Below are 115,343 nucleotides of genomic sequence, written 5' to 3'. Positions count from 1 at the left end.
CTCATATATACGTTAACCCGCTTGATAGAATCCAATATCGTGTTGTCATGAACGAAAATAATATTGCTATGTTTGCCCATTAATTCGATAATCAGCCGCTTAGTGGTTATGGCACCTTGTTCAGCTCTGACATCGATATCAAGAATGATAATCCGGTCAAGTCCGTGCTGCGTTAATTGTCCGATACGTCCGTTTTCCAAGTGTTTGCGCAGCAGCATGCAAAATGTAGGAGGGGCAGCGGGATTATCCGGTGCATGCTTGGTAATGCCGATACGGGGATAGTCGGCTGCAACTGATAGTAATAGCTTAATTGTTTCCTGCGGCTGGCGTATCCAGAGTAATAGTGTATTCTTGTCAGGTTGAAAAATTTTATCTATACGGCCACCAATTAATTGATGATGCAGTTCCTGGATCAGGGCAGAGAGTGATAAACCATCAAGACTCATAATAATCCTCCGGCGTAATTTGCAAATAGTATATCATTCTTGCCGGAGGCAGGTCAAACAGAATACCTATAGGCTTGCTAAGGCAGTAGGCATTCCTGCAGTACCTGGTCTAATTATCCTGGATTTGGAATAACATGGATAGAGAAACTCAAGTTAGTGAGGTGCTTGGTGTGAATATGGAAAAATGGTATGCCCGATCTGCGGATGACGCATTAGTTTTTTGGGAGACTCATCCAAATGAAGGATTAAGTAATAAAGAAGCGGCTGTAAGACTGGAAAAGTTCGGTTTTAATGAACTGGAAGAAAAGCAAAAGACAGTCTGGTGGAAACGGTTTTTAGCTCAGTTCCAGGATTTTATGGTATTGGTATTACTCGGTGCGACACTGATATCCGCCTTTTTAGGTGAGTATGTAGATGCCGTTACGATTCTTGCTATTGTCCTGATTAATGCGGTACTGGGTTTTATCCAGGAATACCGGGCCGAACAGTCAATGGAAGCATTAAAAAAACTGGCAGCACCGACTGCCCGTGTCGTACGAAATGGCACGGTCCAGCATATTCCGGCACGGGAACTTGTCCCTGGCGATATTTTATCTTTGGAAGCTGGAGATAAATTGGCTGCCGATGGCCGGCTGGTAAGTACGCACAGTCTGGAAATCGAAGAAGCGGCACTTACCGGAGAATCTTTGCCTGTCCGTAAAGAGTCAGACAAGCAGTTCCAGGAGGACAGTCCGCTTGGTGACCGTAAAAATATGGTCTTTTCCGGTACCAGTGTTACGAGAGGCCGTGGTTTAGCGGTAGTTTGTGCGACCGGTATGGCAACAGAAGTGGGGCACATCGCCAAAATGATTCAGTCCAGCGAAACGGAAGAAACTCCGTTGCAGCGTCGATTAGAGCAATTAGGACGGCTGCTGGTATGGGGCTGCCTGGGAATCTGCTTAGTTGTCGTCATTACCGGCTTAATTAAGGGCGAGCCTATTCTGCTTATGCTGATGGCTGGTATCAGCCTGGCAGTAGCCGCGATCCCGGAAGGTCTGCCAGCCATTGTTACTGTCGCTTTAGCACTCGGTGTGCAAAGAATGATTAAACGCAATGCTATTGTCCGTAAGCTGCCTGCTGTCGAAACGCTTGGCTGCACCACCGTCATTTGTTCGGATAAGACTGGCACACTTACCCAGAATGTTATGACAGTGCGCAGTATCTATTCGGGGAATTCCTTGTTTGATGTGACAGGAGCAGGTTATGAAATTAAGGGACAGTTTCTCTTAAATCAAAAAGATGTTGATAGTAAAAAAGATAAATGCCTGCAGAAAACATTAATGATCGGTGCCTTATGTAACAACAGTGTGCTAAAGCAAAATAATGTCAGTATTACAGGGATATGGCGCCGCTTGACTGGTGGAGGCAACAACGGAATGTCAGTGGAAGGAGATCCCACAGAAGGTGCGCTGATTGTAGCTGCTGCTAAGGCAGGGATATGGAAGTCTGATCTGGAAAAAAATGAAAACCGTATAGCGGAAATACCATTTGAATCGGAACGGCGGAGAATGTCTATTTTATATCATGGTCCTGAAGGTGATATCCTTTATACGAAGGGTGCCCCGGATACGATCCTTGATTTGTGCCGCTATCAGTATACCAGCAGAGGCGAGACTCCGCTTACTCCTGATGGCGCAGCTGCAATTGCTGCTGCCAGTGATCAGATGGCTTCACAGGCACTGCGCGTACTGGCTGTTGCCTACCGGCGTGTAGCGAAGGCCGAGGCTGCTCAAATCAGCGAAGAGGTGGAACGAGAGCTTGTATTTGCCGGATTGGTCGGAATGATTGATCCGCCGCGGGAAGAAGTAAAGACTGCCATAATGACCTGCCGTCAGGCGGGAATTAAAGCGGTAATGATTACCGGCGATCACAAAAACACAGCAATTGCCATTGCTAGAGAGCTTACTATTTATAAGGACGAAAGCAATAAGTCGTTAACTGGGAAAGAATTGGATGCCCTCGATGACAGTCAGCTGGCAAGAATAGTAAATGAGGTTACTGTCTACGCCCGCGTTTCGCCGGCTCATAAGCTGCGCATCGTTAGGGCCCTTAAGCGTAATGGACACATAGTAGCAATGACGGGTGACGGTGTTAACGATGCACCGGCTATTAAAGAAGCCGATATCGGGGTATCTATGGGGATTACCGGTACGGATGTTACCAAAGAAGCTTCTTCGATGATTTTAATGGATGATAATTTCGCCACCATCGTGGCTGCTGTTGAGGAAGGGCGGGGAATCTATGAAAATATCCGCAAATTTATCCGGTATTTGCTTGCTTGTAATATTGGTGAAGTTTTAACCATGTTTATTGCCGCTGTTGCCGGCATGCCGCTGCCGCTGATTCCGGTGCAAATACTATGGGTTAACCTTGTTACTGACGGACTGCCGGCAATGGCACTGGGGATTGATCCGCGAGAACGGGATATTATGAATCGTCCGCCGCGGCATCCCGGTGAAAGTGTGTTTTCCCGGGGGCTAAGCCGCAAAATTATTTCCCGCGGCACGCAAATTGGTCTTTCGACGGTTGCAGTTTTTGCCTTTGGCTATTACATCCAGAATGACATTGCTCTGGCAAGGACAATGGCTTTCTGCACACTGGTATTTTCTCAGATGTTCCATGTCTTTGACTGCCGTTCAGAGATGATGACTATTTTTGAGGTTGGGCTGTTTAGTAATAAATTTTTAGTTGCCGCCGTAACTTGCTCTACTATAATGCAGATAGCAGTTGTTTATACTCCCTTTCTCAGCGGTATTTTTGAGACAGTACCGATGTCCTTATATGACTGGGCAATCGTGCTGACTGTTTCCGGCTGGACTTTTATTCTGGGAGCGATAAAACATTTTGTATTTCGCCGCCGTTCCGTTGTACGTCGCGCTGCAATAGGGTACAATAAGTAATAAGCGATAGTACAGGAGGAATTAGACATGCAGTTTTCCAAGTGGCACGGGCAAGGCAATGATTTTGTAATTGTTAACGGCTTTCAAGAAAAACTGAATGATTACAAGCAAGCCGCCATTGCTGTTTGTGATCGGCATTTTGGTATAGGTGCAGATGGATTGGTTATTTTGCTGCCTCCCACAACTGCCGATGCAGATTTTAGAATACGGATTTTTAATTCTGATGGCAGTGAGGCCGAAATGTGTGGCAATGCAACCCGGTGTATTGCCCGTTATGTTTACGAAAATGGGTTGTCAGAAAAAACCAGTTTAACGCTGGAGACGCTGGCAGGCTTGATTAAACCGGAAATTATTTTTGATGGTGGCCAGGTCAAAACGATTTGTGTTGATATGGGGGAGCCCCGCTTGCGGCGCAGTGAAATACCGGTAACCGGTGAAGCGGATTCCCAGGCGGTGAGTATTCCTTTAGAGGCTGCAGGTGCAGTTTATCGCATCACTTGTGTTTCCATGGGCAATCCCCATTGCGTGATTTTCGTTGATGATCTTGCATCTGTCGATTTGGCACAGGTAGGGCCGCACGTTGAAACCCATTCGTACTTTCCCCGCAAAACAAATGTGGAATTTGTTCAGGTGCTTAGTTCCAATAAAGTGCGTATGCGCGTTTGGGAACGCGGTGCCGGCATTACGTTAGCCTGTGGTACCGGCGCAAGTGCTACGCTGGTTGCTGCTGTTCTGAATGAGAAAACGGACCGGGCCATCACTGTTGAATTAGATGGCGGCGATTTGTTCGTTGAGTGGAGAGGCGATAATCATGTTTATATGTCAGGTCCGGCAATTGAGGTTTTTCGGGGGACTTATTTAGGGAAAGTCTGATGTAAGGGCAAATAGAGGTTATAGAGGAGTTTTGGGATGAGAATCAGCACGGTCATAGTCATGCTGCTAATTATTTGCACCCTTCCGGTGTATGCAATCACACCGATTAATGAAGCTGTAATAAAAGATGCACAAACTTATGGCATGTCACATTCGCAAATGGATGTGGCTGAATTTCTGGCTCCTTGGACGGCTTATGAAGAGAAGGCTGCCAAAATTACCGATTCAGCGGAGAAAGCTTATTTGTATACACCATACTTACTGATTGCCGTTGATGCCAGGGAGAAAAGTCAGGCGAAAATGCCGGTTAAGATAGGGGACAGTGAAAAGATACTGTCCGACTATGCGGGATATTTAAGCTTCAGCGTCACGCTTTATGGCGATACGCCGCAATTTGCTGATAAGCTTGCTGCTGTTATTAAGCAGGGAAATAAAGATGTCTTAACCCGGGATATAAACAGTGCGGCAGCGGAACGTGTTGCCAATGCAAACAGTAATAAAGCTTTGTACATGGCAAGGGCTTATCTTTATTTCCTGCAGCGTGACATTGAACCGAATAAGCCGATTATGCTTCGGGTAACGACCGGTGATAAGCAGAGCCATTCTTTTTATTTCGATTTAGCAAAAATCAAATAGGCCTTAAAATAAAAGACTTGGCTTTTGCCAAGTCTTTTATTTTAAGGAGAAAAAAGGAATTATAAGAAGAAAGGAGAAGTTATTTTGAAAAATCAGGATTAAATATATTTTGAGCCGTTAATAATACATACGCAAAGGAAGGTGCCTCTTATGCTTAAAAGCATGACTGGATTTGGCCGAGGAGAGTTTCTTGATGCCAAGCAGCGAATCATCGTTGAAGTCAAGGCTGTTAATCATCGCTATAATGAAATTGTCATCCGCATGCCAAAACAGTTGGGCAGTCTCGAGGATAGGATTCGCCGGACTGTTGCCGGATCATTGGCGCGGGGACGGATTGACGTATATATTACGTTAGATGACTACTCGCAAAAGCAAAGAATAGTTAGGGTTGACAAAGAATTAGCAATGGCGTACCATAGTGCATTAGAAGAATTAGGCAGTTTACTCAATACTCCGTTGAGTAACAATGTCTATCACATTGCAAAATATCCGGATGTGCTGAAAGTGGAGGAAGTTACTGAGGATGTAGAATTAATTTGGGTAAAACTAAATCAGGCTGTTGATCAGGCGGTTGCTAATCTGCTGGGCATGCGGCTGGCGGAAGGGGAAGCAATCCAAACGGATTTATTGTCCCGTGTAGAAAAATTGACTGGCCTTATCGAGCAGATTGAACTCAGGGCGCCGGAAATTTTAGCGGAATACCGGAATAAACTTTTTGCCAGAATGCGCGAACTTGTTACCTCGGTAGGAATTGAACCGGATGAGGGACGTTTGTTGCAGGAAACAGCTATTTTTGCCGATCGGACGAATTTTACAGAAGAGATTGTCCGCTTTAAAAGCCATATGTCCCAATTGCGCGCAGCTCTTTTGTCGGGTGAGGCTGTTGGCCGTAAATTGGATTTTATCATTCAGGAAATCAATCGTGAAACTAATACGATTGGTTCCAAAGCAAATGATCTTTCTGTTGCCGGAATTATTGTGGAAATTAAAAGTGAAATTGAGAAGGTCAGAGAGCAAATCCAAAACATAGAGTAATATAGAGCAATATAGAATGGTTTCATGGGAACTAAAATGTAGGAGGAATTGTGAATGGATATTAAACTAATCAATATCGGTTTTGGTAATATTGTGTCTGCAAACCGGATTATTTCCATCGTTAGTCCCGAATCGGCGCCTATCAAGCGAATCATTCAGGAAGCTCGCGACAGGGGAATGCTGATTGATGCCACTTACGGACGACGCACCCGTGCAGTCATTATTGCAGATAGTGATCATGTCATACTCTCTGCAGTACAGCCTGAGACGGTAGCTCATCGCTTAGCTAGCAAAGAAACTAGCAGTGATGATACGGCCGAATAGCATACGGAAAGGAGCCACTTTATGACGCCGCAAGGAATTCTAATTGTCCTGTCAGGTCCGTCCGGCACCGGCAAAGGGACAATTTGCCGTGAATTGCTGCGTAGTTATCCTGATTTACATGATTCCATCTCTGCTACTACAAGGGCACCGCGCCCGGGTGAACATCATGGCGTTAATTATTTCTTTTTGTCTCATTCGGAATTTCAAACGATGATTCAAAAGGATGATTTGCTGGAATTTGCTGAAGTGTACGGCAACTATTACGGTACACCCCAGCAGCATGTTATGCAATTGCTGGAGGCCGGCAAGGATGTTGTACTGGAGATTGATATACAGGGAGCTATGCAAGTTAAAACGAAATTTCCCGCAGGAGTTTTTATTTACATAGTACCACCGTCGCTTAATGAGCTTTCGCATCGGATTTATAAACGGGGGACGGATAGCCCTGAAGTCATTCAGAAGCGGCTCAACTGTGTCAGTAAGGAATTACTGCTGGCTCATAACTACGACTATATCGTAGTGAATGATAAGGTAGAGGACGCTGTAAAGCAAATTGCGGCCATTATTTCAGCCGAACGGTGTAAGGTTAAGAGAAATAACGCTTTAATTGAACATATATGTCACGATAAATGCAGATTAGAAGAATAGAGGTGGGACTATAATGATTCATCCATCCTTAGATAGCTTAGTTAGTAAGGTAGACAGTAAATATACGCTGGTAACGCTTTCGGCCAAAAGAGCCAGAGAGATTATGAGCGGAGATCCGGCAGCTGCTGAAAGTAAATCCAATAAGCCTGTTACTCTTGCCTTGGAAGAAATTTCGCAAAATAAAGTTACTTTTGAGCGTACCAAGACAGGGATTAAGTAGGAGGAAGTATGCTGCGTGGCAAAAATATCGTTCTTGGTGTAACCGGCGGCATTGCCGCCTATAAGGCGGTTGAAGTTGTCAGCCGCCTTAAAAAAGCAGGGGCTGCCGTTCATGTTATCATGACGGAAGGGGCCACTAAATTTGTTACACCGCTGACGTTTAGAGAACTAAGTGCAAATCCGGTAGCTGTACACATGTGGGAGGAACCGAAAACCTGGAATGTTGAGCATATTGCATTGGCAACATTGGCTGATATATTTCTGATTGCTCCTGCGACGGCTAATATTATCGGTAAAATTGCCAATGGAATTGCAGATGATATGCTGTCAACTACCGTTATGGCCACAAAGGCACCTGTGGTAATTGCGCCGGCCATGAATACGAATATGTATCTGAATCCTATTACTCAGCAGAATATTACAAAACTAGCGTCTCTGGGGTATCGTTTCATTGAACCGGCTACCGGCATGCTGGCATGTGGTGTAGAAGGGCCCGGCCGTTTGGCTGAGCCGAGTACAATTGTTGAGTATGTAGGTAACCTTTTTAACCGGAATTGTTCCTTACAAGGGAAAAAAGTACTCATCACTGCTGGCGGCACTCGCGAGCCGCTTGATCCGGTCCGGTATATCGGCAACCGGTCAAGCGGCAAAATGGGCTATGCCCTTGCTGGGGCTGCCGCAGCAAGAGGGGCTGAAGTTCTGCTGGTTTCAGGACCGGCAAACCTGCCTGCGCCTCAGGGCGTTACTGTTATATCTGTTGAGTCGGCACAGCAAATGCGCGATGCTGTACTGGCCCAATATCATGATGCCGACATCGTGATTAAAGCAGCTGCAGTTGCCGATTACCGTTGTGTCAAGCAGGCAGAACACAAAATAAAAAAGAATGATGAGAATTTAACAATCACTTTGGAAAAAAATCCGGATATACTGGCTGAATTGGGCAGACTAAAAACAAAACAAATATTAGTCGGTTTTGCGGCTGAGACAGAACAGCTGGTTGCGTATGCTACCGAGAAACTGAACCGCAAAAATGCAGATATGATCGTTGCCAACAATGTGATGCTGCCTGACGCAGGATTTAATACGGATACAAATATTGTTAAACTGCTGTACCGGGACGGGCGGATAGAAGATTTGCCCAAAATGGAAAAAACGAAACTTGCCGGCATTATATTAGACAGAATTTGTAGTTTAATGTAAAAATTTCTTGCTTTTTTGCCTTGCTTCCTTTAAAATTGCTTTGGTGAAACTAAATAAAATGCTCATCGAGAGTTGGTGGAGGGACAGGCCCGATGAAACCGCGGCAACCATTCGCGCTTATGTGAAAACGGTGCCAATTCCGGCAGGATTAATCCTGCAAGATGGGAGAGTGGTCACCACCTCCCTATGGGAGTTTTTTTTATCTTATTCAACATTTCGCGTTTTTGAATAAGATATATAGACTCACTTGAGCAGAAATATGTCGGAGTCTTAAAATTCATACTCTGAGGAGGTTCTAAGTTGGATAAGAAACGAGTATTGTTTACATCTGAATCCGTAACGGAAGGTCATCCTGATAAAATAGCCGATCAAATATCGGATAGTGTTCTTGATGCGATTATTGCTCAGGATCCTACTGCGCGGATTGCTTGCGAAACGTTGGTAACAACGGGTATTGTGCATGTTGTTGGAGAAATTACCACGAAGTGCTATGTCGATATTCCGAAAATTGTGCGTGAGACAATTAAAGAGATTGGCTACACTCGCGCAAAATTTGGCTTTGACAGCGAAACTTGCGGTGTTTTAATTTCGATTGACGAACAATCTCCCGATATTGCCATGGGCGTTAATCAGGCGTTAGAAGCAAAACAAGGCCAATCAGACGAGGTTGAGGCTATTGGCGCCGGTGACCAGGGCATGATGTTCGGCTATGCTACTAATGAAACGCCTGAATTTATGCCATTACCGATTTCTTTGGCTCATAAACTGGCTAGACGGTTATCGGAAGTTCGTAAAAACGGACAATTGGATTATCTCCGTCCGGACGGTAAGACACAAGTTACGGTTGAATATATCGATGGCAAGCCTGTACGGGTGGATACCATTGTTATTTCCACACAGCACAGCCCGGATGTAGAGTTAAAAACAATTGAAAAAGAGCTTATCGCTGAGGTTATTATTCCTGTAGTGCCGGCAGAGCTGCTTGACAGCGCTACGAAATATTACATTAATCCCACTGGTCGTTTCGTAGTCGGCGGACCGCAAGGGGACTCGGGCCTGACGGGACGGAAAATTATTGTAGACACGTACGGCGGAATGGCGCGTCATGGCGGCGGTGCTTTCTCGGGGAAAGATCCAACAAAAGTAGACCGTTCGGCTGCCTACGCTGCCCGCTATGTAGCTAAAAATATAGTTGCTGCCGGTTTGGCAGATAAATGTGAAATTCAATTAGCTTATGCTATTGGCGTTGCCCGTCCGGTTTCTATTTTTGTTGAGACCTTTGGTACGGCTAAGGTTGCGGAACACAAGATAGCCGAACTGGTAAATAAACACTTCGATTTACGCCCAGCCGGCATTATCAAAACGCTGGATCTGCGCCGGCCAATTTACCGCCAGACGGCAGCTTACGGCCATTTTGGCCGTACCGATATTGAATTACCGTGGGAAGCTACTGATAAAGCACAAATCCTTCGTCAGGAAGCTGGTCTATAATTTGCGAGTGATAAAGTGAGTGGCTGGTAATACTAATGTTGCCCATGAAATTAACCAAGGGGGTTAGTATTACTGTGCAAAAAAAATCAACCTATCGTGTAGGTGGGCTTAAGGGCGAGCATTGTCGGGATCGAATCGAACATACGCTATCGCATTTAGAAGGAGTTTCCGGTGTTGATGTAGATCTTACGTCTAAAAAAGTTACTATTGAGTACAATTCAGCAGTAATTGCCGACGGCTACATCGAAGAGACACTGCAAACGCTGGGCTACTCGATTCAAGGCTAGCAGGTGTTTTTTATTCTGTCACGAATAATTAGGGTACATGAACCGGAAGAGGGACTGTAAAGTCCCTCTCTCTTATTGTCAGGAGAACGTGATATGAACGCAATTGCGCAAGTCATTGTAAATATTCCCGTGCGCACCGTAAATAAAGTTTTTTCTTATGCCATTCCTGGCCGGCTGGATTACGTGAACGTTGGCTGGCGGGTAATTGTTCCCTTTGGCGGACGCAAGGTAGAAGGCTTTATAACAGGGCTTGACTCAGGTGATACTTCAGAACTAAAGCAGTTAGTGGATACGCTGGATGATGCACCCTGGTTTGATGAACATATGCTGAAAACGGCTCAATGGATATGCGATTATTATTTATGCACGTTAGCTGAGGCTTTGCGGTTGTTTATTCCTGGAAAAGCCGGAATAACAAGCAAAGCGGCTTATTGGGCGAACAATAACTGTGATGAGCAAACGATTGCCAGGCTTTTGGCTGCAAAGCCTGCGATATACCAGCAGCTATATCAGTATCTTTGTAATACAGGTCAGCAAAGTTTATCGCAGCTGGAAAAAAATTTCGGAACAGAGATAAAAAGAGTGCTTCGCTGGCTGATTCGCTATGAACTGGTCAGCGTAGAATCGGTAACAACCAGTAAAAAGCATATTAAGTATATCCGCTACTTGGAATTGGCAATTGAGGACGAAGCAGTGCGTCAGTTGCAAAATACACTAAATAACCGGCCGGCCCAAAAGCGGTTACTAGCATTGCTTCAATCCCAAAGAAGTTTGCCGTTAGCAAATTTAAAGGCACAAAGCATTGCGCATGACACAATAAAAAGACTGGTCGAAACCGGTGCAGCTGTGATTAAGGAGCGTCAGCAGCTGCGTGATAGTTATGCAGATATTTGCAGTACTGCTTCTGATGTGACTCTGACCGGTGAGCAACAAACCGCACTTCAGGCTGTTTTAGCTGCAGTGGAAGCCAAACAGCATCAATCGTTTCTTGTCCATGGCATTACCGGAAGCGGTAAGACGCAAGTGTATCTGGAAGCGGTTGCTGCAGTCCGCTGCTTAGGACGTCAGGCAATTGTCCTCGTTCCGGAAATTGCCCTTACCAATCAAATTGTGACGCGGTTTAAAGCCCGCTTTGGTGATGATGTAGTCGTGATTCACAGCAAACTATCAGTAGGTGAGAGATTCGATGCCTTTCAACGATTGAAAAGCAATCAGGCTGGCATTGTTATCGGCGCCAGGTCGGCAATTTTTGCACCCGTACAAAATTTGGGCATTATTATAATGGATGAAGAGCATGAATTTACCTATAAACAGGAAGAAACACCACGGTATCATACCCGCCAAGTTGCCATCTGCCGTGGAAAGCTGGCGGGTGCGCCGGTCATCCTTGGCAGCGCTACTCCATCCCTGGAAAGCTATTACGGGGCCTTAGCAGGAACCCATCAATTATTAACTATGCCTTCTCGTGTGGATGACGCGATTTTGCCACAGGTAACTACGGTTGATATGCGGGATGAATTGGCCCAGGGAAGAAGAAGCGTATTATCGGAAGCATTGATGGAGCTATTAACCGTTACTCTCCGCCGCCGGGAGCAAGCTGTCATTGTCCTTAACCGGCGTGGCTATGCTACTTTCGTGTTATGCCGCGAATGCGGCCTGGTACTTAAATGCCGTCACTGTTCTGTAGCGCTTGTTTATCATCAGACCCAAAAAACGCTGCGCTGTCATTATTGCCAAGCAACAGAGCCCATTCCTGACATTTGCCCGGTTTGCCAAAGTCGTTATATCCGTTATTTCGGAACAGGTACGCAAAAGGTGGAAGAAGAATTAAATAAGCTTTTTCCTGAGGCTCGTATTATTCGCATGGACCAGGATACAACCGGCGGCAAGCTGGACAGCGATCATATTATGCACGAATTTGCCGCTGGCAAATATGATATATTACTGGGGACGCAAATGGTAGCGAAAGGCCACGATATTAAAAATGTAACTGCAGTTGGCATTTTAGCTGCTGACAGTGCCTTGAACTTGCCTGATTTTCGCTCAGCAGAGCGGACCTTTGCGCTGCTCACCCAGGCGGCCGGCAGAGCCGGGCGGGGCAATTTACCCGGTCATGTCGTTGTGCAGACCTATAATCCTGATCATTATGCGGTGACTGCGGCAGCAGCGCAGGACTATGTTGCTTTTTATGAGCAGGAGATCAAATATCGCGCCCAGCTGGAATATCCGCCATTTGCAGAAATGATGAAACTAACTGTTTTGGCGGCTAATGAACAGGCGGCGGTGACTGAAAGTAACTTGCTTGCTTCTGTTCTCAAAGGCTTGGCTGATCAGTGCGGTGACGTCAGGATACTGGGGCCGGCTCCGGCTGCTATCGCTAGAGTCAAGGACGTATTTCGCATGAATATACTAGTGAAAGCGAAGAACTTGCAGCTCTTCAAAGAAAAAATCAGTCAGTCAGGCTTGATTTCCCGCTCTGATTTGTTGATTGATGTTGATCCGGTTAGTCTTCTCTAGCATGGGCAGGATAAAAAATGGGTACGTTAGTGTAAGATAAGCTGACAAGATGATTTATATTTTGCCTAATATATGCTAGAATGAGGACAAAATGAGAAAATAAAAGGGGGGCCATAATGGCAGTCCGTGAAATTGTAAAAGCTGGAGACAAAGTATTAAAAGCAACTGCTACTCCGGTGACAAAAATAGATAAGCGTATTAGGCAATTATTAGATGATATGGTACAGACAATGCATGCCGCCGATGGAGTCGGCCTCGCAGCACCCCAGGTTGGCGTCTCATTAAGAGTCGTTGTCATTGATGTTGGTGACGGGCTGATTGAGCTGATAAACCCGATTATTGTTGCATCTGAAGGCTGTGAGAATGGTCGCGAAGGATGTTTAAGCGTTCCAGGTGTTTATGGTGAGGTAGAACGGTTTGCCAAAGTAACGGTTGAAGGTCTTGACCGAACCGGCAAAAAAATCCGGGTTACCGGCACAGGCTTGCTGGCGCGTGCTCTGCAACATGAAATTGATCATTTGGAAGGCATACTATTTATTGAAAAAGCTACCGCTATCTACAAGGGGCAGGGAGAATGAGGAAGCTTCGTATTGTATATATGGGAACGCCTGATTTTGCTGTTCCCTGCTTAGAAAAACTGGTAGAAGACGGACATCAGGTTCTGGCTGTTGTTACACAGCCTGACCGGCCCAAAGGCCGCGGCCAAAAATTGGCATATTCACCTGTTAAGATTGCTGCTTTGGCCCATAACCTGCCGGTTTTGCAGCCAGCCAAGATAAAAGAACCAGCGTTTATAGAACAGATGACAGCCTTGGCTCCCGACGTGATTATTGTTGTCGCGTTCGGACAGTTTTTGCCAAAGCAAATGCTGGCGCTGCCGCCACTGGGGTGTATCAATGTCCATGCATCAATTTTGCCTTATTATCGTGGTGCTGCACCTATCCATTGGGCGGTTATCAACGGTGAAGCACTCACTGGCGTAACCACAATGTATATGGATGCAGGCATGGATACGGGTGATATGATTTTAAAAGCCGAAACACCAATAGGACCCGATGAAACAACCGGTCAGATTCATGACCGGTTAAAGGATTTAGGGGCTCAAGTATTATCCGATACACTAAAACTGCTTGCTGAGCAGCAAGCACCTCGCACACCCCAGGAGCACGCTGCTGCCACCTATGCATCCCTTTTAAAACGGGAACATGAAAAAATAAGCTGGTGCCAGTCTGCTGTATCGATTCACAATTTAGTCCGGGGACTTAATCCCTGGCCGGGAGCGTATTGTCTTCACAACGACAATATTTTAAAAGTATGGAAGACACAAATCGGAAATACTACGGAAGCGGAATTGATGCCAGGAAGAATTGAAGCAATTACCCCTGATGCGATAGTCGTCCAAACCGGCATTGAGAATATTCTGCTCTTAGAGGTACAGCCGGCTAATAAGCGCCGCATGACCGGTGGAGAGTATGCTCGAGGCTATGGACTCAAACCAGGTGATGTCATTAGTTGAGGTGAATCATGATTGGAGCAGTAACTCGTCCTAAAAAACGTGTTTTTTTAGCGCTGACCTTAGTAAGTCTTTGCTTGGCAGCTTTGTCTACTTATGGATTGTGGAAAGTAAGCTCACCGGGCTTGGCTACAATAAGCTCATATTTACCTAATCTCTTAGGTATTGTCTTAGTGGGCGTTATTTTATCCATTGCTATTGGTTTAGGCGGTATTGTTTTAGCAATTCTGGGATTTCCTACCTTGAGCTTTTTCCAGCGCTCGGCGTGGACTACCATTAATATGCTTTTTCCCATCGCTATGCGGTTGGGTAAACTGCTGGATATTGATAAAGAGCGGGTAGAACATTCCTTTATTGAGGTTAGTAATCACTTAGTAAGGCGAAAAGGAATCAAGGTATCACCTGACCGGCTGTTAATTCTTACACCTCATTGTATTCAGCAAGAGGCTTGCCCTCATAAAATCACCAGGGATGTAAATAATTGCCGTTCCTGTGGTGCCTGCCAAGTTGGCGATTTACTGGAAATTTCCCGTCGGTACGGCGTGCATTTTGCAGTGGCCACTGGTGGTACGCTCGCCCGCAAAATTATTAAGACAATACGTCCGAAAGCTGTTTTAGCAATTGCTTGCGAGCGGGATTTAACCAGCGGCATACAAGATGCATTTCCTTTACCGGTTATTGGAATATTAAATGAACGGCCTGAAGGGCCTTGCTGCAATACGCGTGTTGATTTAGCGCAAGTGGAAGCAGCACTACATAATTTTTTGGATTGCGAGGATTAACGTGGAGGCAAGAGAATTAGCTCTTAAAATTGTCAATGATATAGAAGGTAAGGGCGCCTACGCCAATATTGTCCTATCGAGGGAGCTCAGCCGGCATCGCTTGACGGATCAGGACCGCCGTTTTACTACGGAACTGGTTTATGGAACAACTAAGGCCGGTGGCACATTAGACTGGCTGTTATCCCATTACAGCAGCCGTCCGTTGGAAAAGGTAAATCCGACCATTCGCAACATCCTGCGTATTGGTATGTATCAATTATTTTTCCTTACAAAAGTTCCCCCTTCGGCAGCTTGTAATGAAGCGGTGAACTTAGCGAAAAAATTTGGACATGCCGGGACCGTTAAGTTTGTTAATGCGGTGCTCAGAAATGCTGCGCGCAGCCCGGAAAAAGCGACATATCCGGATCCTCAGGATGAGCCTGTACGCTACTTGTCTTTAAAGTACTTTCATCCGGAGTGGCTCGTGACGTTATGGCTTGAGCGCTGGGGTTTTGCCGAGTGTGAAAAACTGCTGAGAATCAATAATGAAACGCCGCCGCTTTGCTTGCGCACTAACACGTTAAAGATCAGCCGTGAAGAATTGCTAAGACGTCTGGAAACTGAGGGCGCTAAGTGTGAGGCATCCAATTGGACGCCTGAGGGAATTATTTGCGTCGAACATCCTGCGCTGGCCAATTTACCGTCACTCAAGGACGGTTTGATGCAGGTCCAGGATGAAAGCTCGATGCTGGTCAGTCATGTTCTTGCTCCACAGCCCGGGGAATTTATTATTGATGCTTGTGGTGCCCCTGGCGGGAAGAGTACACATATAGCTGCGTTGATGAACAATCGCGGCAGGCTGCTATCTACTGACTTGTATGATCATAAGCTTAAACTCACAGAAGAGAATGCAAAGCGGCTGGGCATTACCATGTTAGAAACACAGGCGCTTGATGCGACGACGCTACACCTTCGTTATGCCGGACAGGCTGATCGCGTACTGGTAGACGCACCTTGCTCGGGTCTCGGCGTATTGCGCCGCAAGCCGGATTCAAGATGGCGTAAGAATCAAGCGATGCTGCGTGATTTACCTGTCCTGCAGCTGGCAATTCTGGAAAGTGCGGCAGAGTGTGTAAAGCCAGACGGTATATTAGTATATAGTACCTGCACGACAGAGCCTGAGGAAAACGAGCAGGTAGTGGAAGAGTTCCTGCGCAGACATCCTGGCTATTCGCTAGAACCCGTAGGCTCCTATTTGCCTGGCGAACGCAAGGATAGGATGCTGCAGCTCTGGCCGCATGTTGATGGCGTAGACGGCTTCTTTATTGCTCGGATGAAACGGAATAAGTGATGGCAATGAAAATGAATTTATATGGATTATTCCTGCCGGAAATTTCTCAAGTGACAGCTGAGCTCGGCATAGAATCCTACAGAGCCCGTCAGATAGCCGAATGGATGTATCAGCGAGGCTGCACTGCTTTTTCGGATATGACTAATTTACCACTTGCGCAGCGCGAGCGGTTAACCGGGCACTGCAGCCTTACTGCTGTCTCCTTACAAGGTGAGCAGCAGTCGGCAGATGGAAAAACCACGAAATACCTGTTGGGTTTTGCTGACGGAGCCGCTGTTGAAACAGTGCTAATGCGCCAGGCATACGGTAACAGTGTTTGTGTCTCCACTCAGGTTGGCTGTGCAATGGGCTGTTTATTTTGTGCTTCTACTCTTGGTGGGATTGTGCGGGATCTAACTGGCGGCGAAATTCTGGCGCAGGTTCTCTATATTCAGCATCAACTGGCAAAAGAGGGGCAAAAGGTCAGTTCTGTTGTGCTGATGGGCGCAGGGGAGCCGCTTTTGAATTATGAGAATGTGCTGCGGTTTATTCGCCTCTGCCATGAGAAGTATGTATTAAACTTGAGCTATCGTAGTTTTACATTGTCTACTTCCGGTATTGTTCCCGGTATTGACCGTCTGTGCGACGAGAATTTGCCGGTAACATTGGCTATATCCCTGCATGCACCGGAGAATACCTTGCGATCGAAGCTGATGCCGATTAATAATAAGTATTCCCTGGCGGAAGTCATGCGGGCTGGTGAACGATATGCCTCGGCCAGCGGACGCAGGGTAACATACGAATATACATTGATTGACAATGTCAATGACAGCAATGAGCAGGCCACGCAGCTGGGGCTGTTGTTAAAAGGGAAGCTGGCGAACGTAAATCTCATACCTGTTAATGCTGTTCCCGAAAGGGGTCTGCTGCGTCCAAGCAAAGAGCGGGTAAGCCGTTTTGAAAAAACACTGCTCAATATGGGTATTAATGTAACTGTCAGGCGGGAAATGGGGGCCGATATTCAGGCTGCCTGTGGTCAATTGCGACAAAAATCGCTAGAGAAAACACAACCGGCAAGGCGTTAGGCTTTGCCGGTTGCCTTATTTTGACTCTGCTGGAAATTTCGCTTATAATGATGATAACTACCGATACGGGGTTGATTATAGTTGAATTTATTTCGCAATATAGAAAACTTTTTTCAGAAACATATCGAAGGTTTTTTTGACAAAACCTTCGGCAGCGGCATACAGCCGGTTGAGCTTGCCAAGAGCTTGGTCAAACATATGGAAAATGAGTGTTCAGTGGGGGTCACCCACGTTTATGTTCCTAACCGTTATGAGGTGTATCTTGGAGCAGAAGATTTTAATCGTCTGCAGACTTACCAGCAGAATATTGAAATGGAATTGACCGGTTATCTACAGCAGCAGGCTGATCAGCGTACCTATACGATAATGGGACCCTTAGAGGTCAAGCTTGCGCTGGATGAAGCTTTGAAGCTGGGGAAAATACGCATAGCCAGCACTTTTCAGGAGCAGCCCGTATCTGTTCAAGATGCTGACGGGCAGGAGGAAAACTTCCATACTCGCGTTTTTGATAAGCTAGATGTTCCCTTGTTTAAACCGTCTATTCGTTTAGCTGGCATGCTAACAGTTGTAGAAGGTTTGGATAAGGGACAAAAAGTAGAAGCTGCTGTAAGCCGGATTAACATTGGCCGCAGAGAGAGTAATGAACTGCCCCTAAGCGATATGAATACTTCGCGGCTCCATGCCTATGTGATGTATGAAGATGGTACTCATGTGCTGTATGATGCCAAGAGCCTAAATGGAACATACGTCAATAGCCACCGGGTCACACGCAAGAGTCTTAAGACTGGAGACCGGATCAAACTGGGCAGTACGGTTCTTCTGTATGAGGTGAAATAAAGTTGACTGGAACTGTAAAAATTCCAATGATTGCAAGTATCTTACTGCAATACAGCCTAGTAATATTGGTGTATCTGTTTTTGTTTAGGATTCTGAAACTGGCCTATCTGGATTTTAGTTCGCCTGATCAGAACAAGTTGCTTAAAAAGGAACCTGTTTTAGCAAGGCTGATGGTTATCGCTTCAGGAACAGTTACTCTCAGTGCAGTACAATATGAGATTGATGAGTCAATCGCAATTGGCCGCAGTGAGCATAATGACATTATTGTTGATGATTCTTTTGTTTCTTCCGAGCATGCATGCATTACCGCTGTTAAGCAGGATTATGTGCTAACCGATTTGCATAGTACGAACGGAACGTATGTAAACAATGATAGAATTGCGGCAGACGTGGTATTACAGCCGGGCGATAGAATTGCAATCGGACCGGTGAGTTTCAAATTTGAGAGGTGATCATGATGCTCGCCTATGTAAAATCAGATATTGGTATGGTTCGCAAAGCGAACGAAGACAGCTTCGCTTTTGAACCGCCTCATTTGTTTGTTGTTGCCGATGGAATGGGAGGTCATGTTGCTGGTGAAGTTGCCAGCAGCATTGCTGCAGCTACAGTTAAAGAGTATGTGCTGCGCAATTTAGGTGATGTTCATCCCCGGCAGCTATTGGAACAGGCTATTTTGCAAGCGAATCAGGAAATATTTGAAAAAGCCCAGAATCACGCAGAATATGCAGGCATGGGAACAACGGTTACCGCAGCCATTCTTGATGAATCCAATATTTTTTGGGGGCATGTTGGTGACAGCCGTCTCTACTACGCTAATAATGACGGATTAGAGCAATTGACCAGCGATCACTCTTTAGTGTGGGAGCTGATTAAAGCCGGGACAATTTCCAAAGAGGAAGCACTTGTACATCCCCAGCGGAATATTCTCACCAGGGCAGTTGGAACAAGCGAGCATCTGCGGGTAGAAACAGGGGCCTATCAATATCATCCTGGCGATAAAGTACTGCTTTGCACAGATGGTCTGACGAATATGGTTGGAGAAGATGAATTGGCGCTCGCTATGGTAAACAATACTCAGGACGGACAGCTTATTTTGGACGGACTGATCGAAAAGGCAAATAATGCCGGTGGAAATGATAATATAACGGCTATTTTGATTGCCCTGTAAGCATGATGACGGATAAAGTAAAAAGCGAGAGTATCCAACAGGAACGCTATTTGCTGATATTGTGCAGCGCCATATTGCTGAATGGATTCTTAGTTGTCAGCCTGGTAAAGCCACAAATTGACTACTGGCTTTTAGCGGCCGTAGGCTTACTGATTGTCATGTGGTTTGCCGTACATAGCAACATTCGCCAAAAGAGCAGAGGCGATGGCTTATTGCTGCCTTTGGCGCTATTATTGTCAGCAATCGGTTTAATAGTGGTATACCGGCTTAAGCCTGAATTGTTTTTAACACAGCTAGGCTGGAATGCTATCGGGTTAACGTCTTTTGTCGCAACCGCACACTTTTGCCGTAATCTGGAACGGCTGGCTGATTATAAATACTTGGCGGGTGTAGCAGGTGTTGGGTTATTGTTGTCAGCAGCAATCTTTGGTGTTGAAATTGGTGGTAATAAGAATTGGGTCATTTTAGGTCCAGTTCGATTTCAGCCCGCAGAATTTGCCAAGCTGTTCATTATTTTGTTTTTAGCGGCTTATTTGACTGAGCGGCGCGAGGTTCTTACCTATGCTACTCGTAAATATGGACTGTTTATGCTTCCCCAGTTTCGTTTTGCCGCACCACTTTTAGCGGTGTGGGGAATTACGATGGTTATGTTGGTTTTCCAGCGAGATCTGGGCTCAGCCCTGTTATATTTCGGGACAACCTTAACAATGATTTACTTGGCAAGTGGCCGAATCCGGTATGTTTTGCAGGGAATGCTGCTTTTCATTGCCGGCGCCGCCTTCTGTTACTTCCTGTTCCCGCATGTAAAAGTACGCGTGGATATTTGGCTTAACCCCTGGTCTGATCCTAACGGTAAAGCCTACCAAATTGTTCAGTCCCTGTTTGCCATGGGATCGGGTGGAGTACTTGGAAGCGGTTTAACCTATGGATTTCCTACTTTTATTCCGGAAGTGCATACAGATTTCGTGTTTGCTGCTATCGGAGAAGAAATGGGATTTTTAGGAGCAGCGGCGGTGCTATTAACCTACATGCTGTTATTATACCGGGCATTTAGCATTGCCATATATTCGCAAAATTCTTTTCAGCAGCTTACGGTCGGCGGGTTGGCAATCTTTTTGGGCTTGCAGACGCTGCTGATTATTGGCGGTGTAACTAAATTTTTACCGCTTACCGGAATTACTCTGCCATTTATTAGTTATGGAGGCAGTTCTTTGATTTCCAACTTCATTTTGCTTGGCATTCTATATGCCGCCTCTGAATCAGGTGTTTATGATGCGTAATGATATATCGGTGACAATTCGAAAAACGGCAGCTTTTTTTCTGGTGCTGCTGGCAATTTTGCTGGTTTATGTCTCGTATATTCAAGTCATTGCCAGTGATAAGCTGTCAGCGCATCCGCTAAACCGCCGGTCAGCAGAGCTGTTAAGCAAAATTGAAAGAGGACAGCTTATTGACCGTAATGGAGAAAAGCTGGCCTATAGTGAACAGAATAACGATGGTACTTACCAGCGCGAATATCCGCTGGGGGCGATAGCTGCTAATATCACAGGCTATACCAGTGCAAGGTATGGGGTGGCTGGCTTGGAAGGAACCTACAATCGCTATTTGTCGGGACTTGCTAACCCGGAGCGCCGTTTAGGAGCTATCAGTCAGTTATGGCCTTCCGAAAAAGGAGCGAATGTCATTCTGACGATAGACAGTGAATTACAAAAAACTGCCTATAAGGCTCTTGGCTCCCGGCGCGGCGCGGTTGTAGTGCTGAACCCGAAAACGGGGGCTATACTGGCCATGGTCAGCAAACCCAGCTTTGACCCGGAAAAAGTCGATCAGGAATGGACTGAGCTTTCCAGTGAGGTTGACAGTCCTTTGCTTAACCGGGCTGTGCAAGGCTTATATCCGCCGGGATCTATTATCAAGGTATTAATGGCGGAAGCGGCACTAAAAGAAAAAGTAACTACTACCGCAAAACCATTTCGCTGTGACGGGTTTTTAAAAATCGGCAGTGATTATGTGCTTCATGAGGCGAATAATCAAGCTCATGGTAAGATAGACTTAGAACAGGCCCTAGTCGTATCGTGTAATGTAACGTTTGGTCAATTGGCTTTGGACTTAGGCCGGAATAACATGGCTAAAACGTATACACGTTATGGTTTTAATAAAATTGCAATACCTGATTTAAATGAACAGATTGCTGCAATACCTGAATTTAACCGGCTCGGTGACGGTGATTTGGCGCAGACGGGCATTGGTCAGGGCAGTTTGCTTGTTACCCCATTGAAAATGGCAATGCTTGCTGCAACTTTTGCGAATGGGGGCACAACAATGCAGCCTTATATTGTTCAAAAAGTAGTTGCCAGAGATGGTACGGCGGTGGAAGAGTTTTCCCCGGAAACATGGTTAACTCCTGTCACGCACGACCTAGCAGCGCAAGTCGGCAAAATGATGGTGGCTGTGGTTGAAGACGGAACAGGCAGTGCCGCAGCAATTTCCGGTGTCAGTGTAGCCGGAAAGACAGGAACGGCAGAAAATCCGCATGGAGCGCCGCATGCCTGGTTTATCGGTTTTGCTCCGGCCGCTAATCCTGAAGTGGCTATTGCGGTTGTTGTAGAAAATGGCGGTTCCGGAGGCGGAATAGCGGCTCCCGTAGCCCGTCAGGTAATATCCCAAGCATTACGTTAAGGGGGTGATAGTATGCTCATCAATCGGACATTGGATAAGAGGTACACAATTTTAGAGAGAATCGGTGGAGGCGGAATGGCTGATGTCTACCGCGCCCATGACAAATTATTGGATCGCTCTGTTGCCGTTAAAGTTTTGCGGTCGCAATTTACCAGCGATGAAGAGTTTGTTACTCGTTTTCGGCGCGAAGCACAAGCGGCAGCCCGTTTATCTCACCCGAATATTGTTAATATTTATGATGTTGGTTGTGATGAAGATATCTATTACATAGTAATGGAGTATATATCGGGAGAGACACTGAAGGAACGAATTCAAAGAGCGGGGCAGCTATCGATAGAATCGGCTGTACGCATTGCCTTAGAAATAGCGGAAGCGCTTGAAAATGCACATCAAAATGGACTTGTTCATTGTGACATTAAACCTCATAACATCCTGACAACCAAGGCGGGCCGTATTAAGGTAACGGATTTTGGTATTGCCAAGGCTGTTACATCTGCTACCATGACGCACACAGGAACGATTATTGGCTCTGTTCATTATTTTTCACCTGAACAGGCCAAAGGGGCTGCTGTAGGCGCTAAGTCAGACATTTATTCTCTCGGCGTCGTCATGTACGAGATGCTTACCGGTACGGTTCCTTTCAATGGGGAAACTCCTATCAGTATTGCATTGAAACATTTGCAGGAAGAGCCCAAACCGTTACGGGAAAGTAATCCTGATGTCCCGCCATTAGTGGAAGCAATTGTTTTAAAGGCAATGGCAAAAGAACCGGATCAACGGTTTAACGATATTAGTGAAATGATTACCGATCTGCGGTTAGCACAAAATTATTTGCGTGATGATCATACACGGCGTTTATCCCGCGAAGATTATCCTACTCAAGTATTACCCAGGATAACCCCTCCGGCAGGTGAGGGAGCGGTCAAAACACAACAGCCTGTGGCGGCCAAGACGCGTTCGAAGGCCTGGATCTGGGCTTTAACCGGCTTGCTGATGGTGGCTTTTGTTACAGGAGCTTTTCTGGCCTACGGGAAGTTTTGGAGTCTAAATGAAGTTGTAGTTCCCAGCGTTGTCGGCAAACAGGTTGATTCGGCCCGCAATATACTAACCGATAAAAACTTACGTGTATCCGTAGTGGAAAGTTTTCATGATAAAATACCTGCCGGTCAGGTAATTTCTCAAAATCCCGAAGCAGGTTCAACCGTAAAAGAACAGCGGACAATTAATCTGATTGTAAGTAAAGGCGGCGAAATAACAGTTGTTCCTGATGTCAGGGGGCTCAACCGCCGTGATGCGGAACTGCAAATTAAAAATGCCGGCTTAACGCTAGGACGGATTGATGAGCAATTTGCTCCCAATACAGTGGCCGATACGGTAATTAACCAGAACCCGCGTCCGCCGGCACAGGTTGTAAAAGCGACAACAATTGATATTGTCATCAGTAAGGGACCGGAGCCCAAAAAACTGGCTTTGCCTGATTTCCGTGGTTCACCACTGAGTACGGTCGGCAGTCAGTTAGAGAGTCTCAAGTTAAAGCAGGGAAAAGTAACAGAAGCGGTGAGTGATAAATATCCTGCCGGAACGATCATTGATCAAAATCCGCAGCCTTCGACCGAAGTATCCGAAGGAGCTACCGTCGATTTCACTGTAGCAAAAGGAACGTCTGGAGCTTTGAAGCGCGCTGTTGTACAGGTAACTGTTCCTGAAGGACCGCAGCGTCAGCCTGTACAGATTGTTGTAACAGATACGAATGGGCGCCGGGTGGTTTATGATAATAATCATAAACCGGGTGACAAGGTCGAAAAAACGGTAGAAGGTACAGGGACTGTTCGTGTTCAGGTTTATATCAATGGGGTATTGCTTCAGGAACAGACCATTTGATAGGAGGCTTCCATGCTAAGTGGAATCGTGGTTAAAACTTATAACAGCTATTACTATGTTCAGGATAAAGATAAGGTAATTAGCTGTAAACTACGCGGCCGGTTTAAAAAAGGACGGTTCAGCTTGTTAGTTGGTGATGAGGTGAATTATACCGCAGTTGGTCATGACAGCGGTATAATTGAGGAGATCTTACCACGGCGGGGCGTACTGAAGCGTCCTGCCGTGGCCAACGTCGATCAGGTAGTCCTTACATTCGCGGCCGCTAATCCCGACATTAGTACTACACTGGTCGATAAATTGCTGATACTTGCTGAGGATGCTCAGCTGGATATTATGATTTGTGTCAATAAAGTTGATTTAGCCAATCACGATGAGCTTGCTCCGGTGGCAGAGCTATACCGGCAGATTGGCTATCCGGTTTTGTTTACTTCGGCTAAAGGTGGTTTGGGAATCGAGCAGCTGCGCAGTGCCCTATATGGCAAAATTACCGCCTTTGCAGGTCCTTCCGGTGCAGGGAAATCAAGTTTGCTCAATGCTATCGAAACAGGTCTGCAATTGGTGACAGGCGAGGTAAGCGCAAAAATTGGCAGGGGGAAGCATACTACCCGCTTTGCCGAATTGTTGCCACTGTCAGGAGGAGGCTTTGTTGTTGACACTCCTGGTTTCAGCGCAACTGAGTTTACGGACATTAAGCCGATTGAACTTACTTACTGCTTTCCGGAAATAGCAGCATTAGCACCCCAATGTAAATTTAGCACCTGCCTGCACGACAGAGAGCCGCAATGCGCGGTAAAACAGGCCGTGCTTGAGGGAAAAATCGCTCAAACTCGCTATCATACCTATAAAAGTGTACTTGACGAGTTGAGAGAGAATAAGAAAGGATATTAGGGTAATGATTAAAATTGCACCTTCACTCCTATCGGCCAATTTTGCTTATCTGGCCGATGAAATAAAAAAAGTCGAAGCCGCAGGTGCCGATCTACTGCATCTTGATATTATGGACGGACATTTTGTACCGAACCTTACCTTTGGACCGCCGGTTATCGCAGCGCTTCGCAAAGTCACTAAGCTGCCGTTTGATGTGCATCTTATGGTAACGAATCCACAGGAATTGATTGAACCATTTGTGCAGGCTGGTGCTGATATCCTGACTGTCCATGCTGAAACCGCACCGCACATGCACCGCCTTATCCAAACCATCAAGGCCTCAGGTGTACGGGCAGCAGTATCACTGAACCCCGCTACATCATTGACAACAATCGAAGAGGTTTTGAGCGACCTTGATATGGTCTTAATTATGAGTGTTAATCCTGGCTTTGGCGGCCAGCAGTTCATTCCGGAATCTATAAACAAGATAAAACGACTTCGTCAGTTGATTGAAAGCCGTAATCTAAAAATAGACATTGAAGTAGATGGCGGTATCAATAAGACTACGGCTCGTACCGTTGTTGATGCCGGTGCTACAATTCTTGTTGCCGGTTCGGCAGTCTATGGAGCACCGGATGTGACGAAGGCCATTCAAGATTTACGAGGACTCAGTTAAAACCACTTGCAATCATCATTTAACAATGGTAACATATAACAAAGACAAATGAATTATAGCCTTTGGGGCAAGGTGAAAAAGAGCAATCTTTTAATTCCTGACCGGCGGTAAAGTCCGCAAGCCGTAAGGTTGACTCGGTGAAACTCCGGGACCGACAGTATAGTCTGGATGAGAAAAGGCATTCCACAGCGGAGTTAAGTCCGTTATTTATTTGGTGTTGGCATGCATATTTTAGATTGATTGCACAAAGGCTGTTACAAAGCATTTTCGCTTTGCACAGCCTTTTTCTATTTTGAGAAAGAAGGTATCATCTTGGATGACGAACGCTACATGGGAGAAGCGCTGCAGCTTGCGCGGCGCGCTGTAGGCAAAACCAGCCCTAATCCGATGGTAGGTGCCGTAATTGTAAAGGACGGACACATCGTTGGCAGAGGATGGCACCAAAAAGCAGGTACTGCTCATGCGGAAATACATGCACTGAACGAGGCTGGTCCGTTAGCAGCAGATGCTACCATTTATGTAACATTGGAGCCGTGCTCGCATACAGGGCGGACGGGACCTTGTACCGAGGCGATAATCAGAGCAGGGATAAAAAAAGTTGTTGTCGCTATGACTGACCCTAACCCACTTGTAGCAGGAACCGGACTGGAGCTGCTTCGCAAGGCGGGGATTGAAGTGATTGAAGGGATAATGGCTTTAGAGGCGGCGCAACTGAACGAAAGCTTTATAAAATGGATTACAACCGGGCTGCCATTTGTAGCGCTAAAAGCAGCCATGACTTTAGATGGAAAGATTGCTACCCGCAGCGGCCATTCGCGATGGATCACCGGCCCTGAGGCACGATTGTTCGTCCACTCGCTGCGCAACCAATATGATGCTATCTTGGTCGGAATCGGGACGGTATTAGCCGATGATCCTGAGCTTACGGCACGCTTGCCTGAGGGAGGCCGGAATCCGATTCGGATTATCCTGGATAGCGAAGCTCGTACCCCGCTGACAGCGAAAGTAGTCACAGATGGACAGGCTAAGACGATTATTGCTGTTACGCCGCGGGCACCGGATGAGAGGATTGAAGCTCTGCGCAAGGCTGGAGCCGAAGTGCTTGTCTTACCCGAATGCGAAAAGCGGGTAGCGCTGCCGGCATTGTTTAAACTCTTGGGCAGCCGTATGATAACCAGTGTTTTAGTTGAAGGTGGCAGTGCGATTCATGGGGCAATTATCGATGCAAAGCTTGGAGATAAACTGTATTGGTTTGTTGCACCTAAAATAGTGGGTGGCGGCTGCGCTCCTAATCCGGTTAGCGGGCAAGGCGTTTCCACCATGGAAGAAGCCATCCTCATAGAGGATCAGATTTGGCAGCAAGTTGGAGCTGATTTCTTACTTATAGGACATTTTAGCAATAGGGAGGGGCGCAATGTTTACCGGACTTGTGGAAGAATTGGGTAAGGTAAAAAATATGGTGCGCACCAGCCGTTCTGTTCGTTTGACGATCAATGCAAACAAAGTCGTAAGCGATGTTAAAATTGGTGACAGCATTGCGGTGAATGGTACATGTTTAACAGTTGTCGCCCATGGCGATGACTGGTTTACGGCTGATGTCATGCCCGAAACGGTTGATAGGACAGTATTGTCCAGACTAAAAACAGGCGACAAAGTAAATCTTGAACGAACACTGCGGGTTGGTGATCGGTTTGGCGGGCATATCGTCAGTGGGCATATCGACGGTGTAGGTACAATCAGCGGTAAAAATACAAATGATATTGCCGTTATTGTTCGTATTACCGCTGAGCCGCAAGTGATGCGCTACATTGTGGAAAAAGGCTCAATTGCAATTGATGGTACCAGTTTGACTGTTGTTGCAGTCGGCAGTGACTGGTTTACTGTATCACTGATTCCGCATACGGCGGGTCTAACTACGGTTGGACTGAAGGCTGTCGGTGAATTGGTAAATCTGGAAGCTGATGTGATCGGCAAGTATGTTGAACGATTAATGGGTCTTTCCGGGCAGCAGCCGGAGAGTAAAGAAAATATGAATGCCGAGTTTCTGCGTTTGCATGGATTTATGTGAGAGAAGAGTTAAGGGAGTGATTCTGATGGAAAATGTATTCAGCACAATTGAAGAAGCGATTGAGGATATTAAAAATGGCCGCATGATTGTTGTCGTAGATGATGAAGACCGGGAAAACGAGGGTGATTTGCTCATGGCCGCCGAAAAGGCGACGCCTGAAGCAATTAACTTTATGGCGACTCATGGGCGCGGGCTGATTTGCATGCCTCTGGTCGGTGAACGCCTGGATGAATTGGAAATTGGTGCGATGGTAACCCATAATACCGACTTGCGAGGCACTGCATTTACTGTTTCCATTGATGCTCATGATGTATCGACCGGTATTTCTGCGCCTGAACGTGCCAAAACAGTTCAAACGGTTCTGTGTTCTGATGCTAAGGCAGAAGATTTGCGTCGTCCCGGCCATATTTTTCCGCTGCGCTATTGCGAAGGTGGAGTATTGCGCAGAGCTGGCCATACCGAAGCGGCAGTTGACTTAGCCAAATTAGCCGGATTATATCCGGCAGGGGTTATTTGTGAAGTGATGAGTGATGATGGGACGATGGCCCGGGTACCTCAGTTGAGTGAATTTGTGCGCAAGCATAATTTAAAAATGATTACCATTGCAGACTTGATTAAGTATCGTAAAAAACATGAAAAGTATGTTGAACGGGTGGCAGTTACCCGGATGCCCACACGCTATGGTGAATTTCAGCTTTATGCCTATGAAAGTGAGTTAGACGGACAATGTCATATCGCTCTTGTTAAAGGCGATATAACCAGTAAAGACAGTGTGCTTGTTCGTGTACACTCGGAATGCCTTACCGGCGATGTTTTCGGCTCATGCCGCTGCGATTGCGGCGAACAGCTGGATGCTGCTATGCAGCGTATTGAAAAAGAGGGTGCAGGGGTTTTGCTGTATATGCGCCAAGAGGGCCGCGGTATCGGCTTGGCCAATAAAATGCGGGCCTATGCTTTGCAGGATACCGGAAAAGATACCGTTGAAGCAAATGAAATTCTCGGTTTCGCTCCTGATTTGCGAGATTACGGCATAGGTGCCCAGATCCTGGCTGACCTTGGATTGACGAAGGTACGGCTGCTAACCAACAATCCCCGGAAACGGGTAGGCCTGGAAGGGTATGGGTTAATTGTTACAGAGCGTGTTCCGCTTGAAATGAAAGCCAACCGTTTTAACCAGCGCTATTTATCTGTCAAAAAAGCTAAGCTTGGACATTTTTTAAAACAATATGAGGAGGTCAACAATGGGTAAAGTATATGAAGGTAAATTAGTAGCACAAGGCTTGCGCTTCGGGGTGATTGTCGCCAGGTTTAATGAATTTATTACCGGTAAGCTGCTGAGCGGTGCTATGGATGCGCTGGAGCGTCATGGTGCCGAGAAGGAAGACATTGAAATAGCCTGGGTTCCGGGCGCTTATGAAATACCGCTGGTAGCCAAGAAAATGGCTCTCAGTAATAAATATGATGCAGTTATCTGCTTAGGAACGGTTATTCGCGGCAGTACGCCACACTTTGATTATGTGTGTGCCGAAGTATCAAAAGGTGTAGCCCATGTCGGACTGGAAACCGGCGTGCCAACCATTTTTGGTGTTTTAACAACAGAAACGATTGAGCAGGCCATTGAACGGGCAGGCACAAAAGCAGGCAATAAAGGCTTTGATGCTGCAACCTCGGCCATTGAGATGGCTAATTTACTGCGTCAAATTTGATTGTAAATTATTTCCAGGGAAATAACAATATGGAGGCAATAGACTTTGCAAGATCATTTACTACGGGCTACCGCTAATGGGGTGCGGGCCTTTGTTGCTGTAACTACCAATTTGACGGAAGAAGCGAGACAGCGGCATAACTGCTATCCGATAGCGGCGGCAGCTCTTGGCAGAACAATGACAGGTGCACTGTTGTTAGCTGCTAATTTAAAAACAGATGAAAGTATTTCCCTTCGTATAGACGGAGATGGACCGTTAGGAGCGATCGTAGCTGACGCCTGGGCTGACGGCAAGGTAAGAGGTTATGTGGATGAGCCGCATACTGACCTGCCGCTTCATAACGGTAAATTAGCTGTGGGGCAGGCTGTAGGAGCCGGCAATATTTATGTCACGCGGTTTACCGGTTTAAAACAGCCCTTTACCGGCAGTGCAGAATTAGTCAGCGGTGAAATCGCTGAAGATCTGACGAATTACCTTTATATATCGGAACAGACGCCCTCGACAATCAGTCTTGGTGTTCTGGTAAATCCGGATTTATCCGTTGCTGCTGCCGGCGGCTTGATGGTACAGGCTCTGCCGGGCGCTGATGATGCTACTCTGGAACAGATTGAGAGCAATCTTAGTAATTTAGGGTCTATTTCTCAGCTTGTTCAACAGGGAATGGACGGGCAGGCGATTATGCACAAAATTTTTGCCGGTATGGAAGTGGACCTAAATCTCTATGAACCGATGGAACTCACGTTTCGCTGCCAATGCTCCCGTGAGCGGGTGACGACGGCTTTAATCAGTTTGGGGGTACAAGAGCTCACAGATATCCTTAAGGATGGACAGGCTGAATTATGCTGTCACTTCTGCACAGAAAAATATCAGTTTAATAAAGCGGAATTGGAAGCTGTAATTGACAGCATAAAACAACAAGAATCGTAACAGTTATAAGATGATTAATAATGATTAATAAAGATGCCAGCAGGGACAATACCTGCCTGGCATCTTTTTATATGAATTTTTATAAGCTGTTTGGGGTATGATGCTACAGTTTACATTTCACAGTGAGGTGAGTCATCATGAGCCTGTATGCTCGTGTTTGGTGGTACATAAAGCCATACAGTTTGTTGATTATCAGCGCATTGGCTTGTACCATCCTAGCCTCGGCGGTCAATCTATATCTGCCCAAGATTATCGGGGAGGTAATTGATCAGGTTTTGTCGACCAAAGATACGGATACACTTAATCTCATAGCAGTCACGGTTCTTGTCTTAATCGTCATCCAAGGGATGGCGATGTACGGGCAAACCTACCTTATGGCTTTTTCCAGTCAAAAAATTATCATCGATATCCGCAGAGATTTGTATCAACATCTGCAGAAGCTATCAATAGCATTTTTTGAAAAGCGTTCCGTCGGAACCATTATGAGCTATGTTACGAATGACGTTGCTGCACTGCAAACCGCCTTAGTCAACAATGTAATTGATTTTGTGAATTACTCGGTAACATTAGCCGGGTCGATTCTGCTGCTGCTCTATATTGACTGGAAACTGTCCTTATTGATGTTTCTTACTTTTCCACTTATTCTGTATACAATCAATATATCCGGGCAAAAAATGCGGATCAAGAGCCGGACTTTACAAGAGCGGGCAGCCGATATCACTGCTTTTCTGCAAGAAACCATCCTGGCTGTCAGCGTTATTAAATCCTTCGCCCGGGAGAGCTATGAACTAGAGCGTTTTGATTACGAAAACTCACGGAATTTCCAGGCGCAAATGAAGATTGTTCAAGTCATGGCGGTTATAACACCGATTATTAATATTCTTTCCACCATTGGTATTACGGCGATTATTTGGTTCGGCGGACACGAAGTGATAAGTGGTCATTTAACTTCTGGAGCTTTAATCTCCTTCTTAGTATATGTAATTAATCTTCCTACTCCTGTCAAACGGCTGAGCAATATCTATGCAGATATACAGCGGGCGTTAGCGGCAGCGCAGCGCATCTTTGAAGTACTGGATATCGAACCGGAAATCAAAGATTTAGAAGGGGCTAAAGAGTTAGGACCTGTAGCCGGGTATGTTACCTTTCAGAACGTCTCCTTTGCATATAACCCAGGCAAACCTGTTGTAACGGATATGTCTTTTGAAGCCAGGCCGGGAGAGTTGATCGCGATCGTAGGACCTAGCGGTGCCGGGAAAACAACGGTGGTCAATCTAATTCCCCGGTTTTATGATCCTGTAGCTGGCTCGATCCGGATTGATAACATCGATATTCAAGCCGTTACCTTACAGTCCTTGCGCGCTCAAGTCGGCATTGTTCCGCAGGAAACAATTTTATTTAGCGGTACAATATTTCAAAATATTATTTACGGAAATTTAGAGGCTGCTAAGGAAGAGGTAATTGCAGCGGCAAAAGTGGCTAATGCACATAATTTTATCATGGAAATGGCTGATGGATATGAAACTCCGGTTGGAGAGCGCGGCGCTCAGCTATCCGGTGGACAGCGGCAGCGCATTGCCATAGCCAGAGCTGTTTTAAAGAATCCGCGGATATTGATCCTGGATGAAGCCACTTCAGCATTGGATACTGAGAGCGAACTGCTGGTGCAGCAAGCACTCGATAGGCTGATGATTGGACGGACTTCTTTTGTTATTGCTCACCGATTAGCAACAGTGCAACGTGCTCATTTAATTCTTGTTATGGAAAATGGCAAAATAGTGGAGCACGGTAATCATGAAGCGCTGGTTAAGGCAGATGGTTTATACAGTAAGCTGTACAAGATTCAATTCAGTACTGAAAACCAGTAGAAACTGCGTTGAAGCGAATTCTATAGTGTTGCCACATGATATAAAGGAACCAGCTGGGAAAACAATTCCCTTAGCTGGTTCCTTTTATTTGCACATCAAAATTAAGAAGGACGTTTCAAAAATGAGAGTGGGGTGATATTTCGGTTTTTAAAAGAAAAATAAGGCATAATAGCTTTTTGGTGTTTCAAAAATGAGACTGATAATTTTAAAATGCGTCCAAATTGCTAGATTTTTTAGTTGGCATGATAGTTGCGAATAGATAGATCAAACAGAAATCTTAGATATTTCATGTTAATGAAAAATTAGGAGGAATTATGATGCACCCTGAAATGGAAATGCTGAAATGCTCTATTGTCCGAGGGGGAACCAGTAAGGGAGTCTTCATTTTGAAAAATGAATTGCCAAAAGACCCTGAGAAGCGGGATGAAGTTATTTGTGCAATTTATGGAAGCCCTGATCTGAGACAAATCGATGGCTTAGGCGGTGCCGATGTTTTGACCAGTAAACTAGCTATCATTTCTCCGCCAAGCCGTCCAGATGCTGATGTAGACTATACGTTTGGTCAGGTAAGCTTTGAAACTAAGTTTGTTGATTACGGTGGAAATTGTGGGAATATATCAGCAGCTGTAGGCCCGTTTGCCATAGATGAAGGTTTTGTCGAACCTGTTGAACCAGTAACTACTGTGCGAATCCACCTTACTAATAGTAATAATATCTTGGTTGCAGAGGTTCCCGTAAAAAATGGAAAGGCCTGTGTGGAAGGCGATTATTCCATTGATGGCGTTCCGGGAACAGGCGCTAAGATTACGCTGGATTGGTCAGATACAGCAGGTGCTATTACTGGAAAGTTATTGCCGACAGGGAATGCCAAAGATGTAATTTCTGTCGACGGAAAAGATTATGAAGTTTCTTTAGTTGATGCCGGCAATCCCCTGGTATTTATTCATGCGAATAGTTTAGGAATGAGTGGGACGGAAAGTCCCAATGAGATCGAAGCAAATAAAGACCTTATGGCTACGATCGAAAAGATACGGGGACGAGCTGCTGTAATTTTTGGACTGGTTAAAACCCCAGAAGCAGCAGCTATTAAAAGTCCGTATGCTCCTTTTTTTGCTATCGTTAGCCCGCCGGCTGACTATACCAGTATCAGTGGTGAAAAAGTCAATGCAGAAGAAATAGATATTGTTTCTCGTTTGCTGTTTATGTTAAGGATGCATAAAACCTATCCAGTAACCGGAACGGTGTGTACGGGAGCTGCAGTTCGGGTACCAGGAAGCATCGCATGGGAAGTACTACGTGAAGAAGCTAAAACTAGGCCGAGTGTGAATATCGGTCATCCAGGTGGCGTTATTCCGGTGGAATCTGAAGCTGAAGTGATAAGTGGAGAAGTCAAACTCAAACGTATCGGAGTATATCGGACCGCAAGAAGAATAATGGATGGCTATGTGTATGTGCGTAAAACAGTTCGGAAGTAATGGTGGGACGATTGGCTAGTGGGGCGTTCACGTACGAATAAATACAAGTAGAAGGTGATATCATTTTGGGAAAAACAATGTCTGAGAAGATACTAGCCCGAGCGGCCAATCAGGAAAGTGCTTCGGCTGGAGATATTTTATGGGTTAATGTAGATATGGCCATGATGGATGATATCCTGGGACCGAGAGTTGAAATTGCAGAAAAAATGCTGGATATCAAAGATGAGGTCTGGTACAGAGATAAAGTAGTGATTATATCTGATCATTACACGCCTCCGGCCAACATTAATCAGGCAGAAATTGTGAAATTTACCAGAGAGTGGGCTGCCAGCCATGGAATTGAAAACTATTATGAGTTCGCTGGTCCGTGTCATCAGGTCATGGCAGAAAACGGTCATGTGCTTCCAGGAACCATAGTTTTAGGTACTGATTCGCACACGTGCATGGGTGGGTCTTTAGGAGCATTTGCCAGCGGGATTGGTTCAACAGAAATGCTGGGGATTTTGCTTACGGGAAAGACATGGTTAAGAGTTCCTGAAACCATTCAAGTGAAGTGGGATGGCATTTTACCTGACGGCGTAATGGCTAAAGATATTTCACTTAAAACCATTGGTGAAATTGGTCACAGTGGAGCCACCTATAAGGCAGTGGAATATATAGGCGATACAATAAAAAGCCTCAGTCTAGATGAACGTATGGCAATTACCAATATGGCGGTGGAAATGGGTGCCAAAGCTGGGTTGATGGAAGCGGATGAAAAAGTTAAACAATATTTACGAAAACATGGAATTACTAAAGACTATACGTGCTTTAGCAGTGATGCTGATGCCACATATTGTGCAACCTACACCTTTCAAGCAGAAAAACTTGCTCCTGTTGTTGCATGCCCCCACGAAGTTGATAACGTTACTGAAGTTACGAATGTGAAAAACATTCAGATTCATCAAGCATATATCGGTTCTTGCACCGGTGGAAGATATAGCGATCTTGAAGCGGCAGCGCGGATTTTGAGCGGGAAAAAAATCAAGAGGGGAACAAGGCTTTTGGTTTCTCCGGCGTCACAAGAAGTCTGGATAAGAGCTAATAAAGAGGGCATTTTGGAGACATTGATTGAGGCTGGAGCTACCATTATGGCCCCTTCATGCGGGGTATGCGTGGGACTTCACTCGGGCTTACTGGCGAGTGGTGAAAACTGTATTTCGTCTACGAATCGCAATTTCCTTGGCCGTATGGGAAGCAAAGAGTCGAATATTTATCTGGCATCACCGTTAGTAGTAGCAGCCAGTGCTGTTACAGGCATCATTACAGATCCGCGGGACTTATTGTAGGAGGAAATGGATATGAGCAAACCAATTTGTGGCAAAGTGCTTAAGTTCGGTGACAACATAAACACAGATATTATTTCCCCGCCTCAGTATATGGAACTTAGTGTAGCTGAAGCCTCTAAATACGCAATGAGTGCAGTCGACCCTACTTTTTCAACAAGAATAAAAAGGGGAGACATTGTAGTAGCAGGTGCCAATTTCGGTTCCGGATCCAGCCGGGAGACATCACCTTTAGCCCTTAAACATTTGGGGGTTGGAGCGATCGTAGCAAAATTTTTTGCTCGAATTTTTTATCGCAATGCAATCAATCTGGGAATACCGGCGATTGAGTGTGAAGAGACAGAGAAAATTTCTGACAACGATGATATTTCAATTGATCTTGCAAATGGAATTATCATAAATTACACAAAAAACGAAACCTATCGATGCAGTAAAATTCCTAGTCATATTATGGTTTTGATTAATGATGGTGGTCTAGTACCATTTCTTAAACAGACACTTTAGGAGGATATAGTTATGGGAAATTGCGGAGTATTAGATGGAGTTCGAGTTTTAGATTTGACACGGGTTCTGGCAGGACCGTACAGCGGAATGATCTTAGCTGATATGGGAGCAGAAGTGGTGAAACTGGAGGTTCCTGGCCATGGTGATGATTCGCGTGGCTTTACACCAATGATTAATGGTGAATCAGCGTATTTCATGAATTTAAATCGCAATAAAAAATCGATTGTCATTAATTTAAAAGAAGAAGCAGGCCGTTCGATTTTCAAAGAACTTATAAAAGAATTTGATATCCTGCTGGAAAACTTCCGCCCTGGAACTATGGAAAAGCTAGGCCTTGGTTATGACGACTTAAAAAAGATTCATCCCGGTCTTATTTATGGCGCTGTATCTGGCTTCGGTCATTATGGTCCTTATGCAAAGCGTCCCGGCTACGATATCATTGGCCAAGGAATGGGCGGACTAATGAGTACTACAGGCTGGCCTGATGGTGAACCAACCCGTAGCGGAACGGCTATTGCTGACGTTTTGGCAGGGCTTAATATGACCATTGGTATTTTGGCTGCTTATTCGAATAAATTACAAAACGGCCATGGAGACAAAGTAGATGTGGCTCTGGTCGATTCTGTTGTATCCGGTATGGAAATTATTACGCAAATTTATTTTGCAACAGGTAAGGATCCTGAGCGCATTGGTAACCGTTATGAATCGGTATATCCTTATGATACTTTTAAAGCAAAGGATAAAACCTTTATTATTGGCGCTGGTAATAACAAGTTGTTTGCCCTGTTGACTGATTATATGGGGCGAAATGATTTGCTGGAAGATCCGCGCTTTAAGGAAAACGCCGATCGTGTTAAAAATCATGCCGCTTTAAAACCAATTATTGAAGAATGGGCTAAAGATAAGTCGGCCGATGATATTATCAATGACCTCTTGAAGAAAGGCTGCCCGGCAGCACCGGTTAACAAAGTTTCCGATATAACTAAAGATCCTCATATAGCCGGAGCACGGGAAATGTTTGTGGAAGTAGATCATCCTAAGGCTGGGAAAACCACATTGACTGGATGTCATATTAAATTTTCGGAAACTGAATGCAAAATTAATACACCAGCACCGGAGCTGGGACAGCATACGCACGAATTTTTAAAGACATACCTTGGCTATGATGAAGCAAAACTGACAGAATTAAAGGCCAAAGGAATTATCGAAGGATAGTGCTTACTAGCAGTCAGGGAGGAAAGTTAATGAAATTGCCAGCCGGTATTGAAATTATTGAAGTCGGACCTCGAGATGGTTTTCAAAATATTAAAACGCCAATTAGCATAGCAACAAAATTGCTTATTATTGAATCTATGATTAATGCGGGGATTGGTGCAATGGAAATAACATCCTTTGTCCATCCTAAAGCAATACCGCAGATGGCAGATGCAGAGGAAATCGTTAAAAACATTTTGGCAAAGCATAAGGGCGCTAAATTGCGTCCCATTGCTTTAGTTCCTAACCTGAAAGGTGCCCAAAAAGCTTATAACTCTGGTTTACGCGAAGTAACGTATGTGATATCTGCTAGTGAACAACATAATTTAGCTAATATCAACAGAACTAGGGAAGCGTCTTTGGCAGAGCTTCAAAGTATTATCGCAGTAATGCCCGACCTTAAGGTTCGATTAGATGCAGCCACTTCATTTGGATGTCCTTTTGAGGGAAAAGTAGAGGCTGAATTAGTCTTGAGTTTAATTCAAGCAGCTGTCGAAATAGGCGTGCGAGAAGTGATCCTTTGTGACACTATTGGTGTGGCACAACCACAGCAAGTATACGCGTTAGCACAGAAGGTTTTACGAGAGTTTTCGGAGATTCCTATTGGCATGCATCTTCATGATACACGGGGAATGGCTCTTGCGAATACTTTAGCCGCTATGGAGTCCGGGATTACCACTTTTGAAACGTCGGTTGGCGGTTTGGGAGGTTGCCCGTTTGCGCCGGGAGCTGCAGGCAATGCGGCTACAGAAGATTTAGTAAATATGCTGCAAACCATGGGTATTGAGACAAATGTAAATTTGTCTCAATACCTACAGGCAGTTTATTTGGTACGTGATCATATTCAAAAAGACTTAACAAGTCATATGGTCAACGCATGTAGCTATGAAGGTATTTAAGGCTGAGGCCCATACGGGACGGTATAAATAATACAGCCAGAGAAAGCGTTATGCACTTCAAGACGTGGATGATAGAAGGAATACTAAATATAAAATGTTGAATAGTATAAGGAATGAATACACGCCGCAACATACAGGGGGGCAAAAGATGGAAGGGCAATTAGGGTTGTACAGCGAGAATGAAATAAAAGTAGCACTTATTTATGCTGATAGCAAAATGACTGATGCATTTAAACGTCTGGCTGACAGGGCAGGTGTACAAACCTTTACAACCTCTGCCACCCTGGAGGAGGCTGCGGCGCTTGCGTGTCAAATAGAGGCGTCATTCGACGTAATTTTGAGCCGTGGTGGAACTGCTGAGTATATTAGGAAAGCTGTCAATATCCCCGTTGTGAATATTCCGGTTACTTTTTCGGATGTGTTACGAGTTTTATATACAGTTCGAGGGAAGGTAAAGGAAGTAGCATTTTTTAAGTATGGTGAGAAATTACAGAGTGTTCAATTCATAGAAGAAATTTGTGGTGTTAAAATTCATGAGTATCTGTTTACTAACCACCAAGAAATTAAAAAAAGTATGCAAGATGCTCTGAATAGAGGCATTAACGTAATGATCGGTGGAATTGTCATTGTCCACTTTGCAAATCAAATGGGAGCAAAAGGAGTCCTGGTTGAGTGCGGCGAAGAGACTGTATCTCGTGCCCTGGAAGAAGCTATGCATGTTGCTCGGGTGCGCAAGGCAGAACGAAGTCGTAGTGCAAGAATAGAAAAGGTCCTGGATTCAATTGCGGAAGGGATTATTGTTACAGATCATCAAAACAGGATCACCATTTTTAATGCTTCGGCAGAGCGGATTTTCCATATACAAGGCGATACGGCAATTGGTAAATCTGTACAAGATGTCATACCTAATACACGGATGCAAGAAGTATTTAAAAGTGGAAATGCAGAGCTGGCTCAATTACAGGAAGTTATGGGTGGTATTATTGCTACCAACCGTATTCCAATTCTTCTTGATGGGAAGAAAATTGGGGTTGTGGGAACATTTGAAGATGTCACAAAGATCCAATATCTTGAAGAATTGATAAGAAAGAAGATCTATTCTAAGGGGTTTGTGGCTCGATATGCTATTCAAGATATTTTGACCAAGAATGTAAAAATGATTGAACTAAAACAAAAAGCCGAGCAATATGCAACAACTGAATCAACAGTGTTAATTCAAGGAGAATCTGGAACAGGAAAAGAACTATTTGCACAGAGTATTCATAATGCCAGTAAAAGAAAAAGTGGCCCCTTTGTAGCGATCAATTGTGCTGCTATTCCAGAAAGCTTATTGGAAAGTGAGCTCTTTGGGTATGAAGGAGGAGCTTTTACAGGTGCAAAAAAGGACGGAAGACCCGGGCTATTTGAATTAGCGCATAAAGGCACAATTTTTCTTGATGAGATTGGAGAGATACCACAGCCTTTACAAGCCAGATTGCTGAGAGTACTGCAAGAAAAAGAAGTAAGGCGCGTCGGGGATAACAGAATTATTCCTGTAGATATTCGTGTTATCAGTGCCACTAACAAGGACTTAAAGAAGAGAGTAGAGGAAGGGCAGTTTCGTGACGATTTGTATTATCGGTTAAACGTATTGAATTTAAAGATTCCGCCACTACGGGACCGACTGGAAGATGTGCCAGTGTTAGCAATAGACTTTCTCAAACGTTTTAGTGTTCATATTCCATATGATACTGTTGTTAAGGAAATGGGGAAAGTCTTAGCTTCCTATAATTGGCCAGGTAATATTCGGGAATTATCTAACGTAATGGAACGTTTTGCTTTAGCAATAAGTTATTCCCCAAATCAAAAGAATTGGTCCGAAATACTAAATAAATTGATTGATATGGATTTGGCTGACGGAAATACCATTTCGTTAAAAATAAATTTACACCAGGAACTAAAAGCGAGTGTTTATCAATTCGAGAGAGAGATTATCAAGAGAATGTTAGATATTTATAGTCAGGATTACATTGCTGTTGCAGAAAAACTCAACATTGGACGCTCTACTTTGTGGCGGAAACTACAATCTGAAAGAAAAGAGCACTAAGGTATTAATAAAGCTGAGCTTGCATCCTGAGTATCGTAAAAACCGTGGATTATGAACCAGGGGACAATCTGGAAAACAATACGTTAAATCAGGCCCCGGATTCAGGTGATTACTTCTGATCCGGGGCCTGGTTTGTTTGGCATACAGGCTTGTGGTATAGCCGCTTGCGCTTCAAGTATCACTATGGACAGTTTGGTATACACTAATTAAACTATCTATTCTGGTTGGCTGGTGTAGTACCTTCCCCTTGAACGAAGTGCGCATCAAAAGAGACAGTACTAAAATTTATGCTAAAAGGGTTACTATCTTTGGAAAGCCAAATGCATGCATACCTTTATGTGTAAATAACATTGTTTATCGAACAAGTGGATAGATTAGCAGGGAGGTTGGGCGGGAGGTGATGCTTTGTTCGACACTATTCTTGAAGTATTAAGCAGCCTGGGGCTGCCGGGGGTGTTTGCGGGAGTTTTTTTGGAAGCAATTGGGCTGCCCTTCCCCGGCAGCATACTAGTAGCTTTGGCAGGTTTCTTGTCAAAGCAAGGCGAGTTTACGATTATCGCAGCCTGGCTGGTATCTTTGTTAGGTTACCTGCTGGGCTCGCTGTCCGCCTTTATGATAGGACGTTATATGGGAGCACCCTTGATAAAGCGTTGGAGGAGATATATTCGACTAACTCCCGAACGCATTAATAAGGCGCAAAAGCTTTTGGAAAAGTCGGCCCCGGTTTATGTTATTGGTGGCCGCTTCGTACCAACAGTAGGCAATATTACCCCTTATATAGCCGGCATTAGTGGTATTTCCATTGCTAAATTTCTTATCTACGATATGGTACATGCAGTTCTTTGGCTGGCTATTTTTTTAGGTGCCGGCGCTTTGCTGGGCAGCAGATGGCATACGATACTCGATAATCCGTGGTTTGAATGGGCTGTCGTTGGAGGCAGTTTATTGATAGCAGTTTATGTATTTAAAGATTTTCTTCCTGTACGCAGCAAAAACAGGGAGTAAAATCACGATCGGAAAAAAGACCGCGCTATTTACTAATCAGTTGAAGAAAAATAGGAAGATAGGGAAAAGAAAATGAATTATAAAATTATTGAGCGTGAAACCAAGAAGTATATTGAAGTGCTATCTGTCAACACCCTGCTCAGTACAGAACAGGATGCTTTGAATCTGATTGCTCTTTGCAGAGAAAATGATATAAGTCTTCTTGTACTACATAGTCATACTCTTGCAGAAGCCTTCTTTGAACTAAAAACAGGCGTAGCAGGAAAAATGCTTCAAAAATTTATTAACTACCATGTAAAAATAGCCGCTATCATTCCAAAGGATTTGGCTCACAAAGGCAAATTTAAGGAAATGGTACTCGAGTCCAATAAAGGCAGTCATTTTAGGGTTTTTGAAACTAAGGAAACTGCAGAAGAATGGCTTTTAAAAAATGAATAGAAAAGCAGTATATAAATCAGAAGACGGTAAAGCGGCAATCCTTAAAAAATATGATTTACTACTTACAAAATGGCCAGCTCCCTATAAAGAATTATATGTGGATACTCGTTATGGAAAAACATATATAATTACAAGTGGCGATAATTTATTACCACCATTAATCCTATTGCATGGAAGCGGTTCAAATTCTTCTATGTGGTTTGGGGATATTGCTGAGTATGCAAAGTATTATAAGGTATTTGCAGTAGATATACCCGGTGATCCAGGAAAAAGTGAAGAACTGCAATATTCACTGAAGAGTGCTGCTTATTCCGAATGGATGAATGATATTCTTACTATATTGCAGCTTCAGAAAGCAACTTTTATAGGTATTTCACTAGGGGCTTGGATGGTAATCAATTTTGCATTAAAGCACAAAGCGAAGGTTGAGAAGGTTGTTTTAATCTCTCCTTCTGGTATTGGTGCTCAAAAAATTTCATTCCTGTTAAAATCAATAGTATTTAGTTTTCTGGGAGACAAAGGCGTTGATAAGATCATTCGGGAAGTGACTGGCAATCAGCCGATATCGGAAGAGATGGTAAATTATATAAAACTAATCAATAGTAATTTTAATTATCGTACTGAACCGATACCAATCTTTACTGATAATGAAATTAGCGATTTAAACATACCTCTAATGATGATTGTTGGTGAAAAAGATGCTATGCTTCATTCAGAAAAGTCAATAGCGCGACTTTCCAGATTACTACCCACTGCAAATATTAACCTTCTGCCTGATTATGGACATGTTCTTTTCAATCTAACAAGTCGTATTTTACCTTTTTTGTTATCGCGATAATTTTAGAATATCTACCTTAATGGAATAGCTGTTTAGGGAAATACGGTTGGGCCGGGTTTAAAACTGGCGGCAATTAACGAAAAAGTCGATTGATGATAGTGATGAACTATGATCAATCGATTTTTTTTATGATTAAACAAATTATTTCGCCAAACAATATCGGCTTACTGTTCTGCGGAATCAGGATTAATCTGGGATTTTTGCTGCATCAAGAATGTAAGCGATGTAGACAGATCATTAGGTGCTTTTGTTTCACTAATAACCCTTATCTAACATGCAGCGTATTATACTTTAGAACTATAAATTTAAGAGGAGTTATTAATGGCATGAAGCAATATGATGTTGTGGTAATTGGTTCAGGATCTGCCAATATTGTTTTAGATGCGGCCCTTGAGCAGGGATTAAAGTGCGCTATGATAGAAAAAGGACGGTTTGGCGGGACGTGCTTAACCCGAGGCTGTATTCCAACTAAGGTGATGGTTACAGCTGCAGACTACATTAGGGAAATTGATGGATTGTCAAAGATCGGTGTCGACGTAGCCCCGGCGCGAATGAATTGGGAGACCGTTTCCCGGCGTGTATGGCAGAAAATAAATGAATGTAATGATATTTTAGCCTATTACACAACAAAAAATGTTGATATCTATCAAGGTACCGGTTACTTCACAAGCGAAAAGGTATTACAAGTCGCATTAAATGATGGTACGCTATCAGACGAGTTTACAGCCGAGAAGATCTTTATTGCCGTTGGTTCGCGTACGAATATCCCTTCTATTGCTGGATTGGAAGAGGCTGGCTATCTAACGTCTGAATCCCTGTTTGGCGATAAGTATCCGGAAACACCATACAAAAGTTTAGTCATTGTGGGCGGTGGCCCTATCGGCACAGAGTTTGCTCATGTGTTTACAGCGGCTGGTACGAAGGTCACTTTGGTACAACGCAATACTCGCCTGCTGCCTAAGGAAGATGAAGAATTCTCTGCCCAAATTTTAAAGGACCTTCGTAGTTTTGGTATTAATGTATTATTGCATCACATACCAACTGCGGTACGGGTAGAAAATGGCGAAAAGATCATCACCTTTTCTGACAAAATAACTAGCGAGTCTTGCGAAGTCCGGGCGGAAGAAATTTTGCTTGCCTCTGGCATACGCCCCAATACGGATTTATTACACTTGGAAAACACAAGTATCATAACCGATAGCGGAGGATGGATTAATACAAATGAGTTTTTAGAAACAAATGTTGATGGTGTCTGGGCATTTGGTGATGTAAATGGCGCAGCTCCATTCCGACACAAGGCAAATTATGAAGCCGAAATAGTAGTTCACAATTTATTTGGCGAACAACAACTTCAAGATTGGCGCTGGGCTCGCTATGATTTAATACCTGTTGTAACCTTCACGTACCCTCAAGTTGCACATGTGGGACTGACAGAGCAGCAGGCTATTCAAGCAGGCTATGAGGTTCTAACAGCCAAACATCATTATTCATCGACTTCCAAAGGATTTGCCCTTGGCTTTGATCCCGGAGACGAACATGATGGATTTGTTAAAATTGTGGTAGATAAACAAACAAATCTCATTCTAGGCGCCCATTTAATTGGACCGCAAGCATCTATTCTGCTCCAACCATTTGTTAATCTTATGAATGCTGGTGAAACGATCCTTACACCTGTCAATGATCATATTGCATCTAAGTCGGCAATGGAGTTACGGGCCTCCAGGATGACTCGTTATTTAGATCCGCACTCCGTGCAAAGTATCAGCGAGACAATGACACCACACCCTTCACTAGCGGAAGTAATTATGTGGGTAAGATACTACTTGGAAGGAAAGTAAAGACAATAAACAGTTTAGGAAACCGATAGCCATCCTCTAGGGCGCAGCAATGCGTCCTATTTTAATTTACAGATCATCGTGAAGTAAAAAATTCGTAGAGAAAAGCATGAGTTCTTCACAGTATGTTCATTAGTTCTTCACACCTAAAGTGTATGATAGCAGTATTCACTGGGGAAGGACGAGGTGAGAATCATGTGGGGAGTACTTTTGGTACAACTGTTTGTGCTAGGCTTCATTATCCGCCATATTGCGGATCGGGAGGCGGATCAAGCTTGACCACCTTAGCATCTAAGCAGAAAGCTGCTTTACTTAGTTGGCCGGACATTACAAAGCTTCTAACAATAAAATTCATAAGTTCTTTAAAAACTCTTCATAACTTATTCATATCAAGTCTGTATAGTTAGGAACAAGACATGGGAGCTAAAGCTTAATAAGAAATTATATTGCAATTTTTCTGGAACGAGAGAAAAGGAGGCACTATGTACACAAAAAAATGGATTCGGGGAAAGACCATGGTTCTGACAGCTATCATGACGTTGTTAGTAACCGTCCCGTCCCTGGCGGCAGAAAACCAGGAAGTACTGACACTGCAGCAGGTGGTGGATACGGCTGTCAAAAATAATCCAGCCGTCATTGAGAGCCAAAAACGCTGGGAAGAAAAGCAGGCCCGCATTCCGCTGGCTAAAGCCTGGGCTAATCCACAACTCGGTATTATGAAAGATGATATCCCCACCGGCACTTTAAACCCCTTTGATGCTATGATGACCGAGTATACGTTCAGTCAGGACATTATGAACCCGGCGAAACTGAAAGCCATGGGGAAAATGGCCGGCAGTGATGCCGAGATGGCCAAAGCCAATTACCAGGATAAGCAGATGGAGGTCTATACTACAGCGAAAACAGCCTATTATGACCTGCTCTATGCGAATAAAGCACTGGAAATTGGCAAGGCAAACCAAGAGATTATGGGCCAGCTAGTTCAGATCGCCCAGGTTAACTATTCCACCGGGATGGTACCGTTGCAAGATACTTTACGAGCTCAGACCGAATTTTCTAAAATGAGCACAGATCTGCTGAGTATGGCCTCGATGGCGGCAGTGGCGAAAGCCAAAGTCAATACTGTCCTTGGCCGTAAAGCTGATACACCGTTCACCGTGAAAGAGGAGTTCAGCGCTCCGCCTCCTAATTTTGATTTGGCCAAGTTGCAAACAGATGCAGCGGTTGGTAAACCATCTGTTGTCGGTATGGAACGGCAAGTGGATATGGCGAAAAATGGTGTGGAGCTGGCGCAGAAACAACAACTGCCGGATTATCAGTTCAGTGTCGGTTATAAGGATCGAAAACAGACGATGATGGACACGCAGCCGGATACCTGGAAAATGGAATTTATGGTTATGCTGCCGATTTGGCAGGGTAAAAACAAAGCAGAAATTAAATCGGCTGCGGCTAACTTGGACGCAGCTCAGGCTTCGCTAGATAATATGCAAAATATGACCGGCCTGGATTTACAGATGGCGTTAATCGAGGCACAGTCAGCCTGGCGTCAGATCAACTTATATAAAAACACGATCGTCCCCCAGGCTGAACAAACTTACCAAGCCGGAGTGGTAAGCTATACCAACGGTAAGGTGGATTTCATGGCTGTTCTGGATAGTCTTAATGCTCTCCGTAATGTCAGACTGGATTACTATAAAGCCCGCGTAGATTATGAAAAAGCGGCAGCCAATCTGGAAAAAGCGGTAGGTAAACCTCTATTCACCAGCGGAGCGCAGCCATAATGATGAAGCCGGAAAAGGAGAGGACAGCATGATCGAAAAACTACAGGCCAAAAAGAAAATTATTATTGGTGTGACTGCCGGTGTTCTGATAATAGGCGGTGCCGGCTACTACTATACTACGCAGCACAATAAACCAGCTGCAGTAAACCATACTGGACACCAAACGAATGCTCCGGTCATGGCCATGGGCGATACAGTTACGCTTGATGCCAAGGCCCGACAATTAGCCGGGGTGCAGACCGCCCAAGCAACCGTTAAGTCGCTGGCCAAGGAAATCAAGACCACCGGTAAGATTGCGATGAATGAAAGCGGTCGGACTTTCATCACATCCCGGGTCGAAGGGCGGGTTGATGAACTGTATGTTACTGCCGAAGGAGAAACTATTTATCCAGGGCAGGCCATTGCCGCTGTATATAGTCCAACCTATATTGCCGCTCAAGAAGAGTATTTATTGACGCTGGAAAATGTGGAGAAACTGAGAAACGCCAGCAAAGATGTAGTCCAGATTAACAACCGTCTAAGGGAAGCAGCTCGGCGTAAACTGCAACTCTTAAATGTGCCTGACAGTGATATTGCCCATCTGGAGCATACCCGCAAGCCTAATGATCATATGACGATCTATGCCCAGTTTGGTGGTACAGTGCTGGAAAAACAGTTGCTGCCAGGAACATTCATTATGCCTGGTGACAAGCTGTATAGTCTGTCGGACTTATCTACGGTTTGGCTGTATGCTGATATTTACGAAAAAGATATTGCTGGCATTACTCCTGGACAGCCGGTACTAGTAACCAGCGGCGCCTATCCGGGAGAAACCTTTAGCGGACAAGTGACCTTTATTAACCCAGTCCTCGATGATGCCACCCGGACGGTCAAAGTGCGGGTCGAAATGGCCAATCCTGCAGGTAGACTGAAACCCAATATGTTTGTCAATGCCAATGTGCAAATTCCGCTGGGCGACAGCCTCGTTGTACCGGAGTCCAGTCTGCTAGATACCGGCAGCCGGAAAATTGTCTTTGTGGCCCAAGGCGAAGATACGTTCGTCAAACGAGATGTAGTCATAGGACAGCACGCCGATGGCTATATCCAGATCCTGTCCGGACTGCAAAGCGGTGATACAGTGGTAACCGCCGCTACCTTCCTCATTGATTCGCAGACTAAATTAGGCAGCTTTGGCAGCCATGCCGGTCATGGTGGCTCAGGAGCTGCAGCAGGAACTACTGCACCAGTACCTGCTGCCAGCGGCGCGACCGCTCCGACGCAATCTTCGACTGCACCGGCTATACCAGGTGCACCGGCTGCCGGGGGCGAACACAGCGGCCATAGCGGACATTAAGGAGGATCACCATGCTCAATAAATTAATCGAGTTTTCCCTGAAAAACCGGGTAATCGTCCTGATTTTGTTCGCACTGGTCATTGTATGGGGCGTTTTTACCGTACGGGACACTCCCATTGACGCTTTTCCTGACCTAAGTGAAAACCAGGTGCTTGTCTCAGCCGACTGGATGGGCCGGGGGCCGCAGGAGATTCAGGACCAGGTGACCTATCCGCTGGAAACAGCCCTGCGTGGATTGCCCAAGGTGAAAGAAGTGCGTTCGGCTTCCTCTTTTGGAATGTCGCTTATCACAGTTATTTTTGAAGATGGAGTGGAGCCCTACTTTGCCCGCCAAGTGGTCAATGAAAAAGTGCAGCAGGCTATTCCGCAATTGCCGCGTGGCGTACAGCCGGCCTTGGGGCCGGTCAGCACTCCCATGGGCCAGGTCTTTATGTACACGGTGGAAAGTGATCGCCATAACCTGGCTGAATTGCGCACTGTTGAGGATTTTACCATCAAACAACAATTGAGTGCCGTGCCTGGGGTAGCCGAAGTAGCCAGCATTGGCGGCTATGTAATGCAGTACCAGGTGAACCTTGATCCTTCGCTCCTGCAAAGCTACCGGATTACTTTCAACCAGGTATTTGGAGCACTTGGCGCTAATAACGCTAACATCGGCGCCAAAGTTGTCGAACAAAACGGTCAGGAATTTATCATCCGCGGGCTTGGTTTAATCCAGTCTCCCGATGATATTAAGAATATTGTGATCACGCAAAATAACAATGTTCCCATATATATTAAAGATGTGGCCGCCGTTACTGCCGGACCTGATTTCCGCCGGGGTGTGCTGACCAAGTCGGGCTATGAGGCAGCCGGGGGGATTGTCATTCAGCGCATGGGTGAAAACACACTGAATGTGATCGACCAGGTGAAAGCTAAAATCGACGAAATTCAGCCATCCTTACCGGAGGGCATGCGGATTGTGCCTTTTTACGACCAAACTGATCTGGTGAAAAAAGCAGTGAATACGCTGACGAGAGCATTGCTGGAAGAATTCATTTTAGTATCGATCATCGTCGTCGCCTTTTTAGGCAATATTCGTTCCAGTCTGATTGTCACCAGTGCCATCCCCATCGGTATCCTGATTGCATTAATTGCCATGAAACAAATCCACCTATCGGCCAATCTGATGTCACTTGGCGGTATTGCCATTGGCATCGGCGTCATGACTGACGCAGCCATTGTTATGGTGGAAAATATTTTCCGCCATTTAGCCGAGGACCGCGGACGGCGCAGTATTATTGATGTGACGCTGGAAGCGGCGAAAGAAGTGGCTGCGCCCATCTTCTTTTCTATAACCATTATCATCGTTACTTTCCTGCCGGTGTTCACTATGACCGGTACGGAAGGCAAGATGTATACTCCGATGGCCTGGGCAAAATCCTTTGCCATGAGTGGCTCGCTGCTGCTGGCGTTTACGCTGGTACCGGTGCTGTGTACCTTTTTACTCAGAGGAAAAATTGAGGAAAAGGACACCTGGATCGTAGCCAAGTTGCATCAATGGTATGTGCCCGCGTTAAAATCAGTATTAAAGCACAGTAAAGCTACTATCGTCATTGCAGTAATCATAATGATTGGCGGATTTTCGCTGTTACCGCTTATTGGCACAACCTTTATGCCGGCTTTGGATGAAGGAACTTTTCTGGTAATGCCAACCATGCTGCCCAGTGTGTCGCTTACGGAAGCGCTGGAAGCAGCCAAAACCATGGATAGGGTCATCATGGAAATTCCTGAAATCGACATGTCGGTGGGCAAAGTGGGCCGGGCCGAGTCGGCCATGGATCCCGCGCCGATCAGCATGATTGAAACCATCGTCACCTTAAAACCCAAAGAGCAGTGGCGGCCGGGAATGACCAAAGAGGCTATCGAACAGGAAATGATGGTCAAACTGGCTAACCTCCCGGGGCTTAATTTAGCCTTTACCCAGCCGATTGCCGGACGGTTATCCATGCTGACCACCGGGGTCCGTACTGAGCTAGGCATCAAGCTCTATGGGGAAGACCTCAAAGTATTGCAGCAAAAAGCCTTTGATATTGAAAAGGCCCTGGCAACTGTACCAGGGGTTAGCGATTTGCTGGCAGAACGGGTCTTTGGTGCTTCTTATCTGGAAATTCAGGTTAACAGGGAAAAGGCTGCCCGCTATGGACTAAACATTGCGGATGTGGAAGATGCCGTCGAATTGGCAGTAGGCGGCAAAACTGCTACTACTACGATAGAAGGCCGCAAACGTTTTAATGTCTTGGTCCGTTACAATCGGGAAAACCGGGAAACCATTGATGCCATGCAAAGCATCCTCGTTCCTGTAACCGGTGGTGGTGCGGTTGCAAAAAGCAGCGGTAGCGGAATGGGTGGCATGGGTGGCGGCCAAACTGCCTCAGCAGCCGGTCCGGCCACTGGTGCTTATGTACAGCTGGGCGAAGTGGCTCAATTCCAGGTTGTGGATGGTCCGTCAATGATCAGCAGTGAAAACGGGGTCTACCGGATGATCGTACAGATGAACACCCGGGGCCGGGACGTCGTTAGCTTTGTAAATGAAGCCAATCAAGTAATCAAAGAAAAAGTTGATTTACCGGCCGGCTATTCGATAAAATGGACCGGACAATATGAGAATCAACAGCGGGCAAAAGACCGGTTGTCGCTGGTGGTGCCAGCGGTTATCGTGCTGACGTTCTTCTTGCTCTATATGACCTTTAACTCGGCCAGCGATGCTTTCCTTATCCTGATGAATATTCCCTTCTCCCTGGTGGGCGGCATTGTTGCCATGTATCTTACTGGCACCTACATGACGGTGGCGGCGGCTGTCGGCTTTATCGCCCTCTTCGGGATTGCAGTGCAAAACGGGGTCATCATGGTAACCTATATCAAGCATCTGCGGGATCACCGGACCTTGGAAGAAGCCATTGTTGAAGGTGCATTCACCCGGCTGCGGCCGGTTATGATTACCGCACTAGTCGCCAGCCTAGGCTTGTTCCCGCTTATCTTTGCCACCGGTACCGGTGCTGAGGTGCAGCGACCAATGGCCACAGTTGTTGTGGGCGGTCTGGTTACCTCCACCGTGTTGACACTGATCGTGCTGCCGTGCATTTATCTGGTCTGGAACAAGTGGCGTGAGCGCAAGAACTCATCGATATCCGGTATCTCGCGCACTGCCGACTAAGTTTAGTCAGCTAAAAATAAATGAAGCCTAAGGTGGGGATTCATATTCCCCCACTGTAGGCTAGCTCTGTATTTTAATATCAATTGGAGGAATAGCAATGATGAAGAAAACAAAAGTACTTGTAGGCGTTTTAGCTGCTGTCGCAGTAATGGCGCTGGTGGCAGGTTGCGGCTCCAGTGAGAAACCGGCAGCGCAAGCCCCGGCCAGTCAAGAGCAGGCAGCCGGTCATCAAGGGCATAGCATGGCTATGCCGAAGGAAGATCCCATGCCCATCATGAAAGACCTGGATAAAGTTCTGCAGGATATGGTTAAGCAAGTGAAAGCAGGCCAGACGATGGACGCACAAAAGAGTGCCGCTCAACTGGTTAGTACTACCGATAAGGTCCTGCCTCATATGATGGATGCCGGTTTAAAGGATAGCCTGCGCAAGGCGGCAGTGGAGATTAAAGACAGCATAAACGCAGGTAAAACAGACCCAGGTGCCTTAGAGAGCAAAGCCAAAGCGATGCAGGACCTTATGAAGCAAACTACTACTCACCTGCAGACCATGAGTCATTAACCTCATAAAATGAGGAGCTGCTAAACGCTTTAAACAGCGAATGCAGCTCCTTTTTTATTCATTTTTACTGCTGCACTGGTAAGAGACTCAGTAATAGACAACAATGATGCGATTATTATACCAAATACTATTTTGTCACGTCAGCGCTTACCCGCCGTCTGGATTGGCTGGGCGTATTGGAAATGATAGGTGCCCTTAAATGCCGGAATATCCACAGTGCTGGACTGCTTTACCACAACCTGGATACCCCAAAATTGCAAGGTTTCCATGACTCCGCCGCGAATTTTAAGGGAATTTTCCAACGTCGTCGGATCGCCAATCGCTTTGATTTCAAAAGGAGCGGCTAAGCTTACACTGTTGAGCGATATAAATGATCCAGCAGTACGGATTTCAGATGAAGCAATCAAGCGTTGATTATTGATTGCAATGGCCTCAGCGCCGGCTGCCCGCAGTTCATTCAGAATTTTTAAGAGGTCTTCATCCTTTATTAGGTATAAATTGGGGTTTTTACTGCCAACAGGAGAGGAGAGTTTGGTATCGTTCATCGTAACTATGACGCCTGCACCTTGCAGCGCTACTACCCCAGCACCCATTTTAATGTTTTCTAAATCTTTAGCAGCTGCTTCATTTCCAGAACTCTGGCGTAAATCGCGCACCTGGCTCTCGAGAGAGTTGCGTTCTTTTTCCACTTGCATCAAGCGTTGGGTGAGATCTTCAACTCGTTGAAACTGTAAGGAAGAACGTATATCCTGTGTGGTGCGAAATTGAATGGCCAGCATAATTCCTAGAATAACACAAACCATCGCGATGGAAAGTTGTCCATGTTTTAGCAAGATATCACTCCTATTATGTATGACAATAGCGGTAGCAAGCCTTGCGAGTTTAAGTTGCGACAAGAATTTTTGTTACCTATTATCATTATACATATCAAAGCTAACCAAGCAAATCAAAAAAGAGAAGTACTCCGCCTAGTGCTAAGAGTAAACCTGCTATACGCTGGACCCCATTTAAGCGGCGTGAAAAGAAATGCAGCCTGCTTACGTAGCGCTCTATTGTAACTGCCAGCAATGCAAAGGGGAGACAAAAACCCAAGCCGTATACAAAAAAGAGGGCAACTCCTTTTAATAAGGAGGGTGAAGCGCTGGCATATATCAATACGGGTGCGAGCAGCGGACTATTACAGGGAGTCCAGGCAGCAGTAGAAGCTACTCCAAGAAGAAAGATGCCATACGAATTCGCCTTGGCTGGAAAACGCAAATGATACTTACTGTTGATCACAGAAAGGGAAAGGAACCCGCTAAGCTGCAGGCCCATCACTATCATGAAGGCTGCACCAATTTTACTGATGATGTGCTGATAGCTATGCAGAGCCTGGCCAAGGTAGGCTGCGCCGGCACCAATTACTAGAAAGACGGCGATGAACCCGCTTAAGAAGATACATATGTTGATCCCTAATTGCCACCTGTGGGGAGAGCGGACAGCGCCGCTTCCTGTGCTGCTCAGAAATGCCGTGCATGTTGGCAAAACAGCTAACACGCAGGGAGATAGAAAAGAAAAAAAACCAGCAGTAAAAGCGGTGAAAAAGGCAGCGTAGCTCAATTCCATGAAACTAGTCCTCCTTATTAGTGATTCGCATACTAGCATACCTATGCGTAGAAGGGAACGTCTCATGCAATCCTTTATTTGGCAGGCTAACTGTTCTTCACCTATTACCCATACGATCTAGTTAAAACAACGTTTTTCTTATGCAGCAAAAGTGTCTTATGCAAATGATTAGTTAGCAAGCAACTGAATCAGCGTGAAGTGAGAGAATAAATAAGTAAGATTTGACTTGATATATGTTATAAATTATAATATTTATAACATATAATATAAAAATAGCCATTCGTGACATCCTACTTTGTACTTAGACACGATGAAAGTGCGGTGATGATACATTGCCAAAAACAGGTTTATCTTCTGAAGAAATAAAAGAAAAAGCACTGCAAATTGCCGAAGAAAAGATTCGGGCTTACAGTTTCGAAAAATTTCGTTTAACAGATATTGCGAAGGAACTCAAAATCAGTCAAGCTGCGCTTTATAATCACTTTCCTGATAAAGCAGCAGTGCTTGATGCTATATCGGAACGGTGGCTGGTGCACATGGACAATACCTTAGAGCTTATTGTGAACAAGGTGGTGCCGCCGCGACGATTGATTGTGGAATGGTTCCTGAAATATCATCAACTCAAGAAAGAAAAGGTTTTAAAAGATCCTGAGCTTTATAAATCCTTTAACATGGCCGCAGAGCTGTTGAAGCCATTTATTATCCGACATTTGGCCAATTTGAATAGCCAGCTGCTGATGCTTGTACAAAAGGCGGTCATAGCGCAAGAAATTCGCGCAAAATCACCGGAAAGCGTAGTTCGGCTATTACTGGAAGCTACTGTATCCTTCCATCATCCCCGGATGGTATTGGATTATAAAGACGAAAACAGGGAGGGATTGCTAAAACAAGTCGTTGAGACTATGCTGGCGGGTTTGCAGGACTAGTAGCGAGGAGGAGAAACGATGGCACGAGTACAGGAGCAAAAGCTAACAGGAAAAGTTGCCTTGGTAACGGGATCGTCCCGGGGGATTGGGAGAAATATCGCAGAAGAGCTGGCACTGCAGGGAGCAAAGGTCATTATTAATTATGCCGGAAATTCGGAAAAAGCAATTGCAGTGGTTGCCGCAATTAAAAAGCAGGGCGGTGAAGCAACCGCAATTCAGGCGGACATCAGCCAGGTAGTTGAGGTGGAGAGGTTATTCCAACGTGCGATGGAAGCCTACGGGAAGATCGACATTCTGGTCAATAATGCCGGAATTATGATTACAAAACCGATCACGGCTATAACAGAAGAGGATTTTGACAGAATTTTTGCCGTCAATGTAAAAGGAACTTATTTTGCCTGTCAACAAGCTGCGAGGCATATGGCCGCTAACGGACGGATCATCAATTTTTCCACTTCCGTGGCCGGGCTGATGTTCCCGGCGTACAGCATTTATGCGGGCACGAAGGGGGCTGTCGAGCAGTTTACCCGTCAATTAGCCAAAGAATTTGGACCTAAAGGGATTACGATTAACGCAGTTGCGCCAGGACCGGTCAACACCGAACTTTTTACTGTGGGGAAGACAAAAGAGCAAATCCAAACACTGACAACAATGAACGCATTTGGCCGCCTGGGAGAAACGGCAGATATTGCGAAAGTCGTGTTGTGGCTGGCAGGGCAGGAAGCACAGTGGGTAACGGGCCAAACGATTCGTGTCAATGGCGGCTTTATTTAACCGACTGGATTTAGGAATTTCTTTTTAATGGAGGGAAGAACAAGATGAAAAAAGTGGTTGCTTTTATAGGGAGTCCAAGAAAAAATGGCAACACTGCTACCCTTGTAAAAGAAGTAATGCGGGGAGCGCAAGATGCGGGTGCCGATACAACTATATTTAATTTGTATGATATGAATATCAAACCCTGCCAAGGCTGCCTTGTTTGCCGCAAAACCGGATACTGTACTATGCAGGACGATCTCCAGAACATGTTTCAACAGATCGTCGAAGCCGATGCTGTGGTTTTCGGCTCGCCCGTATACGTTTGGCAGGTAACGGCGCAAATGAAGTTGTTGTGGGATAGACTCTGCGGCTTGTTCGATGAAAATTTCCAACCCAGATATGCCGTTAAAAGCCTGATTATGATATATTCGCAAGGGAATCCGGATCCACAGGCTTTTCAAATATCCTTTCAAACCAATGAAGCCGTGCTTAAAATGCTTAACTTACAGGTAGTGGATACCCTTTTACAGGCGGGGGGCACAGACCCTCGTACTGCTGCTAATAATAAAGAACTATTACTACAAGCTTATGAAGCAGGAAAAGCGGTTTAGAGCAGGCCGATTTTCTTTTCCCCTTTAGTACCATTTGACAACGGTATATGTAAGGGCTGTCCCCGCAAGTTAGTTTATAACTTGTAGAGACAGCCCTTTTCGTTGCTATACCCGCTATTTAGATAAAGGCTGACGAACTTGATACTGCTCTTTAAGGAACTCAACAAAAGCACGGACAGCGGATAGTTCTAAGAACGCTGACGAGTATGCTAACCAGGTTTTCCTCACCAGTGGCTTGCCACTGCGCCAAAAAAGTTCGCGCCGAAATAACCCGCTTTGCTCGCCCAGGCCAATTTCAGGCAAGATAGCCCAGCCAAGGCCGTGCAGCACCATTTGACGGCAGGTATCCATACTGTCGACTTCCATGTTTATCCGCGGAGCACAGGCGAACGATTCGCGCCACCAATCTTGTATCACCGGTTCTAAAGAGCTGTCGGTTAAGTAACTGATTTGGGGCCTGTAAGGCAATTCGCAAAATTCGATGGGGGTGCTTGACACCAGGCAGATAGGCTCTTCACGCAGCAGAAACTTTTCATCTGCCCAATGATAGTCACCTCTCAGGATGGCAAGGGAAACTTCTTCTTTTTGCAGCATCCGGTGTATGTGACGACTAAGGCCTGTTTTTAGTAAAACTTCCACATCAGGAAAGCAGTGTAAAAAGCTTTTTAGAATCTGCGGCAGCTCATAGTGGGCAAAAACAGAGGATGTTCCAAGCCTGAGCGTACCTTGGACTTTGTTTTCCATGTTCTTAATGCGTTCTTTCACCTTATTCATTTGCGTCAGCATTTCTTCTGAATAGTTTAACAGATATTCTCCCTGAGGGGTGAGAAGTACACCAGTAGGGCGGCGGGCAACAAGCTGCGTACCAAACTCTTTCTCCAGATTTCGTAACCGGTATGTGAGCGCTGGCTGGGATAGGTATAAGCGTTCAGCGGATTTTGTCAGGTTTTTCTCTCCTGCAATGGTTTTTAACATTAGCCAGTCTTTATCATCCATATGTGTATGCACCTCGAAATAAGTAAAAATTATTGAAATGCCAAAAAAATATATATTTTATTTATTTCCCTAATTATACTACACTTTAACTAGATTTCGCAATTTTTTGTAACTTTCTAGTGGAGATTGGAGTCGAATACCTCGTTCTAATGAAAATTACAACCGCGTAGTGGGATCGTATTGTATCCCTTCCTTGCCAGGCGCAAGGAGGGGAATAAGAAACTTTTATAACATTTATAAAAGTTATATATTTTATTTATTTTAATAATCCTGTTATTCTTAAGCTTGAGCTAGTTAGTTTTCAATATTCATTTATGGAGGTGCCATATGCAGAAATTACTTCAGCCAGGCCAGGCTGGAACGGTAGAGTCCAATGACATCATTATCACCATCGCGCCCGCCAATCCTGGTGCAGGTATCATAATTGAGCTGAACAGCCCGGTGATCAAGCAGTACGGACCCCGTATTACCCAAGTGATACAGGAGGTATTAACCAATCAGGGAATTACCGACGCCCAGGTGCACGCCAATGATAAAGGGGCTCTTGATTGCACCATCCGGGCAAGGCTGCAGACTGCCATACAGAGAGCGTCTGCCAAGGGAGGAATATAGATGGCCAGAATGCGCAGAAGTATGATGTTTGTACCGGGCAATAATCCGGGAATGCTCCAGAACGCCGGTATTTATGGCGCTGATTCAATTATTTTCTGCCTGGAAGATGCCGTATCCATCACCGAAAAAGATGCAGCCCGCCACGTGGTGGCCGAGGCTCTTCAATCAATCAGCTACCCCTGTGAAACCTGTATTCGCATTAACCATTTAAGCACGCCTTTCGGATACGATGATCTGGCAGTAGTACTGCCTGCTAAACCGGATCTCATCCGTTTGCCTAAAGCCGAATCAGTGGACGATATTAAAGAGCTTAATAAGATTATTACCAAAGCTGAGCAAGATAACGGCTTTGCTCCTGGCTCTATTGCCATCGGTGCTGCCATTGAAACGGCCAAAGGACTGCGCTGCGCTTATGATATTGCGGCAGCTAGTCCGCGTATGGAATTCCTGGCAATCGGCGGTGAAGACTTCATTGCTGATCTGCGCACTTCCCGGAGTAAGGAAGGCCGTGAGCTGTTCGTACCCCGTTCTGAGCTGTTATTAGCTGCCAGGGCAGCTGGCATTCAGGCTATTGACAGCGTGTTTTCCGATGTGAATGATGAAACCGGCTTTGTCGAAGAAGCCAACACCATTAAAGGTATGGGCTTCGATGGCAAGTCAGTAATTAATCCCCGCCAGGTCCGCCTTGTGCATCAGGTGTTTCAGCCTACTGCCAAAGAAATTGACAACGCAAAGCGCATTTTAGCAGCCTATGAAGAAGCGCTTGCTAAGAAGTCGGGCGTCATTGCCCTGGATGGCAAAATGATTGACGGCCCCATCGTCGTACGGGCTCAGCGCATTCTCGACTATGCGGCGGCCGTACAGAAATAGAGGAGGTATTGTCATGATTAATGCAGCTGGAAGAGACATTCCCCAGCAGATTACAGGCTATAATAACATCGTTCCCTATGCGGGACCGTTTGCCATAACACCAGTGGGCCGGCTATGGGGTCCGAAAATTCGCTCTGTTAAACCTCGTTCTGAGAAAATCCTCAAATCGATTGACCAGGCAATTGAAGCCGCGGGCCTAAAAAGTGGCATGACTATATCCTTTCATCATCATTTCCGTAATGGAGACTATATTCTAAACCTGGTTGTCGAGGCGATTGCCCAAAAAGGAATCAAAGGTTTAACCTTAGCACCCAGCTCGTTAAACGACGTCAATGACGCCATCATTCCCTATATTGAGGCGGGCGTCATTACCAATATTGAAACAAGCGGCGGACGCGGAAAGCTTGGCAAGCTTATGACAGCCGGAAAACTGGCCAGACCGGTTCTGATTCGCTCTCACGGCGGACGGGCCAGAGCAATTGAAAGCGGTGAACTGCATATTGACGTCGCTTTTCTAGGCGCTCCCTGCTGCGACAAGTTCGGCAATATTAACGGTACTGAAGGCAAATCGGCCTGCGGTTCTATGGGGTATGCCATGGTGGATGCGGCCTATGCCGATACGGTCATTGCCTTAACGGATAATTTAGTAGACCGTCCCTTGCAGCGGATCAGCATCCCGCAGACCCAGGTAGACTATATTGTCGAGCTGGAGAGCATCGGCAATCCGCAGGGAATTGCCTCAGGTGCCTTGCGCATCAGCCGTGACCCCAGAGAACTGCTCATTGCCGATTATGCGACTACTGTAATTGAATACTCAGGCTACTTCAAAGATGGCTATTCGCTGCAATTAGGCAGCGGCGGCGCTTCGCTGGCTGCAGCCCGGTTCATTAAGGAGAAAATGATTGCCCAGGGGATTACTGCCAGCTTTGGTTTGGGCGGCGTAACGGCTCCCTTTGTGGACATGCTGAACGAAGGTTTGATCCAAACGATTTTTGATGTACAGGATTTTGATCTGCCATCCGTTGAGTCAATAAAAAACAATCCCCGCCATCAGGAAATGTCAGCATCCTTTTATGCCAATCCCCATAACGGCGGGCCGATCGTAAATCAGCTGGATGTGGTTATCTTAAGCGCAACCGAAGTAGATGTTAACTTTAACGTTAATGTTATTACCGATTCCAATGGCGTAATCATGGGGGCATCGGGAGGCCACTCGGATACCGCTGCCGAAGCTAATCTGGCCATTGTCGTGGCACCGCTGCTGCGAGGCCGTCTGCCGATGGTACTGGACCGGGTAAATACTATTGTTACACCTGGCGAAACAGTGGATGTTATTGTAACTGAACGAGGGGTAGCCGTTAATCCGCGCCGTACAGATCTGATGAATAATCTCAAGGAATCAGGCGTACCTGTTATGTCCATTCACGATTTGCAGCAAATAGCCTATAATCTCGCAGGCAAACCAGAGCCTATTCCTGTCAGTGATCAGATTGTCGGAGTGGTGGAGTACCGGGATGGCAGTATTATTGATGTCATTCGCCGGCCGCTCTGATACAATAAATAGACATATTAGGGGGATAAGGGAATATGGCTAACCAAGTTAAGATAATGGAAACTGTTCTTAGAGATGGCCATCAGTCGCTGGCGGCAACGCGCATGCGCATAACCGATATGATACCCGTACTGGAACAGTTGGATAATGCCGGGTTTCATGCTCTTGAAGCATGGGGCGGAGCTACTTTTGACAGCTGTCTGCGATTTTTGAACGAAGACCCATGGGAGCGGCTGCGAACTTTAAAAAAACATTTGCCCAAAACGCCGATTCAAATGCTGTTGCGCGGGCAAAATGTGTTAGGCTATAACCATTATGCAGATGACGTTGTCACCGAGTTTATAAACCGGGCTGTTGATAATGGCGTTGGTATTATCCGGATATTCGATGCGCTGAATGATGTTCGCAACCTGGAGACGGCGATGCGGGCGGCAAAAACAGCTGGTGCTCATGTGCAAGGGGCCTTTGTCTATACGATTAGTCCCTATCATCATAAGGACAGCTTTCTTCAGGTAGCTAAAGATCTTGTCCAGATGGGGGCGGACTCTATCTGCATCAAAGACATGTCGGGGCTGCTGTCTCCTTATACAGCGTACGATCTCGTGCAAGCACTCAAAGCGACTATCGATATACCGATACAACTGCATACACACTATACCAGCGGGATGGCATCGATGACCTACCTAAAGGCGATAGAAGCAGGTGTTGATATTGTTGACTGCGCCTTATCACCTTTTGCCATGGGGACTTCCCAGCCGGCCACTGAGGCTATCGTTGCTGCACTGGAAGGGACGTCCTGGGATACGGGAATAAAGAAAGAAGCACTGTACCCCATTGCAGATCATTTCCGCAGTGTGAAAAAGGATTTGGCTGAAACTTTCAAACTCAATACAGCTATGGATATTGATACGAAAGTTCTCTCGTTCCAGATACCTGGCGGGATGCTGTCTAATTTGCTGAACCAGATGAAAGAACAGGGTATGGCAGATAAGTATCCTGAGCTTTTGGAAGAGATGCCGCGTGTTCGGGCCGACCTGGGCTATCCTCCGCTTGTTACGCCTACGAGTCAGATTACCGGCTCGATGGCAGCCTTCAATGTAATGCTGGGCAGATATAAGGTTGTACCTCGTGAAATTAAAGATATTGTCCGTGGTAAATACGGTCGTACACCTGCGCCCATTGATCCTGAGTTCCGCAAAGCAATTGTCGGTGATGAACCGGTCATTAATCACCGGCCGGCTGATGATATCGCTCCACAGATGGCAAGCTTGCGCAATGAGTTATCAGAAAAGGGGTACGCTAGTGCTTCTACGGAAGATGTGCTCTCTTATGCTTTATTTCCGGAAGTAGCGCTGGAGGTCTTCAAAAATAATCGATAAAAGATTAAATGAGACACTATATAATGAATTATTTATAAGGATGTTTTCGCGTACAGTATTGCTGAAGTAAAGAAAATCAGCCAATCATTCAGAAGTTCATATAGGTTTTATATGATGGGCCAGTATTTTCGTTTAGATTATACTAATTTGTATAGTGAAGAAGGATAGCAAAAAGGTTATATGCGAACAACTCATTGGAGCGACATAACGACAGGTGAAGTTGGCTCTATGGAAAGAGAAGCAATGAAGCGTGGTGAACAGGCAATAGCAGAAGAAGCTAAAGCTAACGGTGCAGTTCATCAGAATGCAGAATAAATAAAAGATGCCCTGCAACTCGTATTGAGTTGCAGGGCATCTTTTTTATAAAAACAATCGTTGACAGCAGACGATCAATTCGTATGATGAGATTTATATTAATTTGGAACTAAGCTTGAAATTGTTAGATAAGCATTTTCACCCACATAGCGCGTGTTTTTTGTTTAAGATTTTAGCAGCTCGAATTTGATAAGACATGATAAAGGTTTTATCGGTGTGGTTGACTGAGAAGATTGCGAAAGAATGGAATGATCTTTTTAATTTTCAGATGATGGAAGCCTATGTTAATTAGTTTATTAGGTACAGCATTCTATACCAGACGTATCACCTGTTCAGAGTTTATCTAACTGTTATTGCTGGCGTTGCGCTACACACTACAAAAAAGGAAGCAATTATCTGAGAATAGGCAGCACTCGATCATTAAAATAGCAACGCCTGCTCGTGATTCAGCAACATATTGATTAAATTTTGGAAAATAAATAATGTTCCGGCTATTTTGATAAGTCGAATTGACAAGCGAAAACCTGCATAATAACTGCGTTTAAACATGATAGACCGAGTCAAAAAGGCTAATGGCACAAATATTGCATTAAATAATATAAGTTAGTAATCATGAGGATTGGAAGGGGTGTTTGGATGAACCTAATATAACAAAAATATTTATTTCAAGCTAATTTAGTTAGTGGAACATTGTAAAGAGGAGAACCGATCAAGATTAAAAATTGACCAAACACTTATAGAGATGTTAATGGCGTTATGGCTTATAAGGGGGGGATTTATGCAAAAACTGTACAGGGTGATTAATTTGCATTAAATATAAAATACTGTTAGAGCAAGAAATCGTTATTGTGAAGCCATAAAAAGTCCACTTACTTATGAAGCGTTGGAAATTGTTAAGAGTGGCGGATGGCTGAATTATGGATTAGTTCACAAGCCTGATTCAGATACTCATTTTGCTTCTATATTAAAACAGAAATGTAATAAAGGAGAGGTAGCGCATGAAAATGCAGGTTATTATCCAAGGGTTCCCTGGTAAGACGGCTAGCGGGTCTTTGAGTTGGAGTTCGGTTATTTATATCGAAAGTGGTAAAAACAAAATTCTGTTTGATACTGGTGGACCAAGCAAACGCCGCTCCATCCGCGATCATCTGCGCAGGGCTGGTGTAGAGCCAACTGACATTAATATGTTGGTATTCAGTCACTTCCACGATGATCACGTGAGAAATTATGATTATTTTCCAAATGCGGAGATCGTCATGCATGCAGTGGAAGATGCATGGGCTCTTACCGGTCCGGTTGATGATTTTGCTTTTCCAGAGCCCTATTATCTGACCATAAAAAAGAGTGGCCGTTTAACTCTGGTTGAGAAGGAATCAGAGGAAATTTCGCCAGGGGTAAAAACGCTGTTAGTGCCGGGACACACACCGGGAGGGATGGCGCTAGTGCTACGAGATTCGGAGATGCCGGTAACGGTATTAACCGGAGATGCGGTGAAAAACATGGAAGAATTGGCCAGCGGGAAGGTTCCCGGAGCTCATAATGAAGCTGCCTGTACTCGAAGCATTAAGAGAATAAGAGATATTGCTGAAGTGGTAGTTCCTGGACATGACAGAATTCTTCAGGTGACCAAAGAAGAAATCATAGCTTTGACTGAGGCGCGCGAGACAGTAATCGTTCCAGCCGGGATTGCCGGTGAAAAGACAAGAAATTTAGATCTGTATTTAGAGATGACCCGGCGTAAAAAAGAAGAAATAATGATATTGGAGGGGGATTAAAATGAAAAATATAATTGCGATAAAATGGGCTGCAGTAATTCTTATTCCAGTTTTGATCCTGGTTATGCCAGTTCCAGCCGATTTTACGGTAGATTCATGGAGGTTGTTTGCAATATATGTTGGAGCTATTTTGGGAATAATGCTGCGTCCGTTACCGGAACCGGCAATCATGCTATTAGCTATTACTATTGTAAGTTTATGGCTAAAGAAAATGGGGGCAGTACTGGGGGGTTATAGTAACGGGACAGCATGGCTGGTATTTACCGCTTTTTCATTAAGTAAGGCCTTTTCTGGCACTGGTTTGGGGCAACGCATCGCTTATATGTTAATTGGAAAGATTGGGCGATCTACACTTGGTTTAGGGTATGCAATGACCATCACCGATACCCTAATCAGTCCAGCTACTCCTTCCAATACGGCTAGAACTGGCGGTATTGTATACCCGATCTTCCAAAGTTTGTCCAGCGCCTTGGGATCTGACCCCGGGGACACCGGCCGTAAAATTGGAAGCTATTTGAACCTTTTAGCTTATCAGGTGAGCATGACTACTTCTTGTTTGTTTATAACGGCTACTGCTTCCAATGTTATCGTTCTGCATTTTGCTAAAGACATTTTAAAGGTGCAAGTATCATGGGTGGATTGGGCAATTGCCGCATTTGTGCCAGTAATGCTGGTGCTGCTGGTGATTCCCTACGCAGTCTATAAGCTTTATCCGCCTGAAATTAAATACATCGACAATTATAAAGAAATTGCGCAGAAAGGCCTGGCGGAGCTAGGTCCTGTATCAACGAAAGAGAAGATTTTAGCTTCGCTATTCATCCTGGCGATAATAGGCTGGTCAACAACAGGTTTAACTGGCTTTGACTCTACAGCAATAGCCATTGCCTTCGTTGCGGCTGCTCTGGTTACCCGTGTTCTGACTTGGGAAGATGTACTCAAAACTGGTGGTGCGTGGAGCACTCTTATCTGGTATGGTGGCATCATTGGCCTGGCAACTGCATTGAGCCAAGCTAAATTCTTTACCTCCTTGGCGAAGGTAATTGGCGACAACGTGAATCTTTCGGCTTTTGATCATTACACAGCCTTTGCGATTATCCTTTTCGTTTCGATCGCTGTTCGTTACGTATTTGCATCGACCGCTGCATATGCTACGTCGTTTGTACCGGTACTATTTACTATTGGTTTGGCGGCACATCTGCCAGCGTTGCCGCTCGCACTTCTTTTGGGTATTTCTCTGACTTGGGGTGCGTTGGTAACCCATTATGGAGGGGCGTGTGGTCCAGTTTTGTTCGGCGCAGGCTATGTGGATCAGATAACTTGGTGGAAGATTGGTACCATCATTGTCGTACTCCACTATTTAGTAACAATGTTAATTGGTATTCCCTATTGGAAATTCATGGGCTATTATTAGTTTTTAATATTTGTTAGAAATTATTAGTACTTCAAGGCTAAATGTTAGAAGCTCGTCGGATGACGGGCTTTTTAATGGTAAAAAACAGCTGGTATACGAATGAAAAGAACTGGTATTGGAGGGGTAAGATTGTGGCAATAACGCTTACCTTAGTTGCAATAAACGAGTCCGCTGCCCAAGAACTTGAAACTGTTATTATAAATACACTAGGCAACATAGCGGAAACAAAAAAGGCTACTTTTAGAGAATATATCAATTATCCTAGTGACATATATGTTTGTTTTGCAAACCGCGAAAAAGATTTTATTCATAAACATGGGGCTGAGAAAGTCATTGCTTTGGATATGCGTCCACCTGCCCATTTCTTTATTCAAATAGCCCGCATCCCTGAAGGTGAGAAGGTAGTTCTCTTTAATACTAGCCAAAGCGGTGCGGATATCACTTTAAAATTATTGAAAGAATATCACCTCGACCACCTTATCTACGATGTCATCGCTTTTGATGAGATTTCAGAGGAAGTTACTAGACAAAAACTGTCTGAAGCCAAATATATTATCGGCAATGATGTCTTTGTTTCCAAAGATAAAATTTTATATACTAGATTCGCCCGGGCTCTTAGTCCAGATGTCACGGTAATTGCTAGTCCGCCTAGAGAGGCAACTCCTGCTTCGGTAAGTCGCATGGCAAGAAAGGTTATCACCCTTGCTCAAAATCATGATACGAAGCAAATTCTTTTAAATCAAGCGCGCCGGATAAATGATTCTATTACTCATATTGCAGCTACCGTAGAAGAATTAAATGCTTCTCAGGAGGGGTTAGTAGCTACTATGCAGGAGGTGACGATGATTTCCAATAAAGCCGCTATAAATGTCAATAATACTCATAAGATATTGGACACTATACGGCAAATCGCCAGTCAAACGAACCTTTTAGGTCTAAATGCTTCTATCGAGGCGGCACGGGCAGGCGACTACGGGCGTGGGTTTACAGTAGTAGCTGACGAAGTTCGGAAATTATCCATTCAAAGTACAGCCTCAGTCAAGAGCATCCGTACTATACAGGAACAGATGGAATTCTCCATGAGTTCAGTAATCCGTAATACCCAGCAAACAGCCACCATCACGCAGGAGCAGGCCCAGGCTACCCAATCTATTACCATTATGATAAATGAGTTGCAACAGGTTAGTGTGGAAATGCTCCGTATGGCACAAACGAAATAGTTTTTTTAGACACCTAACATTTACTTGTGAAGGCAGACTTCCGATGGTTACCAACTATGAAGGCTTGGGGAGGATGAGTTTCGGGTCAATTCTGAGGTGGACGGAATGTAATTAGACTATCTCAATTTGTCTGGTGCTTTTTGATAATATAAATCTAGATGCATCAATATCTGCCATTAAGGCAACAAATACCCTTGTTTTTAATGCATTTATTGGGTTAAACGCAACGTTTGTGGTCGGAATTTCATCGTTTGCTTAAATGACGTAATTTAGTAATACTTGGCTTCAAAGATAAACAAGCATCAGACCAAATAAAATAAGCCTTGAGGGACATCAATATGAAAAGCAGAATAGTTGGAACATAACTTGCATGGTAGAAGATTTAATATAAAGTGCTGATGCCTTTATACTTAATCATCATAGAAGGGAGCTAAATATGACAAGTATTGTTGAAAAATTTCGGGAAATTCCGGGTACCTGTATCTCAGATGCAATGGATGGTTTAAGAAACCTCGATCCAATGATCAAGCCATTAAAAGAAGAATATAAAATCAGTGGACGTGCTTTTACCGTCAGGCTTCCAGCAGGAGACAATTTGATGCTGCTAAAAGCGATTCGTGATGCCAACCCAGGAGATATTCTCGTAGTGGATGCGAAAAGCTTTTTGTATACTGCTGTTGCCGGAGATTTTGTTATTGGTTTGGCTGCCACACTAGGTCTGGGAGGTATTGTTATTGACGGCACCATCCGCGATATACTCAGTATTAAGAATTCAGGCTTTCCTGTTTTTTGTAAGGGAGGAACGCTTGCTTGCAGTAAAAAAATTGGGGCAGGTGAAATTAATGTTTCGATTTCCAGCGGCGGAACAGTAATTTCTCCAGGCGATATTATTGTTGGAGATGTTAATGGCGTTACTGTAGTACCAAAAGACAGTGAAGATTCGGTTTTAAAAGCCGCAATTGATAAGCTTAACAAAGATGAGGTTCGAGCCCAAAATGTTTTAGGAAATCCCGAAGCAGCAGCTAGATGGATAGATGAACTGCTTGGGCTCAAAAACTAGGTTTAGAAAACTAAGCAAATTACAAAAACTTAAAACGAAAGGTGTTTTTTATGGGACAAACGATAGCCGAAAAAATCATTTCCGCTCATTTGGTTAGTGGAACAATGAAGCGAGGAGAACCTATTAATATTAAAATAGATCAAACTCTTACGCACGATGTTAATGGCGTTGCTGCTTATCTGCAATTTGAAGCAGTTGGGATGGATCGTGTTCAAAATGAGCTTGCGGTAAGTTATATTGATCACAATTTAATACAAGCTGACTTTCGTAATTCAGATGACCATCGATATTTAATGGACGTGGCTGCTAAACATGGAATCATAACATCCAGAATGGGTAATGGGATTTGTCATCAGGTTCATTTGGAACGTTTTGATATACCAGGTAAGGTGCTGTTGGGAAGCGACTCACATACACCTGCTGCTGGCGGTGTTGGAATGTTAGGACTTGGTGCAGGTGGACTTGACGTGGCATTGGCTATGGCGGGAGAGCCTTTTTCTTTGAAGATGCCCCAAATAGTCAAGGTCAATCTAACCGGTAAACTACAGCCGTTTGTGTCAGCAAAAAATGTTGTGCTTGAACTATTACGCCGCGTCACGGTTAAGGGTGGTGTAAATAAAATCTATGAGTACGCCGGACCGGGAATTAGTACGCTTAATGTTACGGAGCGGGCGATCATTACTAATATGGGAACTGAAACTGGCGCCACATCTTCCATTTTCCCCAGTGATGAAGTTACCAAAGCGTGGATGCGTGCACAAAACCGCGAAAATGAGTGGCATCCTTTAGCAGCGGATCCGGATGCTGTCTATGATGATGTGATTGAAATCGATTTAGCACAGATAGAGCCGCTTATTGCACTGCCCCATCAGCCGGACAGGGTAGTCCCTATCAGTGAGGTTGAAGGACTTCCTGTTGATCAAGTTGTAATTGGCAGTTGTGCAAATTCTTCTCTGCAAGACATATTGTCTATTGCCACTATGCTGGAGAATAAGTCCGTACATCCTCGTGTAGACGCGGGGCTATACATTGGAAGCAAACAAGTCTATCTTGAAAGCGTTGCGCGTGGCGCTTTTCTGGCGGTAATAAAAGCTGGCGTTCGTGTTTTGGAGTCAGGCTGTGGAGCCTGTAACGGCTCGGGGTTTGCGCCACCCACAAATGGAATATCACTTAGAACAACTACCCGTAATTTTTTAGGCAGGTGCGGCCATCCGAGTGGAAATGTGTACTTAGTAGGACCTGAAGTTGCCGTAGCCTCTGCAATAACCGGGGTAATAACGGACCCTAGAAAGCTTGGCATAACGCCAGTTGAGTATCAAATGCCGGAAAAGTTTATGATTGAAGACAATATGTTCATCTATCCTTCTCAGAATGGTTCGGAAATTTCTATACGCCGGGGTCCTAATATTAGTCCGCCACCCGTTTTAGAAGCATTGCCTGATGTGATTTCCAGTCCGGTATTAATTAAGCTGGGTGAGGATATAACCACAGATCATATTGTGCCTGCAGGAGCAAATTTTTTGCCTATGCGAAATAACACTCCGGAAATTGCCAAGTATGTATTTCATGTAGTGGATGCTTCTTTTGCGAAACGTGCCCAAGAGGCAGGCGGAGGTTTTATCGTTGCCGGTGTTAACTATGGGCAAGGCTCCAGCCGTGAGCAAGCTGCTCTTGCACCGCGTTATTTGGGCGTAAAAACGATTATTGCAAAAAGCTTTGCCCGCATTCATCTTGCTAATCTTGTTAATTTCGGCATTTTACCGCTGGTGTTTATCAATGAATCAGATTACGAAAAGATAGATCAAGGGGACTATTTGATTATAGAATTTGAAGCAATTCTCAATAAAGACAGCGCTACTGTTACAAATAAGAGTAAGCAGTTGGATATACTAGTAAAGAGTCCATTAACCTCAGAAGAATTAGAAATAGTAAAAAAAGGCGGACGTCTTAATTGGATTAAGCTCCGTGCATAATTTAACTATAATGTAAAAATATACTAATGACTAAAGCTCATCAGATTGATGGGCTTTAGTCATTGAAAAGCTTGATAACCTGCAAAGAAAAATAAATGAGGCGATTAGCCGGTATTAGAGAAACCTAGAGTTGCTGTTTGATGTTGTTTCGTTTAAAATTAAACTGAATAAATCGACAGGTGAAGAAAAATGAAGAAAATCGCAGTTTTTGCTCCCCATGAGAATAAACTAAGTGAGCTTAAGATACTATTAGCTGAATCTTTAAGTGAAATTATCTTTGAGGTAGGCTCTTTAGCGGATGGCGTAATGAAAGCGAAGCAGCTAATTGAACAAGGTGTTGAGATAATTATTGCCCGGGGAGAATCCGCCTATAATATTAGAGATGCATGCCCTAGTGTTGCGGTAATTGATATTCCGATATCAGGCTTTGATTTGGCAATAGCTCTGGAAAAGGCGCGTGAATATGGTGGGACGGTGGCAGTTGTATCATTCCCCTCGATGATTAAGCAAGTTGAGTGCCTGGAAACTGCCATTGGCATAAAAATAAAAAAATACTATTTGAAATCTCGCGAACAAATCAATGAGCAAATTGATCAAGCCTTACAAGATGGTGCAAATGTTTTATTAGGTGGTTTTACCACTATTACTGCTGCAAAAAAAAGAAACTTGCCATGTGTTGAAATTGTGACAGGCGGTCATGCTTATATTGAAGCTTTTAATAGTGCTAAAAGTTTGCTGGTAACAATTGAGCAGGAAAAAAGAAAATCTGGTATGATCACAACGGTACTGGACTATGCGTATGAGGGAATCGTCTCTATAGATGAAACTGGCAGGATTATAGCAATAAATCCTGTAGCGAAAAAAATATTGAAATCACCAATAGCATGTGATATTGGGACCGATATTGATGATGTGTGGCCTAGTTTAAAGTTACGAGATGTTATTACAGCAGGAACAAGAATAAGAAATCAACTCTTTTATGTAAATAACGTCCAAGTATTATGCAATAAGGTACCCATTACATACCGGAACGGAACGATTGGAGCTGTTGTAACTTTTCAGGACGTTACCAAAATACAAATGATGGAATCGCGTATTCGCAAGGAAATCTATTCTAAGGGGCATATAGCTACCTATACGTTTAAAGATATCCATAGTTCTGATCCGGGAATGAAATTGACGATTAATTTGGCGCGAAGCTTCTCAAACTCGAATGCAAATGTTTTAATTCTTGGCGAGACGGGTTCTGGAAAAGAAGTGTTTGCTCAAAGTATCCACAATCAAAGTAAGCAAAATAAAGGACCTTTTGTTGCTGTCAATTGCGCAGCATTACCTGCGCAGTTACTTGAGAGCGAGTTATTCGGCTATATAGGAGGAGCCTTTACCGGAGCCAGCAAAGAGGGGAAGCTTGGTTTATTTGAAGTGGCTCATACGGGAACAATATTCTTGGATGAAATAAGTGAAATGGACGTCATCAATCAGGGGAGACTGCTGCGAGTCTTACAGGAGCGGGCAGTGGTACGGCTAGGCAGTGATAGAGTGATCCCTGTTTCAGTAAGAGTCATTGCCGCAACTAACAAGAAGTTAGGTGATTTAGTAAAGCAAGGAAAATTTAGAGAAGACTTATTTTATCGGTTAAACGTACTTAATCTTCGTATTCCGCCACTTCGCAGTCGAAAACGGGATATTCCTCTATATGTTCAAACCTTTTTAGACCAACTTTGCCAGGAAGCGGATAAGACAATTAAGTTTAGCAGTGGTGCATTAAAATTGCTTCAAAGCTACGATTGGCCAGGAAATGTGAGGCAATTAAGAAATGTTATTGAAAGAGTTGTTGCTGTTGCAAAGCAAGATACGGTATCTACTGCTCTTCTTTCTCAACTTCTGATGTTTGAAAGCGATTGTGATAACATTACGGTTGAAAACGATGAGGCACGAATTATTCTAAAGGCATTGGATGAAAGCAACGGTGTAGTTGCGTCTGCAGCAAAAGCCTTGAATATTAATCGAACCACACTTTGGCGAAAGATGAATCGATTAGGCATAACTAAATAGTATTAAAACCATATTCACTCGTGAATATGGTTTTTTTTATCCAATTTACCTATCGAAGTGAATAAGTTTTTTACGCTAATAGTTTTATGAATCCAGATTCTGCAATATGAAGGCAAAGAGCAAGCAGCAATTTCTATAAAAAAAGCAACTTTATATTGCTTTTTTGAACATCTTAGCTATAAATAAGCGACGACTTTTTCGTTTCTGCAACTTATTAGCAATAATCGAGATGGAATTTACGAAATTGACGTAGTTATCTGAAATATTATCTCAAGCACGAGACATTAAAATTTCTTTTGTGGTGCACAAAGGCTGACAAAAGCGTGCATTAATAGTGCTTTTCAGGTCAGTATGATTTAGCGCTAAAAAAGATTGCTGGATAAAATGAATTTGGCATGCTTTTTGCTTATATAAAATGACAGTAGTGGATGGCCATCCAAACGAAATAAAGTTACTCATAATGAGGAGGTTTTTGTCTATGATTGCTTTTGCAGGTTTTTTGCTAGTTATTGTTTTTATGACTTTACTGATGAAGAAAAAATTATCTGCCATGGTAGGTCTGATTTTACTGCCAATCCTATTTGCAATTGTCCTAGGCTTTGGACCAAATATTGGTGATATGGCATTAGCAGGTATTAAGCAAGTGGCGCCAACGGCAGTCATGATTGCCTTTGCCATGATTTATTTCTTGATTATGATTGACACTGGATTGTTTGACCCTTTGATCAATGCAATCTTAAAAGCCACTAAAGGTGACCCGGTAAGAGTGGTAGTCGGTACTGCTTTACTAGCTGGCCTCGTATCACTTGATGGCGATGGTGCTACTACCTATATAATTACTACCTCGGCAATGCTTGCTGTTCATAGAAAGTTAAAAATTGATCCGGTTATTTTACCGACGCTGGCAATCATGCAAAATGGGGTAATGAATATTACTCCATGGGGAGGTCCGACCGCCAGGGTAATGGCAGCCCTAAATCTTGATGCTTCGCAACTGTTTACGCCTTTAATTCCTGGAATGTTCATAGGAACTGCTTGGATTTTGTTTGTAGCCTATCGTTTTGGGATTGCTGAGCGGAAACGGCTTGGTGTACTAAATCCGGTATGTACTGAGACAGCTGCTGTATCTGAGTTTACTGTCGAACTTGATGAAGGCGCAGCTGCGTTAAAACGTCCCAAGATGTTCTGGATAAACCTAACTTTAACTGTCATACTTATGGTTTGTTTGGTGGGAGGATTCCTGCCATTGAATGTGCTGTTTATGGTAGGAACAGCAATTACTTTGCTAATTAACTATCCTAATTTAAAAGTACAAGCAGAGCGAATTTCTTATTATGGAACAAATGTATTGCCCAACATTTCAATGGTTTTAGGCGCTGGAATATTTACGGGAATTATGAGTGGAACCAAAATGATTGATGCAATGGCTAAAACGCTTACTAATAATATCCCTGAATCTATGGGGCCCCATTTAGCGCTAATTACCGGTTTAACAAGTTTGCCCTTTGATTATTTTTTAACAATGATGCTTACTATTTTGGGATAGTTCCTATATTGGCAAAAACTGCAGCGAACTACGGTATAAGCGTAGCTGAAATCGGGCGGGCGTCCTTGGTTGCACAAGGCTGTCATTTGCTAAGTCCGCTTGTCGCATCAACCTATATTTTGTGCGGATTGAATAATGTTACACTTGAGGAGCTTACGAAAAAAGCACTGCTGCCATCAATAATGACTTCATTAATTATGCTGGTTACAGCAATTGTTCTAGGAGCCATTCCTTTGTAGAATACTTGAACTATAGCCATATTTCTAAAGTGTGCAAGAACAGGAGAATGTAATAAATGAAAAAGGTACTTTTTTTTAGTGGGCTAAGACAAGACGTTGTAACTATTTTTGGTGAAATGATGCCGGAAGGCTTCGAATTAGCGTGGCATTCACACAGTATTAGCAATTTAGAGAAAGTGAGGTTAATTAGGGAGGCAGAGTTTTTAGTACTGCATCCTGGAGAGCTTGCTGATAGTGTTTTGCAGGAAGCCAAGTCTCTTCACCTTATTCAGCTTTTAACTGCGGGATATGACAAGATTAATCTTAAGCTGGCTGGTGAATTAGGAATTCCAGTGGCTACTAATGGTGGCGCGAATGCGTGGGCTGTAGCCGAGCATACGGTAGCGTTATTGTTAACACTTTATCGGCGGCTTATTGCTTGCGACCAATCTGTCCGGGAAGGAAAATGGAGGCAGGCGGTTACTGGGTTTGATACCTTTGAAGTAGCAGGGAAAACCGTTGGGTTGCTTGGCGCTGGTAATATTGGACGGAAAGTAGCATGGCGCTTAAAGTCTTTTGAGACTAACATTATCTATTATGATACTAATTCGTCGCCTGAACTTGAAGCGGAGCTGGGAGCTAAGCGTGTCTCATTAGATGAGTTAGTGAAAGAAGCGGATATTATTACCATTCATCTTCCACTACTGCGTGAAACACGTTCCCTGCTCGGAGAGCGTGAGTTTTTAATGATGAAGAAAAATGCAGTGATTCTTAACCCGAGCCGGGGTGAGATCGTGGATGAAGATGCGTTGATTGCTGCACTGAAAGAGAAACGCATTGCCGGCGCAGGACTTGATGTTTTTCACCAAGAGCCTATAGCTGTATCCAATCCCCTGCTGGCATTGGACAATGTCGTACTATCCCCCCATGTTGCAGGGCACGCATATGAGGGATGGTTCCGTAGGTCCCGATTTGCTTGGGAAAATATTCAACGTGTAGCAGTAGGAGAAAAGCCAATTTCTGTAGCTCGCCTTAATGAGGAGTAACTATTGATTTCTATAAACGAAAACAAACTGTACTATTTACACAGAAAGAGGTGAGAAAATGATTGAAATATTACCAAGCGGTACTTATCTTATAAAAGGTCAAGTCATTATAGAAGATAAAAGTGAGCAACTAACTGTAGAGGAAGCTAATAATCGCCTAACAAGTGCAGGTTTAGAGAAACTGGAGCAGACAGCTATCGTTAAAGAACACGCTAAAGCTGGCACCATTGCGTACCGTATTATGACTGGCCACAATGAATCCGGTAACATGCAGCAACTGAAACTACGCTTTGATGCTCTGACCTCACACGATATCACCTATGTAGGAATTGTACAAACAGCCTGTGCTAGCGGCCTTAAAGAATTTCCAGTACCGTATGTACTGACCAACTGCCATAACAGCTTGTGTGCAGTCGGCGGCACTATTAACGAAGACGATCATATATTTGGTCTGTCGGCAGCCAAGAAATTTGGCGGAATCTTCGTTCCCACTCACCAAGCGGTTATTCACCAATACATGCGAGAAATGCTAGCTGGCTGCGGTAAAATGATACTCGGTTCTGATAGCCACACTCGCTATGGTGCACTGGGTACCATGGCAATTGGCGAAGGCGGCGGTGAACTGGTTAAACAATTGGTAAAACGCACCTATGATATTGCGTACCCTGAAGTAATTGCTGTCTATTTGGAAGGCAAGCCGGTCCCCGGAGTAGGACCACAAGACGTAGCTTTAGCTATTATTGGGGCTGTATTCAAAACCGGCTTCGTTAAAAATAAGGTCCTTGAGTTCGTCGGCCCAGGTATCGATAATCTTACCGTAGACTTCCGCAATGGAATTGATGTAATGACAACTGAAACCACTTGCTTATCTTCCATCTGGTGCACGGATGAGCAAGTAGCTGAATACTACCGTATACATGGTCGTCCGGAAGAATATAAAAAGCTAGCTCCTGATGAGGTAAGCTACTATGACGGGATGGTAAAGGTTGACTTGAACTGTATTCGTCCTATGATCGCCTTACCATTTCATCCCAGCAATGTCTGGTCCATTGAGGAACTCAATCAAAACGGATTGGATATCTTGCGTCTGGTAGAAATTGAAGGACAAAAACAGCTGGAAAACCCCAATCTTCAATTGAAGCTAACCAATAAGCTCGTCAATGGAAGGCTTCAGGTCGACCAGGCGGTAGTAGCTGGATGTGCAGGCGGAACCTTTGAAAATATTATAGCCATGGCGCAAATCTTAGGTCAACAATCCATTGGAGTTGATGCATTCTCCTTAAGCGTCTATCCTTCCAGCCAACCTGTTGCAATGGAGCTTATCAACAACAAAACTGTTGAAACCTTAATGCTCGCAGGGGCAACTATCCGGACCGCTTTCTGCGGACCATGCTTTGGCGCAGGAGATGTTCCTGTACATAATGGTTTTAGTATTCGACACACTACACGCAACTTCCCCAACCGGGAAGGTTCCAAGCCTGATAGTGGGCAAATTGCTTCTGTCGCTCTCATGGATGCCAGATCTATTGCGGCTACGGCACGTAATGGCGGTAGACTAACTCCGGCAACTGAAGTTGGCGATGTTTATCAAGCCGTACCCTACCGTTTTAATGAAAAAGTCTATGAAAATCGTATTTACCAAGGATTTTGTAAAGCACAGCCTGAACAACCACTGGTTTTTGGACCCAACATTGCGAATTGGCCGAAAATTCGGCCTTTGACCTCAAATTTACTTCTTAAAATAGCATCTGTCATCCACGATCCGGTAACTACGACTGATGAACTTATTCCCTCTGGTGAAACCTCTTCGTATCGTTCCAACCCCTATAAACTGGCTGAATTCACTTTATCCCGCAAAGATCCTGCTTATGTAGACCGGGCTAAGACGGTACAAATTATTGAAACTAAGCGCCAACAAGCTGTTAATGAACAAGTACCCGAAGAGGTTGCTGCGTTCTTCCGGAATGCTTTTCTCCCCAATGAATATCCTGATGATGCTTGGCAAAAGCTTATCAGGAGTACTGGAGTTGGAACAGTAATCTTTGCACGCAAGCCCGGCGACGGGTCGGCCAGAGAGCAAGCCGCTTCCTGTCAGCGTGTGCTGGGCGGAGATGCCAATATCGCCTTGGAGTACGCTACCAAACGCTATCGCAGTAATCTTATCAACTGGGGAATGCTTCCTTTCACAATCAGCGAGGTTGCGCAGGATAAACTGGCCGTAGATAGTTATATCTATATTCCCGGTATTCGCGAAGCAGTCCAGGCAGGAGCCGAAACAGTAAACGCAACCGTTATTACCGATAACGGAACTGAAAAAGTCCTATTAAAACTAGAAAATATCTCTTCGGATGACCGAGATATTATCTTGGCGGGCTGCCTCATGAACTATTATAACCGTTAATTGAAAACTAAAATAAAAGCCACTGATGATTGCTTTGGTGTACCATCAGTGGCTTAACTCTATGGAGGTAGCAAATGAGCAGAATAATTCATCCCGGGCAAGCCGGAACGATAGAATCGAACGATATTCTAATTACCGTAATGCCCTCGGATGCGGGTTCCGGTATAAGCATCGAGATTAACAGCCCCGTAATCAAACAGTATGGTGCCCAAATCCGCCAAGTGATTGTTGAAACACTGACATCATCGGAAATCGAAGATGCAAATATACATGTCACTGATAGAGGCGCCCTGAATTGTACTATCCGCGCTCGGTTAAGAACAGCTATTCTCAGAGCTGGTACTGAAGGGGGAAACTAACATGTCCAGACTACGCAGAAGCATGATGTTTGTACCGGGCAATAACCCGGGAATGCTCCAGAACGCCGGTATCTATGGCGCTGATTCAATCATTTTCTGCCTGGAAGATGCCGTATCCATTACTGAAAAAGATGCGGCCCGCCATTTGGTAGCCGAGGCTCTTCAAACGATCAGCTACCCAAGTGAAACCTGTATCCGGATTAATCACTTAAGCACTCCTTTTGGCTACGATGATCTGGCGGTAGTGCTGCCTGCTAAACCGAATCTCATCCGTCTGCCAAAAGCCGAATCAGTGAACGATATTAAAGAGCTTGATGAGCTGATTACCAAAGCTGAGCAAGATAACGGCTTTGTTCCTGGCTCTACTGCCATCGGTGCTGCCATTGAAACGGCCAAAGGATTGCGCTGCGCTTATGATATTGCGGCAGCTAGTCCGCGTATGGAATTCCTGGCAATCGGCGGTGAAGACTTCATTGCTGATCTGCGCACTTCCCGGAGTAAGGAAGGCCGTGAGCTGTTCGTACCCCGTTCTGAGCTATTATTAGCTGCCAGGGCAGCTGGCATTCAGGCTATTGACAGCGTGTTTTCCGATGTGAATGATGAAACCGGCTTTGTCGAAGAAGCCAACACCATTAAAGGTATGGGCTTCGATGGCAAGTCGGTAATTAATCCCCGCCAGGTTCGCCTTGTGCATCAGGTATTTCAGCCTACCGCCAAAGAAATTGACAACGCCAAGCGCATATTAGCAGCTTATGAAGAAGCGCTTGCCAAGAAGTCCGGCGTTATTGCCCTGGACGGTAAAATGATTGACGGCCCCATCGTCGTACGGGCTCAGCGCATTCTGGACTATGCGGCGGCCGTACAGAAATAGAGGAGGTATTGTCATGATTAATGCAGCTGGAAGAGACATTCCCGAACAAATCGCAGGCTATAGTAACATCGTTCCCTATGCGGGACCGTTTGCCATAACACCTGAGGGCCGCCTCTGGGGTCCCAAAATCCGCTCTGCTAAACCCCGTTCAGAGAAAATCCTTAAATCTATTGACCAGGCCATTGAAGCCTCAGGTCTCAAAAATGGCATGACCATATCTTTTCACCATCATTTTCGCAACGGAGACTATATACTAAACCTGGTTGTCGAGGCGATTGCCCAAAAAGGAATCAAAGGTTTAACCTTAGCGCCCAGCTCGTTAAACGACGTCAATGACGCGATCATTCCCTATATTGAGGAGGGCGTCATCACCAATATTGAAACAAGCGGCGGCCGGGGAAAGCTTGGCAAGCTTATGACCGCAGGGAAGCTGGCCAGGCCGGTCCTTATCCGCTCCCATGGTGGTCGGGCCAGAGCAATTGAGAGCGGTGAACTGCATATTGATGTTGCCTTTTTAGGTGCTCCCTGCTGTGACAAGTTCGGCAATATTAACGGCACCGAAGGCAAATCGGCCTGCGGCTCTATGGGGTATGCCATGGTCGATGCAGCCTATGCCGATACGGTCATCGCCTTAACAGACAATTTGGTCGACCGTCCCCTGCAGCGGATCAGCATTCCACAGACCCAGGTAGACTATATCGTTGAGCTGGAGAGCATCGGCAATCCGAAGGGAATTGCCTCAGGGGCATTGCGCATCAGCCGCGATCCCAGAGAGCTGCTTATTGCCGATTATGCGGCTACCGTAATTGAATACTCAGGCTACTTCAAAGAAGGTTATTCCCTGCAATTAGGCAGCGGCGGTGCTTCACTGGCTGCAGCCCGGTTCATTAAGGAGAAAATGATTGCCCAGGGTATCACAGCCAGCTTTGGTCTGGGCGGCGTTACAGCTCCCTTTGTGGACATGCTGAATGAAGGCTTGATACAAACGATTTTTGATGTGCAGGATTTTGATCTGCCCTCCGTCGAGTCAATAAAAAACAATCCCCGCCATCAGGAAATGTCGGCATCTTTTTATGCCAATCCTCATAACGGCGGGCCCATTGTGAACCAGCTGGATGTGGTTATCTTAAGCGCTACAGAAGTAGACGTTAACTTTAACGTTAATGTGATTACTGATTCCAATGGCGTTATCATGGGTGCATCGGGTGGCCACTCGGATACTGCTGCCGGGGCCAATCTGGCCATTGTCGTGGCGCCGCTGCTGCGAGGCCGTCTGCCCATGGTACTCGACCGGGTCAATACCATTGTGCCACCCGGTGAAACAGTCGATGTTATTGTAACTGAGCGCGGCGTAGCCGTTAATCCGCGGAGAAATGACTTGTTTGATAATTTAAAAGAATCAGGGCTACCATTAATGAGCATTCAGGATCTGCAGAAAATAGCTTATGACTTAGTGGGAAAGCCCGATTCTATCCCAGTTAGTGATGAAATTGTAGGTGTTGTCGAATATCGTGATGGCTCGATTATTGATGTCATCCGGAGACCATTATAAGAATGGCTGCACAAGTGCAGTGAAGAAGCAAAATGAACCTCTGGCATTTTGGGCTGGAGGTTCGTTTTTGAAAGGGCTTTTGTTTGTTATGCCAGAATATCAATATCGTATAGTGTCCGTCAATGGAATAAAAGTAGAACCTTCTTCGGGATATGCAGGAGCATTTGGGCTTCTTAGTAGAACTTTTCGTGGCACTTGCTGAAAATAAGCAAATAGGGGGACGTGTTTGACTAGAGGTTGTATTCTACTAAGGTGATTGTTATATCTGCCAACTACATTAGAAAAATTGAAGATTGTCAAAGATCAGTGTCGATGTGTCGGCAATGCGTATGAATTTTAGAGAAGGACTTCGCACACAATTAAAAGTAAAGAACGCGAACTTGAAGCTGCTTTGGAAGAGATTTGTTCTTTAAGAGGTTACATAGACTTAAAACCGTCCGTTTACTCAGAAGTTTCAAATGCTGCACTTAGCGTATCCCATTAAAGTTCGGATATTTATGCTAATTGGATCTGAAGAGAACAGCTCAATTCAATATTATTGCATCGATCTGAAGATAGTCTTATTCGATGTATAGCTAAGATGCATCTAGGTCCCTAAGCTAATAATCCGTTTATTTTAAGAAAATGATGTAAGTGAGAAAAAAATAGCTATTCACGAGGCATTTAAGAATAATTTGAATTTGAGAAATGTTAGCCTTTATTGAAATTCTAAAACGTAATTTACAGCACATTGTCGTAAGGCGCCAAATAGGAGTGTTGCTTACTTGCAGAAAGTATGAGAATACTTATATATAAATAGGTAAAAGAGGCCAACTGAGGGTGAATTTTTATCACCTTGATTGGCTTCTAATATAATTAGAATAATAAAAAAGTATTGAAAATTTATACTATGAAAATATAGTATCATAATAATATATGGTATACTATATTGTAGTTGGCTACTCTTTTTTGTTATAGGGAGGTATTAATGGAGGAACGTGATTGGGTTATATTAATTAAGTTATATGAAGAGAAGAGTATAACCAAGGCTGCAGAGGCATTATTTATCTCTCAGCCAGCCTTAACTAATCGTCTCCAATATATCGAAGAAAGGTTTAATTCACAAATTGTTATCCGTAGTAAAAAGGGAGTAAACTTTACACCTGAAGGTGAGTTTTTAGTTCTATCTGCTAGAGAAATGCTTCAAAAAATCCACTTCATTGAGGGTACAATCCAAACTATTAGAAATGAGGTTAAGGGTAGTCTAAAAATAGGAGCATCTATACTGTTTTTTAGGCATCAACTTCCGGAGTTATTGAAGCAATTTATAGAAATGTATCCTAATGTAGAATTTAAGATAAGTACTAATTTTAGTGGAAAAATTGTTGATCATGTGCATGCGTGTGATATTGATATTGGTTTTGTTCGTGGAGACTATGAATGGTCAGGAAAACAAGATTTGTTATTCGAGGAGGATATGTATATAGTTTCTCGACAGAATATTAAATTGGAAGATCTCCCGGCAATACCTCGAATTGATTATAAGAGCAACAGCAAGTCGATGCGAGATTCACTAGATAAATGGTGGAAAGAAAACTTTTCTTCAGCGCCATGTGTGGCTGTAAAGGTAGACAAGGTGGATTCGTGTAAAGAATTAGTTTTAAGCGGTTTGGGGTATGCTTTTTTACCTGAAGGAATGCTTCTGAATACGAATGAAGTTAATAAAATTCCGATGCTTGACAATAGTGGCAAATCATTGGTTAGGCGGACGTGGATGATATATCATCACGATAATCTTAAAATAGCATTGATAAAAACGTTTGTTGAATTTGTAAATAAATACTATAACCGCTCGTGCTTCTAATTTAGTAAGACACTCTCACTATTAAACAAGTGAGAGTGTCTTTTTTTGTGATTGAATTCTGATTACATTGATTATAATGTATTTTTTTTTCTTATAGATATTATCTGAATTCGGTATTTTTTGTAATTAATTAGATAGCGTATCATGATATTGTATTAAATAACTTAAGGGGGCAGGGGAGAAGCAGTTAACAAACGGGTTTAAGTTATAGAAGAATGATTACAGCGAAAAAATTAATGTGGCGGGAGTGAGATAATCGATACTAAACTAACTCTAATTAGTCGTTATGTTAAACAATAACATTTAGAAATGAATTTTTTGGAGGAGGGATAAGTTTGCTTCTACTTATAGGTGCCTTAATTATTCTTCTAACAATTTATCTTCTTATTAAACAGTATGAAACGCGTATGGTCTTATTTTGTTCTGGTTTAGTTATGGCCATCATTGCCGGAGACCCGATGGCAGCGTTCAAGGCATTTTCCCATGCTATGCAGGAGTCGAAAATTTTTGAACCGATCATAGCCGTTATGGGTTTTGCAATGGTACTTAAGGTCACCGAATGTGATAAACATCTTGTTCATTTTTTAGCACGTTACCTTAAAAAGGCAGGGCCTTTCTTGATACCCGGAGCGGTGTTAGTAACATTTCTGATTAACATTTCCGTAGTCAGTGCATCAGGATGTTCAGCCGCTGTTGGGGCCATTTTGATTCCATCCTTGATGGCTTCTGGAGTACATCCAGCGATTGCCGGATCTGCAGTACTTGCTGGAACATACGGTGCTATGTTTAACCCTGGATTTGCTCCTAACATTGTAGTTGCTGATGTTGCTAAGTCAACCCCAATGGCAGTTGTCGCCAATCATGCCATACCACTTGCTACAGTTGGAATTATTGGAGCTATAACTTTAACCGTAGTAGCATACCTACGGAAAGAAAATAAAGGATATGAACCAGATGCTAGCACTATAAATGCTGGACAGCAAGATTTCCAAGTCAATTTACTCAAGGCTTTTGTGCCCATTCTGCCACTCTTAATTCTAATCCTTGGCAATATGAATTTTGTAGCTGCGTTCAAACAGGTGGCAATTTCTCACGCAATGATTATCGGGGTGTTTGCCGCTTTCTTAGTTACCCGTATGAATCCAGGCAAAGTCGTCAAGGAATTCTGGCATGGAGTGGGAGAAGGTTTTGGTCATATTTTTGCGATTATTATATGCTCCCTTGTGTTCGTGAGTGGTTTAAATGCTATTGGTGTCATTCAAGCAGCTATTAACTTGATGATTTCCAATACAGATATTGCAAAGCTAAGTGCTACATTCGGGCCCTTTTTACTTGCGATAATGTGTGGATCAGGCGATGCTGCTCAAGTAGCTTTCAATAAAGCAGTGACAGTTCATGCAGCTCAATTCGGTATAAACGGGATGGATATGGGAAGCATGGCGGCCATTGGAGGAGCACTTGGCCGTACGATGTCGCCGATTTCAGGAGCAGCTATAATCTGCGCAACTTTTGCAGGCGTCAATCCTCTCGAGCTTGCCAAGCGCAATGCGCCTGGTATGATTGTTGCTTTAGTAACCTTAATGGTCTTATTAATGTATAAATAAACTCTTTGTCTGAGTATTTGTAACATTACACAAGATATGAGAAGAGTACCTGAGACGACAACATTTACAACTTTAAGTAATCAATTCGAGTAAATGAGGGGAGAGTGGTGTTTTTGTTAAAAAGCAGCTGGAAAATGTTGGCATGTATTTTGATTCCGGTTATTATTTGCTTGTTACCACCACCGAGTGGATTAGAGCTCCAAGCGTGGTATCTTTTCGCCTTGTATATCGGGGCTATTTTGGGATTAATGCTTAGACCACTACCTGAACCGACAGTTATTTTAATTGCAATTGGTTTGTCTAGTGTTGTTTTAAAGAATACCAATACTCTGTTATTAGGGTATGCCAATTCAGTAACATGGCTGGTATTCTCAGCTTTCATGGTTGGAGCTGCTTTTGTTGAAACTGGACTCGGAAGAAGAATTGCGTATTTACTCATTGGTAAGTTTGGCAGCTCCAGTTTAGGTCTTGGATATGTTGCTGCAATCACCGATCTAGTCTTAAGTCCGGCTACTCCTTCTAACACCGCTAGAACTGGTGGTATTGTTTATCCGATTTTCCGAAGTATAGCCTTAACGTTAAATTCAGAACCAGGTCCTACAGCCAGAGTTATTGGTGCCTACCTAACACTTCTTTTATATGAAATTTCATTGTCCACGAGTTATGTTTTTATGACCGCAGTGGCGCCTAATGGCTTAATCGCCTCTTTTGCTAATAAAATTTTAAAAGTGCAAATAGACTGGATGACATGGTTCCAGGCAGCAGCAGCCCCAGGTTTGATATGTCTCCTTATAATTCCTTGGCTTGTGCATAAAATGTATCCTGCCCAAATTGGTAAAATAGACAACAAAAAGATTGCTTCAGAAGGGCTACAAGACCTCGGACCTTTGTCACGCAAGGAAATGATATTAATTATGCTGTTTATCTTGGCTGTTGCCGGGTGGGCGACAAGTACTATTACAAAGATTGACGCAACTGCAGTAGCAATTGGATTTTTAGCATCGTGTCTATTTACTCGTATTATCAAGTGGGAAAACGTAGTTACCAATCAAGGAGCTTGGAACACGCTCATTTGGTATGGAGGAATCATTGGGTTGGCGGATGGTTTGGCAAAAGCCAAGTTCTTCGACTGGATGGCAAAATTCTTAGGTGCCACTCTTAATTTCTCGGGCTATAGTCCGATTGTTATCTTGGCTGTCTTGTTGTTCTTCAGTGTTGCTGTACGCTACTTTTTCGCTTCGATGGCTGCCTATGTTACAACTATGATCCCAGTGTTCTTCACTATTGGTTTAGTTGCTCAGGTACCGATTATGCCGCTTGCTTTCTTGATCTCATTTTCTGCAGCCTATGGATCACTTTTGACCCATTACGGTGGTGCTGCCGGGGCTGTACTCTATGGACCAGGCTATGTAGATCAAGTAACATGGTGGAAAGTTGGGGCTGCAGTTGTTGTAGTAAGTGTTATTGTTCATCTCGTTGTAGGGTTACCTTATTGGCATATGTTGGGTTTTTGGTAATGAAATAGCGCTAAGGAGGTTTACACATGAAATACGAATTAGTCTTTCCTGGTTTTCCCGGACGAATGACAAGTGGGACATTAGGGTGGGGAGCCATGGTATATATTGAACATCGCTCACACAAAATCATGTTCGACACTGCCGGTCCGGGAAAACGGATTCAAGTACGGCAGAGACTCGCGGAGTTGAACATAGATCCTAATGAAATCGATACTTTGATTTTGAGCCATTTTCATTATGACCATGTATATAACTATGATTACTTTCCTAACGCCCGTATTCTGATGCATAAAGTAGAAGCAGACTGGGTCAGTAAAAATTCTGATAACTATGCTATTCCTCCTCACTTTTTTCCAGCCATACAAAAAACCGGTAGACTGGAATTAGTCAAAGAAGATGCAGAATTTATACCAGGTATCTCCACACTTTTGGTGCCAGGCCATACTCCGGGCGGAATGGCTCTTGTTTTACGGGATGCTAATATGCCGGTTACAGTCGTTGCCGGTGATGCAGTAAAGAATATGGCAGAATTAGCAACAGGCCATGTGCCTAAAGCCTGGGACGTTACAGCAAGCGCGCAGAGTATCAAAAAAATACGTGATATAGCGGAAATCGTGATACCAGGACATGACCGGATTTTAAGAGTTGCAGAAGACCAAATTATTGCAACGACTTCAATCCATGAAACTATCATTATTCCTGCTGGTGTCGCTGATAGTGAGAAACCTAAGAATTTTGAACTTGTCATCGAACAAAGTTCTTTAGCCAAACAAGAGATTCATTAACTACAAATCATAACGAGTAGGTGTAAAAATGACTATAGTAAATTTTCCTTTTGGAAAAGAAACAGCGCAATTGACAATAAATAAGGCGGAGGTATTACTACCTGTAGTAATACCTGGAGTACCTGATGAACTGGATGCGATTCGTAAAGCTTTGGCTACACCAATTGGTAGTGAACGGCTTTCCCAACTAGCGGAGGGAAAATCATCTGTAGCTATTGTAATAAACGATATTACACGACCTGTACCTACGGAGTCTATGTTGACAGCCATTATCGAAGAATTGGCGGTTAGTGGTATCAACACGGAACAAATAACGGTCATAGTAGCTTTGGGGAATCACGAGATGCCCACTGAAGAAGAGATACAAAAGATGGTTGGTTACTGGTATGGTCGCCTGAAGGTTATCTGCCACGATTGTTACGATAAAGCTGCTTTAACGTATGTAGGTAAAACTAAAAGAAATATGCCGGTCTATGTAAATAAGCACTATGCTGAAGCTTCATTAAAAATACTAACAGGCATGATCACACCGCATCAGTCTGCCGGCTTTAGTGGTGGACGCAAGTCGGTTGTTCCAGGCATTGCGGGAATTGAGACGCTTCAGACACATCACTCGTTCCCCATCAGACCGGAAGAAGCGGTAATGGGCATCATCGAAGGGAATGCGTTTCATGAGGAAGCCGTTTCGGCAGCAAAATTGGCAGGAGCAGACTTTATTGTGAATGTAATCAAGAACTTCAAGAATGAAGTGGTAGATGTTGTGGCAGGTGATCTAGTTGAAGCCCATATGCATGGTGTAGCTATATGTGAAAAGTCGTGGATTCGTAAAGTAGACCATGCTTTTGATGTTGTATTTGTAAGTCCGGGCATGTTTCCTAAAGATATCGATCTTCACCAATCGCAGAAAGCCCTTGCAGTCGCAGAACAAGTCACTAAGAGAGGGGGAACGATTGTTCTTGTGGCAGAATGTTCCCATGGTATTGGTAAGTTCGGTGGAATATTAAAAAGGGCTGAGAACGTAGATGTTGTTATAGAGGATTTTCGGAAACAAGGATTTTCTGCAGACCACTCTTCCAAAGCATATATGATCGCTCGTGCGATAAAAAAACATCGGGTTATAATGGTAACTACAGGAATTAACCCTGCCGAATTGGCAGAAATGTTTATGGAAGGCTATACCTCTATTCAGGAAGCTGCGGAAACTGCTTTAGCGGGCTTTGATAACCCTTCAGTTTTGTGTATTCCTTATGCAGGTGAGTGTATTCCAGTATTAGATGCTACTATTCCTTAAAGGTAGCATTTAAACTGAAGATGAAATGGCAGTATTTCCGTTGATCAGAGGGCGAAATCATCTTCGAACGTGTTTAACATGAATGATAACTGATTTGGTTGCTACGCCAATAATTAGGACATAGGTTTGATTACTACGATTGAGACGAGTAGCTAAGCGCTTGGTTGGGTTTTAAATAGGTAAATTCAAAACAAGGCGATGCGAATGATATCAGCGTATCTGGAAATCTGATGCTCCCCTATTTGTGGTAGATATACACAAGTCACTAAATATAACTTTAGCGCAAACGCAGAAGGTAGAGTGATAAAATGGTACAGCTAACAAAGAATGGTGTGTTTTTAATAAAAGGGCAAGTTATAGTTGAAGACAATGGAGCAGTAAATGTTGCCGAGATAAATAGCAAATTATTCGGAGCAGGATTATCAGCATTAAACAGCGGTATTCTAGATAAGAAAGCTGCAAAGGGAGGTACTATTGCTTATCAAATTTTAAGTAGTCATAACATTTCGGGAGATGCTCAAAACTTAAAGATGCGTTTCGATGCATTAGCATCCCATGACATAACATACGTGGGAATTATCCAGACTGCTATAGCTAGCGGCTTAAAGGAATTTCCAGTACCGTATGTACTCACTAACTGTCATAATAGCTTATGTGCAGTCGGCGGCACTATTAACGAAGACGATCATATATTTGGTCTGTCGGCAGCCAAGAAATTTGGCGGAATTTTCGTTCCCACTCATCAGGCCGTTATTCATCAATACATGCGTGAAATGATGGCTGGGTGCAATAAAATGATCCTCGGCTCCGACAGTCATACTCGCTACGGAGCCTTAGGCACGATGGCAATTGGCGAAGGCGGTGGCGAACTTGTTAAACAATTAGTGAAGCGCACGTATGATATTGCGTATCCCGATGTAATTGCTATCTATCTAGAAGGTAAGCCTTTGCCGGGGGTAGGACCGCAGGATATAGCATTAGCCATTATTGGTGCTGTATTTGATTCTGGCTTTGTCAAAAATAAAGTAATGGAATTCGTTGGCCCTGGTATTGATAACCTTTCTGTTGATTTTAGAAATGGTATTGATGTAATGACAACAGAAACTACTTGTTTATCGTCCATCTGGAGAACAGATGAGCAAGTGGCAGAGTACTACCGTATTCATGGCCGCCCTGAAGCATACAGTAAACTCGATCCTAGTGAAATCAGCTATTACGATGGACTGGTCAGAGTTGATCTAAGCCGTATTCGCCCCATGATTGCACTTCCATTCCACCCAAGTAATGTTTGGACTATTGAGGAATTAAATCAAAACGGCGCTGATATTTTACGGCATGTGGAATTAGAAGGCCAGAAACAGCTAGAGAATCCTAATCTAAAGTTTAAGCTGACAGATAAGTTGGTTAACGGACGCCTTAAGGTCGATCAAGGTGTTGTAGCTGGCTGTGCTGGCGGAACCTTTGAAAATATTGTTGCTATGGCACAAATATTATGCCAAAGCTCAATCGGGGATGATGCATTTTCATTAAGCGTTTATCCGTCTAGTCAACCAGTAAACATGGAACTAATTAGTAATAAATCCATTGAATGTCTAATGTTGGCAGGAGCTACTATTCGGACCGCATTCTGCGGCCCTTGCTTTGGTGCAGGGGATGTGCCTAGTCACAATGGATTCAGTATTCGTCATACTACGCGTAACTTCCCTAACCGTGAAGGCTCGAAACCGGATAATGGGCAAATTGCATCCGTGGCTCTAATGGATGCACGATCCATAGCTGCTACAGCGTTAAATGGTGGCAGATTGACTCCGGCAACGGAAGTTGGAAATGTTTTTAAACCAGTACCTTACAAGTTTAATCAAAAGGTTTATGAAAACAGGATATATCAAGGATTTGGCAAAGCCAACCCAGAGGATCAACTGGTATTTGGCCCCAATATTGCTAATTGGCCTAGCATTCGTCCATTGCCTGAGAACCTTCTGCTCAAAGTAGCAGCGGTCATCCAAGATCCTGTGACCACTACGGATGAACTAATTCCTTCCGGTGAGACTTCTTCATATCGTTCTAATCCATATAAGCTAGCAGAGTTTACACTATCCCGCAAAGATCCGGCATACGTAGGCAGAGCAAAAGATGCACAGAATTTAGAGATTAAACGCTTAAGTTTAATTAACGAACAAATAGACAGTGCATTAAGTAACCTAATCCATGAAGTACTGCCTCATACTGGTTATACACCCGAACAGCTACGCCGATTTATCCAAGAGACAGGTATTGGAAGTGTTATTTTTGCACGCAAACCTGGTGACGGATCTGCACGCGAACAGGCTGCTTCATGTCAGCGAGTGTTGGGGGGAGACGCAAATATTGCTCTGGAGTATGCAACCAAGCGCTACCGTAGCAATCTTATTAATTGGGGCATGGTACCATTTACTATTAGTAAGGACGATCAGGGTAAGCTGGAAGTTGACGAATACATATATATTGCAGGTATTCGTCATGCTATTCAATCTGGGGCTGAAGCAGTAGAAGGTATTGTGGTCAGCATTCGTGGTAAAAAAACGCTAACACTCAAGCTAGAATCCCTAACTAAAGATGATCGAGAGATCATCTTAGCTGGTTGCCTAATGAACTACTATAACCGTTAAAGAAGAGTAAACCCAAACCCATCGGTAGTGCTTTTGTGCGCTACCAATGGGTTATTATTCATGGAGGTGCCATATGCAAAAGTTACTTCAGCCAGGTCAGGCTGGAACGGTAGAGTCCAATGACATCATCATCACCATCGCGCCTGCCAATCCTGGTGCCGGTATCATAATTGAGCTCAATAGCCCGGTGATTAAGCAATACGGACCCCGCATTACCCAAGTGATACAGGAGGTATTGGTTAGTCAGGGAATTACCGACGCCCAGGTGCACGCCAATGATAAAGGGGCTCTTGATTGTACCATCCGGGCAAGGCTGCAGACTGCCATACAGAGAGCGTCTGCCAAGGGAGGAATATAGATGGCCAGAATGCGCAGAAGTATGATGTTTGTACCGGGCAATAACCCGGGAATGCTCCAGAACGCCGGTATTTATGGCGCTGATTCCATCATTTTTTGCCTGGAAGATGCCGTATCCATCACGGAAAAAGATGCAGCCCGCCATGTGGTGGCCGAGGCCCTTCAATCAATCAGCTACCCATGTGAAACCTGTATTCGGATTAACCACTTAAGCACGCCTTTCGGATACGATGATCTGGCAGTAGTACTGCCTGCTAAACCGGATCTCATCCGTTTGCCTAAAGCCGAATCAGTGGACGATATTAAAGAGCTTGATGAGATTATTACCAAAGCTGAGCAAGATAACGGCTTTGTTCCTGGCTCTATTGCCATCGGTGCTGCCATTGAAACGGCCAAAGGACTGCGCTGCGCTTATGATATTGCGGCAGCTAGTCCGCGTATGGAATTCCTGGCAATCGGCGGTGAAGACTTCATTGCTGATCTGCGCACCTCCCGGAGTAAGGAAGGCCGTGAGCTGTTCGTACCCCGTTCCGAGCTATTATTAGCTGCCAGGGCAGCTGGCATTCAGGCTATTGACAGCGTGTTTTCCGATGTGAATGATGAAACCGGCTTTGTCGAAGAAGCTAACACCATTAAAGGTATGGGCTTTGATGGCAAGTCGGTAATTAATCCCCGCCAGGTTCGCCTTGTGCATCAGGTATTTCAGCCTACCGCCAAAGAAATTGATAACGCCAAGCGCATTTTAGCAGCATATGAAGAAGCGCTGGCAAAGAAGTCCGGCGTTATTGCCCTGGACGGTAAAATGATTGACGGCCCCATCGTCGTACGGGCTCAGCGCATTCTCGACTATGCGGCGGCCGTACAGAAATAGAGGAGGTATTGTCATGATTAATGCAGCTGGAAGAGACATTCCCCAGCAAATTACAGGCTATAATAACATCGTTCCCTATGCGGGACCGTTTGCCATAACACCGGCGGGCCGTCTCTGGGGTCCGAAAATTCGCTCTGTTAAACCTCGGTCTGAGAAAATCCTCAAATCGATTGACCAGGCAATTGAAGCCGCGGGTCTAAAAAGTGGCATGACCATATCCTTTCATCATCATTTTCGTAATGGCGACTATATACTAAACCTGGTTGTCGAGGCGATTGCCCAAAAAGGAATCAAAGGTTTAACCTTAGCGCCCAGCTCGTTAAACGACGTCAATGACGCGATCATTCCCTATATTGAGGCGGGCGTCATTACCAATATTGAAACAAGCGGCGGACGCGGAAAGCTTGGCAAGCTTATGACAGCCGGAAAACTGGCCAGACCGGTTCTGATTCGCTCTCACGGCGGACGGGCCAGAGCAATTGAAAGCGGTGAACTGCATATTGACGTCGCTTTTCTAGGCGCTCCCTGCTGCGACAAGTTCGGCAATATTAACGGCACGGAAGGCAAATCGGCCTGCGGTTCTGTGGGGTATGCCATGGTGGATGCGGCCTATGCCGATACGGTCATTGCTTTAACCGATAATTTAGTAGACCGTCCCTTGCAGCGGATCAGCATCCCGCAGACCCAGGTAGACTATATTGTTGAGCTGGAGAGCATCGGCAATCCGCAGGGAATTGCCTCAGGAGCCTTGCGCATCAGCCGCGACCCCAGAGAACTGCTCATTGCCGATTATGCGACTACTGTAATTGAATACTCAGGCTACTTCAAAGATGGCTATTCGCTGCAATTAGGCAGCGGCGGCGCTTCGCTGGCTGCAGCCCGGTTCATTAAGGAGAAAATGATTGCCCAGGGGATTACTGCCAGCTTTGGTTTGGGCGGCGTAACGGCTCCCTTTGTGGACATGCTGAACGAAGGTTTGATCCAAACGATTTTTGATGTACAGGATTTTGATCTGCCATCCGTTGAGTCAATAAAAAACAATCCCCGCCATCAGGAAATGTCAGCGTCCTTTTATGCCAATCCCCATAACGGCGGGCCGATCGTGAATCAGCTGGATGTGGTTATCTTAAGCGCAACCGAAGTGGATGTTAACTTTAACGTTAATGTTATTACCGATTCCAATGGCGTAATCATGGGGGCATCGGGAGGCCACTCGGATACCGCTGCCGGAGCTAATCTGGCCATTGTCGTGGCACCGCTGCTGCGAGGCCGTCTGCCGATGGTACTGGACCGGGTAAATACTATTGTTACACCTGGCGAAACAGTGGATGTTATTGTAACTGAACGAGGGGTAGCCGTTAATCCGCGCCGTACAGATCTGATGAATAATCTCAAGGAATCAGGCGTACCTGTCATGTCCATTCACGATTTGCAGCAAATAGCCTATAATCTCGCAGGCAAACCCGAGCCTATTCCGGTCAGTGATCAGATTGTCGGAGTAGTGGAGTACCGGGACGGCAGTATCATTGATGTTATTCGCCGGCCTCTCTGATACAATAAATAGACATATTAGGGGGATAAGGGAACATGGCTAACCAAGTTAAGATAATGGAAACTGTTCTTAGAGATGGCCATCAGTCGCTGGCGGCAACGCGTATGCGCATAACCGATATGATACCCGTACTGGAACAGTTGGATAATGCTGGGTTTCATGCTCTTGAAGCATGGGGCGGAGCTACTTTTGACAGCTGTCTGCGATTTTTGAACGAAGATCCATGGGAGCGGCTGCGAACTTTAAAAAAACATTTGCCCAAAACGCCGATTCAAATGCTGTTGCGCGGGCAAAATGTGTTAGGCTATAACCATTATGCAGATGACGTTGTCACCGAGTTTATAAACCGGGCTGTTGATAATGGCGTTGGTATTATCCGGATATTCGATGCGCTGAATGATGTTCGTAATCTGGAGACGGCGATGCGGGCGGCAAAAACAGCTGGTGCTCATGTGCAAGGGGCCTTTGTCTATACGATTAGTCCCTATCATCATAAGGACAGCTTTCTTCAGGTAGCCACAGATCTTGTCCAGATGGGGGCGGACTCTATCTGCATCAAAGACATGTCAGGGCTGCTGTCTCCTTATACAGCGTATGATCTCGTGCAAGCGCTCAAAGCGACTATCGATAGACCGATACAACTGCATACACACTATACCAGCGGAATGGCATCGATGACCTACCTAAAGGCGATAGAAGCAGGTGTTGATATTGTTGACTGCGCCTTATCACCTTTTGCTATGGGGACTTCCCAGCCGGCCACTGAGGCTATCGTTGCTGCACTCGAAGGGACGTCCTGGGATACGGGAATAAAGAAAGAAGCACTGTACCCCATTGCAGATCATTTCCGCAGTGTGAAAAAGGATTTGGCTGAAACTTTCAAACTCAATACAGCTATGGATATTGATACGAAAGTTCTCTCGTTCCAGATACCTGGCGGGATGCTGTCTAATCTGCTGAACCAGATGAAAGAACAGGGTATGGCAGATAAGTATCCTGAGCTTTTGGAAGAGATGCCGCGTGTTCGAGCCGACTTGGGCTATCCTCCGCTTGTTACGCCTACGAGTCAGATTACCGGCTCGATGGCAGCCTTCAATGTAATGCTGGGCAGATATAAGGTTGTACCTCGTGAAATTAAAGATATTGTCCGTGGTAAATACGGTCGTACACCTGCGCCCATTGATCCTGAGTTCCGCAAAGCAATTGTCGGTGATGAACCGGTTATTAATTACCGGCCGGCTGATGATATCGCTCCACAGATGGCAAGCTTGCGCAATGAATTAGCGGAAAAGGGGTACGCTGGTGCTTCTACGGAAGATGTGCTCTCTTACGCTTTATTTCCGGAAGTAGCGCTAGAGTTCTTCAAAAATAATCGATAAATGTGAAATTAAAAAATGTTACAAACATAGTAAGGCTCTCCTTATCAAAGGGGGGCCTTACTATGTTTGTAACTAATACATAATGAGGTAGTGTTCTAGCCGATTGAGGTTGATATAGGCTTTGAAATCTTGATGAACAGGAGTTGAAAATGATCAATGCGTTAGAAGAAAATTATTAGTATGTCGTTTTTTTACAATACAAAGCCTGTTGACTTTTATATGATAGACTCTATAAAACATAGAAAAAGAGTGAAGGAGGATTTATCATGTTTGAGCAACCAAAAACCTTTAGTGAAAAATATGGCAGGCTAGGCAGTATTGTCGCAATAGTTGCAGCAGGCTGCATTCTTCTTGCCGGCTGCGGCTCCTCTGGTACAAAACCTCAGGCCCAGAGCCAGCCGGCAGCACAGCAGCAAACTGCAGGAGCAGGGCAAAATGATGAAAAGTCTTTTAAAGATTCCTGCAAGGAATTGGAGCTGCGTGGTTTAAATACCAACTATACTCAATATGTCAATAAATTGGTTAAAGCGTCTGGACCTGTAAAAGAAGTAGTCAAAATGAATACTGGAAATGTTCGGGTGAAAATACAATACCCCGATACTGACGCTGTATGGGTAACCACTGAAAAGGCGATGGTTCGTGAGCCGAAAGTTGGAAAACAAGTTGAATTCTGGGGTGTGCTGACAGGCAAAGGCGATAAGTCTAAATTGCCTGAAGTCACAGCCAAGTATCTGAATGTCTTATAGGAGATGAAGCAATATGAGCTATGAAATTGATTATAAAATTTTCGGCCAGGATATGCAGATTGTAGAAATCGAACTGGACCCCGGCGAGACTGTAATTGCGGAAGCCGGCGCAATGATGTTTATGGAAAGCAGTATCGAAATGAAAACGATTTTTGGCGATGGTTCGGATAAAAACCAAGCAGGAGGGTTTATGGGCAAACTGCTTGGCGCCGGCAAACGGCTGCTGACCGGCGAAAGCTTGTTTATGACTGCCTATACGAATGCAGGGGCAGGCAAGCAAAAAGCAGTTTTTACCGCTCCCCATCCAGGTCAGATTATACCGATCAATTTAGCCGGCTATCAGGATAAGATCATTTGCCAGAGAGACAGTTTTTTGTGTGCGGCGCAAGGGGTCGCTATCGGCGTTGAATTTACTCAAAAATTTGGGGCCGGTGTGTTTGGCGGCGAAGGTTTCATTCTGCAGAAACTGGAAGGTGATGGTATGGTGTTTGTGCATGCCGGCGGTACAATCGTTAAAAAAGAGTTGGAAGCGGGAGAACTGCTGCGGGTAGATACGGGCTGCCTGGTTGCGTTTACCAGGGATGTCCACTATGATATCCAGATGGCAAAAGGAATTAAATCAGCGCTCTTCGGCGGGGAAGGTCTGTTTCTGGCAACTGTAAGCGGGCCCGGAACTGTCTGGCTGCAATCGATACCGTTCAGCCGTCTGGCTGACAAGATTATTCAGGCCATACCCAAAAAACAGGAAGAATAGAAACTAACTACATCATAATACGTTTTTCCGCCAGCGGGAAACTTGTAGTTGTGCTGCCTGGAAAGGCAGCCTTTCTTGTATTGGAACAAAGGAGTGAGAGAATGAACAGGCAATTTTTTTTACAGGCAATCGTATTCAGTATTTTATTTATGCTTTTTAGTGCTCATGCTTTTGCGGGCACGGCAGCCGGCACAGTCGTATATGTTCGGGAAAATTTTTACGTTGTGGAAACAGACCGGGGGTACAGCGTAATGGAATGGTATCAGGAAAAAGATCCGGAGGAGGGCGATAAAGTCAGTGGAACCTTTGATCATCCGGGTTTGCAGCAGCTTTATAACGAGACGGCGAAACGTGAGTTCAAGGTTTGGATTTATGATTACTGGCTGACAGAGGAAAAAGCGCATGAAGTTCTGAAACAGCGCGGCGTTAAAGAGTGGCGGGCTCCCTTCCGGCATGATTAGGCCATTAGAGCTATTAGTCCTCCTATTTTATAAGAGATATGGAGCGAAGTAAAAATGGAAAAATTTGTTATAAGCCTATTATTGACTGCTTGCCTGTCAGTGGGAATGATGGCGGGCTCCAAGGGGAAAAACGCTGAAATAAGGGAAGATCTTCATCCCTATGCGGTAAAAACACCGGGAGGGCAGCGATATGGCTATATAGTGCCGCAAACCGGCGTCTGGGTTATTCCACCGTCTTTTGAGCAAGCGCTTCCCTTTGAAGCGAATGGCCTGGCTAAGGTGATGCAAGACGGAAAATTTGGGGTCATCGACAAAAAAGGTTGCTTTGTTGTCAAGCCGGTATATCAGATGATCAGTCCGTTTCAGGACGGGATGGCCATGGTGCAGACCGAGCAGGACTGGGGCTTTATAGATGAACGCGGTGCGTTCATCGCCATGCCTGGGACTGTAGAATCGGGGCAGCTTTTTAAGGAAGGGCTTGCTGGTATTCAAATTAACGGACAGTGGGGCTTTTTAAACCGGAAGGGCCAGATTGCCGTTCCGGCAGCATTTGACAGCGTGCACGAATTTGAAAATGGCCTGGCAGCCGTGGTTATAAATAATAAATGGGGCTATGTCAACAAGGAGGGGAATCTGACGATTACCCCTGACCTGGATGCCAAGCCGAGCTTTTATAATGGTTATGCTGCTGCCTCACAAAATGGCAGGTGGGGTTATCTGTCAGAGGTGGGAAGCTGGGCCGTAGAACCCCGGTTTGAAGCGGCTCTTGGCTTTTTTTCAGGACTGGCGGCAGTCAAAGAAAACGGCAAATGGGGTTTTATTGATTCGACTGGTTCGCTGGTCATTGAGCCGCAATTTGACGGAGCCGGCAGCTTCGAGCAGGATTTGGCGCCAGTGAAACTTGGTGCGCAATGGGGTTATATAAACAGGCAAGGCCAGGTTGTCATCGCGCCCCAGTTTGAGCGGGCAGCCGTTTTTTCGGGCAAGCTGGCACAGGTGGTCAGCCAAGGCCGCTGGGGTTTTATCAATCGCCTGGGCAAAATGAAGATACCGCCGCAATATGAGGATGTCCGGCTATGGAATTCGCAGCCCGGACAGATGCTTTACTGGATTAGCAGCGGCGGAAAATACGGCCTAATGGATGGAAACGGACTTTTCCTTCTTCCGCTTGTTTTTGATGAAATCAAACAGTTGAATTTTAAAAACCCGGATCTCGAATATATCGCAGTCTGCCGGGAGCAGAAATACGGGATTTTGAACATGCGCGGTGAATGGATCATTCAGCCTGTTCTCTGGCGGCTGCCGGACGCGGTATATTTGGCTTCCAAGATTGCTGTAATTTATGAGGATTTTTACGGCGCCGACGGTGCTAAGATCCAGCAGCATTATGCTAATCTCACGGCTAGCGGTTATCGGTTCCAGCTAAACCTCCAGTATGAAGCGGCCTTGTCCGCTTTCCGGGCAGCCCAGCAGATCAATCCGCAGGATCAGGCAGCTAGCTGGGCGATCAATCAGCTCCTATTGCAACTAAAACAATAGTAATATGCTTTTTAATTGGCCTGATGAGCACTGGGGTTGGGAATAGAGAGCATGCATTACAAGGAGGTTTAGTGGTGGATTTTAAATAAATCAAATATAGAAGAGAGGAAATGACGATGAGTAAAAAAATAGTAGTATTGGCAGCGTTTTTGCTGACGGTATTCTGTTCCAGAGCGGCGTTAGCCTCCGATGTGCAGATTACTAACAAAGCCGGTTTTGACTTTTATGAGGTGCACTTTGCTCCGGCTAATTCTGCCAATTGGGGTGAAGATGTACTGAATATGAATGTGATCTTAAATAATGAAACGGTTACCGTCCATTGGGATAAAGGTGATCAAGATCTTTATAACCTTATGGTAATTGATGAACAGGGACATAAATTCTATTGGTCTAAGTTAAACCTGAAGGAAGTATCGCGAATTACATTAAAGCCGGAAAGTCATGCCGATTTGCAATAGTGGATGGCTGAGACGAGCAGGAAATTTCTATTATAATAGGGAATGAATTTATAAAGTAAATAACAGATAGACAAGCAGCAGTTCTGAATGCAAAAAAATGCTTCGGAACTGTTACTTTTTTGCACTGGCAGCGTTTAAAATATGGAAGTAATAAGAAAAACATGAAAAATATAGTAATGATTGTAAAGTTTACTTATAAATTGGCCGATATAAAAATATAAGGGTTATTTTCAATCAAGGAGACGGGAATCAAATGGTGCAAAACTTGCTTGAATGCTATCAAAACAGGGAGGAAGGCTTTTGGAAAGCCGAATCCGAATTTAAACCGCTGGGCCTTTTTCGCTATGTCTATTGGGAGTTTGCTAATGGCAGTACAACGACACCTGCCGATCCGCATGTTCATGTGATTTATGTGGTCAAAGGCAGCTGCCAATATGAAGGGTTTTCGATCAAACCGGGCGATGCATTTGTCAGCGGTTTAAACAAGGTCCCTTTGACCAGCAGCCTTAAGAATTTTGCGCTGTTTACCATTGATATGGATTTTAATTTTTATTACCGGATGACAGGAATGGTGCCTTCGATGTTTTCCGAAGTAGCAGTCAGACTGGATAGCTTCAATCCGTTTTATCAATTGGGGCGTCAGCTGTTTGAATTGCCTATGAACCGGTGGATACATACAGCGGAAAGCTTTATGCAGCAAATGATTCGCTGTCAAGCTGTGCGATACAGTTCACAATTTCAGCGGATCGCCGAAGCAACAGGTTTATTGGCTCAAACCTGGCATCAGGGAACGGAGGTTTTGCAACGTGATTTTGCTGTTTCGTACCGGCAGCTGCAGCGGGATTTCGTTTCCGTAATGGGAGTTACGCCCAAAGAATATGTCGGAATACTGCGGTTTAATCAGGTTTTTAAACTGCTTAACGAATATAATCTAACAGAGGCGGCTTTGAATGCCGGTTATTGGGATCAGGCACATATGATCCGCGATTTTAAAAAAATGTCCGGGTTTACGCCGGCGCAAATTAAAAAACTGGATTTTTTTTATATGACCAATGAATTACGGAGAGATTTACATATTTAAAAATCAAACAAAAATGGTTGAAAAGTACAGCGACATCAAAGGATGTCGTTTTTTTACAATACAAAACAAATCCTGTTCGCTATACTTTTTTTACAATCATTTCACAATGGGATGGGGAGGCAATTGTAATGGGAAGCTTCTTTTCACTGCTTTCAAATGTAGTCCAGGAAGTTTTGGGGCAGTCGTCGGAGAAAGTATTCGAAGATAATAATTTGGAAATCAACTTGGAGAATGCTGCTAAACGGTTAGAGTCGATTAATGAAAACATATATCCCGAGTATGCCCGGAATCCGCAGGAGTTTTTACGAAAAACCGGTGCTCTCTGGTTTGTACGCAAGGATTTGGAAGCAGCGCGTTTTTATATGACCGAAGGTAATGAAGGGTATGGAGACTGGTCACGGATTCGCGGCGGAAATTGTCTTGCTGTGGATGACCCGAAGTTTTGGGGAATTAAAGTCTTGTTTGAGGCAACCGAAGCTAAGGTGCAGGAAATGGAAACTGCCAAGGGCTATCTATTTGCCGGAGTTCAAAATAACACCATTCTTTTTAAGAATGCGAAGACGAATGAGCTACTCTCCGCTGAAGAATCAAGTGAAATATAATCCTCTGATGAATGTACCTTTGCCGGGTGGTGCAGGGTGCCAGGTCACTATATTGAGGGGCAGAAAAGATTGGTCATGGTGTTCAGAGACGGTTGAGGGCGGGCCACAGTGGAGCTTTAAGCGGGGAGCACTTTCGCCCGGTATTGGTCGTTTGAGAATGTGGATGCCCGCAGGGGAGACACCGGCTGGCGGCCGGTACTGGAAGAGCTTGATTGATATTTGCGGAGAACAGGAAGGTGATGAAGGAAGATGCGACGATATAGTGGCACCTCCATTTTGGTTTTAGCCCACATACTGCTGATATTACTTTGTTTTTTGCCTGCTGTATCGGCAGCTCAGGCAGCAGAGCCTGTTAAGCCTGATCCTCTCATCCTTGCGTTTAACGGCTATAAACTTACGGCCTACGATGTGCAGGTGAAGGTTCATGACAATAATGTCCTGGAAGTCACGGAGAATATAACCGCTTACTTCGATCAGCCAAAGCATGGTATTTACAGGAATATTCCGATTAAGAATAAGCTGCGATGGTTTATCAATCAAGAAACTATCGCCCATACACAAAAAGCTAAGATCACTAATATTTCAGTAACTGACGGTAAGAACAACCAGCCTCTGCCTATGGAGAAGGAAGCAAACTCCAATCAGTTGCGGCTGAAAATCGGCGATGCCGGACAAATGGTTACCGGAGAGCAAAGCTATGTCATTCGCTATCATTATGTTCTTGGCAGTGATGTCTTGCCGCAGTTTGACGAACTTTACTACAACTTGATTGGCGATGGATGGGACACCTATATTGGCAATATCAGCTTTAGTTTCGAAATGCCTAAGGCTTTTGATGCCAGCAAGATCCGTTTTATGTTCGACACCGAAGATGCCGGCAGTGAGGTTTCCTATACGGTTGAGGGAAACCGTATTTCAGGTACGGTGAACAAAGTTCTGCCGAGTGGGCACAGGCTGAGCATCCGCCTGGAGCTGCCACAAGGCTATTTTAGGAACGTTGAGGATGCTGCCGCCATTATCAGGAGCGGCCTAGCTGTGGACTTTATGCTGGTCAGCGTACTGCTGTTTCTCTTCTTTGGCCGCAATCCCCGGCTGCAGCAATATGATACTAACGCCTCCCTGCCTGAGTTTACGCCGGCTGAGGCCGGCTATATCCTGGGCGGGGATGCTCAAAAAAGAGGCCGGATTGCGCTCCTGCTGTATTGGGCCGAAAAAGGCTACCTAGTAGTAGAAACGGATGAATTCGGCAGAATGTTTCTGATTAAGCAGAAGGCTGCGGATGACGGGATGAAGCCCTATGAGCAGACGCTGTTTAAGGCACTGTTCATAAGCGGCGAGAGTGTATCAACGGAAACATTGCGAGCCCAATGCATAGGTGTAATGGCGAAGGTAGCAAACGCCATTAGGGATTACTTTGCCGAGCCTGCCCGCCGGCTGTATACCGTTGCCAGCGGCAGAGCCCGGAACCTCTGTTACCTGTTAGCACTGGTAAGCCTTGTCTTGGTCGTGTCCAAAATGTTTGGCGATGCCTATTCGCTGACAGACAGGTTGACTATTGCGGCAAGCACGCTGGGTCTTTCTTGTTTGGTATTTCCGCTTATTGGGTTTCTTAGTTATTACGCGAGGAAAAACGGCACAGGCTCTATCTCCGGTCAACTGACAAATCTGATTTGCCTGCTGCTTGTGATGGGGATGCTGCTGGGCTTACTTGTTTACGCAGATGCGCTTGACAACGAAAGCAGTTTGTCAGTATTAGCCGTCGGGGTTTGCGGTATCGCCGGAGCCTTTACGCGGCGCCGCACTGAATTCGGGAATCGTCTGCTGAGCCAAGTCATTGCTTTAAAACAACAGATGGAAAAAGGCCAACAAAACAGATCTCAGCCTTCCAGCTACTTTTACTCCTTGCTGGCTTACGCTTATGTGTTCAATATGTCCGAAATATGGGCGAAAACTTTTGACGGACTGGAGTTGGAAGCGCCTCATTGGTTTAGAGGCAGGTTCATCAATTTATATTCCACTCTGTATTTCAGCAACTGGGCCAACGAGGAACTGGCTGCGTTGGAAAGCAATATGACCAATAACGATTCCTCCGGGGACGGTGGAAGCAGCGGTGGCGGAGGAGGTTCCGGCGGCGGTGGCGGCGGAACCTGGTAAGTAAAATAAAAAACCTGTTTATGAACTGTTATATAACAGACATAAACAGGTTTCTTAATTATAGGGAGAGGAATGTCGCTTTTTTACAATACAGTCTGTGCTGTTTTCATTATAATTTAGTCAACCATTCTAACTGGAGGTGCCATAGTGAAGGAAACAATAATATTTACTTCCGTCGGCATTACTTTCACTGGGCAGCACCGCGCCGAGGGGGCGGAATTATCTGCCCGGACTTTGTCCGATTATCTGTCCGGTTTAACGGGTAAATACGAGTTTGATAGTATTGTCGAACGTGGCGATCAGGTCATTCTTTATCTGGGCGAAAGACAGGGTCTGGTGGAATTTAATTGTAATCCCGGCGAACTATCGGGCCATGCGCCGACTTCGCTGATGGGACCTGGTTTTCATCAAACCGTTGTGGAACTTTTGGAAGATATGGCCAAGGTATTCTCGCTTGATTTGAATATTGATGATCCGGCAGGGTATAGGAAAAACAGAGATTTTGACAATTTGCAGCAATATTATATCGGCTGGTTGGCCAGTCAATTTGAAACAATGGCTGAATACGGAGGGCAACATTATTTCGACTGGGAACGGAGCGCGGAATTCACTGCTCATGGTAATAGTTTGCCTGTCCGGACTGAATTTTTGATTACACCGATGGGAGCCTTTACAGCGGAAGCGGTGAGGGACATCATCAGCCAATCAGCCTGGCTGGAACTGGCCCAGAATTATTTTCTTTGGTTTCATTCCGGTAAAGAGGCGTATTATTATCGCAATGCCGCTCTTTTTGATCTTTGGAACAGCCGCTGGACAGAGAAAGCCAGATTCATACTGGCACGGTTCAAGCAGGCCAGACAACGAAATCCCGGTATTCCTATCCCGTTGCGGGAAGTTAAAGCATTAGCTGAACTGGCGGGTGAAACGGCGGATTTTGGCGGGCCGGATATGCCCCTATTCACTCCGGCGGGCTATTGCCACGATCTGATCCGCTATTTGCTGCCGCAGGGCTGGAGCGCGAGTATCCCGGGTGAGTTCACCATGGAAGCCGAGTATGATGACGAGGAAAACATCATCTATCCGATTACCTTTTATTGCGGTGAAAAGTACATCCGGTTTTTATATGCTTTTGCCGATGACGGCACGGAAGTATTTGAGCCCAAGCAAATTTGGCGAACACAGTGGGACCATAAGTACCTCTGCCTGGATTCGTTCACCTATAAAGCCGGTGCAGGACACGGACAGCAGTGGAATTGCAGAGTGCAGGCATCTGGACATTCGCTCGCTGTCGAACTGGAAGGGATAGCCGGTGCCTGGATTGCCTGGGTGATGAATGTTTTTGAATCGATTGTTTATATAGGTAAAGAGGACAGTGAAGGGGGAACCTTTGGATGATACAAGAATTACCGGTTGAAGCCAGGGAGTTTATTGAGGCCTTTCTAACGGCCCAGTACGCAGCAACAATGGCTGTGGGCCGGGAAGACCTGGACGAGGAGGGCTTTCAACAGGAGGTTGCCAAACTGAACTCCTATTTTAAGCTGGATGTTTTTTATCCGGATAGGGAACCTCCTGTCCCTAGGCGGACCCGCCAGCCCGGCGAGCCGGCTTTCGCTGAGTTGGCAGAACAACTGCAGAACAAAGCTGTTCGTAAACTGTTTATGGTTCGAGCTTACGAGCATCCGGAATGGGGCGTGATTTATCGGATCTATGTTGGAACAGACCGGAAAAAAGGAACCCAGTATTTTTTCTCTTATTATATTGCCAAAGTGGCTGAAAGCTATAAAATCATTGCTCAGTACTTAATCAATGACAGCCATACAGGCTGGGAGTGGAGTCAGGGATTGCGGCTTCACAAGCAGCCCATGATCTTTGCGGGAGTATGGCACTTTACTGAACCTACTAAAGAAAAAGATCAAGAAGATTATGGCAATGAAGAAGGCATAGATTACCCAAGCTTTGGCACTAAGCAGCCGTTAGCCCGGCAGGCGGTGCTGAACGCAACGGCGCCGGAGAAGCCTAAAGTTGTGGAGCGGTTGGGAATGATTGAGCAGGATAATGCAGCTAATCTGTATTTTGCACGTTGCCTAGAACTACTGATGGGGCGCTTTTTTACCCATGGCTTTTTCTGTAACGGTTCAGACCCCTTTGCAGCATCGCTGCCCTGGCAAGAGCTTGCCGATGCTGTTCAGTTTTCCAAAGAAATGGTAAGTTTTTTACGGGAAGCTGACTGCACTGCACTTGAATCCGAGGGAGATGCGATATACTTCCCTTTTGTTTACTGCGGCGACTTGCTGCTTGACGGCTTGCCAGATTTTGCCGCCAATGACCATGTACCTCCGGGAGCGGTGGTTAAATATGACACCTTAGACGACCGGGAGTGTTTGTTTTGGTATGATGATTTTGCCGAAGATTATGCGGAAGATTTGGACGAAAGTAGCTTGGCTGCCTTTAAAACAGTTCACGGAAAAATGAAGGCTGTGTTAAAAGATTTAGTGGAATTTACGATTGTGGCTGGAACTGAGTGTCCTGTTATTATCGGCGGTACATTTGCAACCAGTATTTTTGCTGGCATAATAACCATCCAGGTACAGACCTGATGAATGTATTAAAGTTAGTAATTACGACCTTAATTGTGGCTCTTTCAACAGGAATTTGCAGCGCCTCCGGCGCGACAGGAGTTGAAATAAAGGATATGGACAGGGATGTTTATGGAGAACAACGGATTATTCAGGCCATCGCTGCAAGAACAACCCCGGAATTTGGGAAAGCCGTTGCCGCAGCGCTGGAAAGTGTCGAGAAGCATCCGTACCACCATCTGGAGCGTGGCTTGCGTGCCGATATCTACCAAAAGATGTCTGAGTATGATCAGGGGCGCTATGGCAAGCCTCCTGCAAACTCCAGTCGGGTATTTCTGGCGGAAAAACAGCTGGCTCTGGTCAAACCGTTGTGGAAGCAGGCCTGGCAAGACGATGCAATAGTAGATGATTTAATCAATGTATTTAATCGTGTTGCTAGCGCCAAAACGCGGGGAGATAAAGCGGTTCTCCTGGCAGATTGGGAACAGAACTGGCAGAAGGCAAGACTGTGGACACAACAGACCTGGTTGAAAGACACCCAGCATCAGCTTCACCGTTTTCCGGAATCACTGGTAGGGTTGTCTGCTGCCACATCACTTGTTGTTGCCGGCGAAGGCATTATCAAACCGGAGCAGGCGTCTCATGTATTTGAGAAAGATACTCCGGCTGAGTTTTGGTATGAAGACATGGAATTTTATGCGGCCGTCGCTTATGCCGGAGGTCTGCCTTATCAGATGGAGGGATTTGTATTGACAGCAGAACCTGATAAATACCGCAGATACTGGCGCTGGTGGCTGCTGGAGGCTTTGCCCGATTCGCTTGCCAATATCCAAAGAGGGTATATTGGTATGGCTGCGGACTGAGGAATAGAACCTTAGTCATAAGTATAAAGACATAATAAAGTGCTGTCCTATACGGGATGGTATAGGACAGCACTTTGGACTTAGTAAGGTAAGACAATGGCATGATGTTTTCGTGCATTTTGCTCTATTGCCAAAAACATTTTGGAACCTATGCGATGCATCTGGTTGATCTGATTGGGCGTTAAGCCAGAGAGGCGTTTGAATTCACGGGTCATATGGGCTTGGTCGCAGTAACCGGCAAGAAAGGCTGCGTCAGTCAATTGACGGTGCCTGATATATTCTGCAGCCTGATAGAGTCGATGAACATTTGCGTATTGCTTGGGTGTAATGCCTAACATGTGCGCGAAGTCACGCTGCAAAACCCGGTAAGAAACACCGGTTTGCCGGCAGCGGGCGAGGGTATTTGACGGTTCCAGGAAAAGGACCTCTCTGCACATGGATGGCAAGAGACCGGTAAGTTGATAAAACAGGTGGAAATCCATATCGATTAAGAGAAGCGATACATCGCGTCCGATTCCGAACAGGGGTTCCATGTTGAAACCACCGGCGAAAACATCGCCTGCTTTGGATTCATGACCGTTGTAGATGCCTGAGCCTTCTGTGATAATTCCCAGTATGATACTGGTGGTTGCCGGTGTGGAAAAAGAACCGACCGTATTTTCCCAGTACATATAACGATTTAAACCAATCGATTGAAGATTGGAAGGAGTTACAGATAAATTGCGTAATGCCATAGCTACAGCCTATCCTTTACAAAATAAGATTTACAAAACTATTATCGTGTCTTTAGTCATTAGAATTAATCTTATTTAATTGCATCAAGACGAAATGTGTAAAATGGAGCGAAGAGAATGAAAAAACTGGTTTTGAGTTTGTTGTTAACCGCCTGCCTGTCAGTAGGTGTTACCGGCGAATCCAAAGGAAAAGTCATAGAAACAAAAAACGAACTGCATCCATATGCGGTAAAAATGCCGGAAGGCTGGCGGTATGGTTATATCGTGCCACACACCGGAAAATGGGTTATTGTGCCGTCATTTGAAGAGGCCCAACCCTTTGGCGAAAACGGCCTAGCCGTTGTCAGGCAAGCCGGCAAACTCGGGCTTATTAACAAACAGGGGAATTTTGTCGTCAAGCCGGCTTACCAAATGATCAGCCCTTTTCAAGACGGTATGGCCATGGTTCAAACAGAAGACGACTGGGGCTTTGTCACAGACCGAGGTAGTTTTATCAGTATGCCGACGTCAGTAAGTTCTGCCCAGTTGTTCAAAGAAGGGTTTGCCGGTATTGAGATTGGCGGCCATTGGGGATTTTTGAACAGTGAGGGGCAGATTGCCATTGCGGCTGAGTATGACAGTGTGCACGAATTTAATCAGGGGCTGGTAATCTAGGCCGGTTTTACTTTCATGGCTTGGTGTCCCGGTTGATAAAGAAAAAGCCCGCAAGCTATGGGAAGAAGCGGCAGCAGCGGGCGATGCGGCAGCTGAAGCTAACCTGCGGGTTCTGCGGGAGGAGAGATGACGGGATGAGTAAAAACGGCCAAATCGAAAAGATTGCGCTTGCTATTCCGGCAGGCTGGAAGGTTGCCTGGAACACTTTTTGTCATGTTTCCCTGGAAGAAGCGTTGCAAAGAGAGGGAAAAGCAGGGGCTTTGAATTCGTATTTTACCGAAGATTTGTTGCTGCTCCAGCGTCTAAATAAAGAACTTAGTTTGGATGTCGGCTGGAATCCAGATATGGATTTATCTGGTCAGTATGAGCTTTGTGTTCATAAAAAGGACGAGGAAGAGCCAGTTCTTGAATATGCCAGCCGCTCCTCGCAAGAGATTGTTGAACGGATCAACGACTTGCTGGCTAATTATGCTGAGGGGGAGAGTCTGATTCCGCTACGGATTGCTACAGGGTGGGAGGTTAGGCTGAATCACTGGATAAAGGACCTGGATAAAATGGAGTTTGCCGCTCTGCCAGGAGAGGAAAGAAATGGCCACATCATTTTTTCAGCAGCCAGATATTTGTACGGCTGGATTCAGATCACCGTGCGGTATCACAAGGAATTCAATAGTTCTTTTTTTACGTTGGTTGTCGAGCAAGAAAACGATGAGGACTTTTATAAAAAGATTTCGGTAGATGATATGGCAAGAGCCATCTTCGTACTGGAGAATTGGTTGGAGCTGGCTCATTTTCTTGATACAGATAGGTTAGTTGATGGCTGAACTGTAAGCTCTTATATGATTGATAAAAACGACATCCTGGCGCAGGATGTCGTTTTTTTACAATACAGCAAGATATAAAATCGCTATAATGACAGAAAAACCATGTTGCGCATTTATTTTTGCCGGAAAACAATTAAACGGAGGATATGTTATGGACGAAGCGATTGCTTTTATTCAAAACTTTATTGAGCAGGAATACTTGGCCTTCAAGGCCTCTTATGAAGAACGTGACGAGGATATATATGAAGATCAGCGTGAGCTTGTCGACCTGATGTATGGCGGAGGTCTGCGGACAAATGTAAATCGCGATCTAAACACGAGTGAAGAGTGGTTTGCTGAGGCACCGCGGCACTTGGCCGCGCTAAAAAGGCGTACTCTATTTCAGGTCAAACAGTATGCTCACCCCAACTATGGTTCGGTGTATGCTTGTTATGTCAGTTCCCCTATTGGTTGGTTGCGGCAAAAGGATGGGGTAGAAACAGCAGAGTGGAGCGATTCCTATGATTGGGTGCTATATGTAGCCAAAATCGTGAATCGACGGACTGGACAGCCGAATTTTAAGATTATCACACAACAAAATACGGGCAGTGGCCGTTCCTTGGGAAATCCGCTTGAGCCGCTGGGAGCGTTGCAGGCGGTGAAACAGTTTCAGCCGCCTGCCGATCCGCAGGATTTGGCCGAATATGAAGCCACCAGCAAAGCTGCGGACGAACTGGCCAGCGGCGGTTCAATCCCGGCTGTAGAACCGGCGAAGGAAGTTGCCAAGACAGAGACAGAGGCAGTTGCCGCACCCAAATGCCAGGACCTCAGTTCAATGCCACTCGCAAAGGCACGGTTTATTGAAAGGTTTGGCGATATTGCGGAAGTTGTGCTCTGGCAGCGAAACTTTTTAGGAGTAGTAGAAGAAGACCCTGCCTATGTCATGTGTCTTAAGCTGCTAGGCGGACGGTTTTATACCAGCGGCTTCTTTCCGGACGGTAAAGATCCAGCCGCTAATTCGCTGCCCTGGCAGGACCTGGGGGACGCGATGGCTTTTGCGCAGAACCTGGTGAGCATCCTGCGGGACGGGGGTTGTACCGCTCTTGAATCGGAAGGGGAGCGGAGCTATTATCCGCTTGTCTGCTATGATGATAAGCTGGCCTATGTGCCGTCCTGCTTTACCACACTCGAGCATACCGTGCAGGGGAAAATTAAGTCTGCGATGCTTACCAAGTATAACTGCCCCTTCTGGCCCAACCAGAGGAACGACTATTACAAAGAATATCTGGAACCGAAAGCCTATAAGGCATACCGGGCCGCCGGCAAGCTGATGAAGGAGACGCTGAAAGGACGGGCGACATTGGCCATCGTCCAGTCGCCGGAGTTTCCCGTCGTGATCGGCGGAACCTTCCGCCCTGGAGTTTTTGCCGGGGTTATTACAACAAAAGTTTATACCTGACGGTAAAGACTGTGTAAAGGGGGGATCGGGTTATGAAGGAAGGTGAACCGCGAGAGCAACTGGCCAAGGCATAATTCAATAAGCTTTGCAATGCGTTTTTCAAAAAACACCCCGAAGCGTCGCTGGCATCTATTGCGAATGGATTGACCCCATTTGGCGTTCCCTATGAGCAAGCAATCGGGGATGTTACCTGGGCGAGGACCTTTGGTACGAAATAATATTTTGCAATGAAAATATGAAAATTGCTTGCTGCATTCTTTTTAAGACAACGTTAACTGCTCATGTGCAAGAAAAGAGGTAGCTATGACAGATCAGCATCAGTCACATAGTCAGGACCCTTGGCGGAAACGGCTTGGGATCGCGTATCCGTGGGACAACCTGGATTGCCAGATTTTCCCAATGTGGATGGAGAGGGTTATGTTCCGCCGCAGAGAGAGAAATAAGAGCTATTGGCGGCGTGTCTACGGGGAGCAATGCCAAACGGAGGAAGCGCTTTCGGCAAATCCCGTCAAGGCGGTGCTTGAGCAAGACTTCCAGTGCATCCGTATGCTTGCGGGGCATAACCGCTTTCCCATGGAGCAGCCGGTGCTGGAGGGCGGCACGCCCCTACAATATGCTGTCCGGCATAAGGATGGCGAGCTGGTAAGGCTGCTATTGTCCCTCGGCGCACAGGTGCTGGAGGGATACCGTCCGGGGGAATCACCGCTGGAGCTTGCCGGTGAGTTGGAGGAGGAACACTTGCTCCGGCTGCTGCTGGAGGCGCTAACCACCGATTTGGCGCTGGAGCAGGGAATGATACCGCCGGAGTTTGGTTGGGGAGAATGGGATAACATGGGGCAGGAACCTCTTTTTTACCATTACAGCAGCTATCGGAATGAAACCATTCCGCAAAAGCTGTTTGTAAAACAGGAGGAAAAGCCGGACGCAATCAAGCTCTTCTTAGTTATCGGCATAGAAGACCCGGAGGAGAACCGCAAATGCTTTTTTGAAGTGCTGCGCAGCAAGCTGGCGCCCTTTGGCTATCAGGTCTGGAAAAGCTTTTTGGCTTATGACGAGGAGGGCGGTGCCAGCATAGAGATTACCCGCTACACCTTGTTCAAGGCGGAGGATAAATGGCTGGCCTATGCTCACATGTTTTTCTATGATGAAAGTATGGAGCAGCATATCAATACCCTGCGGGAATGGGACGTGAGGTATGGGGTGCTTTTGGAGGGGCTGGATTTTGAATGCCTGTTGATGACCTTTGTACACATGCCGAAGGACAGGGAAAGCTTTTGGGAGGAGGCCATCCGTAGCTTCCCAAGGACGGACGACCTGGATCAGCAGGATGCGGCACGGCGTAAACGCAATTTTCTAGAAAAAGGGATTTTGGAGCTGCTGTTGCTGTAACATCTGATGACTAAGATTGAGATGGGATTTTTACCCCTTCTCAATCTTAGTCTCATTTATAGCAACGGAGGGAACCGTAATGGAAGTTCTCAGCTTTCACGACCGGGTTGAGTTGGCAAGGCAATCTAGCGACTGGAGGATACAGCAAAATAAAGCTTCTTAACGACATCATCACGATGTCGTTTTTTTACAATACAGCTTCGGCCAGATATTTTACAATAGGGATATGAAAATGGGCGAGGCTAGGTGAGTGAAGTGGCTTATGAAATCAATTGGATAGAGCGGCAGCATTTGCCGCCTGCAATACCCCTTGTTGTGCTAGGTAACCCGGAGGAAACCGGCGTAGGAGCCTGCTGCACTATAGGGCAGGACGGCGAGCCTTTGCTGGCGGTCTGCCTGCATTATGAACACAGTATAAGGACCAAGGCGGAGTGGCTTGGAGAGTACGCGTTCTTTGGCTTCGCTGAGGATATCTATGTTTTAGATCTCATCGATTATAGTGTGCAGCACTGGCCGTTGCGAGGATATGTTAGTGAGTTTTTCCGGTGTAGTGACAGACTGCTTGCAGCGTCCGCTTGTGATCTTACCTGTTTTGATGCAGCGGGAAAGCTGGTCTGGGAAAGCCAGGGCCTGGGGCTTGACGGGGTTGTTGTGCAGGACTGTGCCAACAGATATATTCGGGTCAGCGGCGAGTGGGACCCGCCTGGCGGCTGGGTGGATGCTGTGCTGGACGCGCAAACCGGAGAGAAAATACCGGGTTTTTATATCGGTAGCGGCTTTTACTGCCGGATTGTCCCCGGACTTCGTCATCCAGACGATTTTACAGATCTGGTGCGGGACATACATTATGAAGCAGATGTCTGGCTGTGGACGGCTGAACAAGGAATGCACCGGCCGGAAAGGTTGGAGCCTACAGCAGAAGATCTGGTAGAGTTTGACGGGGTAAGTGTGACGAGATCGCTGGAGGAAACGGTGGAGCGGGAATTCGGACAAGCAGCCAGCAAGCCGTCTTGGCTTCTCGCCCGGTTATGGCACATGACGGGCGGCACTATTCTCCAGGCCATGGATAACGTTGATGAGAATGGTAAGGGTTTTGTCGATGGAGGAGATTATCAGTTTCATGTGCTGATCGAAAGTGCCGAAGGCGGGGTGGCAGTTTTGGAAGGGCGGGGAGATCAGAGTTTAAATTACGTTGCTCTTTCTCTTGCTGTAAGGTCAGAGCATATGAAGGCAGCTCAAATTGAGCAGCTGTTCCGCTGTCTGCAAGCTGCCTTACTGGCCGATGTGCGGCAGCTCGCGGTGTGCCGGATTGTGGTGGAAGACCCTGAAAAAAACGGTTATCTTTTCAATTACGGTTGGGATGGTCAAAAACTTCTTTGCAACCTTGATCAGGAGTGATGAAGTTCCCAGGCCTTAGCAATGGCGGCGACAGGTACGGTCGTATTTGTCAGACAGATCTTTTATGTTGTGGAAACAGACCGGGGCTACAGTGTTATGGAATGGTATCTGACCTGTCATTTTAGGACTAATGGATATTGTCATCAGGAAATAAGGCGAGAAAAATGGCTTTACGCTTGTCCGTTTTTGCGGCAAGGTTAAGTAATAAAAGTTTGGGATACAACAAGGAGGCATATGAATGGCAAAAGTAAATTTAGGCAGTGGCATTGTTAATTTTCCGATGCCGGTAGCTGTTATCGGCTCAACCGTAGCAGGCAAAGCCAATTTCATGACAGCAGCCTGGGTAAGTATGGTTAGTTATAGCCCTGCCAAGCTGGCTGTTACCTTGGGAAACCATCACCATACCAATAAGGGAATAAAAGAAAATGAAACCTTCAGCGTATGTTTTCCTTCCACCGAGCATATGAAAATTGTTGATTTAGCAGGTTTGGTTACCGGTGAAAAAGTCGATAAGTCAACATATTTTACCGTGTTTTACGACCAGTCAGACACGGCTCCCCTGATCGAGGAATTTTCCCTCAGCGTGGAATGCAAGTTGGATAAGATTGTTGTAAGCGGCAAGAACGAAATCTTTATCGGTGATATTGTGGGCATTCATGCTGATGAGAAAGTAATTGTAAACGGCAAGATTGATCTGGATCAGCTAAATCCGCTGATTTTAGGACAAATGACAACAGAATACAGAAGTCTTGGCAATAAAATCGGCCAGGCCTGGAAGATCGGGCGGGAATAAGTGATTTTGTTGTAACATTAGTGTATAAACAACAGCCGGATGTGACCGGCTGTTGTTTGTTTATGTATCAGAATTTGGGAGTTGCGGAGACCTTAAAATAAAAAGGATTAGTCATTGGATAAAACAAGAGGTGTCAAGTACAAAGCCTGGCGCAGGCGACCATTATACAACGCTCCGCCGCTGGCGCTTAACCTCTGCTTATGCATAACGGTCCCCTGAGCCTCAGTAAAGTTACGTCCGGTTTGGGCCAAGAGTCAGTGCTACGGCATCCCTCGTAACCTCCGTACCCCTTCGGCCATTGCCGGAAAAAGCGTTCCGAAGGAGAAAAGCTGGGTGATAGTCCGTTAAGAAACCCGTACTGTTTGAGCGCAGCGAGTTTACGGGTTTTAGGAATATCGCCTGGCTTTTCAGCTTTTGGAGGCTTCAGGCCTAGACTTTTGTTAGAGCTTCGGAAAAATGAAACTGCTTACAATAGAACATAATTGTCGCTTTTTTACAATACGCAAAACAAGTGATGTTTTATAATGAAAATAGCTGATAAAAATAAGGAATGTTTTGTCCGACTTGATGATAATGGAAGGGTGATCAATCGTGTCTTTGAAACAAGGAGATACAGTTACGTCAATAGAAGCAGGGCGGCAGAACCCGGCAAGCGTAGTAACTCTGGATCTATCGGACAAACAGCTGAAAGAAATTGATCTGGCAATACTTATGTTTGATAATTTGGAAGAACTGATTCTGGACGGCAACCCGGAACTGCGGTGGGTTATCCCGGCATTAGGCAAGAGCGAGACAGATCAGGGCTGAGATTATGAAGGAAGAGGGATAGCTTACATGGCGGAAGAAAAAATCAAAGACAAATGCCTATGCTCAAAATGCAAAGGCATTCACACAGTTAGCTATAGCCCCGGCGCATGTGAGGCAGTGGTAGCGTGCCAGCAATGCGGGCGCCTGTATTATTCGCTGCTATATGAACAAATGAGGTTTGGTGGAGAAGATATTCTGGAAGAATATCAAATCCCCATTACAGCAGAAGAATTTGCAACCATTAAAAATACGAATTGTGAGGAACTGGATTTGCAGTTCCTTTCAGGAAGAGAGGCCCGTTTGCTTTTTGAAGGGCAGGTAAGCAAGGTCAATGCAGATTTGGCGCTGAAACGGTGCGGACGATAAGTTTTTACAGGAAGGTAATTCAATGATGATGCCACAAGGAACTCCCTTTCTTGTCATTAAGAAGGTGCGAGCGGGCTTGCGTTTATACCATATTAATACACAGAAAAGCTGGATTCCCCCGGGGGTGTATGAAGTTTTGGCGGGAGATGAGTGGATTAAACTAGAGGCAGCTCAACCTCGCCTTTCGACAAGCGCACAGCTAGTGCCGGCCGTCGATTTCTACGGCGCAAAAGCAGAGGCTTTATTGCGTTTGGAAGAGTATCTGCTGGCAAACGGGAGTCCTTTTCAGATGAGGTCTGAAAACGGCGAGGCATTTGCAGTCGGGTTTCCTCAGACGGGGGTGAAAAGCGCCTTTTATGTTGCCGGGGAATTTTTGACCGAGATCAAGTGGGATGGAATGCCCTTACTCTGGCGAATTGTACTTCCAGAGGATAAGGAGTTTATGGGAACGGGCTATCAAGCCACACCCCACGCTGGAGAGCCACAGGTGGCTATTAGTGATTTGTCTTTGGCGGCCAGATTAGATATTACCCGTGCGATTGCGGCTGGTGAGAACGTCTTAGTTGAGAACATACCCTAAAAGATTTGAATACCCCAATTATTACGCCGGAGGTATAGCGATGAGTTACATGTTTACTGCTATAGTATATAAAAACGGGCAATTCGACGAACAGGCTGTAGGACAGGCTATTCAGGAAACAGAAGCCAAATTTCCAACCCCTCATCCGCATCTACAGGAGAGCTATGTCAAGGTGGCCGTCACTGCCAATGTTTCAGCTATTTTCTACCTGGTAGGCGGGTATCGCCGGTCAGCGTGCTATAGCCGGCAACGCGAGTTTTTCCAGGAAGACGGGTTTCCCTATCTGGTCGATAAAGCCATGAAGGCCAGCCATGCTTCGTATCGGTTCTTTGCCCATCTGTATAATGACATGTTTGGCGATATCATAACAGGCAAGTACACTGAACATGGTTTCGACGAGCGGCACAGCTTTGAGGGCGGGAATGAGGTGCATCATTTTTTCACTGATGAGGCCGGAGTGACGCAAAGCAACTATTCGGTTGACCCCACGTCGCCGGTTTTTCATGTGGATGCGTATCTGGCTGATGAGCTGGGAATCAGCCAACAAGACATGATTGCTGCCTTTCACCGAATACCGGAAGGTGCGGTTTTGCGGAAGTTTACCGGGAACAGTTGAGCGAGGAACTATCTAACTTGTTATTGCGAAAGTTAAATTGGTCGGGAGGATTATATGGACAACATTACCCACATCAAAGAGCAAATACTTCAGCTTATTCAAGTTCCGCCGGTATTTGGAGTAGAACGGATTGCGGGCGGAACCGCTGATTATGCGCGCCTAGCCCCGGATTGGCTGGCCAGTCTGAGCGGTATTGATCGCCTGGAAGCTGCCGCGTGGCAGCGTGACAACGCTTTTGTTTTAAAGATAAAATATCTTCGACAAGCTATTTTTCGCCTTAGTTCATTGGAGTGCGCGGCAGGAGCTACGGCGGAGCGGTGCCGTATGTGGTTTAATTGTCTTGCGAGCATCCTTTCCCAAAAGCTGATTGGGGAAAACTATCCCATTGATTCGGAAGAGGCTGTTACGTTTTTCGCCTTGGCACGGGATTTTTCCTTAGAACGCTATCAGGACTGGCCCGAAAAATCCGACTTTGAAGGTGTTTCTTCTCGAATACTATATGGATTAATGACAGGATACCCTGTGGTTTTGCCAGAGGAAAATCCCGCCTATGATGATGAGCATTGGCTTCAATTGTATCAAGCCATTACACAAAAAAACGGCACCAAGGTTAAGGCAGCTTGTATGGCGCTGGCTGACTATTGGCTCCATGACTATGAGGTCAATGAAGTACCTGTATATGATCAGGAACAATTTCCGTGTTTTGAGCCAGACTGCAACGCCATCTTGGCAATTGCGCTTTACCGGGAACAGATCCCCGTCGTATTTGAGGAAGAAAAATATCGACGGTTTTATTTGGCCGCATTGCTAGAATAACACAGTGAGGTAATCGCGATTTGCAAGCTTAGGAGGGTCTGTTATGCACGTATCTATCATGAATCTTGCTATTCCCAGCGACTGGGAGGTGCTATTGAACCGTTTCTATGATTTGCCTTCAGGCAAATTGCTGGTTAAGCCGGAATACTTTGATGAAGGGGTGGAATATTCTTTTGCTCTCTTTTATGCCAAGTGCGCCCTTCATCAGATTACTGTCGACTGGACGACGCTGCCAGGCGAGACAGTTGGGCAGTACCGTATCCAGGCAGCCAGGAAAGAGGGTTACTATTCTAATCTTATGGAGTTTGTCAGCCAGGACCGGCTGGAGGTACAGGAAAAGCTTAATTCATGGTTATATCAATTGGTTTTTCCCTGTTCCACTAACGAGGAGGCCAGGGAAGCTTTGGAACAGGAACCTCACACGCCTAAGTATCTGCTGATGCCGCTAGCCGTTCCCACAGGGTGGCGGATGTGGTCCAACGCTTTTTATGACCTCACATGCGACCCATACTATATTGAAAAGCATTGCTTTTCCGAAGATATGCTGCACTTGCAATCAACAGGCCCGCTTGTAGATGGCTGCCCTTGCATCGTTGATCTAGGGTGGGTTCCAAGCAACAGCCCTGAGGGTCGATACCGGATTAATGTAGTTGTTAATGATTTTAGTGATAAAATATACCAATTTGAAAACCGTGACCGCTTTGTGGTTCAGAACAAGCTGAGCGAAGCATTGGAGACACTAAACACCTATAAAAACCGCCAAGATATTTTGGCTTGTTTGGCAGGAGACATTTCCCAGCCCATCGACAAGGTTAAACAGTTTTTGCTCTCCTATTATTATAAAGAACCGGCGGATAATGCGAGAGCAGTCGCGGCGGCCCGGCATGGCGAAAACAGCCTAGAAGAAACCAGAGAGATTGCGCAAGCCTTTCAGCAGGTGTTGGGCCAGGGAATTCAGGCCTACCATTGGGAGCGGCTTGTCCAGGATTATGGCGGCCAAACTTTTGAAGATGATGAGGACGCATATGAGTTCATTCAGAACATTGCTAAAGACATGGCCCCATGCTGGGCCATCGACCCCAAATGAGTAGAGGGTAACTGAAAGGGTGAGTGTATGAAAGACATCAAGTTTAAAGCTGGCGATTTGGTGGCTGTGCCCTTATCTGACACTGAGTTTGTCACAGCCAGGGTTATGATGTATCCTAAAGAGCAAATTCAAGAGGCAGAAGTAAAAAAAGTGGAAGCTGAATTTGAGCAAGCACCTTCAGAGAAGCTCAGGCCGGGGACCAGATTTGTGCGGGACCTTATAGGCGTGCTCCTCGAGGTGTACAGTAAAGTATTTGCTGAGCCTACACCGGAACGTTCGGAAATCCTGTTCCCTGGCATCAATGTGTCATCCTACAACATAATAAACGGGAATTATCCTATCATTGGCCATGTACCGGTAAATCCGGCGGAGGTGGAATTTCCCGAGAGCTTGTTTCAAATTTGGTCAGGCGGCGCCCGCTGGTATTTTTGCCGCGGTGAAGTCTGCCTGCGCCTGCCGGACGATGATCTCAAGAATATTGATGCCTGGCGAGGGATTCCGAAAATCAATCGCATGCTTGGCGGCATTGGTCAAGAGTACGTTCGCTATTATCAAGGAGACCACCAGACCGGCTGGTCTTTAGCCAAATGCGATCTCCGCTTTCATGAACGGCAGCGGGAGGTATACGAGACGCTGGGACTCAAAGAAAATGAACCCTATTATGAGTTTGCCCTGCGGTGTGGCTTTGATCTAGCGAGGTTTTATCCGCACAAACCCCGGACCGATGGACGGTCAGGGTTTAAAAAACAGGAGTTTGCAGGTTGTTAAGGATTGATTGGGGTTGTCGCTCAAAATAATTAGCGCAATGGCTATACTCACTAGTAACTTTCTGTTACTCCCGTACCCCTCCTGGCCTTTGCCGGAAAAAGCGTTCCGCAGGAGAAAATCCGGGTGGCATTCCGTTTTGAAATTCGTACTGTTTGAGCGCAGCGAGTTTACGAATTTTAGAAATGCCACCCGGATTTTCAGCTTTCGTAGGCTTTTGGCCTAGACTTTTTGGTTACTTGGTACTATTTAAGTGTAATTATTTAACCATGAAAATGGTTGATCAATTACACTTATTCTTTTACAGTAAGGGGGTAATTGGTCTGGCGTTTGGTTATTAGGTTTTTTACAACCGTCCCAAAAGCTGTCAGCCATCCTC

General features: G+C 45.1%; 105 protein-coding genes and 2 riboswitches (1 of these 107 running past the window's edge). Of the genes, 100 read left to right on the top strand and 5 right to left on the bottom strand.

Annotated elements, in window-relative coordinates; translation table 11 throughout:
- Positions 1-446 carry the 5' portion of an Rqc2 family fibronectin-binding protein gene (locus EV210_RS00515; protein WP_132073940.1) on the bottom strand. 1,312 nt of this gene lie to the left of the window's left edge, so 446 of the gene's 1,758 nt are visible here — the first part of the coding sequence; it begins with the start codon at positions 444-446; its stop codon lies off the left edge, out of view.
- Positions 447-580: 134 nt separating this feature from the next.
- On the opposite strand from EV210_RS00515, the gene EV210_RS00510 reads away from it, so the two are divergent.
- The 44 genes from EV210_RS00510 to EV210_RS00295 all read left to right on the top strand — a co-directional run bounded on the left by EV210_RS00510 (position 581) and on the right by EV210_RS00295 (position 50,510).
- A complete protein-coding gene (locus tag EV210_RS00510; protein ID WP_243650377.1) occupies positions 581-3,385 on the top strand; it encodes a calcium-transporting P-type ATPase, PMR1-type in 2,805 nt (934 codons plus the stop codon).
- A 27-nt stretch (positions 3,386-3,412) separates the two neighbouring features.
- The gene (gene dapF / locus EV210_RS00505) at positions 3,413-4,258 is read left to right on the top strand and encodes a diaminopimelate epimerase (RefSeq protein ID WP_132073937.1); all 846 of its coding nucleotides are present in this window, start codon (positions 3,413-3,415) and stop codon (positions 4,256-4,258) included.
- Between the two features lie 36 nt (positions 4,259-4,294).
- On the top strand, positions 4,295-4,894 hold the full coding sequence (locus EV210_RS00500) for a hypothetical protein (RefSeq protein ID WP_132073934.1): 600 nt from the start codon (positions 4,295-4,297) through the stop codon (positions 4,892-4,894).
- Between the two features lie 150 nt (positions 4,895-5,044).
- Positions 5,045-5,929 carry a YicC/YloC family endoribonuclease gene (locus tag EV210_RS00495; protein WP_132073931.1) on the top strand — a complete coding sequence of 295 codons (885 nt, stop codon included), beginning with the start codon at positions 5,045-5,047 and terminating at the stop codon, positions 5,927-5,929.
- Positions 5,930-5,983: 54 nt separating this feature from the next.
- On the top strand, positions 5,984-6,253 hold the full coding sequence (remA, locus tag EV210_RS00490; protein ID WP_132073928.1) for an extracellular matrix/biofilm regulator RemA: 270 nt from the start codon (positions 5,984-5,986) through the stop codon (positions 6,251-6,253).
- Between the two features lie 21 nt (positions 6,254-6,274).
- Positions 6,275-6,901, top strand: a complete 627-nt coding sequence (gene gmk / locus EV210_RS00485; protein WP_132073925.1) for a guanylate kinase — start codon at positions 6,275-6,277, stop codon at positions 6,899-6,901.
- A 13-nt stretch (positions 6,902-6,914) separates the two neighbouring features.
- Complete coding sequence (gene rpoZ / locus EV210_RS00480; protein ID WP_132073922.1) at positions 6,915-7,121, top strand: DNA-directed RNA polymerase subunit omega; 207 nt, start codon at positions 6,915-6,917, stop codon at positions 7,119-7,121.
- 8 nt (positions 7,122-7,129) lie between these two features.
- Positions 7,130-8,320, top strand: coding sequence for a bifunctional phosphopantothenoylcysteine decarboxylase/phosphopantothenate--cysteine ligase CoaBC (coaBC, locus tag EV210_RS00475; protein ID WP_132073919.1), 1,191 nt, complete (start codon positions 7,130-7,132; stop codon positions 8,318-8,320).
- A 59-nt stretch (positions 8,321-8,379) separates the two neighbouring features.
- Positions 8,380-8,488: riboswitch (SAM riboswitch) on the top strand.
- Between the two features lie 132 nt (positions 8,489-8,620).
- Positions 8,621-9,811, top strand: coding sequence for a methionine adenosyltransferase (gene metK, locus EV210_RS00470; protein ID WP_132073916.1), 1,191 nt, complete (start codon positions 8,621-8,623; stop codon positions 9,809-9,811).
- Between the two features lie 74 nt (positions 9,812-9,885).
- Positions 9,886-10,098, top strand: a complete 213-nt coding sequence (locus tag EV210_RS00465; protein ID WP_207900616.1) for a heavy-metal-associated domain-containing protein — start codon at positions 9,886-9,888, stop codon at positions 10,096-10,098.
- Positions 10,099-10,191: 93 nt separating this feature from the next.
- Positions 10,192-12,615: a primosomal protein N' gene (gene priA / locus EV210_RS00460; RefSeq protein ID WP_132073913.1), complete on the top strand. Its 2,424-nt coding sequence runs from the start codon at positions 10,192-10,194 to the stop codon at positions 12,613-12,615.
- A gap of 116 nt (positions 12,616-12,731) precedes the next feature.
- Positions 12,732-13,193: a peptide deformylase gene (def, locus tag EV210_RS00455; protein WP_132073910.1), complete on the top strand. Its 462-nt coding sequence runs from the start codon at positions 12,732-12,734 to the stop codon at positions 13,191-13,193.
- On the top strand, positions 13,190-14,131 hold the full coding sequence (gene fmt, locus EV210_RS00450; protein WP_132073907.1) for a methionyl-tRNA formyltransferase: 942 nt from the start codon (positions 13,190-13,192) through the stop codon (positions 14,129-14,131). Before def ends, fmt begins: the two co-directional genes overlap by 4 nt.
- Before the next feature lie 8 nt (positions 14,132-14,139).
- A complete protein-coding gene (locus tag EV210_RS00445; protein ID WP_132073903.1) occupies positions 14,140-14,910 on the top strand; it encodes a DUF116 domain-containing protein in 771 nt (256 codons plus the stop codon).
- Position 14,911: 1 nt separating this feature from the next.
- Positions 14,912-16,240, top strand: a complete 1,329-nt coding sequence (gene rsmB, locus EV210_RS00440) for a 16S rRNA (cytosine(967)-C(5))-methyltransferase RsmB (RefSeq protein WP_132073900.1) — start codon at positions 14,912-14,914, stop codon at positions 16,238-16,240.
- Between the two features lie 5 nt (positions 16,241-16,245).
- Positions 16,246-17,304, top strand: a complete 1,059-nt coding sequence (gene rlmN, locus EV210_RS00435) for a dual-specificity RNA methyltransferase RlmN (protein ID WP_132073897.1) — start codon at positions 16,246-16,248, stop codon at positions 17,302-17,304.
- A gap of 81 nt (positions 17,305-17,385) precedes the next feature.
- Positions 17,386-18,141, top strand: coding sequence for an FhaA domain-containing protein (locus tag EV210_RS00430; RefSeq protein ID WP_132073894.1), 756 nt, complete (start codon positions 17,386-17,388; stop codon positions 18,139-18,141).
- 80 nt (positions 18,142-18,221) lie between these two features.
- Positions 18,222-18,593, top strand: coding sequence for an FHA domain-containing protein (locus tag EV210_RS00425; protein ID WP_165898735.1), 372 nt, complete (start codon positions 18,222-18,224; stop codon positions 18,591-18,593).
- Positions 18,594-18,595: 2 nt separating this feature from the next.
- Entirely contained in the window at positions 18,596-19,309 is a 714-nt protein-coding gene (locus EV210_RS00420; RefSeq protein ID WP_243650375.1) for a Stp1/IreP family PP2C-type Ser/Thr phosphatase, read from the top strand.
- 2 nt (positions 19,310-19,311) lie between these two features.
- The gene (locus EV210_RS00415; RefSeq protein WP_243650374.1) at positions 19,312-20,589 is read left to right on the top strand and encodes an FtsW/RodA/SpoVE family cell cycle protein; all 1,278 of its coding nucleotides are present in this window, start codon (positions 19,312-19,314) and stop codon (positions 20,587-20,589) included.
- Positions 20,579-21,988: a peptidoglycan D,D-transpeptidase FtsI family protein gene (locus EV210_RS00410; protein WP_243650372.1), complete on the top strand. Its 1,410-nt coding sequence runs from the start codon at positions 20,579-20,581 to the stop codon at positions 21,986-21,988. The genes EV210_RS00415 and EV210_RS00410 overlap by 11 nt, the downstream gene beginning before the upstream one ends.
- A 12-nt stretch (positions 21,989-22,000) precedes the next feature.
- Positions 22,001-23,869: a Stk1 family PASTA domain-containing Ser/Thr kinase gene (pknB, locus tag EV210_RS00405; RefSeq protein WP_132073888.1), complete on the top strand. Its 1,869-nt coding sequence runs from the start codon at positions 22,001-22,003 to the stop codon at positions 23,867-23,869.
- Between the two features lie 12 nt (positions 23,870-23,881).
- Complete coding sequence (rsgA, locus tag EV210_RS00400; RefSeq protein ID WP_132073885.1) at positions 23,882-24,757, top strand: ribosome small subunit-dependent GTPase A; 876 nt, start codon at positions 23,882-23,884, stop codon at positions 24,755-24,757.
- A gap of 4 nt (positions 24,758-24,761) precedes the next feature.
- Positions 24,762-25,412, top strand: a complete 651-nt coding sequence (gene rpe, locus EV210_RS00395) for a ribulose-phosphate 3-epimerase (protein ID WP_132073882.1) — start codon at positions 24,762-24,764, stop codon at positions 25,410-25,412.
- Positions 25,413-25,466: 54 nt separating this feature from the next.
- Positions 25,467-25,596: riboswitch (FMN riboswitch) on the top strand.
- Between the two features lie 128 nt (positions 25,597-25,724).
- Positions 25,725-26,858, top strand: a complete 1,134-nt coding sequence (gene ribD, locus EV210_RS00390) for a bifunctional diaminohydroxyphosphoribosylaminopyrimidine deaminase/5-amino-6-(5-phosphoribosylamino)uracil reductase RibD (protein WP_279388461.1) — start codon at positions 25,725-25,727, stop codon at positions 26,856-26,858.
- Positions 26,827-27,480 (top strand): riboflavin synthase, encoded by a 654-nt coding sequence (locus tag EV210_RS00385; protein WP_132073879.1) that lies wholly within the window; start codon positions 26,827-26,829, stop codon positions 27,478-27,480. The genes ribD and EV210_RS00385 overlap by 32 nt, the downstream gene beginning before the upstream one ends.
- A 25-nt stretch (positions 27,481-27,505) precedes the next feature.
- Positions 27,506-28,729, top strand: coding sequence for a bifunctional 3,4-dihydroxy-2-butanone-4-phosphate synthase/GTP cyclohydrolase II (locus tag EV210_RS00380; RefSeq protein WP_132073876.1), 1,224 nt, complete (start codon positions 27,506-27,508; stop codon positions 28,727-28,729).
- Positions 28,722-29,186, top strand: a complete 465-nt coding sequence (gene ribH, locus EV210_RS00375) for a 6,7-dimethyl-8-ribityllumazine synthase (protein WP_132073873.1) — start codon at positions 28,722-28,724, stop codon at positions 29,184-29,186. Before EV210_RS00380 ends, ribH begins: the two co-directional genes overlap by 8 nt.
- Positions 29,187-29,231: 45 nt before the next feature.
- Positions 29,232-30,113, top strand: a complete 882-nt coding sequence (hslO, locus tag EV210_RS00370) for an Hsp33 family molecular chaperone HslO (RefSeq protein ID WP_132073870.1) — start codon at positions 29,232-29,234, stop codon at positions 30,111-30,113.
- 137 nt (positions 30,114-30,250) lie between these two features.
- Positions 30,251-31,981, top strand: a complete 1,731-nt coding sequence (locus EV210_RS00365) for an ABC transporter ATP-binding protein (protein WP_132073867.1) — start codon at positions 30,251-30,253, stop codon at positions 31,979-31,981.
- 314 nt (positions 31,982-32,295) lie between these two features.
- Positions 32,296-33,456, top strand: coding sequence for a 2-methylaconitate cis-trans isomerase PrpF family protein (locus EV210_RS00360; protein ID WP_243650370.1), 1,161 nt, complete (start codon positions 32,296-32,298; stop codon positions 33,454-33,456).
- Positions 33,457-33,521: 65 nt separating this feature from the next.
- Positions 33,522-34,784 (top strand): 3-isopropylmalate dehydratase large subunit, encoded by a 1,263-nt coding sequence (locus EV210_RS00355; RefSeq protein WP_132073864.1) that lies wholly within the window; start codon positions 33,522-33,524, stop codon positions 34,782-34,784.
- 12 nt (positions 34,785-34,796) lie between these two features.
- Positions 34,797-35,285, top strand: coding sequence for a LeuD/DmdB family oxidoreductase small subunit (locus tag EV210_RS00350; protein ID WP_132073861.1), 489 nt, complete (start codon positions 34,797-34,799; stop codon positions 35,283-35,285).
- Between the two features lie 12 nt (positions 35,286-35,297).
- Positions 35,298-36,500, top strand: coding sequence for a CaiB/BaiF CoA transferase family protein (locus tag EV210_RS00345; RefSeq protein ID WP_132073858.1), 1,203 nt, complete (start codon positions 35,298-35,300; stop codon positions 36,498-36,500).
- A 29-nt stretch (positions 36,501-36,529) separates the two neighbouring features.
- On the top strand, positions 36,530-37,438 hold the full coding sequence (locus EV210_RS00340) for a hydroxymethylglutaryl-CoA lyase (RefSeq protein WP_132073855.1): 909 nt from the start codon (positions 36,530-36,532) through the stop codon (positions 37,436-37,438).
- Positions 37,439-37,586: 148 nt separating this feature from the next.
- Positions 37,587-39,524, top strand: coding sequence for a sigma 54-interacting transcriptional regulator (locus EV210_RS00335; protein ID WP_132073852.1), 1,938 nt, complete (start codon positions 37,587-37,589; stop codon positions 39,522-39,524).
- Between the two features lie 405 nt (positions 39,525-39,929).
- Positions 39,930-40,529 (top strand): DedA family protein, encoded by a 600-nt coding sequence (locus EV210_RS00330; protein ID WP_132073849.1) that lies wholly within the window; start codon positions 39,930-39,932, stop codon positions 40,527-40,529.
- Positions 40,530-40,601: 72 nt separating this feature from the next.
- Positions 40,602-40,967, top strand: a complete 366-nt coding sequence (locus EV210_RS00325; protein WP_132073847.1) for a DUF4180 domain-containing protein — start codon at positions 40,602-40,604, stop codon at positions 40,965-40,967.
- Positions 40,960-41,805: an alpha/beta fold hydrolase gene (locus tag EV210_RS00320; RefSeq protein ID WP_132073845.1), complete on the top strand. Its 846-nt coding sequence runs from the start codon at positions 40,960-40,962 to the stop codon at positions 41,803-41,805. The genes EV210_RS00325 and EV210_RS00320 overlap by 8 nt, the downstream gene beginning before the upstream one ends.
- A gap of 326 nt (positions 41,806-42,131) precedes the next feature.
- Positions 42,132-43,643, top strand: a complete 1,512-nt coding sequence (locus tag EV210_RS00315; protein WP_132073843.1) for a dihydrolipoyl dehydrogenase family protein — start codon at positions 42,132-42,134, stop codon at positions 43,641-43,643.
- Between the two features lie 479 nt (positions 43,644-44,122).
- Positions 44,123-45,421 (top strand): TolC family protein, encoded by a 1,299-nt coding sequence (locus tag EV210_RS00310; RefSeq protein ID WP_132073841.1) that lies wholly within the window; start codon positions 44,123-44,125, stop codon positions 45,419-45,421.
- A gap of 28 nt (positions 45,422-45,449) precedes the next feature.
- A complete protein-coding gene (locus EV210_RS00305) occupies positions 45,450-46,754 on the top strand; it encodes an efflux RND transporter periplasmic adaptor subunit (protein ID WP_132073839.1) in 1,305 nt (434 codons plus the stop codon).
- Between the two features lie 11 nt (positions 46,755-46,765).
- Positions 46,766-49,951, top strand: coding sequence for an efflux RND transporter permease subunit (locus EV210_RS00300; protein ID WP_132073837.1), 3,186 nt, complete (start codon positions 46,766-46,768; stop codon positions 49,949-49,951).
- A 97-nt stretch (positions 49,952-50,048) separates the two neighbouring features.
- Complete coding sequence (locus EV210_RS00295) at positions 50,049-50,510, top strand: hypothetical protein (protein WP_243650368.1); 462 nt, start codon at positions 50,049-50,051, stop codon at positions 50,508-50,510.
- Positions 50,511-50,650: 140 nt separating this feature from the next.
- Here EV210_RS00295 and EV210_RS00290 read toward each other — a convergent pair whose 3' ends face one another.
- Together EV210_RS00290 and EV210_RS00285 are read right to left on the bottom strand one after the other, a co-directional pair.
- Entirely contained in the window at positions 50,651-51,343 is a 693-nt protein-coding gene (locus tag EV210_RS00290) for a DUF881 domain-containing protein (protein WP_424218028.1), read from the bottom strand.
- 100 nt (positions 51,344-51,443) lie between these two features.
- Positions 51,444-52,115 (bottom strand): cytochrome c biogenesis CcdA family protein, encoded by a 672-nt coding sequence (locus EV210_RS00285; RefSeq protein WP_165898734.1) that lies wholly within the window; start codon positions 52,113-52,115, stop codon positions 51,444-51,446.
- A gap of 332 nt (positions 52,116-52,447) precedes the next feature.
- On the opposite strand from EV210_RS00285, the gene EV210_RS00280 reads away from it, so the two are divergent.
- The 3 genes from EV210_RS00280 to EV210_RS00270 are packed head-to-tail and all read left to right on the top strand — an operon-like array spanning position 52,448 to position 54,408.
- Entirely contained in the window at positions 52,448-53,041 is a 594-nt protein-coding gene (locus EV210_RS00280; RefSeq protein WP_132073833.1) for a TetR/AcrR family transcriptional regulator, read from the top strand.
- Positions 53,042-53,059: 18 nt separating this feature from the next.
- The gene (locus tag EV210_RS00275) at positions 53,060-53,815 is read left to right on the top strand and encodes an SDR family oxidoreductase (RefSeq protein WP_132073831.1); all 756 of its coding nucleotides are present in this window, start codon (positions 53,060-53,062) and stop codon (positions 53,813-53,815) included.
- A 44-nt stretch (positions 53,816-53,859) separates the two neighbouring features.
- On the top strand, positions 53,860-54,408 hold the full coding sequence (locus EV210_RS00270) for a flavodoxin family protein (RefSeq protein WP_132073829.1): 549 nt from the start codon (positions 53,860-53,862) through the stop codon (positions 54,406-54,408).
- 114 nt (positions 54,409-54,522) lie between these two features.
- On the opposite strand, the gene EV210_RS00265 is transcribed toward EV210_RS00270, so the two are convergent.
- Entirely contained in the window at positions 54,523-55,404 is an 882-nt protein-coding gene (locus EV210_RS00265; RefSeq protein WP_132073827.1) for a LysR family transcriptional regulator, read from the bottom strand.
- A 327-nt stretch (positions 55,405-55,731) separates the two neighbouring features.
- Between EV210_RS00265 and citD (EV210_RS00260) the strand changes: the two genes are divergently transcribed.
- The 40 genes from citD (EV210_RS00260) (at position 55,732) to EV210_RS00075 (ending at position 102,700) form a co-directional block, all read left to right on the top strand.
- On the top strand, positions 55,732-56,016 hold the full coding sequence (citD, locus tag EV210_RS00260) for a citrate lyase acyl carrier protein (protein WP_132073825.1): 285 nt from the start codon (positions 55,732-55,734) through the stop codon (positions 56,014-56,016).
- Positions 56,017-56,886, top strand: coding sequence for an aldolase/citrate lyase family protein (locus EV210_RS00255; RefSeq protein ID WP_132073823.1), 870 nt, complete (start codon positions 56,017-56,019; stop codon positions 56,884-56,886). It abuts the gene before it with no gap.
- Positions 56,887-56,899: 13 nt separating this feature from the next.
- Positions 56,900-58,438 carry a citrate lyase subunit alpha gene (citF, locus tag EV210_RS00250; RefSeq protein ID WP_132073821.1) on the top strand — a complete coding sequence of 513 codons (1,539 nt, stop codon included), beginning with the start codon at positions 56,900-56,902 and terminating at the stop codon, positions 58,436-58,438.
- A gap of 35 nt (positions 58,439-58,473) precedes the next feature.
- The gene (locus EV210_RS00245) at positions 58,474-59,817 is read left to right on the top strand and encodes a pyruvate carboxylase subunit B (protein ID WP_132073819.1); all 1,344 of its coding nucleotides are present in this window, start codon (positions 58,474-58,476) and stop codon (positions 59,815-59,817) included.
- A gap of 180 nt (positions 59,818-59,997) precedes the next feature.
- A complete protein-coding gene (locus EV210_RS23210) occupies positions 59,998-60,132 on the top strand; it encodes a hypothetical protein (protein ID WP_279388458.1) in 135 nt (44 codons plus the stop codon).
- 998 nt (positions 60,133-61,130) lie between these two features.
- Positions 61,131-61,907 (top strand): MBL fold metallo-hydrolase, encoded by a 777-nt coding sequence (locus EV210_RS00235; protein WP_132073817.1) that lies wholly within the window; start codon positions 61,131-61,133, stop codon positions 61,905-61,907.
- Position 61,908: 1 nt separating this feature from the next.
- On the top strand, positions 61,909-63,318 hold the full coding sequence (locus tag EV210_RS00230) for a DASS family sodium-coupled anion symporter (RefSeq protein ID WP_132073815.1): 1,410 nt from the start codon (positions 61,909-61,911) through the stop codon (positions 63,316-63,318).
- A 131-nt stretch (positions 63,319-63,449) separates the two neighbouring features.
- Positions 63,450-64,538, top strand: coding sequence for a methyl-accepting chemotaxis protein (locus EV210_RS23205; protein WP_279388457.1), 1,089 nt, complete (start codon positions 63,450-63,452; stop codon positions 64,536-64,538).
- Positions 64,539-64,974: 436 nt separating this feature from the next.
- The gene (locus EV210_RS00220) at positions 64,975-65,598 is read left to right on the top strand and encodes an RraA family protein (RefSeq protein WP_132073811.1); all 624 of its coding nucleotides are present in this window, start codon (positions 64,975-64,977) and stop codon (positions 65,596-65,598) included.
- Positions 65,599-65,648: 50 nt separating this feature from the next.
- Positions 65,649-67,571 carry an aconitate hydratase gene (locus EV210_RS00215; RefSeq protein ID WP_132073809.1) on the top strand — a complete coding sequence of 641 codons (1,923 nt, stop codon included), beginning with the start codon at positions 65,649-65,651 and terminating at the stop codon, positions 67,569-67,571.
- A gap of 189 nt (positions 67,572-67,760) precedes the next feature.
- Positions 67,761-69,626, top strand: coding sequence for a sigma 54-interacting transcriptional regulator (locus tag EV210_RS00210; protein WP_132073808.1), 1,866 nt, complete (start codon positions 67,761-67,763; stop codon positions 69,624-69,626).
- Positions 69,627-70,104: 478 nt separating this feature from the next.
- A complete protein-coding gene (locus EV210_RS00205; RefSeq protein ID WP_243650366.1) occupies positions 70,105-71,172 on the top strand; it encodes a CitMHS family transporter in 1,068 nt (355 codons plus the stop codon).
- Between the two features lie 8 nt (positions 71,173-71,180).
- The gene (locus tag EV210_RS22940; protein ID WP_243650365.1) at positions 71,181-71,411 is read left to right on the top strand and encodes a hypothetical protein; all 231 of its coding nucleotides are present in this window, start codon (positions 71,181-71,183) and stop codon (positions 71,409-71,411) included.
- Between the two features lie 56 nt (positions 71,412-71,467).
- On the top strand, positions 71,468-72,436 hold the full coding sequence (locus tag EV210_RS00200; protein ID WP_132073806.1) for a 2-hydroxyacid dehydrogenase: 969 nt from the start codon (positions 71,468-71,470) through the stop codon (positions 72,434-72,436).
- Between the two features lie 58 nt (positions 72,437-72,494).
- The gene (locus tag EV210_RS00195; protein WP_132073804.1) at positions 72,495-74,837 is read left to right on the top strand and encodes a hydratase; all 2,343 of its coding nucleotides are present in this window, start codon (positions 72,495-72,497) and stop codon (positions 74,835-74,837) included.
- Positions 74,838-74,911: 74 nt separating this feature from the next.
- Positions 74,912-75,196, top strand: coding sequence for a citrate lyase acyl carrier protein (gene citD / locus EV210_RS00190; RefSeq protein WP_132073802.1), 285 nt, complete (start codon positions 74,912-74,914; stop codon positions 75,194-75,196).
- Between the two features lies 1 nt (position 75,197).
- The gene (locus EV210_RS00185; protein ID WP_132073800.1) at positions 75,198-76,067 is read left to right on the top strand and encodes an aldolase/citrate lyase family protein; all 870 of its coding nucleotides are present in this window, start codon (positions 75,198-75,200) and stop codon (positions 76,065-76,067) included.
- A gap of 13 nt (positions 76,068-76,080) precedes the next feature.
- Entirely contained in the window at positions 76,081-77,619 is a 1,539-nt protein-coding gene (gene citF, locus EV210_RS00180; RefSeq protein ID WP_132073798.1) for a citrate lyase subunit alpha, read from the top strand.
- A gap of 967 nt (positions 77,620-78,586) precedes the next feature.
- On the top strand, positions 78,587-79,462 hold the full coding sequence (locus tag EV210_RS00175; protein ID WP_132073796.1) for a LysR family transcriptional regulator: 876 nt from the start codon (positions 78,587-78,589) through the stop codon (positions 79,460-79,462).
- Between the two features lie 335 nt (positions 79,463-79,797).
- A complete protein-coding gene (gene dcuC / locus EV210_RS00170) occupies positions 79,798-81,066 on the top strand; it encodes a C4-dicarboxylate transporter DcuC (protein WP_132073794.1) in 1,269 nt (422 codons plus the stop codon).
- Positions 81,067-81,179: 113 nt separating this feature from the next.
- Complete coding sequence (locus EV210_RS00165) at positions 81,180-82,583, top strand: DASS family sodium-coupled anion symporter (protein ID WP_243650363.1); 1,404 nt, start codon at positions 81,180-81,182, stop codon at positions 82,581-82,583.
- A gap of 26 nt (positions 82,584-82,609) precedes the next feature.
- On the top strand, positions 82,610-83,368 hold the full coding sequence (locus EV210_RS00160; RefSeq protein WP_132073792.1) for an MBL fold metallo-hydrolase: 759 nt from the start codon (positions 82,610-82,612) through the stop codon (positions 83,366-83,368).
- A 28-nt stretch (positions 83,369-83,396) separates the two neighbouring features.
- Positions 83,397-84,659, top strand: coding sequence for a nickel-dependent lactate racemase family protein (locus tag EV210_RS00155; protein ID WP_132073791.1), 1,263 nt, complete (start codon positions 83,397-83,399; stop codon positions 84,657-84,659).
- A 308-nt stretch (positions 84,660-84,967) separates the two neighbouring features.
- Positions 84,968-87,307: a hydratase gene (locus tag EV210_RS00150; RefSeq protein WP_132073790.1), complete on the top strand. Its 2,340-nt coding sequence runs from the start codon at positions 84,968-84,970 to the stop codon at positions 87,305-87,307.
- 73 nt (positions 87,308-87,380) lie between these two features.
- Positions 87,381-87,665, top strand: coding sequence for a citrate lyase acyl carrier protein (gene citD / locus EV210_RS00145; protein ID WP_132073788.1), 285 nt, complete (start codon positions 87,381-87,383; stop codon positions 87,663-87,665).
- The gene (locus EV210_RS00140) at positions 87,666-88,535 is read left to right on the top strand and encodes an aldolase/citrate lyase family protein (protein ID WP_132073786.1); all 870 of its coding nucleotides are present in this window, start codon (positions 87,666-87,668) and stop codon (positions 88,533-88,535) included. It begins immediately after the preceding gene.
- A gap of 13 nt (positions 88,536-88,548) precedes the next feature.
- Positions 88,549-90,087: a citrate lyase subunit alpha gene (gene citF, locus EV210_RS00135; RefSeq protein WP_132073784.1), complete on the top strand. Its 1,539-nt coding sequence runs from the start codon at positions 88,549-88,551 to the stop codon at positions 90,085-90,087.
- A 35-nt stretch (positions 90,088-90,122) separates the two neighbouring features.
- Positions 90,123-91,466 carry a pyruvate carboxylase subunit B gene (locus tag EV210_RS00130; protein WP_132073782.1) on the top strand — a complete coding sequence of 448 codons (1,344 nt, stop codon included), beginning with the start codon at positions 90,123-90,125 and terminating at the stop codon, positions 91,464-91,466.
- Between the two features lie 266 nt (positions 91,467-91,732).
- Entirely contained in the window at positions 91,733-92,212 is a 480-nt protein-coding gene (locus EV210_RS00125; RefSeq protein WP_132073780.1) for a hypothetical protein, read from the top strand.
- A gap of 13 nt (positions 92,213-92,225) precedes the next feature.
- Positions 92,226-92,966 (top strand): TIGR00266 family protein, encoded by a 741-nt coding sequence (locus EV210_RS00120; protein WP_132073778.1) that lies wholly within the window; start codon positions 92,226-92,228, stop codon positions 92,964-92,966.
- A gap of 101 nt (positions 92,967-93,067) precedes the next feature.
- Entirely contained in the window at positions 93,068-93,427 is a 360-nt protein-coding gene (locus EV210_RS00115) for a hypothetical protein (protein ID WP_132073776.1), read from the top strand.
- 54 nt (positions 93,428-93,481) lie between these two features.
- On the top strand, positions 93,482-94,966 hold the full coding sequence (locus tag EV210_RS00110; RefSeq protein WP_132073774.1) for a WG repeat-containing protein: 1,485 nt from the start codon (positions 93,482-93,484) through the stop codon (positions 94,964-94,966).
- Between the two features lie 116 nt (positions 94,967-95,082).
- Positions 95,083-95,424, top strand: a complete 342-nt coding sequence (locus tag EV210_RS00105; RefSeq protein ID WP_132073772.1) for a hypothetical protein — start codon at positions 95,083-95,085, stop codon at positions 95,422-95,424.
- A 253-nt stretch (positions 95,425-95,677) separates the two neighbouring features.
- Positions 95,678-96,505, top strand: coding sequence for a helix-turn-helix domain-containing protein (locus EV210_RS00100; protein WP_132073770.1), 828 nt, complete (start codon positions 95,678-95,680; stop codon positions 96,503-96,505).
- Between the two features lie 128 nt (positions 96,506-96,633).
- Entirely contained in the window at positions 96,634-97,107 is a 474-nt protein-coding gene (locus tag EV210_RS00095; protein ID WP_132073768.1) for a hypothetical protein, read from the top strand.
- A complete protein-coding gene (locus tag EV210_RS22410; protein WP_165898733.1) occupies positions 97,097-97,393 on the top strand; it encodes a hypothetical protein in 297 nt (98 codons plus the stop codon). Before EV210_RS00095 ends, EV210_RS22410 begins: the two co-directional genes overlap by 11 nt.
- Positions 97,357-99,261 carry a DUF2207 domain-containing protein gene (locus EV210_RS00090; RefSeq protein WP_132073766.1) on the top strand — a complete coding sequence of 635 codons (1,905 nt, stop codon included), beginning with the start codon at positions 97,357-97,359 and terminating at the stop codon, positions 99,259-99,261. Before EV210_RS22410 ends, EV210_RS00090 begins: the two co-directional genes overlap by 37 nt.
- Before the next feature lie 147 nt (positions 99,262-99,408).
- Positions 99,409-100,656: a hypothetical protein gene (locus tag EV210_RS00085; protein ID WP_132073764.1), complete on the top strand. Its 1,248-nt coding sequence runs from the start codon at positions 99,409-99,411 to the stop codon at positions 100,654-100,656.
- Complete coding sequence (locus EV210_RS00080; protein WP_132073762.1) at positions 100,653-101,858, top strand: hypothetical protein; 1,206 nt, start codon at positions 100,653-100,655, stop codon at positions 101,856-101,858. Before EV210_RS00085 ends, EV210_RS00080 begins: the two co-directional genes overlap by 4 nt.
- Positions 101,858-102,700 carry an Imm5 family immunity protein gene (locus EV210_RS00075; RefSeq protein ID WP_132073760.1) on the top strand — a complete coding sequence of 281 codons (843 nt, stop codon included), beginning with the start codon at positions 101,858-101,860 and terminating at the stop codon, positions 102,698-102,700. The genes EV210_RS00080 and EV210_RS00075 overlap by 1 nt, the downstream gene beginning before the upstream one ends.
- A gap of 80 nt (positions 102,701-102,780) precedes the next feature.
- On the opposite strand, the gene EV210_RS00070 is transcribed toward EV210_RS00075, so the two are convergent.
- A complete protein-coding gene (locus EV210_RS00070) occupies positions 102,781-103,434 on the bottom strand; it encodes a helix-turn-helix transcriptional regulator (protein ID WP_132073757.1) in 654 nt (217 codons plus the stop codon).
- 117 nt (positions 103,435-103,551) lie between these two features.
- Between EV210_RS00070 and EV210_RS00065 the strand changes: the two genes are divergently transcribed.
- From EV210_RS00065 to EV210_RS00005, 13 genes are all read left to right on the top strand, one after another.
- Positions 103,552-104,088, top strand: coding sequence for a WG repeat-containing protein (locus tag EV210_RS00065; RefSeq protein ID WP_132073755.1), 537 nt, complete (start codon positions 103,552-103,554; stop codon positions 104,086-104,088).
- A 134-nt stretch (positions 104,089-104,222) separates the two neighbouring features.
- Positions 104,223-104,909 (top strand): hypothetical protein, encoded by a 687-nt coding sequence (locus EV210_RS00060; protein WP_132073753.1) that lies wholly within the window; start codon positions 104,223-104,225, stop codon positions 104,907-104,909.
- 151 nt (positions 104,910-105,060) lie between these two features.
- Entirely contained in the window at positions 105,061-106,347 is a 1,287-nt protein-coding gene (locus EV210_RS00055) for a hypothetical protein (RefSeq protein WP_132073751.1), read from the top strand.
- Between the two features lie 303 nt (positions 106,348-106,650).
- The gene (locus EV210_RS00050; protein ID WP_132073749.1) at positions 106,651-107,736 is read left to right on the top strand and encodes a hypothetical protein; all 1,086 of its coding nucleotides are present in this window, start codon (positions 106,651-106,653) and stop codon (positions 107,734-107,736) included.
- 246 nt (positions 107,737-107,982) lie between these two features.
- On the top strand, positions 107,983-109,134 hold the full coding sequence (locus EV210_RS00045) for a hypothetical protein (protein WP_132073747.1): 1,152 nt from the start codon (positions 107,983-107,985) through the stop codon (positions 109,132-109,134).
- Between the two features lie 238 nt (positions 109,135-109,372).
- Positions 109,373-109,927: a flavin reductase family protein gene (locus EV210_RS00040; protein ID WP_132073745.1), complete on the top strand. Its 555-nt coding sequence runs from the start codon at positions 109,373-109,375 to the stop codon at positions 109,925-109,927.
- Positions 109,928-110,518: 591 nt separating this feature from the next.
- Positions 110,519-110,734, top strand: coding sequence for a hypothetical protein (locus EV210_RS00035; RefSeq protein ID WP_132073742.1), 216 nt, complete (start codon positions 110,519-110,521; stop codon positions 110,732-110,734).
- Positions 110,735-110,761: 27 nt separating this feature from the next.
- On the top strand, positions 110,762-111,100 hold the full coding sequence (locus EV210_RS00030) for a hypothetical protein (RefSeq protein WP_132073740.1): 339 nt from the start codon (positions 110,762-110,764) through the stop codon (positions 111,098-111,100).
- A 22-nt stretch (positions 111,101-111,122) separates the two neighbouring features.
- The gene (locus tag EV210_RS00025; protein ID WP_132073738.1) at positions 111,123-111,680 is read left to right on the top strand and encodes a hypothetical protein; all 558 of its coding nucleotides are present in this window, start codon (positions 111,123-111,125) and stop codon (positions 111,678-111,680) included.
- Between the two features lie 40 nt (positions 111,681-111,720).
- Positions 111,721-112,296, top strand: coding sequence for a hypothetical protein (locus tag EV210_RS00020; RefSeq protein ID WP_132073736.1), 576 nt, complete (start codon positions 111,721-111,723; stop codon positions 112,294-112,296).
- 54 nt (positions 112,297-112,350) lie between these two features.
- On the top strand, positions 112,351-113,112 hold the full coding sequence (locus EV210_RS00015) for a hypothetical protein (RefSeq protein WP_132073734.1): 762 nt from the start codon (positions 112,351-112,353) through the stop codon (positions 113,110-113,112).
- Between the two features lie 43 nt (positions 113,113-113,155).
- The gene (locus tag EV210_RS00010) at positions 113,156-114,199 is read left to right on the top strand and encodes a hypothetical protein (RefSeq protein ID WP_132073732.1); all 1,044 of its coding nucleotides are present in this window, start codon (positions 113,156-113,158) and stop codon (positions 114,197-114,199) included.
- A 27-nt stretch (positions 114,200-114,226) separates the two neighbouring features.
- Positions 114,227-114,967 carry an Imm26 family immunity protein gene (locus EV210_RS00005; RefSeq protein WP_132073730.1) on the top strand — a complete coding sequence of 247 codons (741 nt, stop codon included), beginning with the start codon at positions 114,227-114,229 and terminating at the stop codon, positions 114,965-114,967.
- Positions 114,968-115,343 lie beyond the last annotated feature (376 nt).

This window comes from Anaerospora hongkongensis (assembly GCF_004339805.1).
Lineage (GTDB): Bacteria > Bacillota > Negativicutes > Sporomusales > DSM-15969 > Anaerospora > Anaerospora hongkongensis.
The sequence above is the reverse complement of the archived record's forward strand: the minus strand, read 5'-3'. Positions and strand labels throughout refer to the sequence as shown.

Coding starts and splice junctions, on each gene's coding strand:
- EV210_RS00510 (WP_243650377.1), top strand. CDS start 581: ATGGATAGAGAAACTCAAGTTAGTGAGGTGCTTGGTGTGAATATGGAA.
- dapF (WP_132073937.1), top strand. CDS start 3,413: ATGCAGTTTTCCAAGTGGCACGGGCAAGGCAATGATTTTGTAATTGTT.
- EV210_RS00500 (WP_132073934.1), top strand. CDS start 4,295: ATGAGAATCAGCACGGTCATAGTCATGCTGCTAATTATTTGCACCCTT.
- EV210_RS00495 (WP_132073931.1), top strand. CDS start 5,045: ATGCTTAAAAGCATGACTGGATTTGGCCGAGGAGAGTTTCTTGATGCC.
- remA (WP_132073928.1), top strand. CDS start 5,984: ATGGATATTAAACTAATCAATATCGGTTTTGGTAATATTGTGTCTGCA.
- gmk (WP_132073925.1), top strand. CDS start 6,275: ATGACGCCGCAAGGAATTCTAATTGTCCTGTCAGGTCCGTCCGGCACC.
- rpoZ (WP_132073922.1), top strand. CDS start 6,915: ATGATTCATCCATCCTTAGATAGCTTAGTTAGTAAGGTAGACAGTAAA.
- coaBC (WP_132073919.1), top strand. CDS start 7,130: ATGCTGCGTGGCAAAAATATCGTTCTTGGTGTAACCGGCGGCATTGCC.
- priA (WP_132073913.1), top strand. CDS start 10,192: ATGAACGCAATTGCGCAAGTCATTGTAAATATTCCCGTGCGCACCGTA.
- def (WP_132073910.1), top strand. CDS start 12,732: ATGGCAGTCCGTGAAATTGTAAAAGCTGGAGACAAAGTATTAAAAGCA.
- fmt (WP_132073907.1), top strand. CDS start 13,190: ATGAGGAAGCTTCGTATTGTATATATGGGAACGCCTGATTTTGCTGTT.
- EV210_RS00445 (WP_132073903.1), top strand. CDS start 14,140: ATGATTGGAGCAGTAACTCGTCCTAAAAAACGTGTTTTTTTAGCGCTG.
- rlmN (WP_132073897.1), top strand. CDS start 16,246: ATGAAAATGAATTTATATGGATTATTCCTGCCGGAAATTTCTCAAGTG.
- EV210_RS00420 (WP_243650375.1), top strand. CDS start 18,596: ATGATGCTCGCCTATGTAAAATCAGATATTGGTATGGTTCGCAAAGCG.
- EV210_RS00415 (WP_243650374.1), top strand. CDS start 19,312: ATGATGACGGATAAAGTAAAAAGCGAGAGTATCCAACAGGAACGCTAT.
- EV210_RS00410 (WP_243650372.1), top strand. CDS start 20,579: ATGATGCGTAATGATATATCGGTGACAATTCGAAAAACGGCAGCTTTT.
- pknB (WP_132073888.1), top strand. CDS start 22,001: ATGCTCATCAATCGGACATTGGATAAGAGGTACACAATTTTAGAGAGA.
- rsgA (WP_132073885.1), top strand. CDS start 23,882: ATGCTAAGTGGAATCGTGGTTAAAACTTATAACAGCTATTACTATGTT.
- rpe (WP_132073882.1), top strand. CDS start 24,762: ATGATTAAAATTGCACCTTCACTCCTATCGGCCAATTTTGCTTATCTG.
- EV210_RS00385 (WP_132073879.1), top strand. CDS start 26,827: ATGTTTACCGGACTTGTGGAAGAATTGGGTAAGGTAAAAAATATGGTG.
- EV210_RS00380 (WP_132073876.1), top strand. CDS start 27,506: ATGGAAAATGTATTCAGCACAATTGAAGAAGCGATTGAGGATATTAAA.
- ribH (WP_132073873.1), top strand. CDS start 28,722: ATGGGTAAAGTATATGAAGGTAAATTAGTAGCACAAGGCTTGCGCTTC.
- EV210_RS00365 (WP_132073867.1), top strand. CDS start 30,251: ATGAGCCTGTATGCTCGTGTTTGGTGGTACATAAAGCCATACAGTTTG.
- EV210_RS00360 (WP_243650370.1), top strand. CDS start 32,296: ATGATGCACCCTGAAATGGAAATGCTGAAATGCTCTATTGTCCGAGGG.
- EV210_RS00350 (WP_132073861.1), top strand. CDS start 34,797: ATGAGCAAACCAATTTGTGGCAAAGTGCTTAAGTTCGGTGACAACATA.
- EV210_RS00345 (WP_132073858.1), top strand. CDS start 35,298: ATGGGAAATTGCGGAGTATTAGATGGAGTTCGAGTTTTAGATTTGACA.
- EV210_RS00340 (WP_132073855.1), top strand. CDS start 36,530: ATGAAATTGCCAGCCGGTATTGAAATTATTGAAGTCGGACCTCGAGAT.
- EV210_RS00335 (WP_132073852.1), top strand. CDS start 37,587: ATGGAAGGGCAATTAGGGTTGTACAGCGAGAATGAAATAAAAGTAGCA.
- EV210_RS00325 (WP_132073847.1), top strand. CDS start 40,602: ATGAATTATAAAATTATTGAGCGTGAAACCAAGAAGTATATTGAAGTG.
- EV210_RS00320 (WP_132073845.1), top strand. CDS start 40,960: ATGAATAGAAAAGCAGTATATAAATCAGAAGACGGTAAAGCGGCAATC.
- EV210_RS00315 (WP_132073843.1), top strand. CDS start 42,132: ATGAAGCAATATGATGTTGTGGTAATTGGTTCAGGATCTGCCAATATT.
- EV210_RS00310 (WP_132073841.1), top strand. CDS start 44,123: ATGTACACAAAAAAATGGATTCGGGGAAAGACCATGGTTCTGACAGCT.
- EV210_RS00305 (WP_132073839.1), top strand. CDS start 45,450: ATGATCGAAAAACTACAGGCCAAAAAGAAAATTATTATTGGTGTGACT.
- EV210_RS00300 (WP_132073837.1), top strand. CDS start 46,766: ATGCTCAATAAATTAATCGAGTTTTCCCTGAAAAACCGGGTAATCGTC.
- EV210_RS00295 (WP_243650368.1), top strand. CDS start 50,049: ATGATGAAGAAAACAAAAGTACTTGTAGGCGTTTTAGCTGCTGTCGCA.
- EV210_RS00285 (WP_165898734.1), bottom strand. CDS start 52,115: ATGGAATTGAGCTACGCTGCCTTTTTCACCGCTTTTACTGCTGGTTTT.
- EV210_RS00275 (WP_132073831.1), top strand. CDS start 53,060: ATGGCACGAGTACAGGAGCAAAAGCTAACAGGAAAAGTTGCCTTGGTA.
- EV210_RS00270 (WP_132073829.1), top strand. CDS start 53,860: ATGAAAAAAGTGGTTGCTTTTATAGGGAGTCCAAGAAAAAATGGCAAC.
- EV210_RS00265 (WP_132073827.1), bottom strand. CDS start 55,404: ATGGATGATAAAGACTGGCTAATGTTAAAAACCATTGCAGGAGAGAAA.
- citD (WP_132073825.1), top strand. CDS start 55,732: ATGCAGAAATTACTTCAGCCAGGCCAGGCTGGAACGGTAGAGTCCAAT.
- EV210_RS00255 (WP_132073823.1), top strand. CDS start 56,017: ATGGCCAGAATGCGCAGAAGTATGATGTTTGTACCGGGCAATAATCCG.
- citF (WP_132073821.1), top strand. CDS start 56,900: ATGATTAATGCAGCTGGAAGAGACATTCCCCAGCAGATTACAGGCTAT.
- EV210_RS00245 (WP_132073819.1), top strand. CDS start 58,474: ATGGCTAACCAAGTTAAGATAATGGAAACTGTTCTTAGAGATGGCCAT.
- EV210_RS23210 (WP_279388458.1), top strand. CDS start 59,998: ATGCGAACAACTCATTGGAGCGACATAACGACAGGTGAAGTTGGCTCT.
- EV210_RS00235 (WP_132073817.1), top strand. CDS start 61,131: ATGAAAATGCAGGTTATTATCCAAGGGTTCCCTGGTAAGACGGCTAGC.
- EV210_RS00230 (WP_132073815.1), top strand. CDS start 61,909: ATGAAAAATATAATTGCGATAAAATGGGCTGCAGTAATTCTTATTCCA.
- EV210_RS00220 (WP_132073811.1), top strand. CDS start 64,975: ATGACAAGTATTGTTGAAAAATTTCGGGAAATTCCGGGTACCTGTATC.
- EV210_RS00215 (WP_132073809.1), top strand. CDS start 65,649: ATGGGACAAACGATAGCCGAAAAAATCATTTCCGCTCATTTGGTTAGT.
- EV210_RS00210 (WP_132073808.1), top strand. CDS start 67,761: ATGAAGAAAATCGCAGTTTTTGCTCCCCATGAGAATAAACTAAGTGAG.
- EV210_RS00205 (WP_243650366.1), top strand. CDS start 70,105: ATGATTGCTTTTGCAGGTTTTTTGCTAGTTATTGTTTTTATGACTTTA.
- EV210_RS00200 (WP_132073806.1), top strand. CDS start 71,468: ATGAAAAAGGTACTTTTTTTTAGTGGGCTAAGACAAGACGTTGTAACT.
- EV210_RS00195 (WP_132073804.1), top strand. CDS start 72,495: ATGATTGAAATATTACCAAGCGGTACTTATCTTATAAAAGGTCAAGTC.
- citD (WP_132073802.1), top strand. CDS start 74,912: ATGAGCAGAATAATTCATCCCGGGCAAGCCGGAACGATAGAATCGAAC.
- EV210_RS00185 (WP_132073800.1), top strand. CDS start 75,198: ATGTCCAGACTACGCAGAAGCATGATGTTTGTACCGGGCAATAACCCG.
- citF (WP_132073798.1), top strand. CDS start 76,081: ATGATTAATGCAGCTGGAAGAGACATTCCCGAACAAATCGCAGGCTAT.
- EV210_RS00175 (WP_132073796.1), top strand. CDS start 78,587: ATGGAGGAACGTGATTGGGTTATATTAATTAAGTTATATGAAGAGAAG.
- EV210_RS00160 (WP_132073792.1), top strand. CDS start 82,610: ATGAAATACGAATTAGTCTTTCCTGGTTTTCCCGGACGAATGACAAGT.
- EV210_RS00155 (WP_132073791.1), top strand. CDS start 83,397: ATGACTATAGTAAATTTTCCTTTTGGAAAAGAAACAGCGCAATTGACA.
- EV210_RS00150 (WP_132073790.1), top strand. CDS start 84,968: ATGGTACAGCTAACAAAGAATGGTGTGTTTTTAATAAAAGGGCAAGTT.
- citD (WP_132073788.1), top strand. CDS start 87,381: ATGCAAAAGTTACTTCAGCCAGGTCAGGCTGGAACGGTAGAGTCCAAT.
- EV210_RS00140 (WP_132073786.1), top strand. CDS start 87,666: ATGGCCAGAATGCGCAGAAGTATGATGTTTGTACCGGGCAATAACCCG.
- citF (WP_132073784.1), top strand. CDS start 88,549: ATGATTAATGCAGCTGGAAGAGACATTCCCCAGCAAATTACAGGCTAT.
- EV210_RS00130 (WP_132073782.1), top strand. CDS start 90,123: ATGGCTAACCAAGTTAAGATAATGGAAACTGTTCTTAGAGATGGCCAT.
- EV210_RS00125 (WP_132073780.1), top strand. CDS start 91,733: ATGTTTGAGCAACCAAAAACCTTTAGTGAAAAATATGGCAGGCTAGGC.
- EV210_RS00120 (WP_132073778.1), top strand. CDS start 92,226: ATGAGCTATGAAATTGATTATAAAATTTTCGGCCAGGATATGCAGATT.
- EV210_RS00115 (WP_132073776.1), top strand. CDS start 93,068: ATGAACAGGCAATTTTTTTTACAGGCAATCGTATTCAGTATTTTATTT.
- EV210_RS00110 (WP_132073774.1), top strand. CDS start 93,482: ATGGAAAAATTTGTTATAAGCCTATTATTGACTGCTTGCCTGTCAGTG.
- EV210_RS00105 (WP_132073772.1), top strand. CDS start 95,083: ATGAGTAAAAAAATAGTAGTATTGGCAGCGTTTTTGCTGACGGTATTC.
- EV210_RS00100 (WP_132073770.1), top strand. CDS start 95,678: ATGGTGCAAAACTTGCTTGAATGCTATCAAAACAGGGAGGAAGGCTTT.
- EV210_RS00095 (WP_132073768.1), top strand. CDS start 96,634: ATGGGAAGCTTCTTTTCACTGCTTTCAAATGTAGTCCAGGAAGTTTTG.
- EV210_RS00090 (WP_132073766.1), top strand. CDS start 97,357: ATGCGACGATATAGTGGCACCTCCATTTTGGTTTTAGCCCACATACTG.
- EV210_RS00080 (WP_132073762.1), top strand. CDS start 100,653: ATGATACAAGAATTACCGGTTGAAGCCAGGGAGTTTATTGAGGCCTTT.
- EV210_RS00075 (WP_132073760.1), top strand. CDS start 101,858: ATGAATGTATTAAAGTTAGTAATTACGACCTTAATTGTGGCTCTTTCA.
- EV210_RS00070 (WP_132073757.1), bottom strand. CDS start 103,434: ATGGCATTACGCAATTTATCTGTAACTCCTTCCAATCTTCAATCGATT.
- EV210_RS00065 (WP_132073755.1), top strand. CDS start 103,552: ATGAAAAAACTGGTTTTGAGTTTGTTGTTAACCGCCTGCCTGTCAGTA.
- EV210_RS00060 (WP_132073753.1), top strand. CDS start 104,223: ATGAGTAAAAACGGCCAAATCGAAAAGATTGCGCTTGCTATTCCGGCA.
- EV210_RS00055 (WP_132073751.1), top strand. CDS start 105,061: ATGGACGAAGCGATTGCTTTTATTCAAAACTTTATTGAGCAGGAATAC.
- EV210_RS00050 (WP_132073749.1), top strand. CDS start 106,651: ATGACAGATCAGCATCAGTCACATAGTCAGGACCCTTGGCGGAAACGG.
- EV210_RS00040 (WP_132073745.1), top strand. CDS start 109,373: ATGGCAAAAGTAAATTTAGGCAGTGGCATTGTTAATTTTCCGATGCCG.
- EV210_RS00030 (WP_132073740.1), top strand. CDS start 110,762: ATGGCGGAAGAAAAAATCAAAGACAAATGCCTATGCTCAAAATGCAAA.
- EV210_RS00025 (WP_132073738.1), top strand. CDS start 111,123: ATGATGATGCCACAAGGAACTCCCTTTCTTGTCATTAAGAAGGTGCGA.
- EV210_RS00020 (WP_132073736.1), top strand. CDS start 111,721: ATGAGTTACATGTTTACTGCTATAGTATATAAAAACGGGCAATTCGAC.
- EV210_RS00015 (WP_132073734.1), top strand. CDS start 112,351: ATGGACAACATTACCCACATCAAAGAGCAAATACTTCAGCTTATTCAA.
- EV210_RS00010 (WP_132073732.1), top strand. CDS start 113,156: ATGCACGTATCTATCATGAATCTTGCTATTCCCAGCGACTGGGAGGTG.
- EV210_RS00005 (WP_132073730.1), top strand. CDS start 114,227: ATGAAAGACATCAAGTTTAAAGCTGGCGATTTGGTGGCTGTGCCCTTA.